Genomic DNA, 110884 nt, shown 5'->3' on the forward strand with positions numbered 1-110884 from the left:
GATGAAATCGACCAGCAGGATCGAGTTGCGCACGATGATGCCGGCGAGCGCGATGAAGCCGATCATCGAGGTGGCGCTGAACGGCGCGCCGAACAGCCAGTGGCCGATCAGGATGCCGATCAGCGTCAGCGGGATCGGCGTCAGGATCACCAGCGGCAGCTTGAAGCTCCTGAACTGCGCCACCACCAGCACGTAGATGCCGAGGATCGCCGCGCCGAACGCCGCGCCCATGTCGCGGAACGTCACCCAGGTGATCTCCCATTCGCCGTCCCACAGCAGCGTCGGGCGCGACTCGTCGGTCGGCTGGCCGTGCAGGCTGATCGCCGGCTTCGGCAGCTTGCCCCAGTCGTGCGCCTCGATCCGCTTGTCGACCTCGAGCATCCCGTAGAGCGGCGCCTCGAACTTGCCGGCGAGTTCGGCCATCACCATGTCGGCGAAGCGGCCGTCGCGGCGGAAGATCATCGGCGAGCCGACCTCGCGGGTCGCCTTCACCAACTGCCCCAGCTCCACCACCGTCTTGCTGCCGGGCAGCGTGTTGGCCGGCACCGGCGTCGAGGCCAGCGCCTCGTTCCAGGCGAGATCGTGCTTCGGCAGGCCGACATGGATGGCGATCGGATTGCGGCCCTCGCCGCGATGCGAGTAGCCGACCGACACGCCGCCGAACAGCGTCTGGATGGTGTCGTAGACGTCCTTCTGTTCGACGCCGAAGAACTCCAGCCGATCCTGATCGATCGACAGCCGCAGCCGCGGCCGCTTCTCGCCGATCGAATCGTCGACGTCGACGATGAACGGCACGTCCTTGAAGATCTTCTTCACCTCGGCGGTCACCGCGCGGCGGGTCTCGGCGTCGGGGCCGTAGATTTCCGCGAGCAGCGTCGACAGCACCGGCGGGCCGGGCGGCACCTCGACCACCTTGACGCTGGCGCCGGCGGGAATGGCGAGCGCCTTCAACCGCTCGCGCAGATCGAGCGCGATCGCGTGGCTGGCGCGCGACCGGTCGCCGCGCGCGGCGAGATTGACCTGCAGCTCGCCGAGCTCCGGCCGCTCGCGCAAGTAATAATGCCGGACCAGGCCGTTGAAGTTGAACGGCGCCGGCGTGCCGGCATAGCTCTGCACCGAAGTGATCTCCGGCAGGCCGCGGGCGATGTCGGCGGCGGCGAACAGCGTGCGCTCGGTGTCCTCCAGCGTCGCGCCTTCCGGCAGATCGACGATCACCGCGATCTCGCTCTTGTTGTCGAACGGCAGCAGCTTCACCGTCACCGACTTGGTGTAGAACAGCACCATCGACAGCAGCGTGGCGACACCGACGCCGAGCAGGAAGATCCACGACGCGCGCTTGCTGGCGACGATCGGCGACGCCATGCGGCGATACAGCCGGCCGAGCCGGCCCTCGTCATGCGCGTCATGCGCCGCGACCGCAGCGCCCTGCTTCGGCGCCAGCCGCAGCATCAGCCAAGGCGCCACCACCATCGCGACGAAGAACGAGAACAGCATCGCCGCCGAGGCGTTGGCCGGGATCGGCGCCATATAGGGCCCCATCAGCCCGGACACGAACAGCATCGGCAACAGCGCCGCGACCACGGTGAGCGTCGCGATCACGGTCGGATTGCCGACCTCGGCCACCGCCTCGATGGTGGCCTGCAGCCGCGGCCGGCCGTCCTTCATCCCCCAGTGCCGGGCGATGTTCTCGACCACCACGATGGCGTCGTCGACCAGGATGCCGATGGAGAAAATCAGCGCGAACAGGCTGACGCGGTTGATGGTGTAGCCCATCAGATTGGCGGCGAACAAGGTCAGCAGGATGGTGGTCGGGATCACCACCGCGGTGACCACCGCTTCGCGCCAGCCGATCGCGATCGCGATCAGCACCACGATCGAGATCGTGGCGATGCCGAGATGCAGCAACAATTCGTTGGCCTTCTCGTTGGCGGTGTCGCCATAGTCGCGGGTGACGGTGACGACGACGTCGTCGGGAAGAAGCGTGCCCTTCAGGCCGGCAAGCCGGTGCTCGATCTCCTGCGACACCACCACGGCGTTGGCGCCGGCGCGCTTGGCGAGCGCGACGCTGACCGCGGGCACGCGGGTCCAGTCGCCGCCGCCGCTGCGGGCGTCGTTCCACACCCGATGCTCGGCCGCGTTCGGGCCGATGATCACCGCGGCGACGTCCTTGACGTAGACCGGGCGATTGTCGCGGGTCGAAATCAGCAGCAGGCCGATGTCGGGAATGCCCATCAGCGTCTGCCCGGCCGAGACGCTGCGCATCGCGCCGCCGTCGCGCACCTGCCCGGCCAGGAACGAGCGGTTGGCGTCCTTCACCTTGGCGACGAGCTGTTGCAGCGTCACGCCGTACAGCGACAGCTTCTCCGGATCGGGCTCGACCCGGATCTGCTGCGCGCCGCCGCCTGCGATGTAGGTGAGGCCGATGCTGTCGACCTTCATCAGCTCGGAGCGCAGCTTGTCGGCGAGTTCGTAAAGGTCCTTGTCGGTCCAGCGGCTGGCTGCTTCCGGCTTCGGCGACAGCGTCAGGATCGCGACGGCGACATCGTTGATGCCGCGGCCGACGATCAGCGGCTCGGGAATGCCGACCGGAATCCGGTCGAAATTGGCGCGGATTTTCTCGTGCACCCGCAGGATGGCGTCCTCGGACTTGGTGCCGACCAGGAAGCGGGCGGTGACCAACACCCGATCGTCTTCGGTCTGGCTGTAGACGTGCTCGACGCCGTCGATGCCCTTGACGATCGCCTCGAGCGGCTTGGTCACCAGCTCGACCGCGTCGGGGCCGTGCAGGCCGTCGGCGTTGATGCGGATGTCGACCATCGGCACGCTGATCTGCGGCTCCTCCTCGCGCGGGATCGCGGCGAGCGCGATCAGCCCGACGACCAGCGACGCCAGCAGGAACAGCGGCGTCAGCGGCGACTGGATGCTGGCCTTAGTCAGGCCACCTGAAATTCCGAGCTTCACGGTTGCACCAGCCTGTCGCCATTGCGCAGGCCCGACAGGATTTCGAGGCCGTCGGGCATGTCGGGAGAGGGATGTTCACGGCCGCGCTGCACCGGCACCGCGATCGCCTTGCCGGGTTCGCCGAGCCGGACATAGTCGATGCCGAATTCGGTCCTGACGTAGCGCGACGGAATGACGAAGGCGGGACGTTCGCCGCCGGCGATCCACACCCGCAGCCGGTCGCCGACGAAATACTGGCCCAGCCCCTCGACGGTGGCGTCGGCGACGACGCGGCCGTCCTCGATCAGCGGATAGACCAGATCGATGGTGCCGAACTTCGCCGCCAGGTCGCCGACCTCGGCGCCGTCGATCCGCAGCCTGTCGCCCTGCTTGAGCAAGCGCGCATGGCGCTCCGGCACCCGCAACCGCAGTTTGTAGTGCTGTTGCGCCACGGAGACCACCGGATCGCCCGGCAACACCACCGAGCCGACCGTCACCATCTTCTTCAGCACCCGGCCGTCATCGGGCGCCAGCACCTGGCCTTCCTTGAACTGCTGCTGCACCACCGCGCGCTCGGCGGTCTTGGCGCGCAGCCCGTTCTCGGCGACGTTGAGCGCGGTGCGGGCCTCGTCGAGCTTGACGCGCGGCAGCGTACCGCGTTCGACCAGGCCGTTGATGCGGTCGAAGTCGATCTGCGCCTGCCCGGCTTGGGCCTGCAGCGCCTCGATCTGGGCGTCGAGCGAGCGCATCTGCAGCGCCAGCTTGTCGTCGCCGATGGTCGCGATCTCCTGGCCGCGGCTGACGCTGTCGCCTTCGCGCACCTTCAGCGTGATCACCGTGCCGCCGATCCGCGCGCGGGCCGGCACGACGCTGACGCTCTCGACGGTGGCGAACACCGCCTTCTCGTCGGCGATGGTCCGCGCCGCCACCGCCAGGCTGTCCGCCGGCGCCTGTGTCGCCGCAACGCCGAGCAGGATCGCGGCCAATGCGCCGCTCATGGTCCAATCACGCATCTGCATGTCACGCCCTCGTCGATTTGGTTGCGGCGTTACCGCCGGGCTGAACCGGACAATACACCCGATACAGCGTGGTCAGGATTTCGCGCGCCGGCTCGCTCGCGATCGAATAATAGACCGTCTGGGCGTCGCGCCGGGCCGAAACCAGCCCGTCCCTGCGCAGCAACGCCAGGTGTTGCGACACGGTCGAGTCGCGCAAACCCAGCATCTCGGCGAGTTCGCCGACGGCGCGCTCGCCGCCGATCAACTGACACACGATCAACAGCCGATGCCGGTTCGACAGCGCCTTCAGCAGTTCGCTGGCGCGGTCGGCGGCGGCCTCCATGAGTTCGACCTGTATTTTCATAGTTGCATATATACGAACATTCAAATATATCGTCAATGGCGATTTCGCGTGGGCCAACGGCGCCCGCACAACCACAGGAGATACAAGATGAATATCGATCAGACCGTGCTCGCCTTCGCCGGCACCGTGGTGCTGGTCAGCCTCGCGCTCGGCTGGCTGGTCAGCCCGTATTGGTTGCTGCTGACGGCGTTCGCCGGCTTCAACATGATCCAGGCATCGTTCACCGGCTTCTGTCCGGCGGCGATCGTGTTCAAGAAGCTCGGCGTGAAGAGCGGTAACGCGTTTTCGTGAGGCCCGCGCTGGAACGGATACCCCTCATGGCGAGGAGGCGCGGAGCGCCGTCTCGAATCATGAGCTGTTCTGCGGTGCCGTGGAGCCGGCGCGCGGCATCCTTCGAGACGACCGGTCGCGCTCTGTGAGCGAGACCGGTCTCCTCAAGATGTGGTCGTGCTGGTTGATAAATGCGAGATGTTTGAGAGACGGGTTCAGCCCGCCGCCCGTCCGCAACTGCAATTGCAGCCGCCCTCTTCTTCCGCTTCGTCATCGTGCGGCGCGGCCGGGGCGAGTGAACCGGCGAGATAGGCCTGCACGGCGGCAACCGGATCGGTCTCGGCGGTGGTGATGGCGCAGACGTCGCGCGAAGCCATCCGGCTGATGAAGCCGGGACCGGCGCTGCCCGCGATCACCACATCGACGACGTCGAGCGGGTGCGGGCCCTGCTCGCTGAATTCGTGAATCGACTGCTCCTTCGGCAGATCGAGACGCTGGATCTCTTGCGGCGCACGGCCCGGCGCGGCATCGAACACCAGGAAGCGGCGGGTCTTGCCGGCATGGCCGGTGATGGTGCGGAAGTTCTGGCTGGCGACAGCGATCAGCATTGGGGGATTCTTTCGGCTGTGAGTGAAACGGGAAACGGCGCGCGTCATCACACGACCGCGCGATGTGACACGCGCGGCGGCGGGCGATCACGCAGCACGGCGACCGCGCGGAAGCGCGGCGCCAGATCAGGTCCAATCAGTTCAGTTCGGACGTGACGTGTGGGCTCAGGTTTCGCCGATCAGGATCTTGTCGTCGGCGGTGAATTTGTACGGCACCAAAGCCAGATTGAGCGGCGCCGGCCCGAGCCGGATACGTCCCGACGAATCGTATTGCGAGCCGTGGCACTGGCAGAACCAGCCGTCGTAATTGCCCTGATGCTCGGTCGGGATGCAGCCGAGATGGGTGCAGATCGCCGACACTACCAGCCACTGTTCGTGGCCGGGCTTGACCCGAGCCGAGTCCGGCTGCGGATCGCGCATGCTCTTCCAGTCCGCGGTCTGCGCCGATTCGACTTCCTTCGGCGTGCGGTGATTGATGAAGATCGGCTGGCCGCGCCAGAACACCTTGATCACCTGACCTTCGGCGAGCGGCGCGAGATCGACTTCAAGCGGGAAGCCGGCGGCGACCGTCGCGGCGTCGGGGTTGAGCTGCGACACGAATGGCCAGACCACCGCGGCGGTGCCGACCGCGGCGAGCGCGCCGGTGGCCAGATACAACACGTCGCGCCGACTGGGCTGCTCGGAAGTAATTGCGGTCATATTCGTCTCCTGAATCTCGGCAGCCCCGGAAAGCAATCCGGGGGCGCGGCCGAATGTCCTGCGGGTCCGCCCGCTGTCGTCTCTAAACCCTGCGAAGCTCGCCCGCCGCGCGCGCGAGGATCGCGACGAGTTCGGCTTCGTTGTCCACGTCCTTGGCGACCTGACGGATCGCCGCTTCGCGTAGATTGTCGAGCGCGGCGCGCAGCAGCGGCGGCAGATCGCCGCCGTCCGCGCCGCCGGCATGATTGTTCTGCTGGCGCATCATCTCGCCGAACGTTGCCAGTCGCTCGAACACCGCGTCAGCGAGCGCGCGGTTGCCAGCGAGTTGATCGCGGCCGTCGTCGGTGATGACGTAGAGCTTCTTGGCGCCTTCCGGCTGTGCAACGACATGGCCCATCTCCTCGAGATAGGTCAGCGTCGGATAAACCACGCCCGGGCTTGGCGCATACCAGCCCGCAGTCCTTTCCTCGATCACCTTGATGATGTCGTAGCCATGCCGCGGCTGCTCGGCGATCAGCGCCAGCGCGATCAGCTTGAGATCGCCCTGCGCCAGCATCCGGCCGGCGCGGGTCATCTCGCCGCCGCCGAGGCCGCGCCCGCCGAGGCCGCGTCGACTCCAGCGACAGCCTGGCGTGCCGAAGCCGCAGCGCCGCGCGCTATTGTCGATGCCGTCCATGCCGGAACCTCTCAAAGATATATCTTGCGTACTGCCGCCGCGGCAGACTGTAAAGATATATCTTTCTCGGACGAGCGCCGCTGCGTCAAAAAGAGGCAGTGCGGTATAATGGTAGATAAATTAGGTGTTTTCAGTGGCTTACGGATTTGCGATTGATGCAGATCAAACGCACGAGCACTCAGAGACATATCGTTGAAGCGGCTCGAAGGGCTGCCCGGCACCAGATTCGGTGGAGGACGGCGCTGCACTCGCACCTGGAGCATCTTCAGTTCTGATCGAACCAGAACCGAGGCTCCAAATCTTTGTTTTGATGGGTTTTCTTCAGGCGAACCGTCCCCCCTTCGCTCGAAAACGCCCTAACGGTCGAAGGTCGCACAGTCAGGCCGACGGCAGGAGAAAGACATGTTCAAGATTGCAGTCCTGCTCTGGATCATCGGCGGCGCCACGCTCGCGGGAATGATGGTGATCGCCGTGCTGGCGGTGCCGAGCCTGTCCGAGCAGGCGATGATGTGGATTCCGCGGGCCGTCGCCGGTGGCTTCGTTCTGGCGATCCCGGTGTCGTTCCTGGTCGCGCGGATGATCGCGAACCCATCCACCCGCTGATCCGGCATCAGCGCTTCGCTGCACATCGCGGGGCCACGGCGTCTCATCGAGACGCCGCGCTCCGTGCGCAGCGGCGGGGCAGATTGTTAGTTCGCGCCCCGCAGCATTCCGATGAGGCCCTGTAGCACCAGCGCCGTCGAGACGACGAACAGCAGCACATAGGCGATCTTGTAGAACAGCCCGGTGGGCATGCGTCGTATCAGCCAGATCCCCGCGAAGTTCGCCACGGCGGCGAGCGGCAGCAGCGCGATCGAAGTCGCGACATTGGCGGCATTGAACTGCCCGAGCAGCAGATACGGCCCGATCTTCAACGCATTGAGGATCGCGAAGAAGATCGTGGTGGTGCCGACCAGCACCAGCTTCGGCAGTTGCAGCGGCAGCATGTAGACCTGATAGGGCGGCCCGCCGCCCTGGGTCATGAACGAGGTGAAGCCGGAGACTCCGCCCCAGAACACGCCGGCGGCCGTCGAGCCCTTCGCGGGCGACAGTTGCGGCCGCAGCCAGACGTTGAGCACGAAAGCGACGCCAACGCCGCCGACGATCAGACGGACCACGTCGTCGGAGACGATCGACGCAGTCCACCACGCCACGCCCATGCCGATCAGCGCGCCCGGTAGCATGATCTTCAGGCTCCGCGCATCCCAATGGCGGCGATAGACGTAAAGCGAGATCATGTCCTGGCTGATCAGAACCGGCAGCAGCAGCGCGGCCGCTTCCAGCGGTGGCAGGAACAGCGCCAGCAGAGGCGTCGCCGCGATGCCGATGCCCGAGAAGCCGCCCTTGGCGAGGCCCAGGAGGACAACCGCGGGAATCGCAGCGGCGTAGAACCAGGGGTCTAGGATGATCGACGACAAGTGACCTCGCGGTGGGACGTGAAAGACGGCCGGCGGGCCTGCGGGGATCAGGCGCAATGCTTGCGGCAGACTGCGCCGCCGCAAGCCGGACCGGACCACATTATCGCAACACAGGTAGCGCACCACCAACCTGCGCCAACCGGCCACAGTCCCGCGAACCGGGACCGGGACCGGGGGAGTTCGCAATTTTGAACGGTTCCGGCGGCCCCGGCGACCAAGGGATGCCGCGACTTGCGCGGCCCCTGCCGTATGACCGCGAACTCGGCTACGGTCGGCGTCGACGTTGTTTCATGGGGAGCCGCCAGTCATGTGGATTTTTCTCGGCATCATCGTCGCGATCGCGGTGTTCGCGCTGATGACCTACAACCGCCTGGTGGCGCTGCGACAGCGCGTCGGCCAGGCCTTCGCCGACATCGACGTGCAACTCAAGCAGCGGCACGACCTCATTCCCAATCTGATCGAGACGGTGAAGGGCTACGCTGCGCATGAGCGCGGCACGCTCGACGATGTCATCAAGGCGCGTAACGCCGCGATGTCGGCGCAGGGTCCGGGCCAGGTCGCCGCCGCGGAGAACATGCTGACAGGCGCCCTCGGCAAGCTGATCGCGCTGAGCGAGGCCTATCCGGACCTCAAGGCCAACGCGAACTTCCAGCAGCTGCAGTCGGAGTTGTCCGACATCGAGAACAAGATCGCGGCGAGCCGCCGGTTCTTCAACAACGCCGTGCAGGAGTACAACACCGGCATCCAGCAGATGCCCGCCGCCCTGTTCGCCGCGCCGCTCGGCTTCACCCACAAGGACTATTTCGACCTCGGCGAAACCCGCAGCCAGGTCGAGCAGGTGCCGCAGGTGAAGTTCTGAGCGCCCGCGTCATTCCGGGGCGCGCGCAGCGCGAACCCGGAATCCCGAGGTGTTGGAAAGCGTTCTCTCACGTCGAGATTCCGGGTCTGCGCCGCTGAACGCGGCGCATCCCGGAATGACGTGGGTGGGTTGTGCCCAATTGGAGCGTGCCCGATGGCCGCCTACGGTCTCTATACCCACATCGCCGCGAACAGGACCCGGTCGGTCGTGTTGCTGATCGGGCTGTTCGGGCTGATCTATGTGCTGGTCTATGCCGGCGCGCTGATCGCCGAAGTCGTGCTCGACAGCGAGCGTTCGGTCGGTGAGTATCTCAACGCCGCCGCGGCCGATCTGGTGAAGGCGCTGCCGTTCGCCACGATCGGCGCGGCGTTGTGGATCGCAATCGCCTATTTCTTCAATCAGAAGCTGATCGACGCGGTCACCGGCGGCCGGACCGTGACGCGGCAGGAGCAGCCGCGGCTGTATAATCTGCTCGAGAACCTGTGCATCTCGCGCGGCATTGCGATGCCGAAGCTGAAGGTGATGGACTCCGAGGCGCTGAACGCCTTCGCCAGCGGCCTCAACCCGCGGCAATACTCGATCACGGTGACCAGCGGCCTGTTGGCCAATCTCGACGATCACGAGATCGAGGCGGTGCTCGGCCACGAACTGACCCACATCCGCAACGGCGACGTACAGATGATGGTGATCGCGGTGATCATCGCCGGCGTGGTCGGGTTCTTCGGCGAGATGTTCTTCCGGATGTTCTTTCAGGGCGGCTTCCGGTTCGGCGGCGGCTCGGGAGGATCGTCATCCTCCTCGTCATCGTCGAGCGACCGCAAGGGCGGCGGCGCGATCGTGGTGGTGATCCTGGCGGTGGTGCTGATCCTGCTGGCCTGGTTCCTGTCGCAGGTGGTCAAGCTGGCGCTGTCGCGCTCGCGGGAATACCTCGCCGATGCGGGCTCCGTGGAGTTGACCAAGAATTCCGACGCGATGATCTCGGCGCTGCGCAAGATCGAGAACCGCGGCGAACTGGAGGACGCAACCTCTGCGGTGATGGAAATGTGCGTCGACAACCCGCGCCAGGGCTTTTCAGACCTGTTCGCCACCCACCCTTCGGTGGAGTCGCGGGTGGCGGCGCTGGTGAAATTCGCCGGCGGCCGTGATCCAGGCCCGCTGGCGCTGCCGACGAAGCCCGCAGCGACCGACGCAGCCGCACACGATTCGACCACAGACGCGCCGGCGCCGGGCGGCGATCCCGCCGCAGCCGAAGCCGAAGCCGCGTCCCCCAGCGGCCCGTGGAGCGACGCAACGATGCCGCGCGCGAGGCCGCGATTCCTGCGCGGGCCGTGGGGCAAGCGGGTGTGAAACCGGCCCGCCTGCCGCCACCACCTCGCATCTGAACGAATTTGTTGAGATTGCCGCCATCAGCGGGGCCGCCAATTGAATTATCCCATGTTTCTGCCATGTTCGCGCCCAAAGCAGAGGCCTTGCACCGCGATGCGCGGTGGGGGATCAAACCGGGCCCGAAAAGGAATCTCATGGCGAAGCCAGCAGTCATCGTCGTAGGCGCAGACAAGGGCGGCGTGGGCAAAACCACGGTCTCGCGAACCTTGCTGGACTATTTCAACGCCAACAACATCCCGACCCGCGCCTTCGACACCGAGTCGCCGCGCGGCACCCTGAAGCGCTTCCATCCCGGCATCACCGAGATCGTCGACATGACGACGACGGCGGACCAGATGAAGATCTTCGATACGCTGAACACGGCGGCGCCGTCGGTGACCGTGATCGACGTCCGCGCCGGCCTGCTGTCGCCGGCGCTCGCGAGCTTGCGCGACATCGGCTTCCTCGACGCCGCCCGCTCCGGCCAGATCACCTTCGCGGTGTTCCATATTCTCGGCCCGTCGATCGCCTCGCTCGACGAGATCGCCGAGACCGCCAATTTCATGATCGGCGCGAAGTATTTCCTGGTGAAGAACTTCATCAACAACACCAGCTTCTTCGAGTGGGATCAGGCGACCTACAATTCGTACTTCCATCGCATCAAGGACGCGACCGAGCTGACGATCCCCAAGCTCAACGAAATGGCCTATGAGCAGGTCGAGGTGTCGTCGGTGCCGTTTCTCAAATTCGTCGCCAACAAGGGCGTCCAGGACGAGCCGGCGAACTACTCCTTCGTGCTGCGCGGCTATGTCCGGCACTGGCTCGCCAATGTGTGGAGCGAGTTCGACCGGATCAAGCTCACCGACCTCGTCGGCAAGGACAAGGGCGGCCGCAGCACCAATGTGGCGGAAGCCGACAGCGAGAAATAATCCGCTGCACAGCGGATTTTGGCTATATCGGATCGGAGCATTTTCGGTTCTGATTGAATCGGAATCGAAGCTCTGGTTGGTTTTGACGCGTCTTCTTTACGCTGACCGATACGCCATTCGCTCGAAAACACTTTGACATCTTCCGGCCGGGCGAATGGACGCCGGCCGGAAAGCCCGATCGACGCCAATGTCCCGCAGTCTGCACCGCACCCCGGTCTACATCATCTGTTCGCCGCGGCCGTTCGTCGGCAAGACCCTGATCGCGCGACTGCTCAGCGAATTCCTGCAACTCGCGCGCGGCTCGGTGACGGCCTTCGACGTCAACGTCAAGGAGCCGTCGCTGCTCGACTATCTGCCGCAGCTGACCGAGACCGCGGAGGTCGACGACACGTTCGGCAAGATGCAGCTGATGGACCGGCTGATCATCGGCGACGGGCTTGCGAAGGTGATCGACCTCGGCTTCCACGCTTTCGACGAATTCTTCGGGACGTTCGCCGAGGTCGGCTTCATCAAGGAAGCCGCGCGGCAGCAGGTGGCGCCCGTCGTACTGTTCGTTCCCGACAGCGACCGCAATTCGGCGCGCGACTACGCCATGTTGCAGGAGATGATCCCGCCGCGGCAACTGATCGTCATCGACAACGAGCACGTGATGCACGGCGAGCTGCCGCGCGTGTTCGCGCAGGGCCGGGTCATCCGGATTCGCGCGCTACCGCCGTTTTTGAAGACGTATGTCGACCGGCTGAGCTTTTCCTTCACCGGCTATCTGCGCGCCGAGCCCGATGCCTCGACCGAGCTGAACCAGTGGATCCGGAAGAACTACACCAGCTTCCGCGATCTCGAACTGGAAATGACGCAAGCAAGGGCGTGACGCGCACGTCGCTGGAGAGGTCACCCTCCCCTGGAGGGGGAGGGTCGCTCGCGTAGCGAGCGGGGTGGGGTGGGGTGGCGAAGAGTTCGACCGCCGTGCCCGCGGCTCACCCCTCCCCGTCCCGCATCCGCTACGCGGCTGCGTGCCGACCCTCCCCCTCAAGGGGAGGGTGAAGAGGCTCAGTGGCCGCCGAACTCGATCAAAGTGCGGACAGGAACGCCCATGGCGCGGATCTTGGCGGCGCCGCCGAGATCCGGCAGATCGACGATGAAGCAGGCGGCGACCACTTCGGCGCCGAGCTGGCGCAACAGCTTGATCGCGCCTTCGGCGGTGCCGCCGGTGGCGATCAGGTCATCGACCAGGATCACCCGCTCGCCCGGCTTGACCGCATCGACATGGATTTCGATGTGGTCGGTGCCGTATTCGAGCGCGTATTCCATCGACACGCAGGTGTGCGGCAGCTTGCCCTTCTTGCGGATCGGCACGAAGCCGCTCGACACCTGATGCGCGACCGCACACCGCCGATGATGAAGCCGCGCGCCTCGATGCCGGCGACCTTGTCGACCTTCGAGCCGGCCCAGGGCTGCACCAATTCGTCGACTGCGCGGCGGAAGGCCCGCGGATCGCCCAGCAGCGTGGTGATGTCGCGGAAGACGATGCCGGGCTTGGGATAATCCGGGATCGACCGGACACTGGCCTTGAGGTCGTGGGCGAGTTCAGGGGTCATCGGCGGCGGGTCTCTGTTGCGGGTGGCTCAATTCGTCATCGCAGGGCGGCCGAAGCAATCCGGCAATTCGGATAAGCGTCGCCGGGGGTGTTAGCAGCCCGCCCCCGGCGGCACACGTGTTTGGATCAATTTCTCGAAGGTCAGTTCGGCGGCAGGCCGAGGCGGAAGGCGTTTTCGACGATCCGCAGGCCCACCTGGCCGCCCAGCGACATCAGCGACTCCGGGTGGAACTGCACGCCGCCCACCGGAAGCGATTTATGCTCGATCGCCATCGCGATGCCGTCCTCGGTCGAGGCGGTGACCTTGAGCGTGTCGGGCATGTCCTGCATCTCGACGAACAGCGAGTGATAGCGGCCGATCGTGATCTCGTTCGGGAGGCCGTTCATCAGCGTGCCGCCGCGCACCTGAATCCGCGACGGCCGGCCATGCGCCGGCTGCGCGAGCTGGCCGAGATGGCCGCCAAAGTACTCACCGATCGCCTGAACGCCGAGGCAGACGCCGAAGATCGGCAGCTTCCGCGCCAGCGCGGCGTCGATCGTGGACTTGATCTTGAAGTCCTTCGGCCGGCCGGGGCCAGGCGACAGCACCAGCAGATCATAGGCATTGTCGGCCAGCATCTTCTGCGCATGGATGTGGCGCACGACGCTGACCTGGGCGCCGACCTGGCGGAAGTAATCCGCCAGCATGTGGACGAAGCTGTCGTCATGATCGATCAGCAGCACCTTCTTGCCGGAGCCGGTGGCGTCCGGCGCGACCGCCGACAGCGGCTTCGGCGGATCGCCGCGCAGCGCCTGGAACAGCGCCGCGGCCTTGACCTGGCATTCCTTGTCCTCGGCGACCGGATCGGAATCGAACAGACAGGTCGCGCCGACACGGACCTCGGCGAGGCCGTCTTTCATGCGGATGGTGCGGATGGTCAGGCCGGTGTTGATCGAACCGTCGAAGCCGACGACCCCGAATGCGCCGGCGTACCAGCGCCGCGGCGTCCGCTCGTGATCCTCGACGAACTGCATCGCCCACAATTTCGGCGCGCCGGTCACCGTCACCGCCCAGGCGTGGGTCAGGAAGGCGTCGAGCGAGTCGAAGCCGGGCCGCAGCATCCCCTCGACGTGATCGACGGTGTGGAACAGTTTCGAGTAGGTCTCGATCTGGCGTCGCGCCAGAACCTTGATCGTGCCCGGTACGCAGACCCGCGCCTTGTCGTTGCGGTCGACGTCGGTGCACATGTTCAGCTCGAACTCGTCCTTCTCGGAGTTCAGGAGCTTCTGGATCTGCTCGGCGTCGGCGATGGCGTCGACACCGCGGGCGATGGTGCCGGAGATCGGGCAGGTCTCGACCCGGCGGCCGTCGGAGCGGACGAACATTTCCGGCGAGGCCGACACCAGGAATTCGCCGTCGCCGAGATTGAGCAGGCCGCCGTAAGGAGACGGGTTGATCCGGCACAGCCGCTTGAACACTTCGGCCGGAGAACGCTCGCACGGCTCGCCGAACAACTGCCCGGGCACCGCCTCGAACAGGTCGCCGCGGGCGAAGGATTCGCGCGCCGTCTCGACCACCTTGGCGTATTCGCCCGGCGCATGGTCGGCGAAGCCCTGCCGGCCGGTCTGGGTGTAAACGCTCTCGGCGGTCGCAGTCGACAGGCCCGAGCTGGACTTGCCTTTCCAGGCGAATTCATAGGCGATATTGACGCCGCGGCCGGTGGCGCGGTCGTAGGCCAGCAGGCGATCCGGCACATACAGCACGATGTCGCGCTGGTCGGCCTCGCGCGCACGTTTCTGCTTCAGATCCTCGATCTGAAACACCAGATCATAGGCGAAGGCGCCGTACAGCCCGAGCATCGGATCGGCCGGCGAGGCGAACGCCGCGACCAGCGCCCGCACCAGCGACATCGCGCTGGCGCGGCGGGTGCGCTGGTCCTCGTCCACCGGCGCCTCGCCGCGGACGATGTGGCCCCTGATCTTGGTCGCGCAGGCCTGCTCGACCACGACGCAGGGCTCTTCGAGCCGGTCGGACAGGAACGCGATCAGCACCTGGCCGCGTGCGTTCAGCGCCTCGATCGAAAACTGATCGGCGCGGGTAGTCAGCACCAGCGGCGGATCGGCGAAGCCGAAATCGAAGCTCTCGTAGCGCCCCGGCACCGTGGTGCCGGACGACAGCATCACGCCGCGGCGACGATCCAGCAGGTCGATCAGGTCATCGAGCGCCTGGCCGCCGGTGAAGGCCTCCACCGTGCGCGACACGCCAAGGCCCGCGGCGGTGGCGTGGTCGCTGTGCTTGGGTAGCGAGAAAACGGTCCTGTTCATGGCATCCTCTTAACTCAACTTGCCGGAGGAACGCCACACAGGACAAACGAAAGGCCGCCTCGCGTGGCGGCCTCGGGACGATTCAGAAAACGGAAAATCGCACGGCCACCTCTCAGGAGGTGCGCCACCAAAGACGGATCTGGGTCTGGTAGGATGACGTGCGCATGAGCGCAGAGCAGCATCCGGCGGGGGTGGAGTCAAGGGGACGGCTGGCGGGAGTTAGGCAGACTAAAGGAGGAAGCCCTCTCCGCCACGGCCATGTGAGGCTTGCCTGTTTCCGCTGCCAGTATCCTGACGCAAGCTGGCCTCAAGGAGCGGCGCTGATGCGCTACGCGGTCGTGATCGAAAAAGCCGAGGGCAATTATTCGGCCTATGTGCCGGACCTGCCCGGCTGCGTCGCGACCGGCGCCACGGTGGCGGCGGTTGAAGCCGAAATCCGCGAGGCGATCCGGTTTCATATCGACGGGCTGCGGGAAGACGGTCTGCCGGTGCCGGCGCCGACCAGCCTGGCGGAGTACATCGAGACCTGAACAATCTCAGCGCGGCGCAGGCACTCAAGCCGTCTCGGGCCTTCTTGCCACGATATACGGCCCGTGGGGGTTGTCGCCGAACACGCGTTCGTCGGCGATCTCGAAGCCGGCGTCACGCAGGGTCTGGAGCAGCGCAGGCCTGGTCAGCGCCTGCGCGCGCGGGAACAGGCCGATGCTTCGCAGCACGAAGAACAGCGCGCGCAGCTTGAGCGACATGTCGGCGAAGCACCAGGTCTTGCTGATGAGCAGGCCGCCGGGCTTCAGATGGGCGTGGATCTGCGCCAGCGTGCCGGGCAGATCGCCGACCAGATGCAGCACCTGGAAGGCGCAGATCGCGTCGAACGGTCCGCCGTCGAAGGCGCTGTCGGCGTCGGCGAGGACGAAGCGCAGATTGCCCGGCGCTGGCTTGGCGCAGGCGATACGCAGCATCTCGGCCGAGAAATCGGTCGCGATCCATTCCGCCGCGTGCGGCGCGAGGCGGATCGCGGTCGATCCGGTGCCGCAGCCGATCTCCAGCACCCGGTCGGTCGGGCGCAGTCGGCCGGCGGCGTCGGCGAGCATCGCGGCGTAGGCGGCCGGGTCCTTGATCGGCCGCGCCGCATAGCGGTCGGCGACCTTGTCCCAGAATTTGACGTGGCGGGGCGCGGCCATCGCGGGTCGTTCCAGCCGGGCCGTCACAGATGCGGCTCGACGAGGGCGCGCAGATCGACCCGCGCCCGCATCCGCGTCGCCAGCATGTAGATGCCGCCGAACTTGCGCTGCAGAAACAACGTGTCCATCGGCGGAATCCGGAAATGCGCGTGGTCTGCGGCCATCGCCATGCCGGCTTCGCGCATCCGGATCGCGAGGTCGCTGGCGCCGAAATCGAACGGCCCATCCTGCCGCAGCGGTTGCAGCGACATCTCGAAGATCTCGAGCATCGCCTGTTCAAGCCGGGCAGGCGTGTTGCCGGCCAGGAAACCGATCTCGAACGCGGCGGCGCGAACGCCCGGACGGTCGCCGGCCAGTCCTGCGCGCAACAGCCGCCGGTAGAGCTCGGCGAAATCAGCCGGAAAGGCGCGGGTGGCGCCGAAGTCGAGCAGCATCACCTGCCCGGTCGCCGGCACATAACGATAATTGGCGAAGTTCGGATCGGTCTGCATCAGGCGGAATTCGAACAGCTCGCGGAAAATCAGGCCGATCATCAGCGTCATCACCCGGTCGCGCTCCGCCTGCGGCGCGTCGGCGAGGCTGTCAATCGGTCCGCCCTCGACGTAACTCATCGCCAGCACGTTCGGCGTCGTCAGGTCGGCGTGCAACTCGGGCACGCGGAATTCGGGCCGGTCGGCGAGCAGCGCGCCGAATTGCGACAGGCAGCGGCCTTCCCGTTCGTAGTCGGCCTCCTCGTGCAACTGCCGCTTGGCCTCGGCGATCATCGGCGCAACGTCGACGCCCCTGGGCACCAGCCCGGCCATGCGCATCAGCGAGGCGACGTTGTTGACGTCGGAATCGATGCTGCGGCGGACGCCGGGGTATTGCAGCTTGATCGCCAGATCGCGGCCGTCTGTGGTCCGCACCCGGTGGACCTGGCCGATCGAGGCCGCGGCGACGGGGTGGGCGTCGAACACCTCGAACCGGCGCTGCCAATGCGGCCCCCAGGCCTCGGTCAGCACCCGTCGCAACTGCGCGACCGGCATGTGATGCGCTTCCGAGCGCAGACGGCCGAGGATTTCGGCCAGTTCAGGCGGCAGCATGTCGCCGGCATCCATCGAGATCAGCTGGCCGACCTTCATTGCCGCGCCGCGCATCTGCGCCAGCCTGTCGGCGACCTTGATGGCGTTAGCGGGCGTGAGCAGCAGATCTTCGATCCGCGGGCGCTGGCCGCGCGCGAGCTGCCCCGCCACCTCGGCGGCGACATTGCCCGCGATCGACGAGGCCAGTCCGCCCAATTTCGCCAGCCGCGACAGCCGCGAACTCGGCACGGCCAACGCTCTCCTCTCGAAGGCGGTCCTCTCGATCTTCCGATGCGGCACGGGGGCTTCCTTCGCGGCAGGCAGAGTGAAGATGGCGCGGAACGGAGCCAAAACCAGTCCCCATAACCGCATACCCCGTTTCTGCCGACGCGGCCGCGCCGTCTGTGACGATGTCACCCCCGCCGTCACAGAGCGGAACGCGCGGGGGCGATAGCTTGGTTGCCACTCACGGGACAAAAGGTGCGGAACGCTCGCGCCGCTGCGGCGTTCAACTTGCGCATGCCGGGTGACAACCGGCCGTAACAGGGAATTGGCGGACGCAGCTCATTTTGCCGGTTTCTGGCTGCGACATCAACGTATCGGTACGCGCTGACGCCTAACCTGTTCCCGGCATGCATCCCTGACTTGAGCGACCCCAGCCGGGGGATATCGGTGATACACGTCGCCGATCATCTTGACGCCGAAATCGGACAAAAATTTCGCCTCAATCCCGGAGCCGGTAGTCGATTGAGACAGACAGCAACCGGGGTTGAGCCGTGGGTAACCGACTGGACTGGCAGATCGAACAGATCGTCGCGGAGAGCGATGGCAGCCTCCACGACGCGCTCCGCGCGCTGATGCAGGTGAACGAGCGGCTGGAAGCGGAGCTGGAGCGGCTGCGCTCCGCCGCGGTGTGCGGGCATTCATGCACCGACGGGCAGTCGCTCCACTAGATGTTCTGACGCGTTGTCGTCACGCGAACCGTTTTCCACTTCGCTCGAAAACGCTCCAATTCTCTTCCGCTGCATTCATCGACTGATACAACTTCGAAGCGAGCCACGATCCGGTCCGCCCGGAGACGCTCAGGACTTCTTCAGAAATTCCGTCCGCAGCACCAGGCCCTTGATCTTGTCGGTGCGGCCTTCGATCTCGTCCTCGTTGTCGGTGAGGCGGATGCCGCGGATGACCGTGCCGCGCTTCAGCACGGTGGACGACCCCTTCAGCTTCAGATCCTTGATGAGGGTGACGTTGTCGCCGTCGGCGAGCAGCGCGCCGTTGCTGTCCCTGACCTTGATATCCATGCGGTGCCTCTTCGAGCAGACTGCGCGATGCGCGGTTGCGCCATCAAGCAGGGATGCGGTGCGGTAGCAATGATCAGGCTCAGTGCCGGACCAAAAAAAGCGGCGCGGATCGCTCCGCGCCGCGTCGATTCCGAGGATCAGAACTTGTAGGTGATGCCGGTGCCGATCAGCCACGGATCGAGATTGACCTTGCCGGTCACCGGCACGTTGCCGGCCAGCGTGCCGTTCCACTCCGGACGCAACCAGATCTTCTTGACGTCGACGTTCCAGCCCCAATGCTTGTCGAACATGTAGTCGAAGCCGATCTGCGCCACCGGGGCGAAGCTGTCCTTGAGGTGGCTGTCGGTGACGACGCCGCCCGCCGCGCTCTGGCTGAAGAAGAACGTGTAGTTCACGCCGGCGCCGATATAGGGCTTGAACGCGCCGAACTCGGTGAAGTGATATTGCAGCGTCAGCGTCGGCGGCAGCAGCCACGACTTGCCGACGTCGATCCCGGTGAGCGTGCCCGCGCCCGACACGCTGTGCCGGGTGACGCCGAGGATCAGTTCGGCGGCGATGTTCCTGTTGAAGAAGTACGAAATGTCGAGTTCGGGCACCAGCGCGTCCGAGGTCTTCAGCGACGAGCCGGCGATCTGGTCGACGTAACCGGAATCCCGCGGGACCACGCCAAGCACGCGCAGGCGGATCATCCACGGATTCCATTCATCCACCACCGGCGCCTTGTACACCGGGCGGGCGGCGAGATCGGCGGCGACGGCGTTGGCCGGCAGGCCGTTCAATGCCGCCGCCATCCCCAGCGCCGACACGACAGTCAGAAACTTGGTCATAGTGCCCCTTTGAATGTCAGTCGCGTGAGCACCCGCACACGCTTGCGGTGCACCAATGCCGCCGAGGGTCGGCAACGTTTGATCCAAATCAAACGGCGGCGCGGCCCGCGGCAGGCTGTCGCGGAGCGTGACCCGCAAGACACAAATTCTCAGGGAGTTCGCAACTGACCCCGTCGTCTGACGGACAGGAATGAGCCGGGTCGCGCGCCACGACCCTGCTCTAGGGCCGGCTCGGGTTGCTCATCATGTACTCGCCGAGATTGCGCTGGGCGCGATTGTCGCGGGTGACGGCGTTGGAGCGCTGGACATCGCGATCCCTGCGGCAGGCGACGTAGCCCGGCGAACCGGCCGCGACGCCGGTCGCACGGCAGAACGCATCGTCGTCGGCGAGATCCGCCGGCGCCTCGCTGCGATGACTGCAGGCGGCGAGCGTGAGGGCGACAAGGGTCAGCGCGAGAAGCTTCATTGTGAACGGCGGCATCGATATTCCCGATATCGTCATTCCGGGATGCGCCCCTTGGGACGCAGGCCCGGAATCCATCTCCCCTGGCGGTGGTTATCGATTCCGGTACGCCGCCGCGCGGCGCCCCGGAATGACCATGGCAAGGGTCGAAGCCTGTTTAGCCCGGATTGCGGACTTTGTAAGTCCGCAATCCCGGGTCCGGGACCAGCGTCAGCTATGGTTCTTCAGCGCGGTGCTGATGTCGTCGAGCGCGGTCGGGTCCTCGATCGTGGCGGGCATCGCCCATTCGTCGCCGTCGGCGATCTTCTTGATGGTGCCGCGCAGGATCTTGCCGGAGCGGGTCTTGGGCAGCCGCGGCACGGTGATCGCCAGCTTGAAGGCCGCGACCGGGCCGAGCTTGTCGCGCACCAGCTTGACGATCTCCTTCTCGATCTCGGCGTGATCGCGGGTGACACCGCTCTTCAGCACGATCAGACCGCAGGGCACCTCGCCCTTGATCGTATCGTTGATGCCGAGCACGGCGCATTCGGCGACGTCCGGATGCGAGGCCAGGATCTCCTCCATGCCGCCGGTCGAGAGCCGGTGGCCGGCGACGTTGATGATGTCGTCGGTGCGGCCCATCACGAAGACGTAGCCGTCCTCGTCCATGTAGCCGGCGTCGGAGGTCTTGTAGAAGCCGGGATAGTCGGCGAAGTAGCTTTCGCGGCAGCGCTCGTCCTGCTGCCACAGCGTCGGCAGACAGCCGGGCGGCAGCGGCAGCTTGATCACGATCGAGCCCATCGTTCCGGCGGGCAACGGCCGTGCGCCCTCGTCGACCACCTGAACGTCGTAGCCCGGCATCGGCACCGTCGGCGAGCCGTGCTTGACCGGCAGCAGGCCGAGGCCGACCGGGTTGCCGGCGATGCACCAGCCGGTTTCGGTCTGCCACCAGTGATCGATCACCGGCACCTTGAGCTGCTGCTCGGCCCATTCCACCGTCGGCGGGTCGGCACGTTCGCCGGCCAGGAACAGCGTACGCAGCTTCGACAGATCGTATTTGCGGATGAAGCTGCCTTCGGGATCGTCCTTGCGGATGGCGCGGAACGCGGTCGGCGCCGTGAACAGCGCCACCGCGCCGTGCTCGGAAATCACCCGCCAGAACGCGCCGGCGTCGGGGGTGCCGACCGGCTTGCCTTCATACATGATCGAGGTCGCGCCGTGGAGCAGCGGGCCGTAGATGATGTAGCTGTGGCCGACCACCCAGCCGATGTCGGACGCGCACCACCACACCTCGCCGGGTTTGACGCCGTAGAGGTTCTCCATCGTCCATTTCAGCGCGACGAGATGACCGCCATTGTCGCGCACCACGCCCTTCGGCTTGCCGGTGGTGCCCGAGGTGTAGAGGATGTACAGCGGATCGGTGGCGTCGACCGCGACGCAATCGGCCTTCTTGTCGGCCGCCAGCGCCTCGGAGCGCAGTTTGGCCCAATCGTGATCGCGGCCTTCGATCAGCTCGCACTCCTGCTGCGGCCGCGCCAGGATGATGCAGGCGTCGGGCTTGGCGGTGGATAGTTTGATCGCTTCGTCGAGCAGCGGCTTGTACTTGACGATGCGGCCGGGCTCGATGCCGCAGCTCGCCGACAGGATCAGCTTCGGCTTGGCGTCGTCGATGCGGGTGGCGAGTTCCTTGGCCGCGAAGCCGCCGAACACCACCGAATGCACCGCGCCGATGCGGGCGCAAGCCAGCATCGCCACCATCGATTCCGGCACCATCGGCATATAGAGGATGACGCGGTCGCCCTTGGCGACGCCGAAATCCTGCATCACCGCGGCCAGCGCCTGCACTTCGCGCAGCATCTCCGCATAAGTGAACTGGCTGATGCTACCGGTCAGCGGCGAATCGTGGATCAGCGCGACCTGGTCGGCCCGGCCGTTGGCGACATGGCGGTCGAGCGCATTGTAGCAGGTGTTGACCTTGGCGCCGGCAAACCAGCGGCCGTACAGCCCCTGCGAGCGATCGAACACCTTCGTGGCGGGCTCGATCCAGTCGATCTCGCGCGCGGCCTCGGCCCAGAAGCCCTCGGGATCGGCGAGCGAACGGGCATGAACCTCGTGGTAACGGCTCTTGTCATGGCTATTCATGGCGTCACGCTCCCATCGGTCTCAGGCGGTTTGCCCGCCATGTCGAGCTTTTAGCCGGGGCTGGCAACCCCGCCTTTGTTCCTAATCAACAGCGGCGGCGCGCCCGGCCTTGGCCGGACGGCATTCTGGCCCGACGCGCCCGGGTTTCAAGGCCAAACCGGACGGTTTCGGCGTCAGTACCCATCGATACCTGTCAGTTGTCGCCGCCGCGCCTTCATCGCCGCGCGCAGGTCGTAGCCGGGCCGACCGAACGACGCGTTGCGGGCGGCGATGAATTGCTCATGCGCGCGGGTCAGCGCCCGCAGTTCGGCGGGCTTCGCCGTCGCATTGTCCTGCAGCACGCGGATGTAGATCGCGTTGATCTCGCGGTCGAGATTGGCGAGTTCGCGATCCCCGCAGATCGCTTTTTCCACCGCTCGGCGGGCGCGGCGGCAATCGAAGCTCGGTTTGCCGTCGACCGCCTTCTGCGCGCCGAGCCGTTCCAGCTCCATGGCCAGCGCCTTGTGGTTGGCGCGGGCGGCGGCGTGATCCGGCTGTAGCTTCAAGGCCGCGGCGAAATCCGCCAGGGCCTTGGGGCGGTCGCCCTTGCCGAGCCACAGCTCGCCGCGGGCATTGAGACCATCCGGCAGCTTCGGTTCGAGCCGTAGCGCGTCGTCATAGTCGCCGATCGCGCGATCGACCTGCTGCTTGCGGGCCAGCGCGCCGGCGCGCGCGATCAGCGCCTTGATGCGATCGTCCCGCTCGGTCTTGCGGCTGGCGATCAGCCGGCCGCACAACGCGATCGCGCGATCGTCGTCATCCAGCTTCGCCGCAGCGGCAAGGCACGGAGCCGGGTCGACGGTTGGATCGTCGAGGGCGTCGGGCGTGGTGGCGAAGGCCGGCGCGGCGGCAAGCAGCGCAACAGCAAGCAGAAGGCTGGTTGCGGGCAAGCCGCTCATGGATCGAGTAGTCCTGAATTCCGACATGCGACTCGTCATCCAGAGATGCGCACGCACTTGCATGCGCCTCGAAGGACGAGCCGTATCAACCCGCTTCCATCCTTCGAGGCTCGCTGCGCTTGCACATCGAGATGACGCTTCGAGGCTTGCTGCACTCGCAACTCAGGATGGCGGCCGACGCCGATCATCTCAATTCACCTTGAGGGTCAGGCCGCCGTCGACCACCAGTTCGAGACCGGTGACGTATTTCGACTCGTCGCCGGCGAGAAACAGCGCGGCGTTGGCGACGTCCCAGGCTTCACCCATGTGCCCCATCGGCACCTGCTCGTCGCGCGCGCGCCACATCGCCTCGACGTCGCCGCCGGCGTAGCTCGCAGCGAGGCCCGCGGAATGCGCGACCATCGGCGTCTTCATCAGGCCGGGCAGGATGCAATTCACCCGGATGTGGTCGCGGGCATACTCCACCGCGGTCGTACGGGTCACTGCGTTCATCGCCGCCTTCGAAGCCGCATAGCTGACATACGAGATGCCGAGATGCCGGATCGAAGCGATCGACGAGATGTTGATGATCGAGCCGCCGCCCTGGCGCTGCATGATCGGGATCACATGCTTCATCGCCAGGAAGGCGCTCTTGAGATTGACCGCGAACACCCGGTCCCACTCCGCCTCGGAAATCTCGACCACGCCGCCGGTTTCGGCGATGCCGACATTGTTGTCGAGCACGTCGATCCGGCCGTAAGCCGCCATACAGGCATGGATCATCGCCTCGACGTCGACGGCACGCGACACATCGGCGGCGAACGCCGTGGCGCGGCCGCCGGTGCCGGTGATCAGGCTGGCGGTTTCCTCCGCCGCTTCGGCGTTGCGGTCGACGCAGAACACCTGCGCGCCCTCGCGCGCAAAGGTCACCGCGGTCGCCTTGCCGTTGCCCCAGCCCGGTCCGATCGAGCCGGCGCCGACCACCAGTGCGGTCTTGCCTTGCAGTCGTGGCATTGCGTGTTCTCTCTCGTGTTTGCTTCAAGGGCAGCGTTGTAGCTCGGATGGAGCGAAGCGCAATCCATGTGCTCTCTCTCCGCCTGAGGCAGGGCGATCGCACATTAGATAAATGCGCACAGCACCGGTGCTTTCTTCACCCTCCCCTGGAGGGGGAGGGTCGGCACGCAGCCCGCGCCAGCGGGATGCGGGGCGGGGTGGGGTGAGCCGCGGGCACGGCGGATGAACTCTTCGCCACCCCACCCCGCTCGCTGCGCGAGCGACCCTCCCCCTCCAGGGGAGGGTGACTCCGGCTCCATCAGCGATCAACCAACTACTCGCTGCACGCGCTCATCGTGGTCGGGTGCGGGCCGATGTCGTGCCCGATGATCTCCGACAGCGTGCGGCACGCGTCGGCGCTGCACAGCCGCCATTCGCCGGCGAGGCCGGAATTGCCGAGCACCACTTCGCGCAACCGGTTTCGCGGCGGCGACCATTGAAACCAGCCGCCCACGAGGCGCGCCTCCGGCGGCGGCTCCATGCCGGCGCCGGCGCCCTTGACGCGCGCCTGCACCAGTTCGAGCCCCTGCTTGGTGACGCGCCAGTCTTCCTGCCACGCGGTCTGCTCGATCGAATGCGTCCAGGCCAGCGTGAAGCTCGCGAGCGCCAGCGTCTTCACAACGCCCGCGGACGCGAGGCAGAGACTCACGCCGCGGCGACCGCGTTGCGCGGCCGCTGCCGCCATTGCCACACCACGACCAGCGCCGCGACGATGAAGCCGAAATAGTCGCTATAGGGAAACTCGCCGAGCAGGCAGATGCTGGCGGCGAAGGCGACGACGCGCTCGATCACCGTCATCCGCGTGTACAGGAAGCCGATCGCGACCATGCCGAACAGCGCGATCGCGACCAGCGCCTTCACGGTGGCATAGACCACTGCGCCGTAGAAGCCGAGTTCGGCCGCCATCGGATCGCCGGGCTGCAGCATCAGCGCCGGCGAATACACCGCGATGAACGGGATGACGTAGCCGGCGAGCGCGATCCGCATCGCCTCCCAGCCGATCTTGTCGGGATTCTCGCGGGCGATCGGCGCCGCCGCCAGCGCCGCCAGGGCGACCGGCGGCGACAGGTCCGCCATGATGCCGTAGTAGAACGCGAACATGTGGCTGACGATCAGCGGCACGCCGAGCTTCGCCAGCGCCGGCGCGGCCAGCGCCGCGGTGATGATGTAGGTCGGGATCGTCGGGATGCCGGTGCCGAGCAAGATCGACAGCAGCATCGTCATGATCAGCGCCAGGAACAGGCTCTTCTCGCCGAGCCCGATCACCCAGCCGCCGAAAATGGTGCCGACGCCGGTCTGGGTCATCATGCCGATGATGGTGCCGACGATGGCGCAGGCCATGCCGACGGTGAGCGCCGATTTGGCGCTGTCGGCGAGCGAATCGCGGCACGCCGCCAGGGTGGCGCGGCCGCCACGCGTGACCGCCGTGATCGCAATCAGCGCCGCGACGATCAGGACGATCCGCATGATGTCGAGCCCATTATGCGACACTGCGCCGACCACAAGCGCCAGCCCGATCCAGAACACGTAGCGCAGCACCTGGCTGGAGAAGCCGTGCACGATGCTGGCGCCGAGGATCAGCGTCACCGTCAGCGCCAGGCCCATCGAGCCGGCATAGAGCGGCGTGAAGCCCTCGAACAGCATGAACACCAGCGCGGCCAGCGGCAGGACAAGGTACCAGCGATTGACCACCGCCCGCCAGGCGCTCGGGATTTCCGACTTCTTCATCCCGACCAGCCCGTGCTTGCCGGCCTCGAGATGCACCATCCAGAACGCCGAGGCGAAGTACAGGAATGCCGGGATCACCGCGGCCTTGACGATCACCGAATAGTCGACGCCGAGCGTCTCGGCCATGATGAAGGCGACCGCGCCCATCACCGGCGGCATGATCTGCCCACCCATCGAGGCGGTGGCCTCGACGCCGGCGGCGAAGGCGCGGCGATAGCCGAACTTGATCATCAGCGGAATGGTGAACTGGCCGACGGTGACGACATTCGCCACGCCGGAGCCGGAGATCGTGCCCATCATGCCCGAGGCGAACACCGCGACCTTGGCCGGGCCGCCGCGGCTGCGACCGAACAGGCCGAGCGACACGTCGGTGAACAACTGGATCATGCCGGCGCGCTCGAGGAACGAGCCGAACAGGATGAACAGGAAAATATAGGTCGCCGACACGTAGATCGGCACACCATAGAAGCCCTCGGTGCCGAACGACAGATGGGTGACGACCTGGTCGAAATCATAGCCGCGGTGGTTCAATGGCGCCGGCAGATACTGGCCGAAGAACCAGTACACCAGACAGACGCCGCACATGATCGGCAGCGCCGAGCCCATCAGCCGCCGCGTGCCCTCGAAAATCAGCACTGCGAGCAGCGTCCCGACGACGAGATCAAGCTGGGTGGGATCGCCGTCGCGCGCGATCAGGTCGGCGTAGAAGAACCATTGATACAGCCCGCACAGGAAGCCGAGCGCGCCGACCAGCCAGGCGAAAACGCGGCCCAAATCAGTACGCGCGGTGAAATTGCCGAGCAGGCCGAAGGTGAGCAGGATCAGGAAGCCGACATGCACGCCGCGCACGACCTGGCTCGGCAGCACGTTCCACGCCGCGATCACCAGTTGGAAGGTCGCGAACGCGATCGCCACCATGTACGCCAGATGGCTCCAGCCGCGCGGGCCGAACCCCGCCGGAAAGCCGTGCTCGAAATTGTCGAACTCGACCTTGACCGGTGCCGGCCCGTGTTCGACCGTGGCTTCTGGCTGCAACATCGATGACCGTCCCGCCGCGTGGTCTGTTATGTGGTTCGTTCCCGAACGTCATGCACGGGCTGGACCCGCGCATCCATCGCCTTTCGAAATAAGATGGATGGCCGGGTCAAGCCCGGCCATGACACCGTTTTTTTTGCGAGCTTGGCCTACTTCAGCACGCCCTTTTCCTTGAAGTACTTGATGGCGCCGGGGTGCAACGGAACCGGGCTGTCGGTGGCGGCGGTCTCGAGCTTGATGCCCTTGCCGGCGGAGTGAGCGCTGGCGAGTTCCGGGAGCGCGTCATAGACCAGCTTGGTCATCTGATAAGCGAGGTCGTCGGACACCGCGCTGCTGGTGACGAGATAGTTCACCACCGCTGCGGTCGGGACGTCCTTGTCCTGGCCCTTATAGGTGCCGGCCGGGATCGTCTCGGCGATGAACGGCGGGCCGATCTTGTCGACGATCTCCTTCGGCACCGACACCACATTGACTTCGGACGAATTGCTGAGATCCTTCAGCGAAGCGACGCCGAGGCCGGCCGACTGCAGCGTGGCGGCGAGTTGGCGATTTTTCATCAGGTCGACGGATTCGGCAAACGGCAGATACTCGACCTTGCCGAGATCCTTGTACTCCATTCCGGCGGCCTTCAGGATCGCGCGCGAATTCAGCTCGGTGCCGGACTTCGGCGCGCCGACCGACAGGCTCTTGCCCTTGAGATCGGCAAGCGTCTTGATCCCGGACTCCGCGGTCGAAACGATCTGGATGTAGTTCGGATAGATCGCGCCGATCACCCGCAGCTTGTCGAGCTTGGCCTTGAAGCCGGCTTCGGCGTCACCGTCCCATGCGGCCTTGAGCGAGTCGCCGAGGGTGAAGGCGATCTCGCCGCGGCCCTGCTGCAGCAGATTCAAATTCTCGACCGACGCCTTGGTGGCCTGGACCTGAGATTTCACATTGGGGATCTTCTCGCCGTAAATTTTCGCGATCGCGACGCCGAGCGGGTAATACACGCCCGAGGTTCCGCCGGTCAGCACGTTGACGAATTGCTGGGCGTGGGCCAACGGCGCCGACACCGACAGGACCGCGGCCGACGCCACGGCAATGCCCAAAAATCTGGCCTTCATGAGCGAGTTTCTCCCCTTGGTTGTTTGTCGAGGAAACTGAACGGGCGAGACGCCGCGGTCAACCCGTCAAATCGGCGGCGACGCGACAGCGCCGGAACAACCGCCCTGCCTGAAGGTTTGCTGGCGTATTCTCCTTGTTCCCGCCCGAGGTTCGCTTGCCCCTGCAGCAGACGCCCGGCCAGCAACGGTCGCTCGACGCCCTGAACTTCTTCCTGGCCGACGTCCGCGACGGGCTCGGGCCCTATCTGGCGATCTATCTGCTGTCGGTTCAGCACTGGAATGAGGCCTCGATCGGACTGGTGATGACGGTTGCCGCGATGGCTGGGATCGCCGCTCAGACGCCGGCCGGGGCGCTGATCGACCGCTCTACGGCCAAGCGCGGCCTGCTGATCGCCGCCGCGATCGCGGTGACGCTGGCGTCGGTAACGCTGCCGCTGTTGCAGAGCTTCGAAGCCGTCGCGGCGACCCAGGCACTTGCAGGCGCCGCCGGCGCGATCTTCGCGCCCGCGGTCGCGGCGGTGACACTCGGGATCGTCGGGCCCCGCGCCTTCGCCCGCCGCACCGGGCGCAACGAGGCGTTCAATCACGCAGGCAATGCGGTGGCGGCGACGCTGGCGGGGGTATCTGCCTATTTTTTCGGTCCGGTGGTGGTGTTCTGGCTGATGTCGGCGATGGCCGTCGCCAGCATTTTCGCGACGCTGTCGATCCCGGCGAAAGCGATCGACGATCAGGTCGCGCGCGGTCTCGCCTCGATCGGCGGACTGGACGCAGGCCCGCCAGTTCCCGACCAGCGCCACGACCAGCCCTCGGGTTTCAAAGTGCTGATCACCTGCCGTCCGCTGCTGATCTTCGCGGCGGCGACCGTGCTGTTTCACTTCGCCAATGCCGCGATGCTGCCGCTGGTCGGGCAGAAGCTCACGCTGGTGAACAGGGAGATCGGCACCACCCTGATGTCGGTGTGCATCGTCGCGGCGCAGATCGTGATGGTGCCGGTGGCGATGCTGGTCGGGCACAAGGCCGATGTCTGGGGCCGCAAGCCGATCTTTGCGGTGGCGCTGGGCGTGCTGGCGCTGCGCGGCGCGCTGTATCCGTTGTCCGACAATCCGTTCTGGCTGGTCGGGGTGCAGATGCTCGACGGCGTCGGGGCCGGCATCTTCGGTGCGCTGTTTCCGCTGGTGGTGGCCGACCTCACCCGCGGCACCGGTCATTTCAATATCAGCCAGGGCGCGATCGCCACCGCTACCGGGATCGGCGGCGCGCTGTCGACCGGCGTCGCGGGGCTGATCGTGGTCACGGCCGGCTACAGCGCTGCATTCCTCACCCTCGCTGCGATCGCGGCGCTCGGGCTGGTGCTATTCGTCGTCCTGATGCCCGAGACCCGCCAGACCGGGCTGCCTGCGATCGGACTGGCCCCGGGCATGCCGGCTGAGTAGGTTGTCGCCGCGGGTTCACGTGGCTACGCTAGCTTGCCGCTCCTCAAATCCGCCAATGCGTTTCATCGGCGGGCAACTGTTTTCCGATCGGTCTGTCGATGTCCCGTCAACCACTGCGCTCCGGCCTGTCGCTCGACCGTCGCACGCTGCTGCGCGGCGCGATCGGCGCCGGCCTGGCAGGCACGCTGCCATCCATCAGCGGCGCGGCGGCGCGGACGTCGTTCAAGTCCGACCCGTTCACGCTTGGAATAGCTTCGGGCGATCCGGCGCCGGACGGCTTCGTGCTGTGGACCCGGCTCGCACCGGAACCGCTTGAAGCGCGCGGCGGCATGACCGCGCACCCGGTCGAAGTGACGGTCGAGATCGCCCACGACCCTGCGATGTCCAGGATTCTTCGCACCGATAAGGCGATCGCGCATCTCGAACTGGCTCATTCGGTGCACGTCGAGGTCGAAGGGCTGTCGCCCGCGCGCGATTACTTCTACCGTTTTCGTGCCGGCGACGCCGAGAGCCCGATCGGCCGCGCCCGCACCCTGCCGCCGCCGGACGCCACACCGGCGCAGCTCCGCTTCGTGGCGGCGGGCTGCCAGCGATGGGAAGGCGGCTACTACACCGCCTGGCGCGCGATCGCCGACGATCAGCTCGACTTCGTGTTCCACTATGGCGACTACATCTACGAATACGCCTTCGCCGCGCGTGACAAGGACGACAGGCCGAATCCGCGCACGATGCCGCCGGACTTCCCGGCCTGCTTCACCTTGACCGACTATCGGCGCCGTTACGCGCTTTACAAGGGCGACCCGGATCTGCAGGCGGCGCACGCCTCCTGTCCGTTCCTGTCGAGCTTCGACGACCACGAGATCGCCAACAACTGGGCGAGCGACAGCGACCCGAAACAGACGCCGGCCGCGGCCTTCCTGTTTCGCCGCGCGATGGCACTGCAGGCCTGGTACGAACACATGCCGGTGCGCCGCGCACTGATCCCGCGCGGCCCGGACGTGCTCGCCTATCGCGGCTTCCGGATCGGCACGCTCGCCGATATCGCCGTGCTCGACACCAGGCAATATCGCTCGCGCCAGCCCTGCGGCGATGGCTTCCGTGCCCATTGCGACGACGTCGATGCAGCCGATCGCACCATGCTCGGCGCCGCGCAGGAGCGATGGCTGGCGGAGCGGCTGAAGCGGAGCAAGACGGTGTGGCAGGTACTGGCGCAGCAGGTACTGTTCGCGCAGTTCGACTGGCGCGGCTTCCCGTGGGCGAAGCAGACCGACGGGCCGCTGCTCGACATGGACACCTGGAACGGCGCCGATGCGGCGCGCGACCGGGTGATGGCGATGCTCGCGGAGGCCAATCCGTCCAACCCGGTGGTGCTGACCGGCGACCTGCACCGCGCGCTCGCGTTCGAGCTGCGGCGCGACTGGCGCGATCCGAACTCGCCGCGCATCGGCGTCGAGTTCGTGTCGAGTTCGATCTCGTCGCCCGGCGACGGCCCGGCGACTGGGGACAATCTGGCGACGATGTACAAGAACAACCCGAACCTGAAATTCTTCAGCGACCAGCGTGGCTACACCCGCCACGAGGTGACCCGAAGCCGATGGCAGGCCGATGTCCGGGTCGTCGACGACATCACCGCCAGGGGTCAGCCGGTCAGAACCGCACGAACCCTGCTGGTCGAAGCCGGGCGGCCCGGGCTGCTCGGCAACTGACGCCGCCCCCGGGAAGGCCGGCGCCGCGACCGTAGCGCACTGGCCACGCAGCAACCGAGCGCGTAGTCTGGCGCCCGCACTGGCCCGCAAGAGGCTGGTCGGACCGGGAGACCGCCAGACATGACCGCTCGACAGCGCGCAGCGCTTGCGTACGCCGCAGCCGACGGCAGACACCCGCCCGCCGACGATTTCATCCCGAACTGCTCGCCCCCGAGCGCTCCTGGCGCGATCGCGACCATGGGCCTCGCGCTGCCGCGCCGCCCCGCCCCGGCACAGACCTGCCGCTATTGCTTGCACGTATCCAGCGCCGGCGCGTTTGCACGCCGGCGTGTCGTCGTCGTCCGAACTCTTTCAACCAAAGGAAGCTTGCATGCCGTCCTCGACCCGTTCGCCGTTCCGCCCGAGCCGTCGCAGCGTGCTGCGCGCAGCCGCCGCGCTCGGAGCCCTGCCGCTGCTGCCGCGCCTCGCACAGGCTGATACCTGGCCGAGCCGGCCGGTCAAGTTCGTCGTGCCGTTCGCGGCCGGCGGCACCACCGACATTCTCGCGCGGCTGGTGGCGCAGACGCTGTCCGAGGAATACGGCCAGCAATTCGTGGTGGAGAACAAGGCCGGCGCCGGCGGCAACATCGCCGCCGATTTCGTCGCCAAGGCGGAGCCCGACGGCTACACCTTCATCGTCGGCACGCCGGGCACCCACGCGATCAATCAGTTCGTGTTCAAGTCGCTGAGCTACGATCAGGTCAAGGATATCACGCCGGTCATCATCATCGCCAAAGTGCCGAACCTGTGCTCGGTGACCAATTCGCTGCCGGTCAAAAGCGTCGCCGAGTTGATCGCCTACGCCAAGGAGAAACCGGGCGAACTGTTCTACGGCACGCCGGGGCTCGGCTCGACCGCGCACGTCTCGACCGAACTATTCAAATCGTTGACCGGCGTGCAGATGACCCACGTGCCGTATAAGGGCTCGGCGCCGATGCTGACCGATCTGATCGCCGGGCGCGTGCATCTCACGATCGACAATCTGCCGGCCTCGCAGCCGCACGCCGACGCCGGCTCGATCCGTCCGCTCGCGGTCTCCACCGCGACGCGCTGGCCGCTGCTGCCGGATCTGCCGACCATCGCCGAAGCCGGCGTGCCGGGCTACGACGCCGCCTCCTGGTTCACGATCGGCGCGCCGGCGAAGACCTCTCCGGCGATCATCGCGAAGCTCAACGCCAGCGTCGACAAATTCATCAAGACCGAGGGTGGGACCACGCGGATGCGCAAGCTCGGCGCCGATCCGGTGGGCGGCTCGCCGGAGGACATGCAGCGCTACGTGCTCGCCGAAATCGAGAAATGGGGCAAGGTCGCGAAGTTCGCCAAGATCGACCCGCAATAGCCTGCCGCGAGACCCACCGCGCCGACGCGGCCGGACCACGGCCGCGGAGGCAAACTGCGCCGCTATTCGAGAACGTTGCAGCGTTGCGGCGTTGCGGCGGGCTCGTGCCGAACACACTCGGTACTCACTGCCGCGTGTTCCAGATCATCGCAATTTAAATAACTATCGCGGGTTTAACCCTACCCGGGACTTCATGTGGGTTGCAGAACAATTCCACAATTCGAACGCGTTCCAACACCTAAAACTGAGCGGGTAACGGGGGGACGTGACGATGACGATGACCACAATCGATAGACAGGAGCGCGCGGCGCCGGGGGCCTTCGGCCGCCGGAAAGTGTCGCCGCGCGCCTGTATCATCGATGGCAAGCCGCATTTGCGCGCCTTTCTCGCCGATGCGCTGGACGAGCTGCGGTTCGTCACCAGCGAATGCAGCGGTGTCGATGAACTGGCGGCGGTCGTCGGCGAGCAACAGCCGGACATCTTGGTGATCGGCTCCTCGATCGGCGGCGTCGAGGCGGCGCGTATTCTCGACGTGGCGTGCGACGCCGGTTTCGACGGCAGCGTGATGTTGATCTCCGCCCGCGAAACGATCGCGCTCCGCGCCATTCTGCACCACGGACTCGAGCGTCACCTGACGATGCTGCCGCCGCTGGCGACGCCGTTCAGCGCGCAGATGCTGCGCGAAAGCATCGCGCCGCTGCTGCCGCAGGAACCGGCGCCGAAGCCCGAGGTCGATGTCGCCGAGGCGCTGAAGACCGGCTGGCTGGAGCTGTGGTATCAACGCAAGCTGGACGCGCGCTCGCTGACGCCATGCGGCGCCGAGGCGCTGGTGCGGCTGCGGCACCCGAACTGGGGCGTGGTGGTGCCGTCGGCGTTCCTGCCCGACCACAACGACCCGCATTTCCGGGCACTGTCGGAATTCGTGGTCGAGCGCGCGGTCGCCGACTGGCGCTATCTGCTGGCGCATCATGGCCCGGTCGATCTGTCGATCAACCTGCCGGCCAGATTTCTGCTCGACGCGCAGGCGGTCGACGATTTATGCGCATGGGTCCCGACGCATCCGGCGTTCGGCGGACTGATCGTCGAGATCGACGCGCATGAGATCGCCGCGCATCTCGACGCGATGGTCGACGTCGCGCGGCGGCTGCGGTTGCGCAACATCGCGATCGCGGTCGACAAGGTCGGCGCCGACTGGCCGGAACTGATGCATCGCGACACGTTTCCGTTCGTCGAGCTCAAGGTCGACCGCACTTATGTAACAGGATGCGCCGACGATCGGCTGAAGCGCGCGGTGTGCAGGCGAATCGTCGACCTCGCCGGAGACTACGGCGCGCGCTGCACCGCGACCGGGATCGAGAGCCGCGCCGATTACATCGCCGCGCACGAGCTCGGCTTCGACCTGGTGCAGGGCTATCTGTTCGGCAAGCCGATGGGGCTGAAGAAATTCGCCCGGGCCGCCATCGGGAAACCCTTGAGCACGCTGGCTTGACCCGGCGCATATCGACGGGACCAGAACGATGACGCGGCCGGATCGTTCGAGCGATGCCGGTGTTGGGGCGCGTCAACGCAGGGCTTCACGATCGCGACTCAGAGCTTCGGCTCTGATGTCATCACACCCGGGATCTAATCGAACGTCATATCGAGGCATTTCGACACGTCGCTGCCGAACCCCGATGCGATGATGATGCAGCCGCGCACTTTGCGGCTGGCTGAGTCGCTCGCCCAGACCGCGTAGCCGCCCGGGCCGAAAAACGAATTGGTGTTCGGCGGCTCGGTCTCGGCGGCGTCGAACTCGTATGCGCCGTCGGTGTCGAAGATCCGCGGCCGCTTGGAGCAGCTGCCGTCAGCCTGGATGTTGATCACTTCCTTGTTGTCGCGCGTCATCGCCAAACTGACCGCGCAGCGGAAATACTCCGACGTCTTGACGTTGAACAGATAGGCGTAGGAACGACAAGTCGCCGTGGTGAGCTTGCCCGGGCTGAGGCCACGGCTGCAGGCGATCCGCTGGTTATTGCTGAGCTTGAAGTCATCGGCCCGCGCCGCGGAGCCGAACGCTGCCAGTATCACCGCGCCGGACAGCGCCGCGCCCTTCGCCCATGCCTGCCACCAACCTGCGCGCATCGTCTCCCACTCCCGTCTTGTTCGTTTGTCGCTGCCAGAGCGTCGTCGAGCGAAGTGGAGACCCGTTCGCGTCAAGAAAACGTGACCACAAAATCCTCAGCTTCAGTTTCGATCCTATCAGATTCGAACCCCTCGTCTGCAATCGGCAGCCGTGACGGGGAGCCGCTTGGCGCGCTGGCGCAACCGCGCAACAGAACCGACATGTCGTGGAGCTGTGGGCGGCGCACGGCTTGACGCAGAAACATCGTTCGTGATTTGTTCAAAACATGCGATCCCGCGCCGCGCGCGAGGCTCGCATCGGAAGTCGGAGGAGACCGCAGCCATGATCGCCCCATCCCTCAAGACGCTGCTGGCGGCGGCGGTTGTCGGCTCACTTGCGCTACCCGTCACAGCCAGCGCCGAGGAGCCGGCGCCGTGGGTACTGACGCCGGACATGGGCTATGGCTACACCCGCGACGGCAAGACGTTCTCGTACAAGATGGGCACCAGCAACGCCAAGGAGCTGTTCAAGGGCGCCAAGAAGGTGCCGAAGGAGACGCTGTTCTTCATCGGCGCCAACGGCCAGCTCTATATGCGCAGCGGACGATTCCTGGAGGACGACGGCAGCTTCAAGTTCGGGTCGCACTGAGCGGGCTTGCTCCCGGACTTGCGCAATCAGAACGCCGCGGCGAGTTCGCGCGCACCGGGATTGTTGCTGTTGGCGTCCATCCGCGCGTCGGTAACCGCGAGCAGCTTCGCCACGGTGTTGTGGCGGATCGCAACCGGGTTGCGTTCATAGCCCGAGCGCTGGAAGAAATTCGAGGTCGGCACCACCTCGCGCATCGCCTGCGGCATCGTCACCATGTCGAGCCCGGTGCCATCGCCGGTGAGATTCATCATCTCCAGCTCGGCGGCCGTCAGCGGCGCCATATAGCCCTTCTGCCGCGCGAAGATCACCGAGGTGAGCAGCTTGTGGGTCTGCAGCAGCGGGCCGACATCGATATCGAGCACCAGCGCATGGACGCCCCAGCCCTGCGGCGTGCGACCGAGCTTCTCGTGCTCGCTCCAATTGCCCGGGATCGACCGCGCGAACGCCACCATCCGCTTGACCACCGCGATCTTGCGTTCCAGCGCCGCGCGCTGTGGGCCGGACAGCGTCGCCGCCCGGTCGTTCAGCGCCTTGACGATGTGATGGCCCTTCTCGGCCAGCAGCACCAAGGTGTTGGTGGTGAGCAGCTGATTGTAGCCGATCGCGGTCGAGATCGCGCGCGAGCCCGGCCGCGACTTGCTGAGGCCGGATTGCATGTCGTGGTCGCCATTGCCGCCGGTCTCGAACGCATAGACCCGCACCGCCTGCTCGCGGGTCAGCCCCATGGCGCGGGCGACGCGGGCGTAGGCGCGCTTGAAATCGACCTCGGCCGCCGGCCGCTGCGGCGCAAACTGATAGTAATCCGCGGCCGCTTTCAGGAAGTCGGCAACCACCGGGATCGTCTTGCGTTCGCTGGGCGGCTGCTTCGGCTCCGGATCGACCGGCCGCTTCGGGCCCGTATAGACCGGCGGCTGCGCCAGCACGTAGTCCTCGACCGAAACCTGGTCGCCCGCGCGGCGCTTGGCGTTCCGAATCCGGCGCCTCTCGGCGATCGCGTTCCAATAGGCTTCGGCGTCACGATCGAACTCGGCGCGCGCGGCCTGATATTGCTGCAGCCGGTAGCGATACTCCGCAATCGCCTCCGGCGAGACGGCCTGCGCCAGCGCATCGGCGACCCGTGGCGGCAGCGGCGCGGCGGTTTCGGCGCGCGCCAATGGGGCCAGCGCCATCAGCGCGAGCGAGGTGGCGCAAAGCCGGCGAGCAAACGACGCGCGTGAGTGAGGTTTCCGAATCAAGGCGATCAGCATACGGCGAAGTATATCGCATTGACTGGTGAATGAATCGCTGCACCAAAGCTTGCCGCCTGCGGCAAATCGCGAACCGTCTCCGCTGGAGGCTATTTCCAGGCGAACACCGGTTGTTCCAGGTCGGCGACGCGCGTGACGCGGCCGGCCAGCACCTCGCGGAACTGATAGATCAGCGCCGCGGTCGGCGCGTGGATGTAATCGCCGGCGTGGCGGAACCGGATGACGCTGCGCTCGCTTTCCGGAATCGAGGTGAAGTCGAACGCGTCGTGATGCGCGATATCCGCGAGCGCGATGTGATGCACCGATGCGACCTCGTCGGGATTGGGCGCGAGCGGTCCCGCTGCGGCCGCCCACGCCACAACCGGCGTGATCAGATAGCCGGACCGTGTCGGATAATCGTCGAGCATTCCGAGCACATCCTCGGCCTGCAGTTCCAGCCCGAGTTCTTCGTGCAGTTCGCGCAGCGCGGTCTCCGGCGCGGTCTCGCCGGCGTCGCAGCGGCCGCCCGGCAGCGCCCATTGATTGCTGTGGGCGCGCAGGCTCGCGGCGCGGAACGTGAGCAGGAGCGCGGCGCCGCCATCGGCCCCGGCGACCAGCGCGACCGCGACTGCGGCGCGCTTCAGTCCGGATGGCGTCAGGCCGTCGTCGTGGCGCGGAAAGGCGCGGCAGCGCGCGGCGATCTCGGCCCGCAGGGCGTCGTTGTGCAGATGGCTCATCCGGCTTGACTACACCGGCGGCGTGCCCGAGGAAACCGTCGCCGCGATGTTCCCGCGGCGACGGGGACGCCACGTATGACCGAGACCGCCCGCAGCCTGAAAGCCGATGGCTGGACCGTGATCCACGACGACGGCTTCATCGATCTGGTCGGGCCGCTGTGGCATCGCATCGACGACGGCATCAGCGAATACGCGATCGCGACCGCGGCCAAGCACCGCAACAAGCGGGGCCTGGTGCAGGGCGGTCTGATGATGACGATGGCCGATCGCACCTCCGGGATCGCCGCGCGCGAGCAATCCGGCGCGCCGCATCTCGCGACGGTCCAGATGGACACGCATTTCGTCGATGCGGCCGAGATCGGCGACCTGCTGATCTCGCGGCCGCGCGTGGTCCGCTCGACGCGAAGCCTGATCTTCACATCGACCGAGATCAGCGTCGATCGCCGCTGCATCATCCTCGCACACGGCGTCTTCAAGATCGTGCGGCCGCGCTGAGCGGCGCGGGCTGTCAGACGATCGGCTGCGGCGTGGACGACGACGCGGAGCGCGCGCCGGATTCCTGCGCAGCGCGCTTGATGATCAGCACGAACACCAGGAGCATCGACGGCACGCCGAGCGGGATCAGCGTCTGCTCGGCCAGGCCGCGCGCCACCAGCGGCATCAGCCACAGCAGCGCCAGCGCGGTCTTCTCCCACGGCGCGAAACCTCGGGCGAGCCCATGGGCGGCGAGGAAGGCGATCGCCGGCGCGAGCGCGACGAAGTCGTAGTCGAGGCTGTAGGGCGTCGCCAGAATCGACGCGACGATCAGCGCCGCGGCCTTCAGGGGATACGCCGCGCGGCTGCGCCACAGCCAGACCAATGCGGCCGCCAGCGTCACCATGACAGCGCCCTGGATCGCATAAGCGAGCTGCACGCCGCCGCCCCACATCCGCACCCAGGCGAACACCGACTGGATCTTATGCCAACCGGTGCCGCCTTGCTCCAGCACCACTTTCTGGGTGAACGGCATTGCTTCGAAGAAGGCGCGCCAAACCTCGAAGCCGAAAGCAAACGTGGTGGCGAGCGCCAGCGCGAGCACGGTCAGCGCGGCAGAGACGAAGACGCGCCAGCGCCAGGTCGCGATCAGCACCAGCGGAATCATCACGCCGAATTGCGGTTTGTAGGATAGCAGCCCGATCAGGACGCCCGCGACGATCGGACGCCGATCGAGCAGCGCGAGCGCCGCCCCGATCAACGCCGCGGTCAGAAATCCATTGTGACCATGGGAGATGTTGACGAAGGCAGCCGGCGAAGCGAGCGCGAGCAACAGCCATAATTTCTGCTGCGGAGGGTCGACGCCCTGTCCGCGCGACGCCAGGCGCAGCACCAGCGCCAGCATTCCGAGATACATCAGCAGCGTCGCGATCTGCCACACCGCAAGCGCCGGCAAATAAGGGAGCATCGCCAGCGGCGCGGCGACGAACATCAGGAACGGCGGATAGTGCCAGCCGTAAAACGGCGTATCGGCACCGAAGATCGTCTGCTCGCGGGCGTGTTGGGTTTCGGGGTCGAACGCCAGCGCCGCCTGCCCCTCGAGCGCGTAGGTGCCGCCGGCATAGATGTCGGAGAAATCTGTGCCGAGCGGCCGGCCCTTGAAGTCGTTCAGCCCGTTCGCGGTCGCGACCAGATACAGCAACCCGCCCAGCGAGGCGGCGAGCACCGCGAGCGCCCACAGCCGGATCCGCGGGCGCGTTACCCAGTCCCCGCTGCGCAGCGCGTCGATCAATCTGCTCATCCGACAAGGCCCGGCGACGATCCCATCGCCAAGGCCTAGCGAAAAAGCCTTACGAAGCGCTAAAGTCGGCGGGCGCGAGCGCGCTCAGGCGGCTTCGAGCCAGCGCCCGAGCGCGTCGAGCGTCACCAGCCTGTCGCCGGCCCCGGCGCCGGCGAGATGCCGGTACGGCGCGTCAGGCTCGCCGAGATCGCTCAGCACAGCCAGCGCGCCCGCGAAATCGTCGCCCTCAGTATACATCCCCTGCGTCACGATGGTGGCAAGGCCGGCGCCGCGCGCCGCGCGGACGCCGTTGGTGGAATCCTCGAAGGCAACGCAAGCCGACGCCGGCAGCGCCAGCCGCTCGAGCACATATTGATAGATGTCCGGAGCAGGCTTCTTGGCCGGCACGACGTCGCCGGCGCCGATCACTTCGAACAGCGCGATCGCTTCGCGCCCGAGTGAGGCGCCGAGCAGCGCCTCGACATTCGGCAGGCTGGTGGTGGTGGCGATCGCCAGCCGCACGCCGGCCGCCTTCGCCTCGCGGATCAGCCGCTCCACGCCGGGACGCAGCGCCGCGCCGGCTGCGATCAGCGCACTGTAGCGCGCAGTCTTGGCGGCATGTAGTTCGGCGATCCGGCCCACCGCGCGGTCTGCGCCTTCGGGCTGCGCCGCCAGGAAATGTGCGATCCGCTCCTTGCCGCCGGCGACGTCGAGCAGCCGCCGATAGTCGGCTGCGTCCCAATGCCATGGCAGTTTCTCAGCGGCGAAGATTTCGTTGAAGGCCTGCCGATGAAGCTCTTCCGTCTCCGAAAGCGTCCCATCGACGTCGAAGATCATAGCTGATGGTAACATAGAACTCCCTTGCCCAAAAAGTCGCAAGCTGCATCACACCCTGAACGCAAATGATGCCTGACAGAGACTTGCAAGCTCTGTAAAGTGAACTTTACATCAACGATCATCAAGTTGACCCTCCCGGCATGACCCACACCTCGGACTCGCGCTTGCGAACATGCGAGCATTGCGGCGGCGAAATGAAGCTGCTCGGCCGCCTACCCCGGCGCACGCATCAGCCGTCCAAGACGGTCTTCCGCTGCTCCCAATGCGATAACGTCGTGCAGGAGCAGGTGTAGCTCTTTCTCACTTCCCGTCGCTACCAGTCACAGCCGTTCCGCTTCACGCGGACTCGCGCGCGACGCGGCGCAACGACGCACACAATTTTTCCACGTCGTATTTCGGCAGGAAGTAAGTGGCGCGGGAACGGGTTCACCCGATCCCGTCCGCGATCTCGCCGATGGCGTCGTAGACCAGATCGAGATCGGCTTCACTGCTGCAATAGGGCGGCATCAGGTAGATCGTATTCCCGAGCGGTCGGACGAGCAGGCCACGCTCACGGAAACTCTGGTGAAGAGAGGGACCAATATTCGCCATGTAGCCGGCGTCGCCCGCAACGACGTCGAGCGCAGCGATGGTGCCGATCTGGCGAACATTCTTGAATCGCCGGTCGTCCCGGAAGCGGTCGAGCCTTGTCGCGTGCCAAGAGGCCAACCGCGTGATGCGCTCCATGACCGGCTCGGTGTCCCAGATCTCCAGATTGGCCAGAGCCGCCGCGCAGGCGATCGGATTCGCGGTGTACGAACTCGAGTGGAAGAAGGTCCTGGTTCGATCGGTCGAGTAGTGCGCGTCGAAAATATCGGCGCGACAGAGGGTGACGGCCAGCGGCAGTGAGCCTCCGGTCAGCCCTTTCGAGTAGCAGGCGATATCGGGCGTGATACCGGCCTGCTCACAAGCAAACAGGGTGCCTGTCCGGCCCCATCCCGTCATCACTTCATCGGCGATGAAGAGAACGCCGTGGGCTTGGCAGATCCGCTTCATCTCCGCGAGGACCCAGGGTGGATAGATCAGCATGCCGCCGGCGCCGAGGATCAGCGGCTCGGCGATCAGCGCGGCGACGCCGCCATTGCGGCAGGCGGTCTGCAACGCATCGAGCGTGGCCTGCTCGTGATCGGCCGAGGGAAACGGCAGGCGGTCGACCTGAAACAGAAGCGGATCATACGGCGCATTGAACACGCCACGTTCGCCGACCGACATGCCGCCGATCGTGTCGCCGTGATAGGCGTCCTGCAGCGCCAGAATGCGGCTGCGGTTCTCGCCGCGATGCCGCCAGAAGCCGAGCGCCATCTTCAGCGCGACTTCGACCGAGGTCGATCCGCTGTCGGAGAAGAACACGTAGTCCAGCTCCGGCGGCGTGATTGCGACAAGTCGCCGCGCAAGCTGCTCCGCCGGCGCGTGGGTGAAGCCGGCGAAGATCACCTGATCGAGACGATCCGCCTGATCCTTGATCGCCCGCACGATATGCGGATGGCGATGACCATGGGTCACGACCCACCAGGACGAAATCGCGTCGAAGATCCGGCGGCCGTCGGCGGTCTCCAGCCATGCGCCCTCGCCCCTGGCGATCAAGGTCGCTTCGGGCTGCACGGCGTGCTGCGTGAACGGATGCCAGACCGGTGACGTCGATTTCATCAGGCGGTTTCTTTCAGGAAGTCTGCGGTGTTGAAGTTGCGCGCAAAGGCCGCAAGCAGCGCCTCGCTGGTCAATTGCGCGAGATGCGGCAGGCGACCCAGCCGCCGCGCACGCCCGAGCTCGACGATGATACGCTCGGACTCGGCGTTTTCGTCGCCGATAAAGGCAATGCCGAGCAGCGGAATCGCGCGCGCGCGCAGCGCCTCGATCGACAGCAGCGTGTGATTGATAGTGCCGAGTGTGGTGCGCGCGCAAAGCACCACCGGCGCACGCCACGTCGCAAACACATCGATGTAAGTGACATGGCGGGTCAGCGGCACCAGCAACCCGCCGGCCCCCTCCACCACCAGCGGCCCATCCGTGTCCGGCAGGACCAGCGCCTCCGGGTCGATCGCAACGCCGTCGATCTCGGCCGCCAGATGCGGCGAGGCCGGCGTGGTGAGCCGATACGCCTCTGCTAACAAGCGCGTTTCAGGTAGGCCGGACAGACGAAGCACCGCCAGCCTGTCGGTCTCCTCGTCGAGACCGGCCTGAACCGGCTTCCAATAGGTCGCCTCGAGCGCCCCGGCGAGCGCGGCCGAAAACACCGTCTTGCCGACGCCGGTGTCGGTCCCGGTCACAATGATGGGTGTCGTCATGCGGCTTTCCGGATGTCTTCAGCGAGCGCTTCGAACAAATCTGCGACGTTGGTTTCGTCGACATTCGTGGTCAGCGCAATGCGCAAGCGCGCGGTGCCTTCGGGCACGGTCGGCGGGCGGATCGCGCGGACATCGAAGCCCTTGCGTTGCAACGAGGCAGCGACCGCAACGGCTGCCTGGTCGGCGCCGATGATCACCGGCAGAATATGCGAACCCGAGGGTTCGATGGCGCAACGACGGCGAAGCTCGCCGCCCGCGAACTGAACCAGACGCGCCAATCGGTCGCGGCGCTCGGGATTGCTCCGCGACAATTCGAGCGACGCGCGCGTGATCGCGGCGATCAGCGGCGACGGCGCGGTCGCGAAGATGAACGGGCGAGCCCGGTTGACGAGAAAATCCCGGATCGTTCGGGGCGCGAGGATGAAGCCGCCGACCGTCCCGAGCGCTTTGCCGCAGGTGTGCAGTGTGACGACATTGTCGCGGCCTTCGAAACTTGCGGCGAGCCCCCGGCCCTGCGGCCCGAGCACGCCGGTCGCATGCGCCTCGTCGATCACCATCATCGCCTCATGGCGCTCCGCGACGGCGAACAGCGCAGCGAGGTCGGGGCTGTCGCCGTCCATGCTGTAGATGCTCTCGACCGCAATCCACGGCCGGCCCTTGCCGCCGGCCGCGCGCCAGCGGCTGATCGCCGCGTCGAAGGCGTCGACATCATTATGCGCCGCCGCCACGCATTCGGCGCGGCACCGGCGCAGCCCCTCGTGAGCGCTGGCATGGATCAATGCGTCGTGGACGACCAGATCCCCGCGCTGCGGCAGCGTCGAGAAGATCGCCAGATTGGCGACGTAACCGCCGCCGAAATACAGCGCGGTCTCGGCGCCGAAATAGGCCGCGGCCTCGGCTTCGAGGGCCTCATGCTCCGGATGATTGCCGCGCAACAGCCGCGATCCCCCCGACCCCACCGGCACGCCACGCGCCACCGCGTCGGCGGCGGCGCCTCGCAATTCGTCGGATTCAGCGAGGCCGAGATAGTCGTTCGACGTGAAATCCAGTCCCGCGCGGTCGCGCAGCCCGCGCAGCCGGCCTCGCCCTGCGAGCCCGCGCAGATCGGTCTCGAACGCCTCGTGCATGATCCTCGTCTTTCCACTCGCGCGGGGCACGCCCATCCGCCAGGAGAGCGGTGGAAGCTCCGTCGCAACAAATCCGTCGCCGACGGATTCGCCTCATTCACGCGTGACCGTCAACCCGCGTCCGGCGTTAGGCTGATCTTCCGTCGCTGATTGGCGCATGCTTGTCCATCGCAGGCACAAGACGACGCCCAATCCATGAAATTGACCGCCGGAAGCCGCTATGGCACCCGTCGAAACGATCAGACCAGGAGCGCACAAGATGTTCAGACCGGAAGAGATCGTGATCCTGACAGGGACACCTGGTTCAGGCAAAACGACCGCCGCGAACAGCATCACGCAACTGCCGGGCAGCCCGAAGGTCCACCTGCATTCGGACGATTTCTGGCACTTCATCAAAGCAGGCTCGATTCCACCGTGGCAACCCGAAGCCCACGGCCAGAATGCGACCGTGATCGACGTCTTGGTCGGAGCTGCGGCCGGCTATGCCAAGGGCGGCTACTTCGTCCTGGTCGACGGCATCATTGGCCCCTGGTTTCTGGACGGGTTCCGACAACTCGAAGCTGCGCCGCATTACATCGTGCTTCGTCCGGATCTTGACGAGGCGATCCGACGATGTCGCGAACGAGGGGGTGACACACTTTCGGATCCCGCCCCAATTTCTGCGCTGTATCAGCAGTTCGGGAATTTGGGCGCTTTTGAAGGCCATGCGCTGTCTGTTGCAGGTCTCAGCGTCGACGACACCTGCAATGCAATCGGCGAGGCGGTCGAGAGCGGGCGCTTCCGGCTGAAATAGACCCGAGACTGTTCGGGCGAGAGTGTCCGCTCAGGATTTCGAAGCGGTCATCAGACGGGTTCAGTCAGTTTTTGGGCCCTGCCCCTCGCCACCTCGGCTCCGCTATCCAGCGCGCGCAGTTTGATCTCGGCCTGAAAGCCACGCCGGTCGTGGCGATTGCCGATCTGCAGGTCGGCGCCGGTGCGGTCCAGCGCCAGCGACGTGATCGCGAGGCCGAGGCCGCTGCCGATCGCGGACTTGTTGCGGCCTCGGAAGAAGCGCTGGCCGATCTTCGGCAACTCGTCTTCCGGCACGCCGGGACCGGTGTCCTCGATGACGATCGATCGCGGAGACGCGCCCGCTCGCCACCGCACCTCGCCGGCGCCCTGCATGTGCTGGATCGCGTTCTCGTGCAGATTGCGGATCGCGAGTTCGAGACATTCGCGATTGCCGCTCCAGGTCACCCCGGTGAGATCGTCGTCGATCACGACGGCGACGCCGTCGGGACGCGGCGTCATCCGCACGACGTCGTTGATCACCGCCCGCATCGGGAGGCGGCCATGATCGTCGGTCTCGGCACGGGCATCGAGGCGGGCGAGGGTCAGCAACTGGCGCACCAGCCTCGTCGCGCGATCGACCGCCACAAGGATCTGCTGCAGCGCGGCTCTCGCGACAGCCGGATCGGTTGTCGCCAGCGCGACCTGCGCCTGGGTCTTCAGTCCGGTGAGCGGACTACGCAGTTCGTGCGCCGCGAAGGCGGTGATCTCGCGCTCGTGACGCCGCGCCAGCGCGACCTTGTCGAACAGCGCGTTCAACGCGGTGGCGAGCGGCATCACCTCCGACGGCGTGCGGCTGGCGTCGACCGGGCGCATGTCGTCGGCGTCGCGGCCGACCAGATCGGAGGCGATCGCCTGCAGCGGACGCAGACCCCGGCCGACGCTGATCCAGATCAGCAGGCCCAGCAAAGGCGCAATCAGCAACGCCGGCCACAGCAACCCTTTGATCAGATCGGCGACGAGTCGCTCGCGCAGTCCGAGCCGATCGCCGACCAGCACGCGAAAGCCCTTGGCGGCGTCCTCCGTGGCATAGACCCGCCAGGTTTCGCCGTCGATCTGCCGCTCGGAAAATCCTGCGTTCTGATCGCTGAGCCTCTGTTCCGGCGCGCCGCTCGAGCGCCCGATCATCCGGCCCTGGATCGACCACACCTGGCACGACAGCTGCCGCTCGTAATTGCCGGTCACCGCGGGCGCGGACGAAAGCTCGGGGAGCGTCTCCGGGACGTGCCCCTCGATGCTGCCGACCAGCGACACCACCATGCGGGCGGCCTCCTGCAGCCGTGTATCGAGGACGTTCTCCAGCTCGCGCTGACTGCTCGCGTAGATCCAGATCACCGCCGCGATCCAGACGATGCCGGTGGCGCCGAGCAGCACGAAGAACAGCCGAACACGCAGCGATCCGATCATAGCGGTTTCATCCGATAGCCGATGCCGCGGATGGTCTCGATCGCGGCGCGTCCGAGCTTGGCGCGGAGATTGTGAATGTGGACTTCCACGGCGTTGCTTTCGATCTCGTCGCCCCAGCCGTACAGCCGCTCCTCGAGTTCGCCGCGCGAGCGCACCACTCCGGGCCGCTCCATCAGCGCGTGCAGCACCGCGAATTCGCGGCGCGACAGCGGCACCGGCGCGCCTTCCAGCGTGGCGTTGCGATCGGCGGGAAACAGACGGATCGCGCCGTGCTCGAGGCAGGTCGCTGCCCGGCCGTCGCGGCGGCGAATGATCGCGCGCAGCCGCGCGCCGAGTTCGTCGAGATCGAACGGCTTGCCGAGATAATCGTCCGCGCCGGAATCGAGCCCCGCGATCCGGTCGCCGACCTCGTCGAGCGCGGTCAACAGCAGCACCGGGGTCGTGTCACCGCCGGCGCGCAGCTTGCGCAGCAGATCGATGCCGCTGCCGTCGGGCAACATGATGTCGAGCACGACGGCGGAAAAACTGTTTGCGGAGAGCGCCGTGACGGCATCCTCGCAGGTCGCGACGCAATCGATGCTCGCGCCGGCGAGCGCCAGGCCGGCGCGAATGCCATCCGCGATCATCGCGTCGTCTTCGACCACCAGGATTCTCATCGCAAGGTCCTCGTCATGGGCACCGCTCTCGGCTGCGAGTCTTAAGGCTGACTTAAGGTGGGCCACGACAGTGCCGACCTTCCAGTCAGGCACCGGGGAACTCATGGCCGACCGCATTGTCCGCATTGTTATCCTGCTCGTCGCGATCGCGGCAGGCGTCGAGGCAGCGTATGCCGCCAACGCCGCGCCGTTCCAGCTCAGCGCCCAGCCCGGCGCCAACGGCCTCGATCTGACCTGGCGCATCGCCTCCGGCGATTATCTCTACCGCGACAAGATCGTCGTCACCACCGCCGATGGCGCCCGCGTTGCGGTCCAGACCCCGCCTGGCGAGCTCAAGGACGATCCGAATTTCGGCATGACCGAGATCTATCACCGCAGCGTGACCGCGACGGTCCCTGCTGACGCGGTGAAGAGCGCGAGCCGCTTGATGGTGACGTATCAGGGCTGCGCCGAGCGCGGCATCTGCTATCCGCCGATGACCGCAAGCGTCGATCCCGGCACCTATCAGGTCTCAGCCGCGGATGGAGAAACGCCGGGCGAAGGCCCGGCCCGGCCATCGGACCTGCCCATTATTCCACAACTCGCCGAGCCGGCGGGCGCGCCGGCATCGGTCGCCGCATCGGTGCTGCCGTCGATGACGCAGGGCTGGTTGCCGCTGCTGCTCGCCTTCGCCGGGTTCGGTCTGCTGCTGGCGTTGACCCCCTGCGTGCTGCCGATGATCCCGATCGTCGCCGGCATGTTGACCCGGTCCGGCCCCGGCATCTCGCCGGCGCGCGGCTTCGCGCTGGCCGCGATCTACACCCTGGCGATGGCGTCGGCCTACGCCGCGTTGGGCGTCGCGGCGGCATGGTCCGGGCAGAATCTGCAAGGCGCGTTGCAGGCGCCGCTGGCGCTGGCCGTGATGGCGTCGATCTACGTCGCGCTGGCGCTGTCGAGCTTCGGCTTGTTCGAGCTGCCATTGCCGGCCGGGTTCGGCGGCAACCTCGCCGGCCGGCTGAACGGCCGCGCCGGGCCGTTGCTCGGCGCTGCGGCGCTCGGCTTCACCTCGGCGCTGATCGTCGGACCATGCGTCACTCCGCCGCTCGCTGCGGCGCTGCTCTATGTCGCGCAGACCGGCGATGCGCCGCGCGGCGCCGCGGCGCTGTTCGCGCTCGGCCTCGGCATGGGATTCCCTTTGATCCTGGTCGGCCTGTTCGGCGCCGGCGTGCTGCCGCGGTCCGGCCCCTGGCTGGTGACGATCCGCAAGCTGTTCGGCTTCGTGTTTCTCGGCCTCGCGGTCGCGTTGATCTCGCGGGTGTTGCCCGGCGTGGTGGCGCTGCTGTTGTGGGCCGGCATCGCGTTCGGTCTCGCCGCGTTTCTCGGCGCATTCGACCAGCTCGACCGGCTCGGCGGCACGCTCAGACGTGCAGGCAAGGCGGCGGGTCTCGCCGTCTTCGTTTACGGCGCGACGCTGATCGTCGGCGCCGCCGGCGGCAGCGACGATCCGTTGCGGCCGCTCGCGGTGTTCGGCGCCGACCCGACGCCGGCGACCGCGATCGTCGCCCGGACGGTGACCTCGATGCCCGCGCTGGACCAGGCGATCAGCGATGCACGGGCGCGCGGCAAGCCGATCATGATCGATTTCACCGCGGAGTGGTGCACCTCGTGCAAGACCATGGATCGCAACGTGTTCGGCGATCCCGCCGTCCGGCAACGCCTGAAGGACGTCGCGCTGATCCGCGCCGACGTCACCAAAACCAACGCCGACACCGCGGCGCTGATGAAGCGCTTCGACGTCGTCGGCCCGCCGACCGTGGTGTTTCTCGATCAGCGCGACGGCAGCGAAATCCCCTCCGCCCGCACCATTGGCGAAGTCTCCGCCGACGCGTTCTTCCAGACGCTCCAGCGCGTCGGTTCGTCGTCCTAACCACCTCTCTTCTCACAGGAGCAACCATGAACCGCAGACAGTCCCTGATGATCCTTGGCGGCATCGCGACCTTGCCACTTGCGAAATTCTTCAGCACCCCCCCGGCCTGGGCCGAAGGCATCAACCCCAACGCGATCCTGAAAGACCCCGATGCGCCGGAGTCCGGCAACCCAAAGGGCAACCTCACGATCGTGAACTATTTCGACTACAACTGCCCGTACTGCAAACAGTCCGAGCCCGACCTCGAACAGGTGGTGCGCAACGACGGCAACATTCGCCTGATCTACAAGGATTGGCCGATTCTGACCGAGGCGTCGGTGTATGGCGCACAGATCGCGCTGGGCTCGAAATATCAAGGCAAGTATCACGCTGCGCATACGGCGCTGATGACCATCCCCGGACGCGGGATCTCCAAGGATCAGATGCGCGACGCCGTGGCCGCCGCGGGCGTCGACATGACGCGGCTGCAGGGTGATCTCGATACACATGGCGACGCCATTACGGCGCTGCTTCGCCGTACGCTGACGCAGGCCAACGCGCTGGGGCTGCAGGGAACGCCGGTGTATCTGATTGGGCCGTTCAAGGTCGCCGCCGCGCTCGACGCCGCCGCCTTCAAGAAGGTGGTCGATCAGGCGCGTGCGCGCCCGCCCGCAAAGTGAGCCGCATGACGATTGCTGTTTCGTTATCGATGCCGCTCCGGTTGTTTGCGCTCGCCGGCATTGCCGTCGCGCTCGGCGGCTGCGTCACGCGGTCCGAAGCCGAGCTGGGCCTTGCTCCATTGACCAGCACCGTCGCCCCGGCGGTCGCTGCGCGCTACGCCGCGATCGACACCGACAAATACCCGATCCCCGGCGTCGACCCGAGCGAGTTGCAGCCGGCCTATGTCCGGCAACTGGTCGCGTACAAGACCAACGAGCCGCCGGGGACCGTCGTGGTCGATCCGCGCCAGCGCTTTCTCTATCTCGTGATGGAGGGCGGCGAGGCGCTGCGCTATGGCGTCGGCGTCGGCAAGGCCGGGCTGGAATTCACCGGCACCGCTAATGTCGGACGCAAAGCCGCGTGGCCGAATTGGACGCCGACGCAGGGCATGATCGCGCGCGAACCGCAGCGCTACGGCAAATGGGCAAAAGGCATGAGCGGCGGCGCCAACAATCCGCTCGGCCCGCGGGCGCTGTATCTGTTCAAGGACGGCAAGGATACGCTGTACCGGATTCACGGCACCACGGAGCCCGAGACGATCGGCACGGCGGTCTCGTCCGGCTGCATCCGGATGCTGAATCAGGATATCATCGACCTCTACAGTCGGGTGCCGAAGGGCTCGAAAGTCGTCGTCAAATAGCGCCGCGCCGTTCGATCAGCCGAAAATATCCGTCGTCATGCCGGCGTACCAGCCGGCCGCTTCGCGCGCCTGCTTGGCGCGGAGCTGCGGAGTTTCGTCGAGCTGCGAGGTGTACGGATCGGACGCCACGATCTTGCCGTCCTGCGGCGCGTAGCGCGCGCCGTTCTTGACCGCGTCGTCGGGCGCAATGCCGCTCCAGCAATGGTTGGTGAAGCGCACCGGCATCCGCCGCTCGCCGAGCAGTTCGGCGCGCAGGATCATCGCCGCGGCCTTGGCCTCGTTATTGGCAGCGAAGCCGGATTTCGGAAACTCGCCGCCGACCGCGGAGTCGCCGATCACCTGGATCAGCGGATCGATCCGCGACGTCATGGTCTCGGCGTAGACAGGGCAGAAGCCGCTGTCGTCGGCGAGGCCGGCGTCGCGGCCGAGCCGTCCGGCGATCTGCGGGGGAATGACGTTGACCAGCGACGCCTTGTGGGTCTCGAAATCAGTGGTCACCGTCATCGCCTTTGGATCGACCGCCTTGATGCCGCCGTGGATGGTCGGGTCCTGCCACTCGATCATGCCGGTGTAGTGGCGCTCCCAGCCGTCGATGAACAGCGTCTGCATCGCGAAGTGATCCTTGGCGTCGAGGATTACGATGCGGGCGTTCTTCACGCCACGGCTCTTCAGCGCATAGGCCATCATCGAGGCGCGTTCATACGGCGCCGGCGGGCAGCGATACGGGTTCGGCGGCGCGATGATCACGATCAGAGCGCCGTCCGACAGCGCATCGAGGCGGCTCTTCAGCAGCTTGAATTGGGCGCCGCCGCGATAAGCGTGCGGCATCAGCTCGGCCGCAGCTTCGGAATAGCCGGGGACCGCATCCCAGCGGAAATCGATGCCGGGCGACAACACCAGCCGGTCGTAGGCCAGCCGCGCGCCGCCTGCGGTGCGCACCTGTCTGGCGTCGCGGTCGATTGCGGTGACGCTGTCGAACACCATGCCGACGCCGCGCGCGGCGATCGCCTCATAGCCGAAACTCAACGTCTCGAACGATTTCAGCCCGCCGAGAAACAGGTTCGACGTGAACGGCGTCACATAAACGCGGTTGGCTTCGACCAGCGTGACCTCGACGGCATCGTCGCCGTGGCGCAGATACTTCGCCGCGGTCGCGCCGCCGGCGCCGCCGCCGACCACGACGACGCGCGGCTTCGCCTTGGCGATCGCCGGACAAGCGAGCAGCGCGGTGGTCGCCGCGGCCGCGCGGATCAGGCCGCGACGGCTGATCAGGTTTGGTTTCGGCACGTCATGTCTCCGAACGGGAAACGCAAGCCGGCGCGGCGCGCCGACTTGCGTGGTCTCAGGTGAAGATGTCGGCGGTGATGCCGGCATACCAGCCCATGTTCTCTTCCGCCGTCTGGAAGCGAACGCCTGCATCCTCGCCGGTCTTGGAGACGAAGCCTTCGACTTCGACAATGGCGCCGTCCTTCGGCTCGTAGCGGCCGCCGACCTTGACGGTGTCGTCCTTCGCCAGCACCGACCAGCAGGTGTTGGCATAGCGCGTCGGGAAGGTGCGGGTGCCGGTGAGTTCGCCGCGCACCGCATTCGCAACCACCTTGGCGTGGCTGTTGGCGGAGAACGCCGACTTCGGCATCGCGCCTGCGATCGCAGCATCTCCGAGCACGTAGATGTTGGGATCGATCGTCGACTTCATGTTGGTTGCATCGATCGGGCAATATCCGGTTTGATTGGCGAGGCCGGCATCGCGGGCGATCTTGCCGGCCATCTGCGCCGGGATGACATTGATCATCGCCGCCTTGACGGTCTCGAAGTCCGTCGTCACCGTCATCGCCGATGGATCGACCGACTTGACGCCGCCGTGCATCTTCGGGTCCATCCACTCGACCATGCCGGGATAGTGCTTCTGCCAGCCTTCCTGGAACAGCGCCATCTTGGAGAACTTGTCCTTCGGATCGATCACGATGATCTTCGACCTGGTGTGGCCCTTGGCCTTCAGCACCTTCGCCATCATCGACACCCGTTCGTACGGGCCGGGCGGGCATCGATACGGATTCGGCGGCGCCAGCATGACGATGGTTGAGCCATCTTCGAGCGCGTCGAGCTGCTTCTTGACGAGCAGGGTCTGCGCGCCGGGCTTCCAGCCGTGCGGCATGATTTCGGCGGCAGCCTCCGAATAGCCGGGAACGGAGTCGAACTTGATGTCGATCCCGGGCGCGACCACCAGCCGGTCGTAGTCGAGCACACTGCCGTCGGCGAGCCGAACCTGCTTCTTGTCGCGATCGATCGTGGCCGCCATCTGGCGGACGTGCTTCACGCCGTAGCCGCCGAGCTTGTAGGGCTGGGTGATCGACTCCATGCTGCGCATGCCGCCGATCACCAGATTGGAATGGAAGCAGGTGATGAATTTCTCCAGCGGCTCGACCATGGTGACGTCGATCGCGCCCTGTGAATCGCGGGCAACGTATTTCGCCACGGTGGCGCCGCCCGGCCCACCGCCGATCACGACGACGCGCGGCTTCACCTGTGCGCGCAGCACCCCCGGCATGGCGATGAAACTTGCGGCCAATAGGCCGGTCGAGAACTGGCGTCTGCTGATGGTCATTTGGTTCCCTCCATGGACGGTGTCAGTTCCCGGGCATTCTCGGCCCGGGCTGTGCTGCGCTCTGATTGTTCTTGTTCGAGGCTGCCGAAGTAGCTCGCGAGCGCGGCGATCTCCTCGTCATTGAATTTGGCGGCGATGGCGCGCATCACCTGATTGTCGCGAACCTTGTCGCGATACTCGCTGAGCGCGCTGATCAGCTCGGGTTCGGCCCGGCCGACGATCGACGGAATGCCGTCGAAGCGACCGCTGAGCTGATGGCAGGTGACGCATTCGCTCGACAGATACTCGCCGAGCTCGCGGTCGCCGGCCGCGGCATGGCCGGCAACGACGCACAGCGCGGCGACAGCGCCGATGGCGCGCAGCCCCGTGCGAATGCCGCGGATCGGACGCTTCGCTTGTGTCGTCCGCACGGCGCACGGCCACATCTGGCCATTTTCGGCCATTCGGTTTCCTCTCGAGTCGTTTCCTACCTGACTTCTATGCCGACTTAGTTGCCGGTCTGTTTTGGCGACAGCGCAGGCGCAGGCGCCGCAGCTTTCGCATCGATCAGAGTATGTGTGGCCAGGGCGCCGAGCCACATCGTCGCCAGGGCGAGCCAGGCCGTCACCGCGAAAATCGAGCCACCAGTCACGCCGGCGCCGACAGCGCAGCCTCCCGCCAGCATCCCGCCGAAACCCATCAGGAAAGCGCCGGCGGCGTAGCGCCCCATGCTAAGCCCATCATGGAAGCCCTGAAGCTTCCATTCCCGACCGATCACCGCGGCGATCAACGAGCCCGCGAACACGCCCGGCACAAGCCCGATATCGAAGCCGAGCGGAACCGACGGCGAATTGATCAGGCCCATCAACGTATCGGCCGACGGACCGGTGAAACTCACGCTCTTGACCGTGGTCGGCTCGAACACGTGCAGCGACAGCGTGTAGGTCACCAGCCAGCCCGCAGTGACCGCGAGGCCGACGCCGAGCGCTGCGAGCCCGGTGACGATGCCGATGCGGTTGCGCCACGCCAGCCACAACGCCAGGCCGAGCCCGAACACGCCGAGCGACGCGCCGGCGAGCGGCCCGACATGGGCGACAGTCAGCAGATTGCGCGAAGCGCCGCCCGGCAACGTCCACAATTGTGAGAGCGTCTCGCGCGCCGGCGACAGCACGCCGCGCAGCGACGCCTGCGCCACGATCGTCAGGATCAGTCCGGTGACCAACGCCCGCAGATTTCCGGTTCCCGACAACACCAGCAAGCGGCTGGCGCAGCCTCGCGACAGGATCATGCCGGCGCCGAACATCAAGCCGCCGATGACGGCGCCGGACAGGCTGCCGGTCGATGCGAGCTGCCGTGCCTCGGAGACGTCGAGGATGCCGGTGGAAATCGCCGCCTGCGTCGCGGCCACCGCCGCGGAGAACGTCAACAACCAAACCGCGAGCTTGGGGCCGAACGACGCTTCGGAAAACTCGATCACCGCCGCACGCAGACAAAACCTGCTCCGCTGGGCGCATGCTCCAAACGCAAGGCCCACCAGCAAACCGCCAGCGGTCAGCGCGTAGATTTCGCCGAAGCGTTCGATGACCTGATCGATGGACAAGGATGTTTTCCTCAGCGCCGCGCGTCACGCGGGCAAGCCTATCGCGGAATTATCAGATTGTGTTTCGATGCTCCGATCCGGCATTGATCTGGCGCAACCGGTCAGCGTTGCGCGGCGAGATTTCGTGACTGTTACTGAACTAAACGCGACGCGCTGACGCCGGATGTACTCATCATCAGTTCGTCAATCCACTTTCGGCCCGGCCTTTTCGTCCGGCGTGACGTCGACCGCGATTGCGCGGCCGATCACCTTCGGCGCCGGGCCGCAGTCCTTCATGCACGGCGCTTTGTTCCAGAACTGTTTCTCGGAAGTGTCACGGTCGTCGCCGTAGAAGCCGGCCGCATTCGGCATCTTGACCTTGGCGAGCGTGTTCTGGTTGAGCTCGAAATCCGGATCCTTGATCACGTCGTTCATGTTGAGCAGGTAGGCGGTGAGCGCATAGGCTTCGTCGGCGGTGAGCGAGCGCGCATTACCGAACGGCATCGCACGGCGGATGTAATCGTAGACCGTGGTCGCATCTGGCCAATAGGAGCCGATGGTCTTGTCGGGCCGGTCGGCCTTCAGCGTGCCGAGCCCGCCGGACAACACCGGATAGCGGCCGACGCCTTCGCCGAATTCGCCGTGGCAGGTCGAGCAGCGCTCCTGAAACAGCGCATCGCCTTCCTTCGCGGTTCCCTTGCCGGGCGGCAGACCGAGACCGTCGGGACGCACATCGGTGTCCCACGCATGAATTTCCTCCGGCAGCGCCGGACGACCGAGACCCAACTTCACCGGCATTGGCGGCGGCGCCGTTGGGGTGGCGACGGCTTTCGTTGCTTTCGGCGCGGCCTTCTCGGCGATCGCCTGGCTCAGCGGCAGTGCCACCGAGGCGGCGACGGCGAGATACGCGACGAGACTAAGCGATCTCGACATTTTCAGTCACTCCGTCCGGATGCACGAGCCAAGTCTGGATGCCGTTGTTGTGATAGATCGAGTTGACGCCGCGGACCTTGCGCAGCTCGGCCTTGGTCGGCTGTACGTAGCCGGTCTCGTCGATGGCGCGCGACTGCAGCATCAGTTCCTGACCGTTCCAGTCGAAATCGACGTAGAAACGCACCAACGACTTGTCCAGCACCGGTCCGTCGATCCGCGCCTCACGCCAGTTCCGACCGCCGTCCATCGTGACGTCGACGCGCTTGACGGTGCCGCGGCCCGACCAGGCGACGCCGCTCAGCACGTTGCGGCCCTTGAACTTCAGCGGCGCTTGCGGCGACGGGTTGGTGATCACCGACTTCGCATCCATCACGAAGGTGTATTTGCGGGCGCGGCCGTCGGGCATCAGATCGGTGTATTTCGAGGTTTCCTCGCGGGCCTGCCAGGGCTGGTCGCCGGCTTCGATCCGGCGCAGCCATTTCACCCAGAGATTACCCTGCCAGCCGGGGATCACCGCGCGCAGCGGATAGCCGTTCTCCGGGCGCAGCGCCTCGCCATTCATCGCGAACGCGATCAGCACGTCGTCGAGCGCCTTCGCAACCGGCAGCGAGCGATTCATGCCGGCGCTGTCCGCGCCCTCCAGCATCAGCCATTTCGCGTTCGGCTTCAGCCCGGCCTGTTCGAGCAGCACCTTCAGGGGCACGCCGGTGTACATCACGTTGTGGATCATGCCATGGGTGAACTGGCAGCCGTTGAGCTGCGCGCCGCGCCACTCCATGCCGGAGTTCGCCGCGCATTCCAGGAAGTACACCTTGTTGACCCGCGGCATCCGCTTGATGTCGTCCATGGTGAACACCATCGGGGTGTCGACCAGGCCATTGATCATCAGCCGGTGCTCCGCCGGGTTGATCTCGGCGACGCCGCCGTGGTGGCGCTCGAAACACACGCCGGACGGCGTGATGATGCCGTCGATCGCATGCAGCGGCGTGAAATTGACCGAGGATTCCGGCGAGGCGGTGAGCCACGACACGTCGCGGCGGATCACATCCTTTTCGAACTTGGACGGAACGCCATAGGGCTTCTTGTCGACGCCGTCGCCGAGATAGCGATTCCAGTCCTGCACCTCGGTGATCGCCGGGTCCGGCTTCGCCGCCTCGCCCGCCTTCGCCGCGAGGGGTAGCAATACGCCGGCGCCCGCAAGGCCTGCTGCGCCGAGAAACCGGCGGCGATCGAGGATGTCGGAGGGAGGCTTCTGACTCATGCCGGATTGCCTTTTGCTACCATATTTCGTGAACGTGTCGGTCGCGCGCGGTCATCTCAGGCTCCTGAAACCTTGACCGCGCTGCTGGGATCGATCTTCACCGGACCAGCCTGCGCGACGTGCTTGGACAGCACCTCCCAGATCGGCGGGCCCTCGGTGTTTTCGTTGATGCTGGCCCAGCCGGAGACCGTGTACTTCTTCGACGCCTCGATCGGCTTGCCGGTCTTGAGATGCGTCATGTTGGAGATCCGCGAGCCGATCTCCTTGCCGACGTCGATCGCATAGCCCATGCCGCCGGTGCGCACCATGTCGCCGCCGCCCTGGAAATAGGGATCGGGATGGAAGATGTTGTCGGCAATGTCCTCGAGCACGATCTTGAGCTGCTCGCCGGTCATCTCGGTGCGGTAGCAGTTCGGATAGGTGATCGCAGTGGCGTTGGTGATCGCTTCCCAGGTGATGTCATCGTTCGGCAGCAGCGTTCCGCCCCAGCGGAAACCGGGCGACAGGGCGATCTCGGTGTCGCGCTGCTTCAACATCGCTTCGCAGATCAGATCGTCGAACGTGCCGTTGAAATTGCCGCGGCGATACAGCAGCGAGTCGGTCTTGCCGACGACGCGGGCGAGATCCTTGGCAAAAGGCGCGCGCAGCTTCTCGACCAGTTGCGCCATCGCCGGATCCGGCTTGATGGCGTCGGCGAACACCGGCATCAGCTTGAAGCGGATATCGGAGACCTTCTTGTCCTTCACCGCGATATCGAGCCGCGACACGAATTTGCCGTGCGAGCCCGACGCCACCAGAACGGTGTCGCCGACCTTGACCAGGCCCGGCATCGCGTCGTGGGTGTGACCGGTGAGGATGACGTCGAGGCCCTTCACGCGCCCGGCGAGCTTGCGGTCGACATCGAAGCCATTGTGCGACAGCAGAACCACGACCTCGGCGCCTTCGGCGCGCGCGTCGTCGACCTGCTTCTGCATGTCCTCTTCGCGGATGCCGAACTCCCATTTTGGGAACATCCAGCGCGGATTGGCGATCGCGGTGCGCGGCAGCGCCTGTCCGATCACTGCGACCTTCACGCCGCCGCGCTCATACATCTTGCGCGCCTCGAACACCGGTTCCTGCCATTCGTTGTCGCGGACGTTCTGCGCGAGAAAGGCGAATGACGCCTGTTCGGCGACCTGCTTGACGCGATCGGCGCCGTAGGTGAACTCCCAATGGCCGGTCATCGCGTCGATCTTGAGCGCGCTCAGGACGTCGATCATGTCCTGGCCCTTGGTCTGCAGCGAAGTCCAGCTTCCCTGCCATGCGTCGCCGCCGTCGAGCAGTAGCACCTTGTCGTCGCCGCGCTCGGCGCGGATCGCGCCGACCAGCGTCGCGATCCGGTCCATGCCGCCCATCCGGCCATAGTTACGGGCGAGCGCGACGAAATCATCGGCGGTCAGCGCGAGAGCGTCCGGAGAGCCGGTAGCGATGTGGAAGTAGTTGCGGAATTCCGCGTCGGTGAGATGCGGCGGCTTGCCCTTGACCTCGCCGACTCCGAGATTGACCGACGGCTCGCGGAAATGCAGCGGCATCAGTTGGGCGTGGAGGTCGGTGATGTGTAGCAGCGTCACCGTGCCGAGCGGATCGAATTTCAGGATGTCGGCCTGCGTCAGCCGCTGCTGTGCCGCAACGCGCCCAACCGGACCGAGGCCGCCGGCGAGCGTCAGCGCCGACGCAGCCGCAGTCACCTGCAGAAATTCCCGCCTTGAGATCATCGTTTCATTCCCTTGTCCTCGCGCATCCGCCGGGCTGCTCGCCGCTAGACCGATCCGCTCGACCTCAATTCCCGGCACAGCTCCGCGATCCGAGGGCGTATCGCCCCCGGGCTTGCATCGATGTGGTCCGGTGGACTGCCGTCGTTAGCCGACGGTCAGCTTGTGCTTGGACGTGTAGTTGGAGCCGTCGTCGTCCTTCCAGGTGAAGGTGAACTCGCCGGACTCGGCCGCCTTGTAGAAGAACGACTGATATGGATTGGCCGAGATCGCCGGATTCCACTCGGCTTCAAATACCATCTTGCCGTTGAACTCGGCCACGAAGGTGTTGATGATCCTGCGCGGCACGATCTTGCCCGACGCGTCCTTACGCTGGCCGGACTCCATTTCGTGCGAAATCAGCGTCTTGATCTCGATGAGTTCGCCGGGCTTGGCCTGGGTCGGCACGCGAACGCGGGGTGTCGGAGTGATCGCCATCTGATTATCCTCGCCTGTCTGTTTCTTGATAACGGCCAGGCCTAACCGCCGCAGCCGCCGATGGTGACCTTGACGCTGGCCTTGCTCGAATACAGGCTGCCATTGGACATCTCGGCGATGCAGATGATGTTCTGGGTCTGCGCGAGCCGCATCCGCGTCGACGCTGCGGCCTTGCCGCAGGCGGGCGTGAACTTGTAGCTGACGATACCAGGCAGCGGATTGCCGTCGGCGAAGACATGAACCGCCTTGACGTAGTCCGCGCCGGTCATCGGGCTTTCGACTTCGACGTTGATCGGCACAACGAGACCGTTCTCCGCGATCTCAGGCACGTCGAGCTTGATCTTGCCGCTCTCGAACTTCTTGTCGCCGTAGAGCTTCTTGATCTCGGCGTCGACTGCAGCGACATCGGCGAACGACATCCGCGGCGCCAGCAGCGCAGCGAGGCCCGCGATTCCTGCGAGAGCCAGCATTTCGCGGCGACTCGTCTCAACCTTCGTGAAAACCATTGGGCATCTCCTCGGGGAGTCTTTCGCGTCCCTTGCCTACAGTACCGCTTGACGTTTCCAAGCTCGATCGGTCATGATCCGCAAACATCATTATATTGTTTTTCTTGAATGTAAAGATATCCGACAGTTCGGCGGATGTTTTTAGACCGCAAAAGACGGTCAACGGAGGAAGCGAGATGAGACCCATCGGATTAGCGGCGCTGCTAACGCTTGTGCTCTGCACAATGGCGTTCAAGGCTCAGGCCCAGGACGCGAGCGAAAAGGAAATCGAGCGTTATCGCGCGATGATCTCCGATCCGATGTCCAATCCCGGCTTCCTTGCAGTCGACCGCGGCGAGCAGCTCTGGGCCGAGAAGCGCGGCGCCAAGAACGTCTCGCTCGAAGGTTGCGACCTCGGTCTCGGCGCCGGAAAGCTCGAAGGCGTTTATGCGCAGCTGCCACGCTACTTCAAAGACGCCGACAGGGTCATGGACCTCGAGCAACGCCTGTTGTGGTGTATGCAGAATGTCCAGGGCCTCGACACCAAGGACGTCGTGACCCGCCGCTTTTCCGGTCCTGGCCGGGTCTCCGATATGGAGGACCTGGTCGCCTACATCGCTAACAAGTCGAGCGGCATGAAGATCGCGCCGCAGCTGGGCCATCCCAAGGAGCAGGAGATGCTCGCGGTCGGCGAGGAGATGTTCTATCGCCGCGCCGGCGTGATGGATTTCGCTTGCGCGACCTGTCACGGCAGCGAGGGCAAGCGGATTCGGCTGCAGGCGCTGCCGGACCTCGCCAAGCCCGGCAAGGAGCCGCAGGACACGATGGGGTCGTGGCCGACCTATCGGGTTTCGCAGGGCGCGCTGCGCACGATGCAGCACCGGCTATGGGACTGCTTCCGCCAGCAGCGCTGGCCCGCGCCCGAATACGGCTCCGACGGCATCACCGCGCTGACCATGTATCTCAACACGATGGCATCGGGCGGCGAGATCACCGTCCCCTCGATCAAGCGCTGAGGGAGGGCTGATCATGATCACGAAATCAAAATTGTCGGTGTTGACGCTGGCGCTCGGCGGCGCCCTCGCCTGCGGCTCGTTCGTTGCAAGCCTGGCCGCGGACAAGCCCGTCCCGCCGAAAAACGCCGAGGCCGCCAACCCTGAAGCCGCGAAGGCGGAAGCTGCGAAAGCCGAGCCTGCGAAGGCGGCGGAGCCGGCCAAGACGGCCCACGCCGCGCCGGTGCACAAGGTCTCTCCCGAACTCGTCGACGCCTATATCAAGGCGACCTTCGGCAAGGCGCCGCCAGAATGGCAGGAGCGCATCGTCCCGGACGAGACGATGAAGGACTGCAACGCCTATCGCGGCGATGTGCCGGTCGGCGTCGCCGACACGATCATCGAGCGCGAACTGAAGCGCGTGACCTTTCCGGCCGACGGCAAGTTTCTCGGCAACTGGAAGGAAGGCGCCAAGATCGCCAATAATGGCCGCGGCGGGCAGTTTTCCGACGACGAGAAGACGGTGAACGGCGGCAACTGCTACGCCTGCCACCAGATGGAAAAAGCCGAAGTGTCGTTTGGTACGCTCGGCCCCAGCCTCACCCACTTCGGCAAGGACCGCAAATACGCGGACGCCGAGATCAAGCAGGCCTACATCAAGATCTACAACTCCCAGGCGGTGATCGCCTGCTCCAACATGCCGCGGTTCGGCACCAACAAATTCCTGACCGAACAGCAGATCAAGGACGTGCTCGCGTTCCTGTTCGATCCGGAATCGCCGGTCAACAAGTAACAGCCGCTCGGCTGAAGGATTGGTTCAATGAACAGAAAATGGATACCGGCGATCGCGATGACCTTCGGCGCGGCGATCGGCACGATTCCGGCCGGCGCGCAGGACGCGCTGGTCGTCACCAAATCGCTGAACCCGGAGCTGGCGCTCGAATGCGCCAGGGCCGCGATCGCCGAGTGCCGCAAGCAGGGCTTTCAGGTCGCGGTCGCGGTGGTCGATCGCACCGGACTGCCGCAGGTGATGTTGCGCGACCGCTTCGCCGGCGCGCATACGCCGACCACCGCGACCGGCAAGGCCTGGACCGCGGTGTCGTTCAGGACGCCCACGACCGAACTGCAGAACATCACCAAGCCCGGGATGCCGCAGTCCGGATTGCGCGATCTGCCGAATGTGGTGATGCTGGGCGGCGGCATGATGATCGAGGCCGGAGGCTCTGTGGTCGGCGGCATCGGCGTGTCGGGCGCCCCCGGCGGCGATGCCGATGACGCCTGCGCCAAGGCCGGCATCGACGCCATCCGCGACAAGCTGGATTTCTGAGACCGCGCTTTTTCGAGCTTCGGTTCTGATTGATCAGAACCGAAGCGCGCACCGACATCCACTTCGCTCGAAAACGCTACGTCGTGATTTCATGGCGCGCGTAACACACGCGCCATCGAATCGAACCGCGAAGATCCGCTACACCGGCTTCTTCAGCCACTCGGTGAAGGGCATCGACAGATAGCCCTTCTCCCTGACGTAGCGGAACATCGCGAGAAATTCCGGTGGCTCCAGCAGGCCGGGCATCCGCACGACTTCCCGCTCCTGCGGTTTCTTCGCGGCCAGACCGTCGATCCGTTCCGGAAAGAACTGCACGGTCGGCGTGAAGCGAACGCCGTAGGCCTGAGCAAACGCCTTCTCGCCGAACTTGCTACCGTCGAAATCGGTGATCTCGCGGTCGCCGATGTGATTGAGGTGCACGATCTCGAAATTGTCCCGGATGTAGCTCTCGATGGCCGGGTCCATCATGTGGACCTCGTGCATCTTCTTGCAGGACGGGCAGCCTTTCAGCCCCCACATGATGGCGAAGCGCTTCCCCTTTGCGGTCGCGCCCTCGAGATCCTCTTTCAGATCGAGGAAGCTCTGGAGATACCAGTCGAGCTGGTACAGCCCGTCGTCGCCGAGCACCGGCCGGGCGCGTGCGGGCATCGCGCGCAGACCGAGCGCGCCGGCGCTGATCACTCCGAACGCTGCGAGCGCCTGACGGCGCGATATTGGACGATCGATCATCGGCCCCCTCCTGGTTGTGCGCTCTACCCGATCGTTCCGAACGCCGGAAAGGTCTGCAGCAACCATCCGGAGATCTTCGGCATCGCGCCAGTCAAAAACAGAACGCCAGTCAGAACAAGCGCGGAGCCCATCACCTTCTCGATGGTTTCCATATGCGCGCGCATCCGCGCCATCAGCCTGATGAACGCGCCGGAGAACAGCGCGGCCAGCAGGAATGGAAGCCCGATCCCGAGCGAGTAAGCGCCGAGCAGCAGCGCGCCCCGCGTTGCCGAGCCTTCCACGCCGGCGACGAGCAGGATCGTCGCCAGCACCGGGCCGACGCACGGCGTCCAGCCGAACGCAAAGGCGAGCCCGACCACATAGGCGCCGAAAAACCCGACGCCCCGGCTGACATTCTGGAAGCGCGCCTCGCGAAACAACAGTCCGATCCGGAACACGCCGAGGAAGTGCAGTCCCAGGATGATGATCACGATGCCGGCGACGATCCCCAGCGTGTCGAAATGATCGGTGATGACCTGGCCGAGTGCAGAGGCCGAAGCGCCGAGCGCGACGAACACGGTCGAGAACCCGAGCACGAAGGCCGCGGACGCGCCGACAACACGCCAATTGATCGCCCTGGTCGGCTGATCAGACCCACGGACGAGCTGGTCGAGACTGATTCCGGCGAGAAAACAAAGATAAGGAGGAACCAGAGGAAGCACGCAGGGCGACAGGAACGACAGCACCCCAGCCCCGAAGGCGCCGAACAGCGAGATATTGGAGACCACGACGCGACCGCCCCTGGAACAAACATGCGAATTCGTCTATATGTATCATAGCATGGCCCGAAAGCTCCTGAAATCGATGCTGCTCTGCGGAATCCTGTCGGCGGCGGCGTTTGCGCCTGCGGCCGCACGGGCTGCGGAATTATTGATGTTCGAACGCGACGGCTGCGTCTGGTGCGCCCGCTGGGACCGCGAGATCGGCCCGATCTACCCCAAGACCGACGAAGCCAGATTGCTGCCGCTGCGACGCATCAACATCGACCGCGACAAAGCTGCGGATCTTGGGTTAGCTTCGCCGGTGCGATTTACGCCGACCTTCGTGGTGATCGACAAAGGCCGCGAGGTCGGCCGCATCACCGGTTACATCAACGACGACGCGTTCTGGGGTCTGCTCGGCATCTTGGTCGCAAAGATCGCGCCGTCGCCTCACCCCAACCACACTGAACGCGGATTAGCGCAACGCAAGGCCAGTTGATCTCCATGACATCGATCCTCGACCCGAACATCGAGACCGAATTCCGCGACGGCGCGGAATACTCGCCCGAACTCGATATGCTGATGCGCCGGGCGCGCAAGGCGAGCAACTTCCTCAAGGCGGTGTCGCACGAAAACCGGCTGTTGCTGTTGTGCCTGCTTGCCGAACGCGAGCGCTCGGTGACCGAGCTGGAAAACATCCTGTCGCTCCGGCAATCGGCGGTGTCGCAGCAACTCGCGCGCCTGCGCTACGACGGCATGGTCGACACCCGGCGGGACGGCAAGACGATCTACTATAGTCTCGCCAATGACGACGTGCGTCGTGTGATCTCGGTGATCTATGATATCTTCTGCGCCTCAGCGCGAGGCGGCGACCAGAAGTAGTCCGACCCTCGCCGCAGCGCACAAGGCCACGCGATCGACGCGACCGCCTGGCGGCGTCGAGGGAACCCGATGCAGAATATGTCCGCCTTGCTGCTCGCGCTGACCGGCCTCTGCATCGGAACGGCGGCCGGCTTTTTCGTGCGTCTGGCGCGACTGTGCTCGTTCGGCGCGGTCGAGGACGCGCTGATGGGCGGCGACACGCGGCGGCTGCGGATCTTCGGATTGGCGCTCGGCATTGCGCTGATGGGGACGCAGGCGCTGGTGATCGGCGGCGTGCTCGACCCCGAACTCACCAACTACACCGGCGCCGCATTGCCGCTGGCATCGATCATGATCGGCAGCGTGCTGTTCGGCATCGGCATGGCGATGGTCGGCACCTGTGGCTTCGGTTCGCTGGTGCGGCTCGGCGCCGGGGATTTGCGCAGCTTCGTGGTGCTTTTGGTGCTCGGCGGCGCGGCCTATGCAACGCTGCGCGGCGTGTTGTCGGGATTCCGCATCACCGTGCTGGAACGATTGTCGGTGACGATGCCGGAGGGCGTCAGCACCGACCTTGCATCGCTGACCCGTTTTGCGTTCGGCCTCGACTTGCGCGCTGCGATCGCGGCGATCGGCGGCGGCGTGCTTTGCTTGCTGGCGTTTGGCGACAAGCGGCTGCGGCGAACGCCGCGGCTGCTGGCGGCCGGCGTCGCGCTCGGCATACTCACTGTCGCCGGCTGGCTGGCGACGACGAAGCTGCCCGACGATTTCGCCGGGCCGGTGCATCCGCAGAGCCTGACTTTCGTCTCGACGATCGGCAAGGCGGTCTATGCGGGCCTGCTGAACGCCGCCAACTTCGCCGATTTCGGCGTCGGCACGGTGTTTGGCGTAGTGCTGGGGTCGTTTCTCGCCGCCTGGCGCGCCGATGAGTTGCGTTGGGAAGCATTCGACGACGACCACGAGATGCGCCGTCACATCGGCGGTGCGGCGCTGATGGGACTGGGCGGCATTCTAACCGGCGGCTGCACCATCGGCCAAGGCATCACGGCAGGCTCGCTGCTCGCAATCTCCTGGCCGATCGCCATCGGCGGCATGATGCTCGGCGCCCGCATGGGGATCGCCGTGCTGGTCGACGGCTCCCCGGCAGACCTGATCCGCCGCCGCTGGGGCAGCCTGCGTGGCCGTCTGCAGCCGCGCAAGCCGGCCTCGATCAAGGCTTCAGATAACTCCAGCCGTCTTCCTGCAATTCCATCAGACGCACCGCGCCGGACGGCACCAGGGTCGCCTGCGGAATGACATTGAAGGCGCGCCCCTCGCGCGTCTCCATGCCCTGCTTGGTGTTGTCGCAAGCGGTGAATTTGATGCTCGATGGAAAGCTCGCATCGGCGATCTGCTTGATGCGGTCCTTCACCGGCGAGCTGTCATCGCGCAGCATATGCAGGCCCGGGCCGTAGGTGACGATCTCGACCTGAACGTCCTCGCCCTTCACCTTGTACGCCTCGATGATGTTCGTGGCGTTGTTCAGCGCGAGATTCATCACCACCGGATCGTTCTGATTGACCTGGATGGCGACCCGGTGCGATTTGGCGTCGGCCGCAGCGCCCATTGTGACGCCGAGCGCCAGAATCGCGACTGCCGCAATTGCACTGAACAGCGACTTCATTTGCTCTCTCCCCGATCTGTGTTTGTTGGCTGCAAACTACCGTCGCGATCTTCGGCTGTCATCCGCGGCACGCGATCGTGATCCGGAGGCGTGATCGATCACTTGCCACGCGGGTACGGGATGATGATCGTCGTGGTCGTCGGAGCGTTCAAAGTTGCCCCCTCGATTTCCGTCAGCGTCTTCTTCTCGCGCCTTGAAGTCTGCACCCCTATAGGGTACCTTTTGGACTCGACGAGTAGCGTCAGACCGATCGGCACAACGGGATCCGGCATTCACGGCGGTTGTCGGAAGGGCCAAGCGATCTGATGCATGTACGTTCCCGTTCGGCATATCTTACTTCGCGGAAGTCGGCCCGCTGATCGACTCGAAAGCCAGGTGTTTATTTCTCGATATGCTCTTCAGCCTCACCAGGAACCAGCGGATCAAGGCAGGGTGGATCGTCGCCCTGGTCTATCTGCTATGCATCCTGGTGCCGACGCTGTCCCACGCCCTGCCCGGGGAACACGCTGTCGCGCATTGCATGCCCCCGGAAGGCGGCATGTCGGGCTCGGCACACGTGCATGACGAGGCCGTTCAACCGATCCACGCCCATCTCGACGGCCAGACGCACGATCACTCGCCGGCCCCGCCAAAGGCGACGTCCGGCAATCACGGCCAGTCGTCGACAGCGACGCCCCAGGCCGATGACGAAGGGTCTTCCAGCAAAGGTCCACACACCGCCAACGGTCAGTGCTGCGCGCTGATGTGCGTCTCCGCAATGCCGGCGTCGCATTTCGACATCGCGATGCCCCCGATGTCGAACGCCCTCCGCATCGCGACCAGCTACCGTGCGTTGGCGGACAACGGCCCCGCCGTCCGAGACCGCCCTCCATCACCTGATCTGATCGCCTAGACGCGGTGCGTCACCCGAACAGGGTGAGCGCGCCTGTGGTCCATCGTCAGTTCAGGAAAAACCCATGTTTGCGCAGTTTGGGGCGAAGATCGCCGCCGTTGGTTCGGTGGCCGCGAGACTATTCGACAGACGACCAGCGATGTTTGCCGCCGTATCCGCCGGCGCCCTCACCCTCGGGGGCTGCCTGCCGATGCCGGCGCCGTTGGCGGGGGCAGACCCGGCAGACCCATCTGCGAGGGTCGCGGGCGTCGCCTACCGCTCGACCGTCGCTCCCTATACGAGCCTGCGCCCGGTCGCTCCCTCGGCATGGCGTGAGCGGAACGACCGCGCCGCTCCTGCTCCTAAATCCGGCCGTTAGGAGCGGACATGCCCAGCACGCTTCCCATCTCCAATCCTCCGTCCGTTCGTCGCGGCTCCCGGCCCGCAGCGGCCCTGGTCCTGCTTTCGTCGCTCGTCCTGTCCGGATGCGCCAGCTTCTCGCCTGATGCAGGCATGGGTGTCGTCGCCGGCGTCGCCGGCGAAACGATCAAGAAGGACGTCATCTCGATCAGGACCCAAGACGACGCGCTGCGTGCCGATAGCGCCGTGAAGGACCTGCTTCGCCGCACGTTGACGGTGGAGAGCGCCGTCCAGGTCGCGCTGCTGAGCAACCGCGGTCTGCAGGCGACCTACAATGAACTGGCGCTCGCCGAAACCGATCTCGTCGGCGACAGCCTTCCGCCCAACCCGACTTTCTCGATCTCCCGCATCGCCGGCAACGGCGGGCTCGAGATCGAGCGGCGGGTCGTCGGCGACATTCTCGCCCTCGCGACGCTACCCTTCCGTTCGGAGTTGGCCCGCCAACGCTTCGAGAAGGCGCAGTTGCGTGCCGCCGAAGACACGCTGCGGCTCGCCGCGGACGTCCGCCGCATCTACTACAGGACGGTGGCCGCCAACGAACTGGTCGGGCTTCTCACCGACGCCAAGTCGACCGCCGAATCCACCGCCCAGCTTGCGGCGAAGCTCGGCGAGACGGGGTCGCTCAACAAGCTCGACCAGGCCCGCGAACAGGCGTTCTACGCGGAAACGACAGCCGATCTGGCGACCATGCGACAGGAGGCGGCGAGCTCCCGCGAGCGACTGATCCGGCTGCTCGGGCTGTGGGGCAGCGACATCGGCATCAAGCTGCCACAGCTTCTGCCCGTTCTTCCCCGTCGGCCGCTATCGCTGCCGCGAATCGAAGTCGATGCAGTGACCCACCGGATTGATCTGCAGATCGCACGGATCGAACTGGCGGTGTTGGCGAAGTCGCTGAACCTCACGCAAGCCAGCCGTTTCGTGACGCTGCTCGACGTCGCCGGCATCGAGAGCAAGACCCGCGATCCGGAGGGGCCGCCGTTCCGCGAGCGCGGCTTCGACCTCCAATTCCAGATTCCGATCTACGACGGCGGCGAGGTCCGCGTTCGACAGGCCGCTGAAACCTACAATCAGTCGTTCAATCTCTTGACCGAGAAGGCCATCAACGTCCGCTCCGAAGCGCGCAATGCGTTCCGTGTCTATCGTTCGACCTACGACATCGCGGGTCACTACCAGCGCGAAGTCCTGCCGCTGCGCAAGATCATCTCCGAAGAGATGCAACTACGCTTCGGCAGTATGCAGGTCGACGTCTTCGCGCTCCTCACGGAGGCGCGCCAGCGCATCGCCGCGCTTCGCGCGGCCATCGAGGCCAAGCGAGACTTCTGGCTCGCGCAATCCGAACTGCAGACCGCGGTCAACGGCGGCGGTCGCGGCGAATCCCAAACCGAAACCAGAACGTCGGCCACCGCCCAGGCGTCCGGCGGCGGCGCGCATTGAAATGGAGAACCCCATGCTGTCCCGAAGAAACTTCCTCGGCTCCGCAACGGCGCTCGCCAGCGTTGCTGCCGTCACCGGCCGCGCCCAGGCCGCGACCATTCCGGAGGCCGCGACGATGGAAAAGACGACGATGCAGCCGCCGCTGCATCCGACCAGCGGGCCCGACTACAATCCGGTCGTCACACTCAATGGCTGGACGCTGCCCTGGAGGATGAACGGAGATTGGAAGGAATTCCACCTTGTCGCCGAGCCGGTCGAGCGCGAGTTCGCCGAAGGCATGACGGCGCATCTCTGGGGCTACAACGGCCAGTCGCCGGGGCCGACCATCGAAACGGTGGAGGGCGACAAGGTCCGCATCTTCGTCACCAACAAATTGCCCGAGCACACCACCGTGCACTGGCACGGCGTACTCCTGCCGGCCGGGATGGACGGCGTGGGCGGACTAAATCAGCCGCACATCCCGCCGGGCAAGACGTTCGTCTACGAATTCGAGATGAAGCACAGCGGCACGTTCATGTACCACCCCCATTCGGACGAGATGGTCCAGATGGCGATGGGCATGATGGGGATGATGGTCGTACATCCGCGCGACAAATCCTTCCGGCCAGTCGATCGCGACTTCGTCTTCATCATGAGTTCCTATCTCATCGACCCCGGCACCTATCTGCCGAAGGTCACCGAGATGACCGACTTCAATATGTGGGCCTGGAACAGCCGGGTATTTCCCGGCATCGATCCACTTCCGGTGCGCCTCGGCGACCGTGTCCGGGTTCGCGTCGGCAACCTCACCATGACCAACCATCCGATCCATTTGCATGGACACAATTTCGCTGTCAGTTGCACGGACGGCGGCTGGGTGCCGGAGAGCGCGCAGTGGCCTGAAGTAACGACGGACATTCCCGTCGGCTCAATCCGCGCATTCGACTTCACCGCGGACAACCCCGGCGATTGGGCGTTCCACTGCCACAAGTCGCATCACACCATGAATGCCATGGGCCACGACATCCGCAACCTGATCGGGGTGTCGAAGAAGGATCTGGCGAAGGCGGTCGGCAAACTTGCTCCGGACGCGATGGTGATGGGAACCACCGGCGGCGCCATGGGGGACATGGAGATGCCGCTTCCCGACAACACGCTCCCCATGATGACCGGATCAGGGCAGTTCGGCCCGATCGAGATGGGCGGAATGTTCACCGTAATGAAGATCCGCGAAGGCCTCGCCCGCGACGACTACAAGGACCCTGGTCCCTACGATTTCCCGAAAGGCACCGTCGCATACGAGGTCGACGCGCCGCAAAGCGCCGCCCCGCGCCAGGCCAACGACAAGACGAAAGCCAAGGCGGCCGATCCGAAGCCCGTGAAGATGAACATCAAAGGGATGAAGGGAATGTAGGCGTTCCCGAGAACCGATCACCTTCCAAACCACATTCCAGAGGAGATCAAGATGAAGACCAAACTGATGGCGGCCGCAGCGGCCTTGGTCGTGTCGTTTGCGCCCGCCCCACTCCTGGCGGGAGCCGATCACGGCCGCCACACGCACAGCGCGGCGTTCTCGGCCGGCGAGCCGGGCGACGCGAGCAAGCCTTCACGGATCGTGCAGGTCACCATGACCGAAGCCGACGGGAAAATGCTGTTCACTCCCAGCAGGGTCGAAATCAGGAGTGACGAGCAGATCAAGTTCGTGCTGCGCAACAGCGGTGAACTCGATCACGAGTTTGTCCTTGCCACCACCGAAGACAACCTCAGACACGCCAGTTCGATGAAGAATGATTCCAACATGGAGCACGACGATCCCAACGCCAAGTGGCTGGCTCCGCAGAAGACCGGCCATCTCGTCTGGAAGTTCACCAAGGCGGGGGAATTCGAATACGCCTGCCTGATACCCGGTCACCGCGAAGCGGGAATGATCGGCACCGTCATCGTCAAGTAGTCCACCCCCCCGAAAGGAACGAAATGACCAACAACAAACTCGCCGCAGCCACGCTCGCGTTCGCGCTTCTCTCCTCGTCCGCAGTCCTTGCGCAGGACGCGATGGTCAAGGGCGAAGTGAAAAAGGTCGACGAGGCCGCCAAGAAGATCACGCTCAAGCACGACCCGATCAAGAGCCTCGGGATGGATGAGGGCATGACGATGGTCTTCAGAGTTCAAGACCCCGCAATGCTGAAGCAGGTGAAAGCCGGCGACAAGGTCCAATTCACCGCCGAGCGCGGCAGCGACGGCATCGCCATCACCAAGATCCAAAAGAGTAAGTAGATCCGGTGATAGCCTCCGCCGTCATCGAATAGCCTGACGGCGGAGGCGGGATCGTCTGCACGGCGTCAACGAATGGCGTCGCCACCTTTCCTCACGCCAAAATCCGCACAATCCAGGGGAAGATCAATGGCCATGAAGACTTCTTTGACGGCCTTCGCGCTGATCGCAGCAACCCTCGGCGCCGGCGTCGCCTACGCCCATCCCGAATTGCAGTCGACCGAGCCCGCTGCCGGAAAGGCGTCGGCTCCGCCGAAGGAGATCCGCATTCTGTTCAACGAGAACATCATTCCGCGATTTTGCGGGATCGAACTGAAGGGCCAGGCCGGAAAGGCGATCGCGACCGGAAAGGCAACGGCTGATCCCAGCAACAAGAAGCTGATGATCGTGCCTCTCAAGGATCAGCTCTCGCCCGGCGACTACAAGGTCGAATGGCACGCGGTGTCTGACGATACGCACAAGGTCAAGGGCAGCTACTCCTTCAGCGTGGCGCGCTGATGATCGATCTCGGGCTCGTCACCGCCCGTTTCATCCACTACGCGGCATCCACTGCGCTCGCCGGAATCGCGTTCTTTCCGATCTATGCTTGTGCCGGAGGCGAGCCCCCGGAGCTCGCCCGCTGGAGAAACAAGCTGATGGTCTGGTCGGCGATCCTCGCTCTGATCAGCGGCCTCGGCTGGTTCGCCTTCGCTGCAGCCAATATGAGCGGCGGGCTGGCGGACGTCGCGGATTTGGAAGTCATCGCGTCAGTCATTCGCGACACCGGCTTCGGCGGCGTCTGGGCGGCGCGCATGGTCGTCGCGACTGTACTGGTCGCCACGCTCCTCCGGCGCTCGTCGCGGGCGGGCGCCGACCGGGATAAGGTGACGTTCTTACTCGCCGCCGGACTCCTCGCCTCCCTCGCGGGCGCCGGTCACAGCCAGATGGCGGAGGGCTGGGCGAGCGCGCTGCATGTCACCGCGGACGCGGCGCATCTTCTCGCGGCGGGAGCCTGGCTCGGTGGACTTGCTCCGCTCGGTTTCATCCTGCGGCGCGGCGCGGCGACGCCGGCGAGACCAACCTGCGTCGATATCGATAGCGTGCTGATACGTTTTTCCGGAATGGGATACGTCGCCGTGGCGACGCTGATCGGAACCGGACTTGTGAACAGCTGGTTCCTCGTCGGATCGATCTCCAGCCTGCTTCACAGCACCTACGGGCAAATCCTCATAGCGAAGCTGGCGCTGTTCGCAAGTATGCTCGCGCTCGCTGCGGCGAACAAATTCTGGTTGATGCCGGCGCTGGAAGCGTCGCGAAGGCGCGATTTGGACGGATCCGACCTCTGGCGACGCAGACTTCGAACCCATGTGCTGGGCGAGCAAAGTCTGGGCCTGCTGGTCCTGCTGAGCGTGAGCGTTCTGGGAACGATACGACCCGCGATCGGACAATGACCACGCGGGAGGCAGCCGCTCGACGGCCGCCTCCCGCGCTCGGCTGATTACTTCTTTTCACCCATATGATGGTTTTCGGACTTCGGCCCACCGCTGTAATGATGGCCACCGTCCTGACCGGTCTTCTTTGCCACCCCCGTGTCCGGGTTTTTGGTCGCGTGCGGCGTCCCCGTCTTCGGACCACCTTGATAGCGATGCGCGTTGGGTTCGGTCGAGGAGGTCTGAGCCAGGGCCGGCGCAACCGAAAAGGCGAGAGCCGCGGCGATAGCGATCAGTCTTCGATTGGTCATAGCAATCTCCGTCAAGTCATGGTGGACGATGGTTCGTGGATGGAGCGCGGTCCGCCAAACAACACCGGCGCCAAAACGGTCGCAGTTAAGCGATCCCCCGCGAAAGCTCGGCCTGTGCAGACATGTTACACTTCCTCGCGGCTCACTCGGGAAGCGCCACGGCGCCCCCCGTCAGGTGCTCAAAAGTGAATTCGTGAAGGAGAGCAGTTCGGTTACAGCCGTTCGAAAGAATATCCCGGCGATTGCCGATATCGTTGCGCTCACCAGCGCAGCAGCCGGGGGCCGAGCAATGCGCCGGCCAGCGTGCACAGCACCACCGTCCCGCCGTACCAGACGGAAATGAATGCAACGCTCTCGGCGGCGCAGTGGAGTGCATAGCCCATAGCGCTGACGCAGCCTGCGACCAGACCGGACACTGCGCCCGCCCTCACCAGATCTGTCGGGGCCATCCGGCGCACCGCCCAGATGATGGTGGCGAACGGAACAATCGCGATGACCGGGATCGACACCAGGCATTCAATCCATTCGTCGCCGACGATCTCGGTCCTCCAGTGCGACATCGGCGTCAGGGAAAGCGCGCCGATCGCGAGCCCCATCACCGCGAGCAACGGAAGCGATAGCAGCGCCAGTGACACCCGACGCTCACCACCCGGTCGCGCCAGCCGACTTAGGACAATCGATGCCGGGATGAGGATGGGGAGCATCAGCCCGATCTTCAGCAACAGATACGGCAGTGAGCGGTCGAGGTCCGGGCGCAGCCCCATCACCGCCAGCACAAGGCAGGCGGCGAGCAGGACGCCCCCAGCAATGACGAGCACCAGCGTTCGGCCGGCCGGCCGGCGAACGGGCTCGACATTGGTTCCGAGCATGGCGATGAGATCGTCGGTCTTCATGACAGTTTCTCCCGTCCGATCATCGCGGCCAACGCCTTCAAACCGCGATGGACGCTTACTTTGACTGAAGACTCGCTCATCTTGAATTTAGTCGCCGTCTCGGCGACGCTCAGACCGTCCAGCTTGACGGCCTGCACAGCCGTCCGCATCTTCTCCGGAAGTCCCGCCATCAGCCTGCTGAGATCGATGGAACTCTCGACGCCGGCGGCGGCGTCCTCCTCCACCAACGGATCGATGCCGTCGATTCGGACGTCAGACATCGACCCCCGGGTATGCCGCAGGTGGTCGATCAGCTTGTAGCGCGCAATCGCGCGCACCCAGGGCGTCAGCAACTGCGCCGGGTCATAGGTGTGGCGCCTCATGTGAATGGCCATCAAGGCTTCTTGAACAAGGTCCTCGGCCTCTGTCGCGCTGCGGCCGATTCTGGCGAGCTTGCCCCGGTAATAGACGCGCAGATTGCCGCTCAGCCGCGACAGCAGTTCGCGGTGCGCAGCGGCCTCGCCGCGCAGGCTTGCCAGCATCAGCGGCTTCAGCTCGTCCTCGACCATCTCAGCGCCCTAACAACCTCAATTCGGGCGGAACCGCAGCTTGGTTACATCTCACGCAGGAAAATCGGGCCGACGCCTCGGCGTTTTCCATGCGCAATGTGCGGTCGCGTCCTGGAGGGCCTCAACGAGGTCAAAGGGCCGACTACCCCCGCCGGTAGCGGGCCCGATCCGGTTGACGGTTCTGCGGAGGTCGGCGGTGAAGCGAGAGGTTCTTTTCCCTCGCCGATCGGCGGACGCGGAATGTCAGAGCAAACGGCTATGCTCGAAGAAGCGTCGGCAATGCGAGAGGGATGAAACGGGCCATCCAGCGGAGCGGAAGCCCTCAGCGGACCGAAGCATTTCGACAGGGCCCGGCAGGTGTCTGATTCGTAGAGCGCCCCGGTCGCCTCGATGCCGCAATCGCATCAGGGGCGTCACCGCGAGAGAACCGAACGACCAACCGTTCGCAATCTGTTTCGGAATGGTGCCCAGGGGCGGGATCGAACCACCGACACTGCGATTTTCAGTCGCATGCTCTACCAACTGAGCTACCTGGGCGTTCCGTCCGGCGCGAAGGCCGGGGGAGCGCCGGTTTATAGTCAGCCGCGGCGGCGCTGTCCACCCGTCCCGACACTCCTTTGCCCGGGAAAAATCGCCGGGAATTCAGAAGGGCCTGCCGGGTCGCAGACAACCCGCAAGCGGGGGCGAAGTCGTCGGGGAAATCTCGGCGGCGTCGGACAACGCTTGCCCGCGGGCCGGGATCGGCCAATGACCGACCAGCGGCCCGCTTTGCTCAATCTTCGTCGTTTTCCGATGGCGCGGCGGAAATCACATAAGCGCCCGACAGCCAGCGGTTGAGATCGACGTCGCGGCAGCGCTCGCTGCAGAACGGCCGGGATTGCTCGGTCGCCGGCTTGCCGCAAACCGGGCAGCGCTTGGCCTTCGTGGCCTTCGCAGCCCCAGACTTTGCGGCGGGTGTCTTGGCGCCAGAAGCCTTGCCGGCAGAAGGCTTGGCGGCGGGAGCGTCAGGAGGCATTGAGCCAGCCGAACCGGATCGGGAAACCTTCGCCGCCGAGCAGCGACACCGTCTCGTACAACGGCAGGCCGACGATATTGGTGTAGGAGCCGACGATCTTGACCACGAAGCTGCCGGCGATGCCCTGCACGGCGTAACCACCGGCCTTGCCGCGCCATTCGCCGGAACCGACATAGCCGTCGATATCTTCCTCCGACAGCCGCTTGAACCGGACCTTGGTCTCGATCAGACGCTGGCGGAAGCTGCCCTTCGGCGTCACCAGGCAGACCGCGGTGTAGACCCGGTGGTTGCGACCGCTGAGCAGCCGCAGGCATTGCGACGCCTCGTCGACCAGCTCGGCCTTGGGCAGGATGCGGCGGCCGACCGCCACCACGGTATCGGCGGCGAGCAGATAGGCGCCGCGCAGATCGTCGTCGAGCTGGATCGATTGCAGCGCCGCCTCGGCCTTGGCGCGGGCCAGGCGATTGGCGCAGGAGCGCGGCAATTCGCCCTTGGTCGGCGTCTCGTCGACATCGGCCGGACGCAGCGCGTCGGGCTCGATCCCAGCCTGATTGAGCAGAGCGAGCCGTCGCGGCGAGCCGGAGGCGAGAACGAGTTTGGGACGGCCGAGCATGCGGGACTTTTGATTCGAACGATGGCGCGGGAATGCGCGCGGAACCTATCGGAAGGCAGGGGTTCCGACAACAGCGCAGGCGAGCGGGTGTTTCCAAGTATAAGGGCCGGGAAAGGCGATGCGGTGCTCGCCCGCTGTCGCGTGGTCCTGTTCTCTCGGCGCTCTGCGCCCGCCCGCACCCTGCCGGTGTGCTCTCTGCCCTGCGGAGACAGGGCTGGGATGATGGGCTACGAGTCCCGGCTCGGCCGGGTCGAGGAGCCCTCTCGCCCGCCCACATCCGGGCAATGCAGGCCGACCTCTCCCTGCACGCGGGGCGAGGTTGCTCCGTGCACCGGACCGCCGAGCCACGCTCCCCGAACTACTCGTTGCCGCCGCTGTGGCGGCTGAAGCGCTTGAGGATGCGTTGCATCAGGGCCTCGCCGAGTTCGCGATAGGCGGCGAGCTTCTGCTCGCGATTGCCGTCGACGCCGGTCGGATCGAAGGTCGGCCAGTATTCGACATCGACCGCGCTGGTGCGGGTCAGCTCCAGCGCCTTGTGATGCGCCTCCGGCGACAGCGTCACGATCAGGTCGAAGTTCAGCCCCTCGTAGTCGTCAAGCTCCTCGAAAGTCATCGGCTTGTGCTTCGAAATGTCGAGGCCCATTTCGGCCATCGCCGCCACCGCGAACGGATCGAGCTCGAGCTTCTTCACGCCGACCGAGCGGACATACATCGTGCGCGGCGCGATCTGTCGCAGTATCCCTTCGGCCATCGGCGAGCGTACGCTGTTCATGCCGCAGGCGAACAGCACCGCTTGCGGCTGTCCCATGCGCTCAAACCCGCTGCAACGGACGCATGATCTGGCCCGAAAACCGGCGACCACTTTTCGGGATCATGCGTTATCCCTTCCAGTGCAACACCGAGATCAGTGTGAACAGCCGGCGCGCGGTCTCGAAATCGATCCGGACTTTGCCGGACAGACGTTCCTGCAACGTCCGGGAGCCTTCGTCGTGGATGCCGCGACGGCCCATGTCGATGGCTTCGATCTTGTCCGGCGTCGCGGTGCGGATCGCCTGGTAGTAGCTATCGCAGATCATGAAGTAGTCCTTCACGATGCGGCGGAACGGCGACAGCGACAACAGATGCGTGATCACCGGGGCGCCGTCCTCGCGGCGGATGTCGAACATCAGCCGGCTGCCGGTGATGCCGATATGCAGCGTGAACGGCCCATCGCCCGCGCCCTCCGGCGCGAACAGGTTCTTTTCGACCAGATCGTAGATCGCGATGGCGCGCTCGTGCTCGATGTCCGGCCCGGAGCGCCCGATCGATTCCTCGTCGAGCGTCACCGCGACGATGCGATTGTTGGAATCGTCTGGTTGCGAGGTGCTCATCGCCGATTCAGACGCAGTCCCACCGAGCGCGCATGAGCATCCAATCCTTCGGCCTTGCCGAGCGTCATCGCCGCGGGTCCGAGGGCGGCGAGCTGCTCCGGACCGCATTTCAGGATCGAGGTCCGCTTCATGAAATCGAGCACGCCGAGCCCGGAGGAGAACCGCGCCGAACGCGCCGTCGGCAGCACGTGGTTGGAGCCTCCGACATAGTCGCCGATCGCCTCCGGCGTATGCGCGCCGAGGAAGATCGCGCCGGCATTGCGGATCTTGGCCGCGAAGGCTTCCGGATCGGCAGTGATGATCTCGAGATGCTCGGCGGCGATGGCGTCCGCGAGGCCGACCGCCTCGTCGAGCCGGGCGACCTTGATGATGGCGCCGAACGCGTCCCACGAGGCGCGCGCGATCTTTTCGCGCGACAGCGTCTTCAACTGCGCCGCGACGGCGCGCTCGACCTCGGCCGCCAGCGCCGCATCGTCGGTGATCAGGATCGACTGCGCATTGGCGTCGTGCTCGGCCTGCGCCAGAAGATCGGCCGCGATCCAGTCCGGATTGCCGGTGTTGTCGGCGACCACCACGACTTCTGAGGGACCCGCGATCATGTCGATGCCGACACGACCGAACACCAGCCGCTTGGCGGCGGCCACATAGGCGTTGCCGGGGCCGACGATCTTGGAGACCGGCGCGATCGTCGCGGTGCCGTAAGCCAGCGCGGCCACCGCCTGGGCGCCGCCGACGCGGTAGATCTCAGTTACGCCGCCGAGCTGCGCCGCGGCGAGTACCAGCGGAGCGAGCTTGCCGTCGGGTGACGGCACCACCATCACCACGCGCTCGACGCCGGCGACCTTGGCGGGGATCGCGTTCATCAGCACCGAGGACGGATAGGCCGCGGTGCCGCCGGGGACATAGAGGCCGACCGCCTCGATCGCGCTCCAGCGCCAGCCGAGCTCGACGCCGAGCGGATCGGTGAAGCGGTCGTCCTTCGGCAATTGTCGGCGGTGGAAGAATTCGATGCGGTCGCGCGCGAATTTCAGCGCGTCGATGGTATCCGGGTCGCACAGCTTGACCGCGGCGTCGACCTCGGCGGCGCTGACGCGCAGGCCGCTCGCTTCCAGCTTCAAACGGTCGAACTTCGCGGTGGCTTCGAGCAGAGCCGCGTCACCGCGCGCCGCGACGTCGTCGACGATGGCCCGGGTGGCCGCCTCGATGTCGGCCGCGACCTCGCGCTTCATGGCCAGGAAGGCCTTGAATTGAGAGGCGAAATCGGTGCTGGCGCTGTCGAGACGAATTGGCATTTGGAAGCTTCCGGCGGCACAAAGGCCCAACAGGCCCTGATGCTCAATGGCGCGGCGACTTACCGCCGTCAACCCTCAAGGCCGAAGGGTGTTGCCTGACCCGCCGGGCAATGCCCAAGCCAGCCGCGGCCGCGCCTTCAAGCCAGGCCGCCGAGGTCCTCCGGTGGATCGCCGGTACCGAGATGGTCCGGCCCGAGATCGGTCAGCGCGCATTCCAGACACTCGATGTCGAGCCGCAACATGCCGCCGCGGGAGAACATCAGCACCACACTGCCGGCCGGCGCTTCCTGCGCCGGGTAGAATTCGATCCCGATCAATTCGAGCGATGTCTCCGGTGCGCCGATGTCGATATTGCGCGACTTGCAGGCGAGCACGCGATCGAACCGGAGCGCCGCGATCAGCCGGCCGGGGATCGGATCGCCCGACAGCGTCTGCTCCCAGTCGAGCCGATGCAACCCGACCACCAGCCGCTTCTCGGCCTGACGCCAGACGATGTCGCCGGTTTCGACGCGCGCGTCCTGGACGTGGGCCGAGATCACCGCGAGATCGTCGGGATCCAAGGCGAGAAGTTTAAGCTGACCCAAGGCAGCCCCCGCAGCAACACTCACCCGCTGATGCGCTCGATGGTGGCGCCGCAGGCCGACAGTTTTTCCTCGAGCCGCTCGAAGCCGCGGTCGAGATGATAGATTCGGTTGACCATGGTCTCGCCTTCGGCGGCCAGCGCCGCGATCACCAGCGACACCGAGGCGCGCAGGTCGGTCGCCATCACCGGAGCGCCGCGCAGCTTGGCGACGCCATCGATGGTGGCGGTTTCGCCGTCGAGCTGGATGCGGGCGCCGAACCGCGCCAGCTCCTGCACGTGCATGAAGCGGTTCTCGAAGATCGTCTCGGTGATATGCGAGGCGCCCTTTGCGCGGGTCATCAGCGCCATCAACTGCGCCTGCAGATCGGTCGGGAAGCCGGGGAACGGCGCGGTGGTCACCGTGACCGGGCTGATGCCGGCGCCGTTGCGCGCGACCTTGATGCCGTCGTTGTTGACCGTGATGGTCACGCCGGCCTGCGTCAGAACATCGAGCGCCGATTGCAGCAGCTCCGGCCGCGCGCCGGACAGTTGCACCTCGCCGCCGGTCATCGCCACCGCCATCGCATAGGTGCCGGTCTCGATCCGGTCCGGCAGTACGGTATGCCGCGCGCCGTGCAGCTTCGAAACGCCCTCGATCATGATGCGCGGCGTGCCGGCGCCGGTGATCTTGGCGCCCATCTTGTTGAGGCAGTCGGCGACGTCGGTGATCTCGGGCTCACAGGCCGCATTGGCGATGATCGTGGTGCCCTTGGCGAGCGCCGCCGCCATCAGCGCGACATGGGTGCCGCTGACGGTGACCTTGGGGAATTCGATGGTCGCACCCTTCAAGCCGCCGGGCGCCTTGGCGACCACATAGCCGGCGTCGATCGACAGCTCGGCGCCGAGCTTTTCCAGCGCCATGATCAAGAGATCGACCGGGCGGGTGCCGATGGCGCAGCCGCCGGGCAGTGACACCTTGGCCTCGTGCATTCGCGCCAGCAGCGGCGCGATCACCCAGAAGCTGGCGCGCATTTTCGAGACCAGATCGTAGGGCGCAGTGGTGTCGATGATGTTCTTCGCCGAGATATGCAGGGTCTGGCCCTGATATTCGTGGTCGCCGGGGCGCTTGCCGACGGCCATGATGTCGACGCCGTGGTTGCCGAGAATCCGCTGGAGCAACGCGACGTCGGCGAGCCGCGGCACATTGTCCAGGATCAGCGTCTCGTCGGACAGCATCGCGGCGATCATCAGCGGAAGCGCCGCATTCTTGGCTCCCGAGATCGGGATGGTGCCATGCAGCTTGTTGCCGCCGATAATGCGAATGCGATCCATGCCGATTCCCGCTGTTTGCCGTGGAATTATACGGCACGAGAGCCGCTTGTGGCAAAAGCGTGGAATTTAAGGCGATTTCAAGAGCTGACGCGATGCCAAGACCCGAAAGCAGCCGAATCGGCGGACCGTGTGCCCGCCGACCCTCTCCCCGAAGATGCGGGGAATTCTTACCAGCGGTCGCCGTAGGTCCGATAGTCCCGGCGCCGCGGTTCCCGGAAGGAAACGCGCGGATTGACGTTGCAGTCGGCCAACCGTCCCGACGCAGCCGCCCGGCACTGGTTGTACGACGCATAGCTGCAGTCGCCCGGATAGCCATAGCCCGGCGACGTCAGGCAATAGGGATAGTCGCGGGCTTCAGCCGGCGTTCCCGCAGCCAAGAAGCCGGCGACAACCGCTGAGGTTGCCGCAAGAACAGTCGCGCTGCGACGCCAGATCAAGCCCTTCAAACTGTGTTGCATTATGATTTCCTCGGTGGTTTGGCGGACCAACCCTCTGCGGTCGCGCTCGTTCCAGGCCCTCCACGAGCTCGCTCGGGCGCGCTCGTTCGTGTGAGCGGACGCTCCTTTCCTACGCCGTTCAAGTTCCAATGCAAACAATCGCCGAGCGTTATCGCTCTGGCGGATTCAGCCGATGTTCCTTCGGAACGGGGCGCCAACCGCATCGTTCGTCCCCAGTGCAACCGCACGAATCGAACAACCAAGGAGGATTCATGAGTTTCCGAATGTCCCGGATCGCCGGCATGGCTGCGGCTGTGTTGTTGGCCACCACGATGATTGCTGGCGCGCAGAGCCAGACGGATACCCGCGGCAATGCGATGGGATCCGAGCGGGTCGGCAACGGCCGCGCCATGGAGCGCGGCACTGTCGCGCCGGCGCCCGGCATGACCACGGGGTCGAGCGGTCGCATGAATGGCGCCAATCATCCGACGCCGCAATCGACCCAGGGCGACGTCGGCCCGGAAGGCAACAACAACGGCACACAGACAGGAACATACCGCCGCTGATTTGCGAAACGCGGCGCGGAGTCTGCGTATCAAACATTCAAAGCCCCGGCCCGCGCGGCCGGGGCTTTTTCATGCGCAGCTCCCGCCGCGACGGCGACCAGGTTGATTACGACATTGACGAGCGTGAACGTGGCCAGACTCATCCGAGGACCATGATGCGCTCCTGCGTTCCCTCATAGAAGCATGGCCGGGGCTTCAATGCTGTCCTTCGACCCGCGGCATGGTCGTGTCAGTTCGCCTTATCAACATCACCGTGCGCATTGTGCTGGACGTCTCCGGACTCGCCTTCACCCGGCTCCTGCGCGGCGCGGCCGCGGGCTTGCAACTTGCGTCGCTTGAGGTTTTCCCGCAACGCGTCACGCAGCCTCGCCTGCCGGCTGCCGGTGTCTTGCTGCGGTCGAACAGGCTTGTGGTTCATGGCATGGTTCGCTTGCGGCCCTTGGCAATCGTCGCGGATGTCATTGCAGTCCCTGGTCAGCATTGAAATCATCGATTTCGGAGCGACAAATGTCCAATGACACTTATGCGCTGGCGGCGACGGCGCAACAGACATTCGCCGCTTGGCGTCGAGCGCTTCCTTCGGGAAACGTGACGTTGCTGCGACCGCTGTTGGCCGAGAACGTGACGTTCTATTCGCCGGTGATTCAATCGCCGATCCAGGGCCGAGAGGCGGCGCTGCTGGTGCTCACCGCAGTCGCCGCCGTGCTCGAAAACCTGCGCTATCGCCGGACTTTCGTCGGTGGTCCGCAAGACGCGGCGCTCGAGTTCACCGCCCAGAACGGCAGAGTGCAGCTCACTGGCATCGATCTGATCCGTTTCGACGCCGAGGGGCAGGTCGTTGAATTCGAGGTAATGATGCGGCCGTTAATGGCACTTTCGGCGATCGCCGAACTCGTTGGGAGCCGCGTCGGGCTGCAGTTGCTCGAAATGAAGCTCAAATCCGACCCGGGCTAAAGTCGAACGGCGACACGGCTGCAGCGGGCCTCGCCATCCCGTTGTTATGTCTCATGCTTCGCAGGGGAGTAAAATTTCGTCCAGAGACCGGATTTTCCTCCTTCCTGACGTGCGGCGCGCTTGCGCCGGAGGATGCCCTGTGGCAAGGATCGGCCCGCCGCACGGGAGCCCTCGAGGCTGATTCCCGTTGCGGCCTATGCTGCCGTAGCTCAGTGGTAGAGCACTCCCTTGGTAAGGGAGAGGTCGTGAGTTCGATCCTCCCCGGCAGCACCATTACACCCAATAAAATCAATGGGTTAGTCGGCAGCGCGGGCGCGGCTATAGATCTTCCCACATTGATTTCCCACACTGCTCACAGATTAGAATTCGCTGTCGCGGAGCAGCGAACGCGGCTTGAGCTATCGGATCAGAGGCCGACCGCGAATGGATGTCGGCCCCGCCGCACCGATGATTGATCCGTCCGGATTAATGCCGGGATCAAGCCACTCCATTTGACTTAGCCCGGCGTTCAAACCCGCCTTGCCAAATCCGCCGAATAGATCGGCAAGCAGTTTGTTGCTGTCACCCGCGTGGCCTGCTGCGTCGAGTTCGAGCGCCTGCACCCCGGCCGAGCCCTTCTTGTAGCCGCCGATCTGGCCGAGCGTCCCGGCGTCGCGCGCCTGGCTCCGGCTGATCGTGCCTAGCAGATCGCCGAAGGACTGCAGCTTGCCGCGCGCGTCGCCCTGCTGCAGGCCGAACGCCTGGGCGATGGCCTGCTTGTTGTCGATCTCGCGGTTGACCACGTCGGACGACGATGCCGGCAAAGCGGTGCCGGGCAGCGCCGTGCCGCCGCCGACCGCCGACCGGTACATATCGGACAACTTCGTCGCCCGATCCGCGAGCAGCGTGCCGAAGCCCGCGTAGCGGTTGAGCGCCCCGCTGTTGATGCCGCTGGCTTCCATGTCGAGCGCCTGCTGCCGGGCGCGCTCGGCGCTGTTCACCCCCAGCCGCGCGTTGTTGACTTCGTCCTGCGCGGTGCCGGCGAACATGGACGACAGAAGCGTTGAGCCGGCGCCGGCGCCGGCCAGAAGAAGCGGAAGCATCACTAAACCTCAATGAACCGTGGCCTCCTGGTGAGGCGCGTGTTGAGTTGCGTTAAGCGAAGCGAGCATCGCGCGAAGCGGCGCGCCGCGCTTTTCGATGCGGTCCCTCAAGCAAAGAGCCTCGATCTCGACTTTAAGCAGCGCGACGTGATCCAGATAATCCAACAACCGGTCCAGCGGTTCGCTGGCGGTCACCTGCTCGCTTGTCTTGCCGAGAACCGCGGCGATGCCCAGCGCGCCTGCAAGGCCAGTCACGCGCAGATCCCCGCGAAGCTTTCCAGTGAAGCGCTCCGCAAAGCCAGAACTGAGCGTGATGATTGAACCGCGTAGCCGACTAGCTACACCCTCTGAGACTTCGGCCATACCGGGGCGCTCGACGAGGTTCAGCAGGGTGCTCAGACCCCACAACACGTTGTCGATCATGACGTCTGGATCAAGCGCGGCAGTAAAGGCATCCGCCGCGGCCGATGCCATGTCATCGGCCGCCGCCTCTTGGCTGGCGCCGGGCCGCGCAGTCTGCTCAAAATTATCTTCTTGAATAAGGGCGTCGGTCATCTGATCACGCTTAACCTCGCGGCCGTTTTCGTTCTGTGATCGGTGGCGAACCGACATTCTCGCTGAGGTCAAGATACCTCATCTGAGGCCGCACGCAAACGGTGATCGGCTATCGCCCTGAGAGTGGTAGCGGATTTCAATGTATGCTATCTGGTATCGATCAAATCATCGCGCCGGGAAATGACCATGTTCGGGCGGAAAGCGAAGCAAGAACCCAAATCCAGCTGTGATGTGGCCCGCGACCAGCAGACCGCCTCACGTCAAACAGGCGCCTATATTCCCGTTCCTGAACGCTGGATTGCAGAATCTGACGCAGCATTCGAGCGGCAGTATCGGTCGTCCGCTTTCGAACGCCTTATCCCTGCACATCAGCAGCAAATCGCACCTATCATCTTTCTTCATTCATCAGCAAAGGCGATGCTGCTTGCCCATTTTGAGGGGAACGGGCCAGCTTCGCCATCGGTCCTGTTTGAAAGCCTGAGCCGTTGTTTCTTCGAATCTGTCGACGCGACGATCGATGACATCTGCACGGATCTAGTAGTCTTAGCTGATAATGACCCCAGCGACCTAGAGGACCCCAACTTGCTGTCGAACGCCTCGCTCGTAGAAAATGATGAAGGCTGCCACAGCCTTCAACGCTACCATGCTCGCTTATTGCGCCAACATTTATCTGGCCGGGGACGCAGCGGACTGGTGGCATTCCGCCAAGCTCTGACAGCGCTTAGAGCAACGGGGCTTTTCAAGGGGAACGAGATAGCACCCTTGGCGATCGACTTCTTTCCATCCCTTGCCCACCGCGAGAACGAGCTTCTAGAACGGCGCGCGGCGCTCACGTGGCGACCCGAAACCGGCGTAGATCAAGTCGTATTCTTGTGACACGCCATAGCTCAAAAATCCCAGCGGCGCGCGATTTTGTGCGGGCTTCCGACGCAGCCTGCGTTTCCGTGGCCAAACCATCCCCAGGGGGTAAGCCCGGCCGCCGGCCAAGCCTTGGCAATGGCCCGCCACGCAGCGCGTCAGCCGAGCACGCGATAGACGCTGGCGCGGCCAATCTTTAGACGTCGCGCAATGTCGGACGGACCGATGCCCTCATTCTTCATTGCGCGCACTGCATCGGCGTCGATTGTCGCCTTCCGGCCCTTATAAACCCCGCGGGCCTTCGCGTCGGCGATACCCTCAAGTTGGCGCTCTTTCCGTAGGTTCGTCTCGAATTCGGCGAACACGCCGAGCATGTCGAGAAACGCCTTGCCAGCGGCCGTGCTGGTATCGATGGGCTGCTCTGTCGCGCGCAGCGTGGCGCCGCGCGACTTCACGGCCCGGACGATGTCCTGCAGATCGCCAATGCTTCGCGCCAGGCGGTCAATTCGCGTGACCATCAGCACGTCGCCCTCTCGTAGAAAGTCCAAGATCACCTGCAGCTCAGTCCGCCCAGCCCGCGTCGTTCCGCTACGCTTTTCCGACCGGACTAGATCACACCCGGCCGCTTGCAATGCCGTCTTCTGAATTTCGAGATTTTGGTCAGTCGTGCTGACCCTCGCATAGCCAATCTTTGTCATGTGCTGTTGACCGTCTCGTTAGGTTCTAGACTACGCGCATAGCTGTCTCAGACCCGTCGAAACCGACGCGAATGAGACAGCGAAAGCGTCTCGTTGGATCGCCTTGCACGGGTACACTCAAACGAGACGCGCCGCCGCGGCCAGCTTCTGCCAGCAACCGGCGCTGTCGCGCCGGCTGCTCGGGGCGCAACCTTACGCACCAGCCAGCAGCGCCGCGCACCGCGACCGAACCGCCGCGCTTTCCGCGTGCTTATGAAAAATGAACAACTCGTCGAGGTGGTGCAGCATGTCGTCAAAACGGCGTTGAATGCGAGCGGCGCGCAGATCCTTCTCGATCGCTGAAACGATCGCCGCCTCAGTCGCTGGCGTCGGCGCGGCGTCGCGGCTCCAAACAACACGGATTTTCGCCCTGGCAGCAGGTCGTGCGGTGACACTCATCGTAGCTTCCTCTCTCGCCGCGTTTCTAGGGCAGCGAAATTGCAATCCGGGGCTAGAAACGCCGGCTACGTCGGCCCTCTCGCGTCTTTAGGTGACGAACGCCCTGGACATTCACGCAGAGACCCCGGATTTGAATGGCTGTTAGCAAGGGAGTTTCTAGTTCCCGTGACCGCACGCTAACTAATCAAATTATTGTATGTCAACGCTCTCGATGTATTGATACATCGCCTTACTAACTACTGATTTGACATACACACGAACGCGTTGCTTTTTCACCTGGAGAGTGACCCCGCACAGCATCAGGAAATCGCATGACGACGAAGTTCATGAGTGACGCCGAGGCGGCCGCCCGGCTCAATAAAACGGTAGGGCAAATCCGCAGGCTGAGGCACAAGGGAAAACTCGGTTATCTGCCAGGACGCCCCGTCTTGATCGGCGAAGACGACATTGAAGCATATCTCCGAAACGCTAGGTGCCGACCTTCCGCATACGGCAGCACAACGATAGAAGCATCTACACCTGTTGCGCAAAGAGACATTCACGCCGAAATGGACCGCCGCGTCCGAAGGGCGAAATTGAAGGCCAAATCCCGCTCAGCGCACCGTGTAAAGGGCTGAGCGAATTCTAAAAGCTGGTGGCAAACTACTTGAAATCGCGGCAGTTAGATCGAAGCGGTGGCGCTCAATCAAATAGGCCGCCTTTGCGCCTCTGCTGCGGCGGCGCCCTCCCCTGGCTAGGGCCGGCTTCACGCTGCGCAAGCTGTGCCTCAACCTTCTGAAGCGCCGCGTTGATTTCATTTGGCGTCATCTCGTGAGGCGCCTTTTCGTCGTCGGCGTCCTGATCCGCAAAGAACCCGCCAGCGCGCAGAAGCGAATTGACTGCGGATGCTTTCGCTGCAGCCGTCGCTTTGGGGTCGAGACAAATGGCGACCGCCGTCCGGTAAGCGATTATCGCGCCCTCCGTTCGCATCTTTCGTGTGAGAGCTTCGCGCGCGTCCTGTTCATCCATGCCATCGAAATCACCATCGTCAAATTCGGTCATCCGAAGATCCCTTCGTCATCGCCACCAGCACCGGCCGCTTGACTGGTCAACTTCGCCAACCTGGCCTCGGCCGCCGCAAGCTCCGTCCGCGCCAGTTCCAATTCGGGGCCGGCGCGCCGCTCGGGAGGCTCAGCAGCGAGCAAACGCCTCACCTCGCCATTCTGACGCGCCCGCACCGCCGCGGCCTCCCTGGCAACTCCCGAGCCTGGTTTCCGGGCTCGGTGCCAGGCCCGATGCGCCTTTTGTTCATCGGGCGTCATGGCGGCCACCCGGACAGCCTGCTTGTTGGCATACGCGCTCTTGTCACGAAGCTTCCGCTCGAATTTCGCTCCACCCTTCGGCGTCGAACAATCCGGAAGCTGCATGACGTGCCACTGATCTTTCCGCGGCGTGCGACCGCCGTGCAGGTAGCAGCGACCGTTCGCCATCGGCCACTGCCGGCACGGCCCCATCCCGTGCTTTCGCTTGGCACCGCAACGGTCGATCGTGACGCGCTCAGCATTCCAGCGCGTAATTGCCTCTCGGCCGATCGCCAGAAATTCGACGGATTGACGCCAGCCTGATCGGCATGTCTTCGGCCCTCGCTGTTTCATCCGAGCACCCCGCCGGCAAAGCGCCCGTGAGGTATCGAGCACGCCAACGCTCGCGACGCTAATTGCCGAATAAATTCGGCCCTGCTGGCGATCCCAAACACCCGAGGGAGAAGGGCCGAAGCCTGCAGGCGGCGGAACGCCGGCCCTTCCCCGTAGGGGGGAACTTTGCGAAGCGAGCTTTGCGAAGCCTTGCGGTGCTGAAAACACTGAGCTTTGCGAGGCTTTGCAGGACTTTGCGAAGCGAGGCTTTGCGAGGACTTTGCGATCAATGATTTCAATGACTTAGTTGGAGCTTTGCGGTCCCGGCGGTGGACTTTGCTGTATGTCAGTTTGACGTACATTTTCAGCCCTCAATCGAAAATCGGCGCGGCAATTTCGGCGCCATCGGCCACCGTCGACCAAGCCGGCTGGAATTTTTCCGGAACGACGACATACCCGAACGTCGCTCTGCCACTGTCGTCTTTGCCCACACGTTCCTCGCGAATAGCGCCGCGCCGCAGTAGGTCATTCATCGCCTTGGTGACCTTCGCATCGTCGAACGCGGCCAAAGCGTCGGGGCCAACCGCGCGCAGCACCTTGAGCGCGAAGTATTGGCTGTTCGGCTTCATGTTGATGCGTTCGGCCGGATTGCTGGCCAACGTCGAAAATATTGCCTGTTCGGCGGCCTGCCCGATGCTTAAGGCCACGGCCGTTTCCATCGATAGGGCAGCGGCCGGTTGCGACCCGGCCACGATGTCGAAGGCACCCCGATTGTATCGAATGATCAGCTCCGACCCCTTCGGGCCGTAATTCGACTTCATCCCGCGCAGCACGCGCGTGTTGCCACGGTCCGACCCCTTCGGGTGTTCGAGATACAGCCGCGATCGGGCCGCGTTGCTCCAAGCCGTCGACCCGGACGTGCCTTGGCCTGACGACCTCCCGGAAACCGAGGGATGGCCGAGGGCGAGCACCGAACCGCCAATTTCCTGTGCCAACCTGCCGAGGCACGATTTCACAAATGCGCTGACCTGAGCGCGGTCGATCTCCGAGCCGGCGAAAACGTCGGCGATCGTGTCGACGATCAGAACGTCCGCGCCGAATTCTTTCGCGGCGCCGGCCAGTTGGTGCCACACGGGCTGCAACTTCAGAGCGCCGGTCTGTCGGTCCCACAGCGCGAAAACGTTGTCGAAGTGCTTGCGGGGGAACAGACGCAAATTTGCCAGATCCGCGCAGTCAATACCAAGCGCCTTGTTGATGTCGGTCTGCCGCCGAAATAGTTCGTCTTCGCTGTCTTCGCAGAAAAAACCCATCACCCGCGACGGCCGCGTGATCTGCCCAAGCCACGGCTGGCCGATCGCGGCGCAGGTTGCGAATTGCATTGCCAACAGCGATTTGCCGACGCCACCGTCACCGTAAAGCAGGGTCACTTCACCCTTCGGCACCCATCCGTCGACAACCCATTCGCGCGGCGGCGGCGTCCTGCCGGCCCATGTGGTCGGGTCAATAGACACCAAGGGCTCGATCTCGCGCGCCTGTATGGAAGGCGTGGTTGAGGCCGCCCCAAAGAGGCTTTCTGGCTCGTATGGGATTTCGTCGAACCACGCGTCGACCCGCTTGAACGCGCCGCTGCTGTGCTGCTCGGCCAGCTCGTAGAGCCAGTTCGCGCCGCGGCGGAATGGCGGCTTCATGCGCCGCCAGTCGGCGGCGACGACGTCCGGATCATTCTCGCCGTCCTCCCACCTGGCGCACCAGTCGGCGAAGATTTCGAAAGCCTCGGGCTCGTCGTCCGGGAGCGCAGCCTTGATCGCATAGCCGAAGTCTCGATACGCCTCGCGCGAGCCGAACGCGGCCGAAGTGTTCGGCGTGGCGGCGACGGCGTGGCGTACCTTCTCGATATCGCCTCTGAGAGAGGCTTGCGCGATCTCGGTTGTCGCGCCTTCCGTGACGATCTCGCCGGTGTTCGGCAGGATGCGCCGCAGCTCGGCCATGAACGCCTGAACTTGCTCGGGTGAGAAGATCGGGAGCTGGTGCCGCGGGACAAGTGGCGTCGTCCAAACATAGGGCTGCCTGGTCTTTGGGTGAATACCACGCGCCACAAACTGGCGCCCGTCGGACAGACACTCGACGCGCGACACGCGGCGGCCCTGTTCGTTGAGCGGCCCGAACTCGACGCGGCAATAAGGCATCGGCGCGCTGAGCTGCATCAGATACAGCGCCTTCGGCGCTTGGCCGATGCGGACCGGCAGCACACCGAAATGCTCCATGACTGCGATCAGGATCTTGCCGGCGCTCGTCTGGTCGAGCGTATCGGCGTCAATCGCAAAAGTTTGTTGGCCGGTCATGATACCGATGCCGGCGCCCATGCGCTGCCAGCGGTCGAGGTCGGCGGCGTCCGGGTCGGGCTGGTTGAGCCAGTCGTAGCCGTACCAGCCGTTCGTGCCGCGGACGCCGACCGCCTTGCCGCGTCTATCTTGCGGAGTGCCGATGCGCTTGAACAGCGACGACGTTTCGCTGATCGGCGCGTTCGGCGGGATGATCGGAACTAAGCGCTTGTATCCGAGCGCGACGTAATCGGCGAAGGCCTGCGGACCAAGCGGCTTTTGAGCCGCACCAACGCGAGGCACCTGGCTTTCTGACGGGGGCTTTGGCAACGTCAGCAAGTCGCCTAGCTGTGGTAAAAGTTCCTGCATCGACGCGTCCACTAAGCTCGACCGGCAACGTCGCCGCCGCACCGAGCCCAATTCGGCAAGGTGAAGGCAACCAATCGGATCTTGCATTTGACGCGCCGTGGCGTTGCGCCCGCCGAATTCAGTGCGATCGCTAGTGCCGGCGTAGCGCCGCCTCGCGCAATTTCGTCAATCCTCGCGAGAATAGCGGGGAACGAGATTAACAACAGCCCGACGCAAATATCAGCCGCTTCGTCGCTGTCGGGCGCACGGCCGTCTCGCAGCTTCGTTTTCACGAAACGGCTCCACGCCGCCCAAAACCCGCCGATGAAATTGGCGTAGCCCGCCGGGGCGCCAGCGGCGGCGTAGTCGTCCAACGCACTACGGGCGGCCTTCCCCATCGGCGGCAGCTCATTTTCTTGGTAGCTCGTGATCATCACCGAGTTTCGCCAGGTCGCATCGCTAATCGCGACAACGATGCGCCGACCATCGCCGACGACAAAATCGTCAAGCGCCTGCCTCGCCAAAGTGAAATCGAGGTCTTGCGCGATGCGGTCAAAGACCGGCTCCAGGCCGGCGAGGTCGGCACCAGCCGGGCACTTTTCCCGGATGGCTGCTGCGCAGGGGCCGATGACTGTGTTCGCCGCCGCGATAGATTGCGCCCGCTTCATGCGGCCGCGGTGCTTCGCTCGCACACTCATGATCGCAGTGCAGCCGCTGCGATCTGCTTTCGCGCTGCCCGCGCTTCTTTGCCGCGATCACGCGGCGTCCAGTCGGGCGCCGCGGCCATGAGAGCGATCAGGCTTTTCGTTTCAACCAACGTCCGACCGCCGAAGTCTCGGAACTTCAACTTCCCAGCCTTCGCATCGGCGTAAAGGCCCGCGATTGATCTTCCTGAAACTTCAGACGCCAGCTTCAACTGCAGAAGTTCGCGCTCGCGCCACGGCACTGACGGCGCCAACCGGGCTGTCTTCACAGCCGCGCGTTTCGCGGGCGCCGCTTCAAACACGGAATTGGAATTGACGCATGCCAAAGGCCTGTCCTCCTAGAACATTCTGGGGGTGTGAGAGCAGCCGCCAGGCAAATCTTCATGACAGGCAAATAGGCAAAGCGCGGCGCATGTGAAGATCTAAATAGTTGCTGATGTTGTCAATAGAATACGTTTTCATCCACTTATGGCATACGTATGCCGCAGCTAACTGATTGGTAATGAAGAAATAAGCAGTACGTGCAACACATAGGCCTTTTTGAACAGTGCGACCGGGCTCAAAGTCCGGCGCTTTCCAACAACGCAATGATGCTCAACGTCTTCACTAGCGCGCGGCCGCAGAGCCGGCGCATTCGAGCCGGTCTTCCGAGCCGCTCAATGCAGCGTGGCCAGCGTCGTGTCATTTCCATGCATTGGCAGCTGCTCAACCATGTGGCGCGTCCGGCGCTACCGCGCGCCTCGGCAAGCCGGAAATTCCGTCTATTCGGCGGCCTGCAGCGTGGGGCGGCCGACGATCGAGATCGCGTGCCTGCGCGCAAGATCTTCCGTCATGTCGACGATATACGCCGAATAGTGTTCCTCGATCATCCGGATCGAAGTGTCGTGCAGTGCGGCGACGAGGCGGACCGGCAATCCGGCAATCAGGCCGCGCACGATCGAGCTGTGCCGGAAGGCGTACATGATCGTGTCGTCGAGGACGCCGGCCGCGGTGATCGTCTTTTCCCACATGTTCCGAACCTCGAAAGCAGGCCCCCATGGGCGGCGCCGATCCCTCGTCCATCCTTCCGCGCCGCCGACGCGCTTCATCACCCAACGCCTCAGCAGCGGCTCATGGCCGCTGCGACCGATCAGGATCGGCCCGAGCCTCTCGACTACGTCGGCCGATACGGGAACGGCTGCAGGCGCCCGTGCGCGGCGCTTCCGGCCCTTGCGCGCCCCGGGCATCATGATCCTGGCGCGGTGGATCTGAACGTCGGCCACCGTCAGCCGGACGATCTGTGAATATCGTGCGCCGGTCGACGCAGCGATCAGCACCAGGTGGCCAAAATCGTCGTCGGTCTTGAACGCCGCTTCGACTAGATCGCAAACCTGCAGATCCGTAAGCAGCTGCATCCGGCCTTCGTCGAGGTCATCGGGCTCTTTCGCCCTGGTTCTGGTGCCGGCCTTCACCTCGGCAGCAATGTGGCCAGGCAATTGGCGGCGGTATTTGTCGGTCGCGGCGTTCAGCGCCGCCCTGAGATCGTTCAGCAGGCGGTTGAGCGACCCGGTCGACAGCTTGGGCTCAACGTCAGGCGGTTGCCCGCCCTTGGTGTAGGTCCGCTTCAACTGATCGAGCCAATCATCGATCAGCTTCGATGTGAGGTGCGAGAGTTTCACCCGACCGAGAGGACAGTCGGCGGGCAAGTGCAGCAAAAGATGCGAAGCCGAGCATTTCCCACCGGTGGCTACCCGGTGGCGTCGTTCCGAATAGGTCTCGACCACAGCGCGAACCGTCGGGACGCTCTTGCCGTCCTCGGTACCTTTGGTGGCCTCGGCGACAGCGGCCTGACGTTTGCTCCAATCCAGAGCCGCGGCAACGGCCGCCGGATAGCTCAGTGCGCCGTCGACCGCACCGTCGTCGTCGGCTGGGCCGAGACGCTCTTCGGCGCGCTCCCCGTCGATCACCACCTTCACAACCCAAACGCCGCCCCGCGGCCCTTTCCTATAGCCGAGCGAAACACCGCCGCGACCACCGCCAACGCCGTGCCAGTACGGGTTCTTCCGTGGATACAGCTTCGATCGCTTGGCGGCCGTATCGATCGAGCGCAGCTTAGACGCCGATCCAGGGGCGGCAGCCTCGTTTCGCTCGACCATGATATCTTCCCACAGAGCGCCCCACACAGAGGGGCAGGAATGCCGGTGAAGGGCACGGACAATCATAGGGAAGTAATCAACGAGCGAAAAGCTCTATTTTACAGGTGCTTATAGGGTTTATAGACATCATGGACATGCGTAAACCTCAACAGCAAAACAAGCGACCTGAGCGTGTATCTCCCTTGGTAAGGGAGAGGTCGTGAGTTCGATCCTCCCCGGCAGCACCAGCGCATTTGCGCATCAACACCTTGAAATTTTAGACGTTTTACATCCTTGCCGGGGCCGGCCTGGCCGGCAGCGGCGCCCCGATCACGCGATCGGAGGACGCTTGGTGTGCCAGTCGGTGATCGACTGATAGGCCTGCCCGGCGCGGGCGAGCACGTGCTCGGACAGATGCGGTCCGACCAGCTGGAAGCTCAGCGGCATCGCGTCGGACGCCATCCCCATCGGCATCGTGATGGTCGGGCTGCCGCTGAAGTCGAACGGCGCGGTGAAGCGAAGGATGTTCAGCAGGACATTCGGATCGGCGCCGTATTCGCCCATCCTGGTCAGCGTCGGAATCGGGACCGGCATAGTCGGCGCCAGCAGCAGGTCGATGTCCTCGAACAGCGCCGCCAGCCCGCCGGAGAATCTGAGTCGCTCGTGATGGATCGCCGCGATCTCGACCCCGGTCATCGCGTGGCCCTGCTCGATCAGTTGCGCAAGATCGGGGCCGTACTCCGATTTGCGCGACGGGTAGGTTGCGAGGTGGGCTTCAGCCGTCTCCACCGAGCACATCGGGATCCAGTGACCGACCAGCTTCTCATAGGCGGGAAGCCTCACCTCGCGGATCTCCGCGCCGAGATCGGCAAGCGTCCGCTCGGCTTCGCGCAAGCCCGCGACGACCTGCGGATCGATGCCATGCTCGGCATAGCTGCGATCGATGCCGATCCGCAGCCCCCGCACGCCGTCGTCGATCTGTGCGAGATAGTTCGGCACCGGCGCCTGCAACGTGGTGGGATCGTTCGGATCGGCGCCCGCGATGACGCCGAGCATCGCGGCGGCATCCGCCGCACTCCGGCACATCGGGCCGACGTGATCCAGCGAATCCGCCAGCGGAAACACGCCGTAGCGGCTGACCCGGCCCCAGGTCGGCTTGATCCCGGTCAGGCCGCAGGTCGCCGATGGAAACCGGATCGAACCGCCGGTGTCGCTGCCGATCGAGCCGTAGCAAAGCCCCGCCGAGGTTGCGACGCCCGAACCGCTCGACGACGAGCCGACCCAGTAATCGACATTCCACGGATTGAGCGGCGCAGCGTCGTCCGGATGATGACTGGTGTAGGCTCCCTCGGTCATCTTCAGCTTGCCGAGCGAGACAGCGCCGCCGCGCTCCAGTCGATCGACGATCGTCGCGTTGAACGAGGGTACGAAGGTGGCGTGGATCTTGGTGCCGCCTGCGGTCGGTGCAAAGGTCGTGTAGCACAGGTCCTTGAGGCCGATCGGCACGCCGTGCAGCGGGCCGCGCCAGATGCCCCTGGCGATCTCGTCATCCGACCGCTTCGCCTGCTGCATCGCGCGCTCGGCGAGAACGACTGCGTAGCCGTGGAAGCGCGGATCGAGTTTTGCAATGCGATCGAGCGACGCCTGCGTCACCTCGGACGGTTTCAGCTGCTTTCGGCGATAAAGGTCCGAGAGTTCGGTGATCGACTTGTAGTGCAGATCCGCAGTCATGTGATGCCCTGTTGCTTTTCGAGTCGGTTCGTCGGTCGGTGGGGAGGAGGCCCCACCGTCGCGGTCGTCTGCAAAACAGCTGTGCTTAGAACTGCACGCCGCGCGTCAAGGCGCCGTCGACGACCAGATTGGTGCCGGTGATGAAGCTCGCGGCGCGGCTCCCGAGGAACACCACCGCGTTCGCCATTTCCTGTGGCGTGCCCATCCGCCCGGTCGGATTCAGCGCCAGCGCTGTGTTGTAGAGCTCCGGGTTGCTGTCCTTGATCTGGTTCCAGACGCCGCCCTCGAAATACGTATTGCCGGGCGACACCGAATTGGCGCGGATGTTCTTCGGCGCGAGCTGAAAGGCGAGACCCTGGGTGTAATGGATGATCGCAGCCTTGAAGGTGCCGTAAGGCCCGCTGGCGAAATCGACCTCGCGCCCCGACACGCTGGAGATGGTGACGATCGCCGCGGCCTGGCTCTTCTCGAGATACGGCATCGCCGCGTCGACCAGACGCACCGTGCCCATCATGTCGGTCGCGAATTCCTTCTCCCAGCTCTCCTCATCCTGGCCGATCGCGAGCGCACTGACGTTGGCGACGACGACGTCGACGCCGCCGAGTTTGCTCGCCATGTCCGCGACCCAGGCCTTCAGCGCCGGACCGTTCGATACATCGACCGCTCCGCCGAAGGCGGAGACGCCTTTCGACCTGAGCGATGCGACCGTGCTGTCGACATCGGCCTGGTTGCGCGCGCAGATTCCGACATCGGCGCCTTCGGCCGCGAAGGTTTCGGCGACCGCCCGGCCGATGCCCTTGGTGCTGCCGGTGACGAGAACCTTGGCGCCCTTCAAACCCAAATCCATCTTTGTCTCCCTCCTCGCTCGCCTGCCCAACCGATACGGCGAGGCGGCCCGTTGAACAGATTGCCTTGCGGGGCGCGCGCCGTCGTCACAACAGCAGTTGCGCGCGCACCTTGTCTTCGTTGACGTCGTCGCCGACCAAGGAATGCGTGATCCGGCCCTTTTCCATGATGTAGCAGCGCTGCGCGATCGCCAGGATGGTGTCGAGATTCTGTTCGACGAAAATGATCGTGGTGCCGAGTTCGGTCCGGAACGATTTCAACGCCTCGCAGATGTGCTGCACGATCGACGGTTGAATGCCCTCGGACGGCTCGTCGAGGATCATCAACGCCGGATTGCCGATCAGCGCGCGCCCGATCGCGAGCTGCTGCTGCTCACCGCCGGACATCGTGCCCGCGATCTGCTTCCGACGCTCCTTGAGGCGCGGGAAGTACTCGTAGACCAGCTCGGGCAGCTTCTTGCCCCTCGGCCCGCCGATCAGTTCGCCGACCTGCAGGTTTTCCTCGACGCTCATTTGCGGAAACACGTCGCGGCCCTGCGGGATGTAGCCGAAGCCGGCGCGCGCCCGCGCGTCGGCCTGCAACGGCGTAACGTCGCGGTCCATAAAGGTGATGGTGCCGCGCCAGGAGTCGAGCAGGCCGATGATGCAGCGCATCAGCGTCGACTTGCCGACGCCGTTGCGACCGATCACGCCGACGATCTCGCCGCGCATGATCGTCATGTCGACGCCCTGCAGGATCGGCGTGGCGCCATACCCCGCCCACAATCCCGAAACCTCCAGAATGCGATCCGTGGGCAATCGTTCAGTGAGCATGGGTCTTCCCGAGATAGATCTCGGCGACCTGCTGGTCCTGCAGGATCGCCTCGAGACTGCCGCGCGCGAAAATCTTGCCGAGATGCAGAACGGTGACCCGCTGCGCGATCTGGCGCACGAACGCCATGTCGTGCTCCACCACCAGCACCGTCATGCCCCCGGCATTGAACGACTTGATCAGCTCGCCGGTCTTGAAGGTCTCCTCCGGCGACATTCCGGCGGTCGGCTCGTCGAGCAGCAGAAGCCGCGGCCGCAAGGCCAGCGCCATTCCGATCTCGAGCCATTGCTGCTGCCCGTGCGACAGCGCGCCGGCCATCTTGTCACGGTCCTGCGTGAGGTTGAGCAGATCGAGCAGCCGTTCCTCTTCCCTCGCGCGTTCCGCGCCGGAACAGCGCTCCTGCAGGGCGATCTGGATGTTCTGCAGCACCGGCAATTCCTTGAACACGCTCGGCGCCTGCATCTTGATGCTCATGCCCCGCTGGACCCGCGCATATGGGCGCTCCGCGGTGATATCCGCCGAATCGAACAGGATGCTGCCGCTGGTCGGCGGAAACAGTCCGACGATCAGCTTGAACAGCGTACTCTTGCCGGCGCCGTTCGGCCCGATCAGGCAATGGACCTCGCCGGCCTTCACCGTCAGATCGACGTCGGAGACCGCGGTCAGTCCGCCGAACCTTTTGGAGACGCCCTTCACCTCGACGAGCGACATTGTTCAGGCCCCGTCCGGCTTGAGTTGACTTTGATCCGGCAACGCCGACTTCACGCCTGGCTTGCCTCGCCGCGCCGTCCGATCCGCGATGAACTTGCCGATGCCGAGCACGAAGCCCTGGGGCGCCGCCATGACCGTGGCAAGCAACAACGCCCCCATCAGCACCAGCGCCGCCTGCTGGCTGTAGACGGTGATGGTCTGGAAACCGAACAGCAGCAGGAACGACCCGACCAGCGTCGCGGTGAGATCGTTGCGGCCGGAGAACGCCACCCAGACGATCGGCATCGCAGCGGCGGGCAGGCCGATGCTCGACGGCGTGATGAACTGGCCCCAGGAGGTGTAGAGCGCGCCGCTCAGCCCGGCCAGCCCGCTGCCGATCACGAAGGTCAACAACTGATATTTGCGCACGTCGTAGCCCAGCATTTCGGCCCGCTGCGGATTCTCGCGGGTCGCGACGATGACGTTGCCGACGCCGGAGTTCACCAGCATCCGCAGCGCCAGGTAGACCACGACGATCAGCCCGACCATGAGGTAGTAGAGCGCAGAGCCCTCGATGTAGACCGATCCGATCGCGAGCGGATCCATACCCTTCATGCCGTTGAAGCCGTTCAGCCGCGCATCGCCGATGCGCCACTCAGGCCCCGCGGTCTGGCCGAGGAAGAACGCCAGCACCAAGGTCGCCGACAGCGTGACGATGCCGAAGAAGATGCCGTTGATGCCGCCCCAGATCATGAAGTAGCCGAGAATTCCGGCGGCGATCATCGCGATCACGACGGAAACAACCAGCGCCACGATCGTCGTCGTTCCGCCGCCCATGTTGATGGCCAGCACGCCATAGGCGTAACCGGCGACCCCGAAGAACAATGTCTGGCCGAACGACAGCATCCCGCCATAGCCCCAGATCAGGCACAGCCCGAGCGCCATGAAGATCCAGATCAGGAAGTACGAGAAGTTGCCGACGTCGTAGGAGTCGGCGAACACCGGATAAATCAGCGCCCCCGTGAGGACGACGAGGAAGCACGACCAGAACAGGGGGCCGCGCCCCAGCGTCTGCGGGCCTTCGAGCAGCTTGATCATCGCATCCTCCGCTCAACGCCCACGACGGACGAACACACTGGACAGGCCTTCGGGCAGCACCCGGATGATCAGAATGACCGCGACCAGCATGCCGATCTGTCCGATGATCTGCCCGTAGCTCGCGTTCAGAACCATCCGGATCATCGCGAGCAGAACGGCGGCGGGCGCGGTACCGAGCAGAACATTGGCGCCCCCGATCACCACGGTGACGAAACTCTCGACAATGAAGGTCGCGCCCATCGTCGGAATCAGCGTCATCGTCGGCGCGTAAAGCGCGCCGCACAATCCGGCGAGGCCGGCGCCGATGCCGAAGCTGATCGCGTAGATGCGTCCGGTGCGTGCGCCGAGCGCCTTCGCCATCGCGGCGTTCTGCATCGTCGCGCGCGCGATCACGCCGAACCGCGTCTTCATGAAGACGATGTACAACCCCGCCAGAACCGCGACCGCGGCGCCGAACAGCACCAGCCGATAGGTCGAGAACGTATAGTCGCCGATCGCGAAGCTGCCTTCGGGCGTGCCGATGCCGCGCACCGATGAGCCGACGATCAGCAGCATCGATTGCGTCACGATGAGGCTCAGGCCCCAGGTCGCGAGCAGCGAATCCAGCGGGCGTTTGTAGAAGCGGCGCACGACCAGATATTCGACGACGACGCCGATCAGCCCCGCGGTGATCGCGGCGAGAATCTGCGCGATCGGCAGCGGCACGCCGAGATTCACCAGTCCGACCGTGACGTAGGCGCCGCACATGATGAACTCGCCGTGCGCCATGTTGATCACGCCCATCATGCCGAACACGATGGCGAGGCCCGCGGCCGAGAGGATCAGAAAAGCGAATACGTCGGCGAACTGATAGAAGACCGAAAAGACTTCAGCCGACATTCCGTTCTCCTGGTTCCGGATATCGGCGCCGCCGCGTCGCGGCGCCGATGTGGTCTTGGTGTGTCACGCAGTCAGCCCTTGAAGATCGTTGCCGAAAGATCGGTGCGGAGACGCGTCACGACTTCTTCGGCAGCTGATTGGGCGTGTACTGTTCCTTGTCGTTCTTCTTGGTGAGGTCGCAGCCGACCTCGCCGAGCCAGTAGGGCTGGATCGTGCCGTAGTCCTTGACGACCGTGACGTCGTGCTTGGGTCCGACCGAGATCAGACGCATCCGATGCGACGTGTGCTGGCTCTTCGGATCGATGCAGACCTTGCCTTCGGGCGCATCGATGCAGGCTTCGCCGGTCGCGATCACCTTGCGGAGGTCTTCGAGCTTGGTCGACTTCGCCTTTTCCGCCAGCGTCTTGTACATGTACAGCGCGTTGTAGGCGTTGTAGCCCATGTCGTTGATGTAGGTTTCGTCGGGGAACTTGGCGCGCCAGCGCTTCTTGAAGTCCTCCGCCTCGGGCGTGGCGATTTCCTCGAACCAGTTAGCGGTGGCGTGCATGTTGTTGAGCGCCGGCGGCTTGAAGCGCTTGTGCTCGAAGCCGAGCATCACCTTGATCGACGACCCCATCGGCAGATTGAGATTGGCCGCGGCCGCCTGTTCGAAGAACGAATCCTGCGCGGCGCCGACATTGATCGTCAGCAACCAGTCGGGCTTCGCCTTCTGGATGTTCTGGATGGTCTGCGCGAATTGCGAGACTCCGAGTGGGATGAACTCCTCGCCGACCACTTGGCCGCCGAGATCCTTGATGATCTTGCGGTTCCATTCCGCCGAGATCTGGCCGAAATTGTAGTCGGCGGCGACGACGTAGACCTTCTTGCCGAACTTCTCCACCATCCAGGGAACCAGCGTCGAGAACTGCTGCTCGGGCACCGCCCCCATGCTGATCATGCTGGCGTCGCAGACGCCGCCTTCATACTGGTTCGTGTAGAAATACGGCGTCGAGGTGCGGCCGACGATCGGACGCAGTGCTTCGCGCGCCGCCGAGGTGATGCCGCCGATCAGGACGTCGACCTTGTCGCGATTGAGCAGCCGCCGGGCAAACTCCTGGTAACGGGCGTTGTCGCCCTGCGGGTCGAGATGGATCAGCTCGATCTGCCGGCCGAGGATGCCGCCGCTCTTGTTGATTTCCTCGACCGCGAGCTGCGAGCCGTGCAACTTCGGCATACCCATGAAGGCGAGATCGCCGGAGATGTCTTCGAGCAGGCCGACCTTCAGCGGCGGTTCGGCCGCCTGCGTCGCCAACGGCGCAATGGCGCCGAGCGCGAGGCCGAGAAAGGCAGTTTGGAGCAGTCGTCTCGATCGCATCTGTTCATCCCCCTTTTGAAAACCGTGAGTTAAGCCTTGAGGTATTTCTTCAGGATGGACGCCCCCATCGTGTATTTGGGGTCGACCATATTGCCGAGCCGGATGCGGCCGGCCTGGCTGAGCAGCATGTACGCGTCGATCTCGTCGAAGCCGTACTCGGCGCTCATCCACCGGGTCAGTTCGCGATAGGCGATGCGCGCCGCATCCTCGAGCGGGCGGGCGCTGCCGATCGTCATGATGAAGTCCTTCGTCTCCAGCCGCGGCCAGGCGAAGCTCCAGTCCTTGATCAGATCGACCTGCAGCGTGACGGTGGCGCGCTGCTCGATCGCGACGCCGGATAGTTCACCGTCGCCCTGCGTGGCGTGGCAGTCGCCGACATAGAGCAAGGCGCCTTCGGTGTGGACGGGAAGATAGATCACCGCGCCGGGGGCGACATCGGGCAAATCCATGTTGCCGCCGTGATAGTCCGGCTGCAGCGAGGAAATCGCCTCGATTTCCGGCGACACGCCGATCGTGCCGATGAACGGCTCGTAGGGCAGTGTGATCTTGTCGCTCCATCGCACGCCGTTGCGGTCGACATGGAGCTTCTTCACGCGCTCGGGCAGCGGCGGATTGAGCAGCGCGGTTGAAGCGGTGCCGACCAGTCCGCCGAACTCGGGCATAATGCAGGTAGTGCCGGCCGGCTGTTCACCGCGGGTTTCGACGTCGCGGATATAGACGGCGAGGCAATCGCCCTTCTTCGCGCCCTTGACCCTGATCGGACCGCATTGCGGGTTGAGATAGGGAAAGTTCAGCTTGGCGCTCGGACTGTCGCTTTCGCTGGTGATCACGCCGCCGAACGCATCTTCGGTCTCGACCACGACGACCGATCCCGGATCGATCGACAGTGTCGGCTTCGCATACGGGCCGTAGACGTAGTGAAACGCTCCCTGCTGCTCGATCGTCAGACTATGCGTGGCGCCGGTCGCGCCCTTGGCGACGCCGCGTTGCGCCATGATCGAACTTTTCAACCAATCTTCCGATTGCATGCGAACTCCTTCGGACTCAGAGGGCGGGGTGGCGCGTGTGCCAGTCGGTGACGCGCTGGAACGCATCGCCCGCGGCCACGAGACGCGCCTCGTCGAAGTGACGACCGACGAACTGGAAGCCGATCGGCCCACCATTCGGCGCGAAGCCGCCCGGCAGCGTGATCGTCGGGCTTCCGGTCATGTCGAACGGACAGGTGAAGCGCAGCAGCCCGCCGATCAGCGAGGCGTCCTCGCCGAGCGCAGCCATCCTGGCGAGGGTCGGCGCGGCAGAAGCCTGCGCGGGGATCGCGATCAGATCGACCGTTTCGAACAGCGCGCGGACGGCGCCGCGGAAGGCTTCCCGCCGCAGCACGATCTTCTGATAGTCCATCCCGGATTGCTGACGGCCAAGCTCGATCAATCCTGCGAGCCCGGGCCCGTATTCGTCCTTGCGGGACGGATAGGTGTGCTCGTGCGCCACCGCCGTTTCGATGCCGCAGAGCGGAAACCAATCGTCGGTCACGGCCTGCGCGTCCGGGAAGACGATCTCGGTGATGGTCGCGCCGAGGTCCTTGGCGACGCGCAGCGCGTCCTCGAACACCTTGGTGGCCGCTTCGTCGGTGCCCTCGCTGGTCCAGCGACGGTCGACCCCGATCACCATGCCCTTCAGATCGCCCGGCAGATTCGCGACGTAGTTCGGCACCGGCAGCGGCACCGCTGTCGTGTCCTTCGGATCGGCGCCCGCGATCACGCTCAGCATCGCGCCGCAATCGATCGCGCTGCGCGCCATCGGGCCGATGTGATCGAGCGTCGCCGCGAGTTCGTAAGCGCCGTAGCGGCTCACCCGGCCCCAGGTCGGCTTCAATCCCGTGACGCCATTGGCCGCCGAGGGAAACCGGATCGAACCGCCGGTGTCGGTTCCGAGCGATCCGAAGCACAGCCCCGCCGCGGTGGCGGAGCCCGAGCCGCTCGAAGATACGCCCGACCACAACTCGTCATTCCAGGGATTCTTCGGCGGATCGATCTTCGGATGATGATCCGCGTAGGCGCCTTCGGTCTGTTGCAGCTTGCCGAGGATGATCGCGCCGGCATTCTTGAGACGGGCGACGACCGTCGCGTCCTCGCTGGGGCGATAGTCGCGATGAATCGTCATGCCGTGAGCCGCGGGGACGCCCTTGACCCAGCACAGATCCTTGACCGCGATCGGCACGCCGTGGAGCGGGCCTTTGACTTTGCCGGCCGCGATTTCCTTCTCGGCCGAGGCGGCCTCTTCGAGCGCGAGCTCCGGCGTGACATACGCGTAGCTCTTGAGCTTGCCGTCGAGCTTCTCGATGCGTTGCAGCATCGCTTTCGTCACTTCGACCGGAGACAGCTTGTTCGCCTGGATCTCGCGTCCGACTTCCACCAGCCCGCGATAATGAAGATCCGTCGTAGCCATAGGCATTCACTCCCCACGTTTTGCGCCGAGGCATTCGCGGCAATCGCCGCGCGTGCACCAGCGTTTCGACGACGCATCGGCGTCGTCGACTTTTCTTCAGCGACAAACGAAAAAAAGCCACCCGTCCCCCGAAACGGGGTGACGAATGGCTCGGATGCCGCGGCTATGGTCTATCGCTTGGGTGCTCGACCGAACGAATAACTCATGCCTGGATTCGGACGTCGTCGGCCAAATTCAAGCTATTCGAAAGGCAACCCAACGACGAAAGTCTAGGTTGGAGACGTTCTCAATGTCAACGAGGTATCTTGCACAAATCCTGAACGAGTGCTGCGCAGCAAATTAGCAGCGGCGCACTTGATCATGCCGTAACCTTGGTGATCTCATGCACGTCTTGCGTGAATGAAAGCAGTCCATGACGAAGCCGTCGATCCCGGTCGGAATTCTGACGTCGAAATCCGGCCCCTATCAAGCGATGGGACGCGAGATTCTCAAATGCGCGCTGATGGCGATCGACGACGTCAACGACTGCCCGGATTTCGGCTTCCGATTCACCCCGCACGTCCGCGATCCCGGCGGCGTCATCTCGGCGTATCACACCGCCTGCGACGACCTGATCCGCAATGTCCGCGTCGAACACATTATCGGCTGCTACACCTCGGCCTCGCGCAAGCAGGTGCTGCCGATCGTCGAGCGTACTGAACGCCTGCTGTGGTATCCGGCGCGTTACGAAGGCTTCGAATGCTCGGACAATGTGATCTATGTCGGCGCATCGCCCAACCACAACGTCGTTCCGCTGATTCGCTATGTGCTCGACAATCTCTCGCGAGATTTCTTCTGCGTCGGCTCCAACTACGTCTGGACCTGGGAGACAAATCGCGTCACGCGCGAATTGGTGACGGCCGCGGAGGGACACATCGTCGCCGAACGGTTGCTTGAACTCGGCGAAAGCCGGGTCGATCACATCGTCGAAGAAATCGTTCGCCGCCAGCCACCGATCGTTTTCAATACGCTGGTCGGCAGCTCGAGCTATGATTTCATCCGCGCATTCCAATCGGCCACGGCGGCCGCGGGCCTGAACATCCCGATGCTGAGTTGCAGCCTGTGCGAGCCTGAACTGAGAATCGTCGGGCCTGCGGCTGCCGGCTGCATCACGTCGTCGGCCTATTTCGAGAGCATCCGCCTGCCCGAAAACCGCGCTTTCGTCGCACGGTGGAAAGCGCGTTACGGCAAGGACAGCAGCCCCTCGGTCGACGGCCAATCGGCTTACGTTGCAACCTTTCTGCTGGCGCGTGCGATGCAGCGCGCTGGCACGTCGAACGTGAACGAAGTACGCCGCGCCGCGGCCGGCTATCGCTACGATTCGCCTCAAGGACCGGTCTGGATCGACGGCGACAACAATCACTGCGTCCTTACGCCACGGCTCGCCGTCTCCAATGCTCGGGGACAGTTCGATATCTTCTGGGAAGCGGAAGCTCCTGTGAAGCCGGACCCTTATTTGTCGCAACTCGATGTCGCGGTCCGGCCGTCGAGGGACATACGGTTACCGAATGCGTCGCCTCACCTGAGAATCGTCAAATGAGCAAACCGTCGTCGTTTTCCCTGCGTGGCCGCAAGGCGCTCGTCGCCATCAAGGACGAGCGCGATGGATCGATTGTTCGCCGGCAGTTCGATCGTCTCGGGATCGAGATGGCGAGTTGGGAGCCGAGCGCAGCGCCGGTCGCCGCCGACGTGATCCTCATCGACGATGATTATCTGCCCCTCGCCGCGGCGGATGCGCGGGTGTTTTCTGAAGACTGCGCCGTCATCGTCCTGCTCGGCACCGAAACGCCGAGTCGTCTGAAGCTGGTGCTCGACCTCGATCCGTCGTCGTTTCTCGTGAAGCCGCTGCGGTCGGCCGGCATCTACGCCGCGCTGGTCATGGCGTTCGAGCGGCTGGAGCGGACGAGTGAGCTGAAGCAGCAGATCGTGAAGATGGACGCGCGGTTGCGTTCGCGGCGCGTGGTGCTGACCGCCGTGCTGCAGGTGATGCAAACGCATGCATTGGCCGAACCCGCCGCCTTCGCGCTCATCCGGCGCACGGCGATGCAGCAACGCAAGACGATCGAACAGGTTGCGGCCGAACTCGTCGCGCAGGGATATCTGCCCCGCGCGATCGGGTAGATCCCGCGGCAACCTCGCGGTGGGCTATCCCACCTGCGTCGGACTGATCGTATCCGCCGACCGCGCCTCGCCCAGGTCGAGCGGCTGTGGGGATGCGGTCGTCACAGCTGCGGCCTGATGCTCCAGCGCGGCGTCGATCTCGGCCCCCAGCAGGATCACGATGGCTGACATCCACAGCCAGGTCATGAAGCCGACGACCGCGCCCAGCGACCCATAGGTTTCATTGAATTGGCCGAAGCTCGCCGCGTACCAGGAGAACAGTGTGGATGCGGCGAGCCAGACCATGGCCGCCGTCGCACTGCCCCAACTGATCCACCGCCAGGGCGTCGCCTCGCGGCTGGGACCATACCTGTAGATCACAGCAAGGGCGACGGAGAGCACCAGATACATTGCCGGCCATCTGCCGGCGCTCAGCAGCCGATCGCCGAAACTGGACATCCCGACGAAGCCGAGGATCACCGGGATCATCACGATGCATCCGAGCGCGGCCAGGACGAACAGGACGCCGCCGATGGTGAAGCCGAGCGAGATCGCACTCAGCTTCACGAAGCCGCGCTTTTCCTCCTCGCCATAGACGACGTTCAGCGTATCGAACAGCGACTTCATCGCCGCATTGGCGCTCCACAGCGAAATGCCGAGCCCGATCAGAAATGTCAGGCCGAGCGTTTGCGCGCCGTTCGAAGCCACGCGCGTCAGTTGATCCTGCGCCACGTCGAGAGCCCCGCCCGGCAGAAATCCAGCAAGCTGATCCGAATGCCTGGCGATGGTCGAGGGATCGGCGAACAGGCCGTAAACGGCAACCAGCGCGGCGATCGCCGGGAAGATCGCGAGCAGGCTGTAGTAGGTCATCCCCGCAGCCAGCGCCATGATCCGGTGCGCCGACATTTTCCGCACCACCCGCAACAGCAAGTCTTTCCAGCTGCCCGCCGGAGACTCTGAAGACGCCGCCGCGCTTCGGCTGTGATCGTCGACAGCTGCGGGGCCAATCTTGTCGCGCGCCCTCGGCGGCGGCGGCTCCCCCTGATCCCGCGGGAGCATGTAATGAGCCGCTGTCGCGATGACGACCGACGCCAGAAGACGACGCAACCCCGAACGCCCGGCCCGTGAGGCGGCGGCTTCCCGATCGATGATTTTCCGTTCCAACATCCGCCTGCTGTCGGCTCTTCGCGATGCAGGCAAACCAATCACCTATCGCGATAGTTCCCTGCGGATCGACAGTCACCTTCGTCGAAAGTTTGAGAGGTTGTCCGTTGGCAAAAGGCGTCCCGTTCGCTGCTTCGCCGGCGGACCCGACGATGCGAAGCCCTGCCGTCCGACACGACTTCATTCTTCAATGAACCCGGTGCAGCAACAGCGTATCGCAGAGCCGCGCTGCAGCTCCACCGCCAGCCCAGGCCGATTTCACCAGCAATTTCAGGCTCGGGGAGCGAGTTGGCTGGGGCGGGAGGGTACGCACCCTCATGACCTCACCATCTAAACTACTGAAAACACATCACTATTCGCCGCGCCAACGGTACCGTATAGCACCCATGTATGGCACCTAGCAACAACCCTCGTCTCGCAAAGGGCCGCACCTCACGTTGATTAGAAATGAAGAAGGGACCGTAGAAAGGCATCTAACCGCGGCCTCTGCCTGCGGAAGGATTTCTTTCCCCGCCAGCGACAGGTTGATTGGTCCAACCTGTGTTGCGGCTCAGTGTTCAGCTATGATTTGCGGCTCGTATGGCCGTCCGTGGCACCAAGTCAACGCAGGCCATTAAAAGCTACTCACACGCTTGTCCGAAACACACGCGGTCGCCTGACCCGCATTCGGAAGTGGGCGATAGAGTTGAGCCATGGCCGAAGCTGCAAATAGGGCTAACACCAGGCCAACCGTCACCCACATTGCATTCTGTTTTGTCGGTAGGTGCCGGTTGACGGCGTATTGTCTTAACGAGGTCCAACAAAAGGCTAACATGCCTAGTCCTGCGCCACTGGCCACTAATAGCCTTTCATTTATTGCTGATGCTAAGCCACATTCGTCAACGATCTTGAGGAACTCGGAAACGCCCGAATTGGGACCAAGTCCACTCCATATGTTCGAAAACAGGAACGTCGTATTGGCCAAGGGAATGAACACATCCATCAGCATAAAGCCGATCAACGCGAACATTACAGCGGGGATCAACGCAACCAGAAACGGGACGCCAGGCCTATCAACAACTAACGCTCTCACGTATTTTCCAATCTCAATATATTTCAGTATTGATCTGCCTCACGTGTGACCGCCTTGAAGCAAATCGACGCGTTGGCCAGAGCACTGCACTTGGACTTCAAGAACGTCCGTGTGATGCCGCCGCCAACGACATACTACTGTCCGAAGTTGTCGGATCCATTAAGATTGTCGCGCAATCTGCATCACTGATGATACTAGATCATAAATACATCCTCAGATATCTATTTCGAATCAGCACCGACCTTCGCGTTCGGTTCGGCTCAACATTATTTCGAGCCACATTGGCGTGCACGCACTTGCCGTGAAGCCATAATGCGAAGCAATTATAACAAGTGACAGATCTCTAATGTTTGAAAGATGATTTTGCGGCCCAATACGATTGCGGAAGAACAGGCCGAAGTCGTAGTGAACTTCTCAACCAGAACGATTAGGCGCATGGCCGAATTGATCCTCGCTGCTCGCAAAAGATCGCGACAAGGCGACCTAAACATTATCGAAGCATGGAGGAACGACAAACGCGCTGAGGACAGTGCCTTTCAAGCTGCGCTCACAAAGCGAGCGAAAGAATATCGATACGCCCACGCGCCACACTGCAGACGCATGACTCGATGGCGCGGACTAACGTGCCCGCCAAATTAGGCCAGTCAGAACTGAAATTTCCATTTGTGATCCCCTGACGGGACGATGCGGATTTTCTCCTCGGCCGAATAATGCCGACGCGTCTGGCGCCGGATCTGCTTCAGCGCTTGTTCTGCGGGCGCGATGCACGAGCGCGACCGAGACACCGCGTAAAATGATCAATGGTGAGACTCATTGATCAACCGGAGGCACTTGATCAAGCGGAAATAGGAGCCGATGAAATGACCAACTCTTGAGATCTCTTTCTAATTCAACCGCATCTAAGTTCGCTGGTCCGACCCATTTACCAAACCAGAATTGAACATGTTCTGGTCGAATGTAAGCCAGCCGTCCGTTAAAATGTGGAGCAACGTGAACAGCGGCAGACGGTTCAGGAGGCAACAAATCAGGAAAGAAGTCTCCGGCCGGAAGATGTCTTTTCTGCACCCGAGTGATTATTTCTAATTGGTCTGAAAGCCTACCGTGTACTGCTGTATCCGTGCTTTTGTATAGCGACCTTACGCAATCTCTCAGACTTAAATACATGTAGAGACCACTGCATCGCCACTCCCCTCCGCCTAACAAATTGATTTCCCCTAAAATTTCATCACAAAATGCCACATCGTCCCCGACGCTTCTGTACTGATTTACCATAGCTACTCGATACTTGAAGTTGTTAGTGTACACCAATCCATCTCGGATGATGTCGTCGATCAAATTCCGATCTAACTTACTATCGATAACCGCCGAAACTTTATTCGTCCTGTAAATAAAAGAATCGTCGACTAGAGCAGCACGACGTTCATTGAAGATTTTACTCGGCCGCCGCCGAAGTCCTATTTCGTCAAGCTCAGCCGGACTCCACTTCAAAACCGCTTTCCAGTCTTCATTATAGCCGAGCATATATTTAGTCCATTCATCGAGTTTTCGTGTCAGACATTAATCTACTATCAGAAAATTGATATCTTGAGTTAGCGCTGGATGTAAAAGGCTTTCAACAATGACAGGCTATATCCATCAAACGTCACTGCGAATTTGTTAAGGCGATTTGACGCTACTATGAGCTTTTAAAGTCAGTCTGCTTAACGACTTAGTGTGAGGTGTTCTTCGCCACCGATCTTCGATAACGTGGAAACAACGGCATCCCCAAATTATTCGGCAGGCCTTATAAGCAATCCTACACTTGGCATTCGCATTTTCTTCATAATATTTTTGATTGTCGGTTAGGTAGCCACCCCGATCCTGATCGCCTAAATCTGGTTGTTGACCAGATGACACACCAGGGCCGAGGCGACGTGCTTCCGCCCCCGCGCTCCTCGAGCTCGGTGGAGAAGCACGATCAGGTTGCCGACCTAGCGCGCGATCGTCTCGGCGGCGCCGATCGGCTCCACGAAGGTCGCCGGACCTCGATCATCTCCGCCGGCCTGATCGGATCGATCGGCTCCGAAGTCGTGCCAGTCGCCTGGTCGAGGTGCCGCCCGAGAATGGGGCCGAAGCGTAACGCCAAGGCGCTCGCGGCGTCCCAAGCAGGTCACGCACCCGATCGAAACCCAGGCGACGCAATTCGTCGACGATGTCGGCCGGCAGGCGCAGCGCGGCGATCGGCAGCCGATTGATCGCAGAGACGACCGGTCGAGGCGGCCCCCACCGTCTCCACGCCGCCAAAAACCTCCAATGCGTGTGAAGCCCCCAGGTGTGCGGGATGGCCACCCGGGGCGTCTATGCCGTCTGGCGGAGCCGGCTGCCGACGTCACAGGCCATCGCCTTTTGGTGGTCCGCACCAGATGTGTCCATCTCGATTGCGTCGAACGGATCGGTCGAGACGATTGGTGAGTACCGCAAGGCCCAGACCGCCAGCCGCTCAAGCGCCGCTCCGTCGACGTTCGGATCGGCGTGCTGCGACGAGATCCGGCACCAACGCTTGTGCCTTGATCACCCGTATCCCCGGACGCAGACCCCACCAGCGGCCTCGGAGTTGACAGCAGTCACGACCCGCTGCCGGCCATTGTGGCCGACAAGCACCAAAGGCTTGGCGCCGTCAGGCGCGGCGCCCAGCGCGCGCATCATGCGATCGATCGCTCAGGTCGCGAGAAATATCGAGCCGACCCTGAGCATCGCACGCATCCCCGATGGAATCAGCACTTTTTCCGGCGCGGCAGCGGATCAATTCGACAAGCCAGCGCGCCATTCCGACCCCTTGGACCGGCAGTGGCGCAGACGGCAGGGCTAAAACACGCCACCGCGTGGCCGATGCCGTGGCTGCTGAAAACGGCGGCCGCCGTCTGCCGCCACCACCGGCGCATTGCGATGGGGATTGTTCCGGACGCCTCAGCTGCGAGATGCAACCGACGCTTCGAGGTCATCGACAGCTTCGCCACATCGGCGACGACCGCACGTCTGCGCCAGGGCCGCTGCGAACAGGTCCTGCCGCGTGAAGCACCACAGTATCTAATCTTTGTTGCTCGCCGCGATTCCGCGGGGAACAATGCGGCAGCGGCGCCATCGACCGCACCGTTGCCGCCTCCAGCAACCTCGGGCATGGCGGCTAGGACCAGCCCCGTCAGGGCAGGCGACCATCGATCTCCACGATCCCGAACGGAAGCGCGGTAACAGTTGGTTGTAAACCAACATCATCAATTGGATCGAAACGAATGCCCAATACACCAGTCCGCGAACCAAGTTAGGTAGGCTGCAAATGTTACGAAATCTTCAGAATGGACTTGTGATCGGAGGAACTTTTGTCGCGCTGATCTTGTTCGGCTACCCGCTTGCAGCTACGGGACAGCACGGCTTCAATAGTGCCCTGTGGCCCACCGGGGTCGTACATTGGTGGCAGTGGTATGGCTATGTGGTGTCATTCAATTGGCCAGAAATTCTTGATCGCTATGGACAGATGTTGCGCAATGTCTCCAATGATTTTGCGTGGGGCGGGCGGGTCATCCTAGGTTTCACTGCCGCTCCCTTTGCGATTGCAGCGACATGGCTGATCAAGGGAAAAGATTTTGGGCTGGTTCGTGATTTGAGTGGCGTATTTGGCGCGGCACGTTGGGCCAATGCGGCCGAGCTTGGCTTGATGAAAAGCGGCTTAGAACTTGGAACCGATAAGTCGACTGGCCGGGCGGTCCGCGTTTCGGTGGAAGGAAATCTGTTGACGATTGCCGCCCCGCGCAAAGGGAAATCAGCGGGGCTGTTAATCCCGAACCTTGTTTATCCAGAACTTGACGCCTGGGCTGGTCCTGCGGTGGTGATTGATCCCAAGGGGGCGGTTTTTCTGTCGGTATCGAAACGCCGCAGAGAATTGGGCAGAACCGTAAGGTGTGTCGATCCCGTCAATCTCGTCGGCGGAACCGATTGCTGGAACCCATTCGAGCACCTCGACCCTAACGATATTCTATATCTACAGCTCACTGCGCAGGCGCTGCTGCCAGAGTCAGTCGGTGCGAATGATAATACGGGGTATTTCCGCAGTCGGGCAGTCGATCTGCTTGTTGGGGCGATGCTCGTCGCCCACCAATCGAACGAACCTGGCCTGCCTGAGGTGCTGCGGCTGTTGAGTGAAGAGCCAGCCATCTTTGTAGAGGGGCTGAATAAGCTCTCCTCGCAGCCTGCTGCAAGGATTGCGCTCGGGATTATGATGGATGATCCGAAGACTAGGGATCCCATAAAATCTACGACAGCGCAGGCTCTGTCCTGGCTCGCTGATGAACGACTTCGCAATCTCGTCAGCTCCAGTTCTTTTGATCTCACCGATCTCATGAGCGGCGACGTCGATCTGTTCATTGCAGTTCCGACTGACTACAACGAGACCCTGGCACCGCTCTTTCGCTGGCTTTTGGCAGATATTTTTAATACCATCCGTAGGAATCGTTTAGCGGAACGACTAGTAATTTTCGTCGATGAAGCAGCGGCTCTGAAACGTTTTGACGCCATATTGAAAGCGAGCGGGGAGCTTCCTGGATATGGCGCCAGCCTCTGGACATTTTGGCAGACGCGGCAACAAATGGTGGACACCTACGGTGAATCGGGTGCCGCCACGCTCCTTGGAACTGCGGAGATCGTAACAATTAGCGATGTTCCAGCCTCGGATCCCGATGAAAGTGAGCGATGGTCGAGAGCACTCGGCGACTTCACAGTGTTAGTCGAAACAAAAACCGTTGCTAAAAAGGGCGATAAACCCTCGATATCGACAGCGTCGCAAGCAGCTCGACTGATGACAAAGGAAGAGCTCACCACGAATTCGGAAAGTGAAGTCATCGTGTTTCCCAACAGCAGATACTATGCTCGCCATCCTATTCGACTCAGAAAGACCGATGTCCTCACTGACAAACGATTTCTTGGAATCATTGACGGCGTGAAGCCGGTCGGGCGCTTATAATTGATGAAAGTCACCTT

115 protein-coding genes, 2 tRNA genes and 1 pseudogene (1 of these 118 only partly in view) are annotated in these 110884 nt (G+C 64.4%); 41 read left to right on the forward strand and 77 right to left on the reverse strand.

The genetic code is table 11. The features are described from left to right. The 3 genes in view from BMY71_RS00535 to BMY71_RS00545 are tightly spaced (at most 1 nt apart) and all read right to left on the reverse strand, a layout consistent with a single transcriptional unit that may run on beyond the window. Positions 1–2961 carry the 5' portion of an efflux RND transporter permease subunit gene (locus tag BMY71_RS00535; RefSeq protein ID WP_092681007.1) on the reverse strand. Its footprint begins 267 nt before the window's first position, so the window shows 2961 of its 3228 coding nt (coding positions 1–2961); it begins with the start codon at positions 2959–2961; its stop codon lies beyond the left edge, outside the window. Beyond that, a complete protein-coding gene (locus BMY71_RS00540; protein ID WP_092681009.1) occupies positions 2958–3959 on the reverse strand; it encodes an efflux RND transporter periplasmic adaptor subunit in 1002 nt (333 codons plus the stop codon). Before BMY71_RS00540 ends, BMY71_RS00535 begins: the two co-directional genes overlap by 4 nt. A gap of 1 nt (position 3960) precedes the next feature. Continuing rightward, complete coding sequence (locus BMY71_RS00545; RefSeq protein ID WP_011504579.1) at positions 3961–4281, reverse strand: ArsR/SmtB family transcription factor; 321 nt, start codon at positions 4279–4281, stop codon at positions 3961–3963. A gap of 108 nt (positions 4282–4389) precedes the next feature. Between BMY71_RS00545 and BMY71_RS00550 the strand changes: the two genes are divergently transcribed. Further along, positions 4390–4593, forward strand: a complete 204-nt coding sequence (locus tag BMY71_RS00550) for a YgaP family membrane protein (RefSeq protein ID WP_011504580.1) — start codon at positions 4390–4392, stop codon at positions 4591–4593. A gap of 194 nt (positions 4594–4787) precedes the next feature. Here BMY71_RS00550 and BMY71_RS00555 read toward each other — a convergent pair whose 3' ends face one another. The 3 genes from BMY71_RS00555 to BMY71_RS00565 all read right to left on the reverse strand — a co-directional run bounded on the left by BMY71_RS00555 (position 4788) and on the right by BMY71_RS00565 (position 6555). Further along, positions 4788–5180 carry a NifB/NifX family molybdenum-iron cluster-binding protein gene (locus BMY71_RS00555; RefSeq protein ID WP_041805498.1) on the reverse strand — a complete coding sequence of 131 codons (393 nt, stop codon included), beginning with the start codon at positions 5178–5180 and terminating at the stop codon, positions 4788–4790. 165 nt (positions 5181–5345) lie between these two features. Next, positions 5346–5879, reverse strand: a complete 534-nt coding sequence (gene petA / locus BMY71_RS00560; RefSeq protein ID WP_011504582.1) for a ubiquinol-cytochrome c reductase iron-sulfur subunit — start codon at positions 5877–5879, stop codon at positions 5346–5348. Positions 5880–5961: 82 nt separating this feature from the next. Then, a complete protein-coding gene (locus BMY71_RS00565) occupies positions 5962–6555 on the reverse strand; it encodes a PadR family transcriptional regulator (RefSeq protein WP_011504583.1) in 594 nt (197 codons plus the stop codon). Between the two features lie 402 nt (positions 6556–6957). On the opposite strand from BMY71_RS00565, the gene BMY71_RS00570 reads away from it, so the two are divergent. Next, positions 6958–7158, forward strand: coding sequence for a hypothetical protein (locus BMY71_RS00570; RefSeq protein ID WP_011504584.1), 201 nt, complete (start codon positions 6958–6960; stop codon positions 7156–7158). An 86-nt stretch (positions 7159–7244) separates the two neighbouring features. Here the strand turns inward: BMY71_RS00570 and BMY71_RS00575 are convergent, their stop codons facing one another. Continuing rightward, positions 7245–8012 carry a sulfite exporter TauE/SafE family protein gene (locus tag BMY71_RS00575; protein WP_092681011.1) on the reverse strand — a complete coding sequence of 256 codons (768 nt, stop codon included), beginning with the start codon at positions 8010–8012 and terminating at the stop codon, positions 7245–7247. A 307-nt stretch (positions 8013–8319) separates the two neighbouring features. On the opposite strand from BMY71_RS00575, the gene BMY71_RS00580 reads away from it, so the two are divergent. The 4 genes from BMY71_RS00580 (at position 8320) to BMY71_RS00595 (ending at position 12033) form a co-directional block, all read left to right on the forward strand. Continuing rightward, positions 8320–8871 carry a LemA family protein gene (locus BMY71_RS00580; protein ID WP_011504586.1) on the forward strand — a complete coding sequence of 184 codons (552 nt, stop codon included), beginning with the start codon at positions 8320–8322 and terminating at the stop codon, positions 8869–8871. A 153-nt stretch (positions 8872–9024) separates the two neighbouring features. Beyond that, complete coding sequence (locus BMY71_RS00585; protein WP_092681013.1) at positions 9025–10218, forward strand: M48 family metallopeptidase; 1194 nt, start codon at positions 9025–9027, stop codon at positions 10216–10218. A 173-nt stretch (positions 10219–10391) separates the two neighbouring features. After that, positions 10392–11165, forward strand: coding sequence for a P-loop NTPase family protein (locus BMY71_RS00590; protein ID WP_011504588.1), 774 nt, complete (start codon positions 10392–10394; stop codon positions 11163–11165). Between the two features lie 199 nt (positions 11166–11364). Next, entirely contained in the window at positions 11365–12033 is a 669-nt protein-coding gene (locus BMY71_RS00595; protein WP_080506374.1) for a hypothetical protein, read from the forward strand. Between the two features lie 179 nt (positions 12034–12212). Here BMY71_RS00595 and BMY71_RS00600 read toward each other — a convergent pair. After that, positions 12213–12760 (reverse strand): annotated as a pseudogene (locus BMY71_RS00600) (adenine phosphoribosyltransferase). Between the two features lie 140 nt (positions 12761–12900). Then, positions 12901–15063: an anthranilate synthase component I gene (locus BMY71_RS00605; RefSeq protein WP_092681015.1), complete on the reverse strand. Its 2163-nt coding sequence runs from the start codon at positions 15061–15063 to the stop codon at positions 12901–12903. A 323-nt stretch (positions 15064–15386) separates the two neighbouring features. On the opposite strand from BMY71_RS00605, the gene BMY71_RS00610 reads away from it, so the two are divergent. Beyond that, on the forward strand, positions 15387–15593 hold the full coding sequence (locus tag BMY71_RS00610) for a type II toxin-antitoxin system HicB family antitoxin (RefSeq protein ID WP_092681017.1): 207 nt from the start codon (positions 15387–15389) through the stop codon (positions 15591–15593). A gap of 24 nt (positions 15594–15617) precedes the next feature. On the opposite strand, the gene BMY71_RS00615 is transcribed toward BMY71_RS00610, so the two are convergent. Both BMY71_RS00615 and BMY71_RS00620 read right to left on the reverse strand, forming a co-directional pair. After that, entirely contained in the window at positions 15618–16244 is a 627-nt protein-coding gene (locus BMY71_RS00615) for a class I SAM-dependent methyltransferase (protein ID WP_092681019.1), read from the reverse strand. A 23-nt stretch (positions 16245–16267) separates the two neighbouring features. Continuing rightward, positions 16268–17554 carry an ABC1 kinase family protein gene (locus BMY71_RS00620; RefSeq protein WP_347336018.1) on the reverse strand — a complete coding sequence of 429 codons (1287 nt, stop codon included), beginning with the start codon at positions 17552–17554 and terminating at the stop codon, positions 16268–16270. Positions 17555–18081: 527 nt separating this feature from the next. On the opposite strand from BMY71_RS00620, the gene BMY71_RS24720 reads away from it, so the two are divergent. Continuing rightward, positions 18082–18258, forward strand: a complete 177-nt coding sequence (locus tag BMY71_RS24720) for a hypothetical protein (RefSeq protein WP_175557570.1) — start codon at positions 18082–18084, stop codon at positions 18256–18258. Positions 18259–18387: 129 nt separating this feature from the next. On the opposite strand, the gene BMY71_RS00625 is transcribed toward BMY71_RS24720, so the two are convergent. From BMY71_RS00625 to BMY71_RS00665, 9 genes are all read right to left on the reverse strand, one after another. Continuing rightward, entirely contained in the window at positions 18388–18606 is a 219-nt protein-coding gene (locus tag BMY71_RS00625; RefSeq protein WP_011504596.1) for an alkylphosphonate utilization protein, read from the reverse strand. Positions 18607–18743: 137 nt separating this feature from the next. Continuing rightward, complete coding sequence (locus BMY71_RS00630) at positions 18744–19433, reverse strand: OmpW/AlkL family protein (RefSeq protein ID WP_011504597.1); 690 nt, start codon at positions 19431–19433, stop codon at positions 18744–18746. 220 nt (positions 19434–19653) lie between these two features. Further along, the gene (locus BMY71_RS00635) at positions 19654–19914 is read right to left on the reverse strand and encodes a hypothetical protein (protein WP_011504598.1); all 261 of its coding nucleotides are present in this window, start codon (positions 19912–19914) and stop codon (positions 19654–19656) included. A 192-nt stretch (positions 19915–20106) separates the two neighbouring features. Next, the gene (locus BMY71_RS00640; protein ID WP_092681021.1) at positions 20107–22017 is read right to left on the reverse strand and encodes a propionyl-CoA synthetase; all 1911 of its coding nucleotides are present in this window, start codon (positions 22015–22017) and stop codon (positions 20107–20109) included. A 173-nt stretch (positions 22018–22190) separates the two neighbouring features. Beyond that, the gene (locus tag BMY71_RS00645) at positions 22191–22955 is read right to left on the reverse strand and encodes a lysozyme inhibitor LprI family protein (protein WP_092681023.1); all 765 of its coding nucleotides are present in this window, start codon (positions 22953–22955) and stop codon (positions 22191–22193) included. A 189-nt stretch (positions 22956–23144) separates the two neighbouring features. Next, a complete protein-coding gene (locus BMY71_RS00650) occupies positions 23145–23948 on the reverse strand; it encodes an SDR family NAD(P)-dependent oxidoreductase (RefSeq protein ID WP_092681025.1) in 804 nt (267 codons plus the stop codon). 313 nt (positions 23949–24261) lie between these two features. Further along, complete coding sequence (locus BMY71_RS00655) at positions 24262–24636, reverse strand: DUF1850 domain-containing protein (RefSeq protein WP_244525944.1); 375 nt, start codon at positions 24634–24636, stop codon at positions 24262–24264. Continuing rightward, complete coding sequence (locus BMY71_RS00660; protein WP_092681029.1) at positions 24633–26753, reverse strand: TRAP transporter permease; 2121 nt, start codon at positions 26751–26753, stop codon at positions 24633–24635. The genes BMY71_RS00655 and BMY71_RS00660 overlap by 4 nt, the downstream gene beginning before the upstream one ends. A 146-nt stretch (positions 26754–26899) precedes the next feature. Next, positions 26900–27853 carry a TAXI family TRAP transporter solute-binding subunit gene (locus BMY71_RS00665; protein ID WP_011504604.1) on the reverse strand — a complete coding sequence of 318 codons (954 nt, stop codon included), beginning with the start codon at positions 27851–27853 and terminating at the stop codon, positions 26900–26902. A gap of 155 nt (positions 27854–28008) precedes the next feature. On the opposite strand from BMY71_RS00665, the gene BMY71_RS00670 reads away from it, so the two are divergent. The 4 genes from BMY71_RS00670 (at position 28009) to BMY71_RS00685 (ending at position 33859) form a co-directional block, all read left to right on the forward strand. Then, a complete protein-coding gene (locus BMY71_RS00670; RefSeq protein WP_092681670.1) occupies positions 28009–29286 on the forward strand; it encodes an MFS transporter in 1278 nt (425 codons plus the stop codon). A 98-nt stretch (positions 29287–29384) separates the two neighbouring features. After that, positions 29385–30992: an alkaline phosphatase D family protein gene (locus tag BMY71_RS00675; protein WP_092681031.1), complete on the forward strand. Its 1608-nt coding sequence runs from the start codon at positions 29385–29387 to the stop codon at positions 30990–30992. 370 nt (positions 30993–31362) lie between these two features. Continuing rightward, entirely contained in the window at positions 31363–32370 is a 1008-nt protein-coding gene (locus BMY71_RS00680) for a Bug family tripartite tricarboxylate transporter substrate binding protein (protein ID WP_092681033.1), read from the forward strand. A gap of 271 nt (positions 32371–32641) precedes the next feature. Further along, positions 32642–33859, forward strand: a complete 1218-nt coding sequence (locus tag BMY71_RS00685) for an EAL domain-containing protein (protein ID WP_092681672.1) — start codon at positions 32642–32644, stop codon at positions 33857–33859. 134 nt (positions 33860–33993) lie between these two features. Here the strand turns inward: BMY71_RS00685 and BMY71_RS00690 are convergent, their stop codons facing one another. After that, on the reverse strand, positions 33994–34491 hold the full coding sequence (locus tag BMY71_RS00690) for a hypothetical protein (protein WP_175557571.1): 498 nt from the start codon (positions 34489–34491) through the stop codon (positions 33994–33996). A gap of 322 nt (positions 34492–34813) precedes the next feature. Here BMY71_RS00690 and BMY71_RS00695 point away from each other — a divergent pair, with 322 nt between their 5' ends. Continuing rightward, a complete protein-coding gene (locus tag BMY71_RS00695; RefSeq protein ID WP_011504610.1) occupies positions 34814–35119 on the forward strand; it encodes a hypothetical protein in 306 nt (101 codons plus the stop codon). A 26-nt stretch (positions 35120–35145) separates the two neighbouring features. Here BMY71_RS00695 and BMY71_RS00700 read toward each other — a convergent pair whose 3' ends face one another. After that, on the reverse strand, positions 35146–36366 hold the full coding sequence (locus BMY71_RS00700) for a hypothetical protein (RefSeq protein ID WP_430715309.1): 1221 nt from the start codon (positions 36364–36366) through the stop codon (positions 35146–35148). An 89-nt stretch (positions 36367–36455) separates the two neighbouring features. Beyond that, complete coding sequence (locus BMY71_RS00705) at positions 36456–37082, reverse strand: NUDIX domain-containing protein (RefSeq protein WP_092681035.1); 627 nt, start codon at positions 37080–37082, stop codon at positions 36456–36458. A gap of 75 nt (positions 37083–37157) precedes the next feature. Between BMY71_RS00705 and BMY71_RS00710 the strand changes: the two genes are divergently transcribed. After that, on the forward strand, positions 37158–37577 hold the full coding sequence (locus tag BMY71_RS00710; RefSeq protein WP_011504613.1) for a PaaI family thioesterase: 420 nt from the start codon (positions 37158–37160) through the stop codon (positions 37575–37577). 13 nt (positions 37578–37590) lie between these two features. On the opposite strand, the gene BMY71_RS00715 is transcribed toward BMY71_RS00710, so the two are convergent. The 5 genes from BMY71_RS00715 to BMY71_RS00735 all read right to left on the reverse strand — a co-directional run bounded on the left by BMY71_RS00715 (position 37591) and on the right by BMY71_RS00735 (position 43123). Further along, complete coding sequence (locus tag BMY71_RS00715; RefSeq protein WP_092681037.1) at positions 37591–38856, reverse strand: glycosyltransferase family 87 protein; 1266 nt, start codon at positions 38854–38856, stop codon at positions 37591–37593. An 84-nt stretch (positions 38857–38940) separates the two neighbouring features. Continuing rightward, on the reverse strand, positions 38941–39687 hold the full coding sequence (locus BMY71_RS00720) for an HAD-IA family hydrolase (RefSeq protein ID WP_011504615.1): 747 nt from the start codon (positions 39685–39687) through the stop codon (positions 38941–38943). Between the two features lie 411 nt (positions 39688–40098). Continuing rightward, complete coding sequence (locus tag BMY71_RS00725) at positions 40099–41358, reverse strand: adenosylmethionine--8-amino-7-oxononanoate transaminase (protein ID WP_092681039.1); 1260 nt, start codon at positions 41356–41358, stop codon at positions 40099–40101. Next, on the reverse strand, positions 41358–41996 hold the full coding sequence (bioD, locus tag BMY71_RS00730) for a dethiobiotin synthase (RefSeq protein WP_092681041.1): 639 nt from the start codon (positions 41994–41996) through the stop codon (positions 41358–41360). The genes BMY71_RS00725 and bioD overlap by 1 nt, the downstream gene beginning before the upstream one ends. Next, the gene (locus tag BMY71_RS00735; protein WP_092681678.1) at positions 41993–43123 is read right to left on the reverse strand and encodes an 8-amino-7-oxononanoate synthase; all 1131 of its coding nucleotides are present in this window, start codon (positions 43121–43123) and stop codon (positions 41993–41995) included. The genes bioD and BMY71_RS00735 overlap by 4 nt, the downstream gene beginning before the upstream one ends. 259 nt (positions 43124–43382) lie before the next feature. On the opposite strand from BMY71_RS00735, the gene BMY71_RS00740 reads away from it, so the two are divergent. Continuing rightward, positions 43383–43916, forward strand: coding sequence for an AAA family ATPase (locus BMY71_RS00740; RefSeq protein ID WP_092681680.1), 534 nt, complete (start codon positions 43383–43385; stop codon positions 43914–43916). Positions 43917–43966: 50 nt separating this feature from the next. Here BMY71_RS00740 and BMY71_RS00745 read toward each other — a convergent pair whose 3' ends face one another. Together BMY71_RS00745 and BMY71_RS00750 are read right to left on the reverse strand one after the other, a co-directional pair. Then, positions 43967–45358, reverse strand: coding sequence for an ATP-binding protein (locus BMY71_RS00745; RefSeq protein ID WP_175557572.1), 1392 nt, complete (start codon positions 45356–45358; stop codon positions 43967–43969). Next, positions 45355–46014, reverse strand: a complete 660-nt coding sequence (locus BMY71_RS00750; RefSeq protein WP_092681043.1) for a response regulator — start codon at positions 46012–46014, stop codon at positions 45355–45357. The genes BMY71_RS00745 and BMY71_RS00750 overlap by 4 nt, the downstream gene beginning before the upstream one ends. Positions 46015–46117: 103 nt before the next feature. Between BMY71_RS00750 and dsbD the strand changes: the two genes are divergently transcribed. The 3 genes from dsbD to BMY71_RS00765 are packed head-to-tail and all read left to right on the forward strand — an operon-like array spanning position 46118 to position 49259. Further along, on the forward strand, positions 46118–47920 hold the full coding sequence (dsbD, locus tag BMY71_RS00755; protein WP_092681045.1) for a protein-disulfide reductase DsbD: 1803 nt from the start codon (positions 46118–46120) through the stop codon (positions 47918–47920). A 26-nt stretch (positions 47921–47946) separates the two neighbouring features. Further along, positions 47947–48579, forward strand: coding sequence for a DsbA family protein (locus tag BMY71_RS00760; RefSeq protein ID WP_092681047.1), 633 nt, complete (start codon positions 47947–47949; stop codon positions 48577–48579). Positions 48580–48584: 5 nt separating this feature from the next. Continuing rightward, complete coding sequence (locus tag BMY71_RS00765; RefSeq protein ID WP_092681049.1) at positions 48585–49259, forward strand: L,D-transpeptidase; 675 nt, start codon at positions 48585–48587, stop codon at positions 49257–49259. A gap of 15 nt (positions 49260–49274) precedes the next feature. Here the strand turns inward: BMY71_RS00765 and BMY71_RS00770 are convergent, their stop codons facing one another. The 4 genes from BMY71_RS00770 to BMY71_RS00785 are packed head-to-tail and all read right to left on the reverse strand — an operon-like array spanning position 49275 to position 53443. Then, positions 49275–50546, reverse strand: a complete 1272-nt coding sequence (locus BMY71_RS00770; protein ID WP_092681051.1) for an NAD(P)/FAD-dependent oxidoreductase — start codon at positions 50544–50546, stop codon at positions 49275–49277. A 55-nt stretch (positions 50547–50601) separates the two neighbouring features. Then, positions 50602–51864: an NAD(P)/FAD-dependent oxidoreductase gene (locus tag BMY71_RS00775; RefSeq protein WP_092681053.1), complete on the reverse strand. Its 1263-nt coding sequence runs from the start codon at positions 51862–51864 to the stop codon at positions 50602–50604. Then, positions 51861–52307, reverse strand: coding sequence for a c-type cytochrome (locus BMY71_RS00780; protein WP_092681055.1), 447 nt, complete (start codon positions 52305–52307; stop codon positions 51861–51863). The genes BMY71_RS00775 and BMY71_RS00780 overlap by 4 nt, the downstream gene beginning before the upstream one ends. A gap of 44 nt (positions 52308–52351) precedes the next feature. Beyond that, on the reverse strand, positions 52352–53443 hold the full coding sequence (locus BMY71_RS00785; protein ID WP_092681057.1) for a YeeE/YedE family protein: 1092 nt from the start codon (positions 53441–53443) through the stop codon (positions 52352–52354). Between BMY71_RS00785 and BMY71_RS24725 the strand changes: the two genes are divergently transcribed. Continuing rightward, the gene (locus BMY71_RS24725; protein ID WP_175557573.1) at positions 53436–53600 is read left to right on the forward strand and encodes a hypothetical protein; all 165 of its coding nucleotides are present in this window, start codon (positions 53436–53438) and stop codon (positions 53598–53600) included. The genes BMY71_RS00785 and BMY71_RS24725 overlap by 8 nt on opposite strands. 26 nt (positions 53601–53626) lie before the next feature. Here BMY71_RS24725 and BMY71_RS00790 read toward each other — a convergent pair whose 3' ends face one another. The 5 genes from BMY71_RS00790 to soxY all read right to left on the reverse strand — a co-directional run bounded on the left by BMY71_RS00790 (position 53627) and on the right by soxY (position 58350). Then, positions 53627–54355 (reverse strand): c-type cytochrome, encoded by a 729-nt coding sequence (locus BMY71_RS00790; RefSeq protein ID WP_092681059.1) that lies wholly within the window; start codon positions 54353–54355, stop codon positions 53627–53629. Beyond that, entirely contained in the window at positions 54339–55616 is a 1278-nt protein-coding gene (gene soxC / locus BMY71_RS00795; protein ID WP_092681061.1) for a sulfite dehydrogenase, read from the reverse strand. The genes BMY71_RS00790 and soxC overlap by 17 nt, the downstream gene beginning before the upstream one ends. A 56-nt stretch (positions 55617–55672) precedes the next feature. After that, positions 55673–57370, reverse strand: a complete 1698-nt coding sequence (soxB, locus tag BMY71_RS00800; protein ID WP_011504631.1) for a thiosulfohydrolase SoxB — start codon at positions 57368–57370, stop codon at positions 55673–55675. A 144-nt stretch (positions 57371–57514) separates the two neighbouring features. Continuing rightward, positions 57515–57844 carry a thiosulfate oxidation carrier complex protein SoxZ gene (soxZ, locus tag BMY71_RS00805; protein WP_011504632.1) on the reverse strand — a complete coding sequence of 110 codons (330 nt, stop codon included), beginning with the start codon at positions 57842–57844 and terminating at the stop codon, positions 57515–57517. A gap of 41 nt (positions 57845–57885) precedes the next feature. Further along, complete coding sequence (soxY, locus tag BMY71_RS00810) at positions 57886–58350, reverse strand: thiosulfate oxidation carrier protein SoxY (protein WP_011504633.1); 465 nt, start codon at positions 58348–58350, stop codon at positions 57886–57888. A 176-nt stretch (positions 58351–58526) separates the two neighbouring features. On the opposite strand from soxY, the gene soxA reads away from it, so the two are divergent. Genes soxA through BMY71_RS00825 form a run of 3 tightly spaced genes read left to right on the forward strand, consistent with a single transcriptional unit; the run spans position 58527 to position 60648 of the window. Continuing rightward, positions 58527–59345, forward strand: a complete 819-nt coding sequence (gene soxA, locus BMY71_RS00815) for a sulfur oxidation c-type cytochrome SoxA (protein ID WP_011504634.1) — start codon at positions 58527–58529, stop codon at positions 59343–59345. Between the two features lie 13 nt (positions 59346–59358). Continuing rightward, a complete protein-coding gene (soxX, locus tag BMY71_RS00820; protein ID WP_175557574.1) occupies positions 59359–60114 on the forward strand; it encodes a sulfur oxidation c-type cytochrome SoxX in 756 nt (251 codons plus the stop codon). Between the two features lie 27 nt (positions 60115–60141). Then, complete coding sequence (locus BMY71_RS00825; RefSeq protein WP_092681062.1) at positions 60142–60648, forward strand: GlcG/HbpS family heme-binding protein; 507 nt, start codon at positions 60142–60144, stop codon at positions 60646–60648. Positions 60649–60786: 138 nt separating this feature from the next. Here the strand turns inward: BMY71_RS00825 and BMY71_RS00830 are convergent, their stop codons facing one another. Further along, a complete protein-coding gene (locus BMY71_RS00830; protein WP_011504637.1) occupies positions 60787–61377 on the reverse strand; it encodes a SoxW family protein in 591 nt (196 codons plus the stop codon). A gap of 23 nt (positions 61378–61400) precedes the next feature. Further along, positions 61401–62144 (reverse strand): cytochrome c biogenesis CcdA family protein, encoded by a 744-nt coding sequence (locus BMY71_RS00835; protein ID WP_011504638.1) that lies wholly within the window; start codon positions 62142–62144, stop codon positions 61401–61403. A gap of 40 nt (positions 62145–62184) precedes the next feature. Here BMY71_RS00835 and BMY71_RS00840 point away from each other — a divergent pair, with 40 nt between their 5' ends. From BMY71_RS00840 to BMY71_RS00850, 3 genes are all read left to right on the forward strand, one after another. Further along, the gene (locus BMY71_RS00840) at positions 62185–62616 is read left to right on the forward strand and encodes a thioredoxin fold domain-containing protein (RefSeq protein WP_092681063.1); all 432 of its coding nucleotides are present in this window, start codon (positions 62185–62187) and stop codon (positions 62614–62616) included. A gap of 5 nt (positions 62617–62621) precedes the next feature. Continuing rightward, complete coding sequence (locus BMY71_RS00845) at positions 62622–62999, forward strand: ArsR/SmtB family transcription factor (RefSeq protein WP_011504640.1); 378 nt, start codon at positions 62622–62624, stop codon at positions 62997–62999. Between the two features lie 69 nt (positions 63000–63068). Next, the gene (locus tag BMY71_RS00850; RefSeq protein ID WP_092681064.1) at positions 63069–64271 is read left to right on the forward strand and encodes a YeeE/YedE family protein; all 1203 of its coding nucleotides are present in this window, start codon (positions 63069–63071) and stop codon (positions 64269–64271) included. Here BMY71_RS00850 and BMY71_RS00855 read toward each other — a convergent pair. After that, positions 64186–64638: a DsrE family protein gene (locus BMY71_RS00855; protein ID WP_092681065.1), complete on the reverse strand. Its 453-nt coding sequence runs from the start codon at positions 64636–64638 to the stop codon at positions 64186–64188. The genes BMY71_RS00850 and BMY71_RS00855 overlap by 86 nt on opposite strands. 391 nt (positions 64639–65029) lie before the next feature. Here BMY71_RS00855 and BMY71_RS00860 point away from each other — a divergent pair, with 391 nt between their 5' ends. From BMY71_RS00860 to copD, 7 genes are all read left to right on the forward strand, one after another. Beyond that, positions 65030–65530 (forward strand): hypothetical protein, encoded by a 501-nt coding sequence (locus BMY71_RS00860; RefSeq protein WP_092681067.1) that lies wholly within the window; start codon positions 65030–65032, stop codon positions 65528–65530. Between the two features lie 366 nt (positions 65531–65896). Next, positions 65897–67363 carry a TolC family protein gene (locus BMY71_RS00870; protein ID WP_092681069.1) on the forward strand — a complete coding sequence of 489 codons (1467 nt, stop codon included), beginning with the start codon at positions 65897–65899 and terminating at the stop codon, positions 67361–67363. Positions 67364–67376: 13 nt separating this feature from the next. Continuing rightward, the gene (locus tag BMY71_RS00875) at positions 67377–68756 is read left to right on the forward strand and encodes a multicopper oxidase family protein (RefSeq protein WP_092681686.1); all 1380 of its coding nucleotides are present in this window, start codon (positions 67377–67379) and stop codon (positions 68754–68756) included. 51 nt (positions 68757–68807) lie between these two features. Continuing rightward, the gene (locus BMY71_RS00880; protein WP_092681071.1) at positions 68808–69293 is read left to right on the forward strand and encodes a cupredoxin domain-containing protein; all 486 of its coding nucleotides are present in this window, start codon (positions 68808–68810) and stop codon (positions 69291–69293) included. Between the two features lie 23 nt (positions 69294–69316). After that, positions 69317–69616 (forward strand): copper-binding protein, encoded by a 300-nt coding sequence (locus BMY71_RS00885; RefSeq protein WP_092681073.1) that lies wholly within the window; start codon positions 69317–69319, stop codon positions 69614–69616. A 132-nt stretch (positions 69617–69748) separates the two neighbouring features. Further along, positions 69749–70111, forward strand: a complete 363-nt coding sequence (gene copC / locus BMY71_RS00890) for a copper homeostasis periplasmic binding protein CopC (RefSeq protein ID WP_244525945.1) — start codon at positions 69749–69751, stop codon at positions 70109–70111. Further along, positions 70111–71043 carry a copper homeostasis membrane protein CopD gene (gene copD, locus BMY71_RS00895; protein WP_092681077.1) on the forward strand — a complete coding sequence of 311 codons (933 nt, stop codon included), beginning with the start codon at positions 70111–70113 and terminating at the stop codon, positions 71041–71043. Before copC ends, copD begins: the two co-directional genes overlap by 1 nt. A 47-nt stretch (positions 71044–71090) precedes the next feature. Here copD and BMY71_RS00900 read toward each other — a convergent pair whose 3' ends face one another. From BMY71_RS00900 to BMY71_RS00955, 12 genes are all read right to left on the reverse strand, one after another. Continuing rightward, positions 71091–71333, reverse strand: a complete 243-nt coding sequence (locus BMY71_RS00900) for a hypothetical protein (protein ID WP_011504651.1) — start codon at positions 71331–71333, stop codon at positions 71091–71093. A gap of 260 nt (positions 71334–71593) precedes the next feature. Then, positions 71594–72226: an NrsF family protein gene (locus BMY71_RS00905; protein WP_011504652.1), complete on the reverse strand. Its 633-nt coding sequence runs from the start codon at positions 72224–72226 to the stop codon at positions 71594–71596. Continuing rightward, positions 72223–72774 carry a sigma-70 family RNA polymerase sigma factor gene (locus BMY71_RS00910; protein WP_092681079.1) on the reverse strand — a complete coding sequence of 184 codons (552 nt, stop codon included), beginning with the start codon at positions 72772–72774 and terminating at the stop codon, positions 72223–72225. The genes BMY71_RS00905 and BMY71_RS00910 overlap by 4 nt, the downstream gene beginning before the upstream one ends. A 461-nt stretch (positions 72775–73235) precedes the next feature. Then, positions 73236–73311: transfer RNA gene (locus tag BMY71_RS00915), tRNA-Phe, on the reverse strand. A 235-nt stretch (positions 73312–73546) separates the two neighbouring features. After that, positions 73547–73789, reverse strand: coding sequence for a DNA gyrase inhibitor YacG (yacG, locus tag BMY71_RS25145; RefSeq protein ID WP_092681081.1), 243 nt, complete (start codon positions 73787–73789; stop codon positions 73547–73549). Further along, positions 73779–74402 carry a Maf-like protein gene (locus BMY71_RS00925; protein WP_011504654.1) on the reverse strand — a complete coding sequence of 208 codons (624 nt, stop codon included), beginning with the start codon at positions 74400–74402 and terminating at the stop codon, positions 73779–73781. Before BMY71_RS00925 ends, yacG begins: the two co-directional genes overlap by 11 nt. Before the next feature lie 358 nt (positions 74403–74760). After that, the gene (locus BMY71_RS00930) at positions 74761–75210 is read right to left on the reverse strand and encodes an arsenate-mycothiol transferase ArsC (RefSeq protein ID WP_092681083.1); all 450 of its coding nucleotides are present in this window, start codon (positions 75208–75210) and stop codon (positions 74761–74763) included. 70 nt (positions 75211–75280) lie between these two features. Beyond that, positions 75281–75772 (reverse strand): UPF0262 family protein, encoded by a 492-nt coding sequence (locus BMY71_RS00935; protein WP_011504656.1) that lies wholly within the window; start codon positions 75770–75772, stop codon positions 75281–75283. Beyond that, positions 75769–77064, reverse strand: a complete 1296-nt coding sequence (gene hisD / locus BMY71_RS00940; RefSeq protein WP_092681085.1) for a histidinol dehydrogenase — start codon at positions 77062–77064, stop codon at positions 75769–75771. The genes BMY71_RS00935 and hisD overlap by 4 nt, the downstream gene beginning before the upstream one ends. 137 nt (positions 77065–77201) lie before the next feature. After that, the gene (locus BMY71_RS00945) at positions 77202–77648 is read right to left on the reverse strand and encodes a DUF2948 family protein (RefSeq protein WP_011504658.1); all 447 of its coding nucleotides are present in this window, start codon (positions 77646–77648) and stop codon (positions 77202–77204) included. Positions 77649–77668: 20 nt separating this feature from the next. Next, positions 77669–78958, reverse strand: coding sequence for a UDP-N-acetylglucosamine 1-carboxyvinyltransferase (gene murA, locus BMY71_RS00950; RefSeq protein ID WP_011504659.1), 1290 nt, complete (start codon positions 78956–78958; stop codon positions 77669–77671). A gap of 167 nt (positions 78959–79125) precedes the next feature. Then, positions 79126–79416: a DUF3551 domain-containing protein gene (locus BMY71_RS00955; RefSeq protein ID WP_011504660.1), complete on the reverse strand. Its 291-nt coding sequence runs from the start codon at positions 79414–79416 to the stop codon at positions 79126–79128. A gap of 251 nt (positions 79417–79667) precedes the next feature. Between BMY71_RS00955 and BMY71_RS00960 the strand changes: the two genes are divergently transcribed. Further along, positions 79668–79961 carry a hypothetical protein gene (locus tag BMY71_RS00960; protein WP_011504661.1) on the forward strand — a complete coding sequence of 98 codons (294 nt, stop codon included), beginning with the start codon at positions 79668–79670 and terminating at the stop codon, positions 79959–79961. 229 nt (positions 79962–80190) lie between these two features. Here the strand turns inward: BMY71_RS00960 and BMY71_RS24230 are convergent, their stop codons facing one another. Further along, entirely contained in the window at positions 80191–80442 is a 252-nt protein-coding gene (locus tag BMY71_RS24230; protein WP_347336012.1) for a hypothetical protein, read from the reverse strand. 26 nt (positions 80443–80468) lie between these two features. Here BMY71_RS24230 and BMY71_RS00970 point away from each other — a divergent pair, with 26 nt between their 5' ends. Next, positions 80469–80915: a nuclear transport factor 2 family protein gene (locus tag BMY71_RS00970; RefSeq protein WP_092681089.1), complete on the forward strand. Its 447-nt coding sequence runs from the start codon at positions 80469–80471 to the stop codon at positions 80913–80915. Between the two features lie 198 nt (positions 80916–81113). Further along, positions 81114–81188: transfer RNA gene (locus tag BMY71_RS00975), tRNA-Thr, on the forward strand. Between the two features lie 125 nt (positions 81189–81313). Here BMY71_RS00975 and BMY71_RS00980 read toward each other — a convergent pair. Both BMY71_RS00980 and BMY71_RS00985 read right to left on the reverse strand, forming a co-directional pair. Continuing rightward, positions 81314–81997 carry a hypothetical protein gene (locus BMY71_RS00980; protein WP_092681091.1) on the reverse strand — a complete coding sequence of 228 codons (684 nt, stop codon included), beginning with the start codon at positions 81995–81997 and terminating at the stop codon, positions 81314–81316. Positions 81998–82006: 9 nt separating this feature from the next. After that, complete coding sequence (locus tag BMY71_RS00985) at positions 82007–82552, reverse strand: hypothetical protein (protein ID WP_092681093.1); 546 nt, start codon at positions 82550–82552, stop codon at positions 82007–82009. A gap of 180 nt (positions 82553–82732) precedes the next feature. Between BMY71_RS00985 and BMY71_RS00990 the strand changes: the two genes are divergently transcribed. Continuing rightward, positions 82733–83428 carry a hypothetical protein gene (locus tag BMY71_RS00990; RefSeq protein ID WP_139202571.1) on the forward strand — a complete coding sequence of 232 codons (696 nt, stop codon included), beginning with the start codon at positions 82733–82735 and terminating at the stop codon, positions 83426–83428. Positions 83429–83568: 140 nt separating this feature from the next. Here BMY71_RS00990 and BMY71_RS00995 read toward each other — a convergent pair whose 3' ends face one another. Further along, positions 83569–84108, reverse strand: a complete 540-nt coding sequence (locus BMY71_RS00995) for a recombinase family protein (RefSeq protein WP_092681097.1) — start codon at positions 84106–84108, stop codon at positions 83569–83571. Between the two features lie 192 nt (positions 84109–84300). Next, positions 84301–84546 (reverse strand): hypothetical protein, encoded by a 246-nt coding sequence (locus tag BMY71_RS24235; RefSeq protein ID WP_139202572.1) that lies wholly within the window; start codon positions 84544–84546, stop codon positions 84301–84303. Positions 84547–84872: 326 nt separating this feature from the next. On the opposite strand from BMY71_RS24235, the gene BMY71_RS25540 reads away from it, so the two are divergent. Continuing rightward, positions 84873–85163 carry a helix-turn-helix domain-containing protein gene (locus BMY71_RS25540; RefSeq protein ID WP_430715312.1) on the forward strand — a complete coding sequence of 97 codons (291 nt, stop codon included), beginning with the start codon at positions 84873–84875 and terminating at the stop codon, positions 85161–85163. A 64-nt stretch (positions 85164–85227) separates the two neighbouring features. Here BMY71_RS25540 and BMY71_RS01000 read toward each other — a convergent pair whose 3' ends face one another. From BMY71_RS01000 to BMY71_RS01065, 15 genes are all read right to left on the reverse strand, one after another. Next, positions 85228–85587 (reverse strand): hypothetical protein, encoded by a 360-nt coding sequence (locus BMY71_RS01000; RefSeq protein ID WP_175557575.1) that lies wholly within the window; start codon positions 85585–85587, stop codon positions 85228–85230. Continuing rightward, complete coding sequence (locus BMY71_RS01005) at positions 85584–86180, reverse strand: hypothetical protein (RefSeq protein ID WP_139202573.1); 597 nt, start codon at positions 86178–86180, stop codon at positions 85584–85586. Before BMY71_RS01005 ends, BMY71_RS01000 begins: the two co-directional genes overlap by 4 nt. 350 nt (positions 86181–86530) lie before the next feature. Beyond that, positions 86531–88849 carry an AAA family ATPase gene (locus BMY71_RS01010; RefSeq protein ID WP_175557576.1) on the reverse strand — a complete coding sequence of 773 codons (2319 nt, stop codon included), beginning with the start codon at positions 88847–88849 and terminating at the stop codon, positions 86531–86533. An 11-nt stretch (positions 88850–88860) separates the two neighbouring features. Further along, positions 88861–89496 (reverse strand): hypothetical protein, encoded by a 636-nt coding sequence (locus BMY71_RS01015; protein WP_139202574.1) that lies wholly within the window; start codon positions 89494–89496, stop codon positions 88861–88863. 26 nt (positions 89497–89522) lie between these two features. Then, positions 89523–89858 (reverse strand): hypothetical protein, encoded by a 336-nt coding sequence (locus BMY71_RS24240; protein ID WP_139202575.1) that lies wholly within the window; start codon positions 89856–89858, stop codon positions 89523–89525. A gap of 435 nt (positions 89859–90293) precedes the next feature. Beyond that, on the reverse strand, positions 90294–91667 hold the full coding sequence (locus tag BMY71_RS01020; RefSeq protein ID WP_244525946.1) for a site-specific integrase: 1374 nt from the start codon (positions 91665–91667) through the stop codon (positions 90294–90296). Positions 91668–91976: 309 nt separating this feature from the next. Then, entirely contained in the window at positions 91977–93377 is a 1401-nt protein-coding gene (locus BMY71_RS01025) for an amidase (protein WP_092681105.1), read from the reverse strand. An 85-nt stretch (positions 93378–93462) separates the two neighbouring features. Next, positions 93463–94224: an SDR family NAD(P)-dependent oxidoreductase gene (locus tag BMY71_RS01030; protein WP_011504665.1), complete on the reverse strand. Its 762-nt coding sequence runs from the start codon at positions 94222–94224 to the stop codon at positions 93463–93465. A gap of 85 nt (positions 94225–94309) precedes the next feature. After that, positions 94310–95035: an ABC transporter ATP-binding protein gene (locus tag BMY71_RS01035; protein WP_092681107.1), complete on the reverse strand. Its 726-nt coding sequence runs from the start codon at positions 95033–95035 to the stop codon at positions 94310–94312. Then, positions 95025–95744: an ABC transporter ATP-binding protein gene (locus BMY71_RS01040; RefSeq protein WP_011504667.1), complete on the reverse strand. Its 720-nt coding sequence runs from the start codon at positions 95742–95744 to the stop codon at positions 95025–95027. Before BMY71_RS01040 ends, BMY71_RS01035 begins: the two co-directional genes overlap by 11 nt. Positions 95745–95747: 3 nt before the next feature. Continuing rightward, positions 95748–96821, reverse strand: a complete 1074-nt coding sequence (locus BMY71_RS01045; RefSeq protein WP_092681109.1) for a branched-chain amino acid ABC transporter permease — start codon at positions 96819–96821, stop codon at positions 95748–95750. Between the two features lie 12 nt (positions 96822–96833). Continuing rightward, a complete protein-coding gene (locus tag BMY71_RS01050; RefSeq protein ID WP_092681110.1) occupies positions 96834–97700 on the reverse strand; it encodes an ABC transporter permease subunit in 867 nt (288 codons plus the stop codon). A gap of 115 nt (positions 97701–97815) precedes the next feature. Beyond that, on the reverse strand, positions 97816–99054 hold the full coding sequence (locus tag BMY71_RS01055) for an urea ABC transporter substrate-binding protein (protein ID WP_092681112.1): 1239 nt from the start codon (positions 99052–99054) through the stop codon (positions 97816–97818). A 29-nt stretch (positions 99055–99083) separates the two neighbouring features. Continuing rightward, entirely contained in the window at positions 99084–100082 is a 999-nt protein-coding gene (locus BMY71_RS01060; protein ID WP_092681114.1) for an acetamidase/formamidase family protein, read from the reverse strand. 16 nt (positions 100083–100098) lie between these two features. Next, positions 100099–101499, reverse strand: coding sequence for an amidase (locus BMY71_RS01065; RefSeq protein ID WP_092681116.1), 1401 nt, complete (start codon positions 101497–101499; stop codon positions 100099–100101). 412 nt (positions 101500–101911) lie between these two features. Here BMY71_RS01065 and BMY71_RS01070 point away from each other — a divergent pair, with 412 nt between their 5' ends. Both BMY71_RS01070 and BMY71_RS01075 read left to right on the forward strand, forming a co-directional pair. Next, entirely contained in the window at positions 101912–103078 is a 1167-nt protein-coding gene (locus tag BMY71_RS01070; protein ID WP_011504673.1) for a transporter substrate-binding domain-containing protein, read from the forward strand. Continuing rightward, positions 103075–103659 carry an ANTAR domain-containing response regulator gene (locus tag BMY71_RS01075; RefSeq protein ID WP_092681118.1) on the forward strand — a complete coding sequence of 195 codons (585 nt, stop codon included), beginning with the start codon at positions 103075–103077 and terminating at the stop codon, positions 103657–103659. The genes BMY71_RS01070 and BMY71_RS01075 overlap by 4 nt, the downstream gene beginning before the upstream one ends. Positions 103660–103683: 24 nt before the next feature. On the opposite strand, the gene BMY71_RS01080 is transcribed toward BMY71_RS01075, so the two are convergent. The 3 genes from BMY71_RS01080 to BMY71_RS24250 form a co-directional block, all read right to left on the reverse strand. Continuing rightward, a complete protein-coding gene (locus BMY71_RS01080; protein WP_430715310.1) occupies positions 103684–104544 on the reverse strand; it encodes a YihY/virulence factor BrkB family protein in 861 nt (286 codons plus the stop codon). Between the two features lie 871 nt (positions 104545–105415). Continuing rightward, positions 105416–105811, reverse strand: coding sequence for a hypothetical protein (locus BMY71_RS24245; protein ID WP_139202576.1), 396 nt, complete (start codon positions 105809–105811; stop codon positions 105416–105418). A gap of 873 nt (positions 105812–106684) precedes the next feature. Next, positions 106685–107395, reverse strand: coding sequence for a hypothetical protein (locus BMY71_RS24250; RefSeq protein ID WP_139202577.1), 711 nt, complete (start codon positions 107393–107395; stop codon positions 106685–106687). Between the two features lie 799 nt (positions 107396–108194). Here BMY71_RS24250 and BMY71_RS25545 point away from each other — a divergent pair. Next, positions 108195–108722 carry a hypothetical protein gene (locus BMY71_RS25545; protein ID WP_175557577.1) on the forward strand — a complete coding sequence of 176 codons (528 nt, stop codon included), beginning with the start codon at positions 108195–108197 and terminating at the stop codon, positions 108720–108722. 465 nt (positions 108723–109187) lie between these two features. Then, entirely contained in the window at positions 109188–110867 is a 1680-nt protein-coding gene (locus tag BMY71_RS01090; RefSeq protein WP_092681122.1) for a type IV secretory system conjugative DNA transfer family protein, read from the forward strand. Positions 110868–110884 lie beyond the last annotated feature (17 nt).

This window comes from Rhodopseudomonas pseudopalustris (genome assembly GCF_900110435.1).
Classification (GTDB): Bacteria; Pseudomonadota; Alphaproteobacteria; order Rhizobiales; family Xanthobacteraceae; genus Rhodopseudomonas; species Rhodopseudomonas pseudopalustris.

Excerpts from the sequence above, each read along its gene's own strand:
- BMY71_RS00860 (WP_092681067.1), top strand. The coding sequence starts at position 65,030 with ATGCTCTTCAGCCTCACCAGGAACCAGCGGATCAAGGCAGGGTGGATC.
- BMY71_RS01005 (WP_139202573.1), bottom strand. The coding sequence starts at position 86,180 with ATGAAACAGCGAGGGCCGAAGACATGCCGATCAGGCTGGCGTCAATCC.
- BMY71_RS00980 (WP_092681091.1), bottom strand. The coding sequence starts at position 81,997 with ATGCTTCCGCTTCTTCTGGCCGGCGCCGGCGCCGGCTCAACGCTTCTG.
- copC (WP_244525945.1), top strand. The coding sequence starts at position 69,749 with ATGAAGACTTCTTTGACGGCCTTCGCGCTGATCGCAGCAACCCTCGGC.
- BMY71_RS00745 (WP_175557572.1), bottom strand. The coding sequence starts at position 45,358 with ATGATCGGATCGCTGCGTGTTCGGCTGTTCTTCGTGCTGCTCGGCGCC.
- BMY71_RS00790 (WP_092681059.1), bottom strand. The coding sequence starts at position 54,355 with ATGTCGAGATCGCTTAGTCTCGTCGCGTATCTCGCCGTCGCCGCCTCG.
- soxA (WP_011504634.1), top strand. The coding sequence starts at position 58,527 with ATGAGACCCATCGGATTAGCGGCGCTGCTAACGCTTGTGCTCTGCACA.
- BMY71_RS24230 (WP_347336012.1), bottom strand. The coding sequence starts at position 80,442 with ATGCTGACCAGGGACTGCAATGACATCCGCGACGATTGCCAAGGGCCG.
- soxX (WP_175557574.1), top strand. The coding sequence starts at position 59,359 with ATGATCACGAAATCAAAATTGTCGGTGTTGACGCTGGCGCTCGGCGGC.
- BMY71_RS00720 (WP_011504615.1), bottom strand. The coding sequence starts at position 39,687 with ATGTTACCATCAGCTATGATCTTCGACGTCGATGGGACGCTTTCGGAG.
- BMY71_RS00555 (WP_041805498.1), bottom strand. The coding sequence starts at position 5,180 with ATGCTGATCGCTGTCGCCAGCCAGAACTTCCGCACCATCACCGGCCAT.
- BMY71_RS00780 (WP_092681055.1), bottom strand. The coding sequence starts at position 52,307 with ATGGCCGAAAATGGCCAGATGTGGCCGTGCGCCGTGCGGACGACACAA.
- BMY71_RS00825 (WP_092681062.1), top strand. The coding sequence starts at position 60,142 with ATGAACAGAAAATGGATACCGGCGATCGCGATGACCTTCGGCGCGGCG.
- bioD (WP_092681041.1), bottom strand. The coding sequence starts at position 41,996 with ATGACGACACCCATCATTGTGACCGGGACCGACACCGGCGTCGGCAAG.
- BMY71_RS00875 (WP_092681686.1), top strand. The coding sequence starts at position 67,377 with ATGCTGTCCCGAAGAAACTTCCTCGGCTCCGCAACGGCGCTCGCCAGC.
- BMY71_RS01035 (WP_092681107.1), bottom strand. The coding sequence starts at position 95,035 with ATGCTCACTGAACGATTGCCCACGGATCGCATTCTGGAGGTTTCGGGA.
- BMY71_RS00660 (WP_092681029.1), bottom strand. The coding sequence starts at position 26,753 with ATGTTGCAGCCAGAAGCCACGGTCGAACACGGGCCGGCACCGGTCAAG.
- BMY71_RS00830 (WP_011504637.1), bottom strand. The coding sequence starts at position 61,377 with ATGATCGATCGTCCAATATCGCGCCGTCAGGCGCTCGCAGCGTTCGGA.
- BMY71_RS00910 (WP_092681079.1), bottom strand. The coding sequence starts at position 72,774 with ATGGTCGAGGACGAGCTGAAGCCGCTGATGCTGGCAAGCCTGCGCGGC.
- BMY71_RS00570 (WP_011504584.1), top strand. The coding sequence starts at position 6,958 with ATGTTCAAGATTGCAGTCCTGCTCTGGATCATCGGCGGCGCCACGCTC.
- BMY71_RS00615 (WP_092681019.1), bottom strand. The coding sequence starts at position 16,244 with ATGGCCGCGCCCCGCCACGTCAAATTCTGGGACAAGGTCGCCGACCGC.
- BMY71_RS00700 (WP_430715309.1), bottom strand. The coding sequence starts at position 36,366 with ATGCTGATCGCCTTGATTCGGAAACCTCACTCACGCGCGTCGTTTGCT.
- BMY71_RS25545 (WP_175557577.1), top strand. The coding sequence starts at position 108,195 with ATGGCCACCCGGGGCGTCTATGCCGTCTGGCGGAGCCGGCTGCCGACG.
- BMY71_RS00580 (WP_011504586.1), top strand. The coding sequence starts at position 8,320 with ATGTGGATTTTTCTCGGCATCATCGTCGCGATCGCGGTGTTCGCGCTG.
- BMY71_RS00565 (WP_011504583.1), bottom strand. The coding sequence starts at position 6,555 with ATGGACGGCATCGACAATAGCGCGCGGCGCTGCGGCTTCGGCACGCCA.
- BMY71_RS00705 (WP_092681035.1), bottom strand. The coding sequence starts at position 37,082 with ATGAGCCATCTGCACAACGACGCCCTGCGGGCCGAGATCGCCGCGCGC.
- BMY71_RS01045 (WP_092681109.1), bottom strand. The coding sequence starts at position 96,821 with ATGATCAAGCTGCTCGAAGGCCCGCAGACGCTGGGGCGCGGCCCCCTG.
- BMY71_RS00640 (WP_092681021.1), bottom strand. The coding sequence starts at position 22,017 with ATGAATAGCCATGACAAGAGCCGTTACCACGAGGTTCATGCCCGTTCG.
- copD (WP_092681077.1), top strand. The coding sequence starts at position 70,111 with ATGATCGATCTCGGGCTCGTCACCGCCCGTTTCATCCACTACGCGGCA.
- BMY71_RS00605 (WP_092681015.1), bottom strand. The coding sequence starts at position 15,063 with ATGAACAGGACCGTTTTCTCGCTACCCAAGCACAGCGACCACGCCACC.
- soxY (WP_011504633.1), bottom strand. The coding sequence starts at position 58,350 with ATGGTTTTCACGAAGGTTGAGACGAGTCGCCGCGAAATGCTGGCTCTC.
- soxZ (WP_011504632.1), bottom strand. The coding sequence starts at position 57,844 with ATGGCGATCACTCCGACACCCCGCGTTCGCGTGCCGACCCAGGCCAAG.
- BMY71_RS00760 (WP_092681047.1), top strand. The coding sequence starts at position 47,947 with ATGAACCGCAGACAGTCCCTGATGATCCTTGGCGGCATCGCGACCTTG.
- BMY71_RS01055 (WP_092681112.1), bottom strand. The coding sequence starts at position 99,054 with ATGCGATCGAGACGACTGCTCCAAACTGCCTTTCTCGGCCTCGCGCTC.
- BMY71_RS00710 (WP_011504613.1), top strand. The coding sequence starts at position 37,158 with ATGACCGAGACCGCCCGCAGCCTGAAAGCCGATGGCTGGACCGTGATC.
- soxB (WP_011504631.1), bottom strand. The coding sequence starts at position 57,370 with ATGATCTCAAGGCGGGAATTTCTGCAGGTGACTGCGGCTGCGTCGGCG.
- BMY71_RS01065 (WP_092681116.1), bottom strand. The coding sequence starts at position 101,499 with ATGGCTACGACGGATCTTCATTATCGCGGGCTGGTGGAAGTCGGACGC.
- BMY71_RS00685 (WP_092681672.1), top strand. The coding sequence starts at position 32,642 with ATGACGATGACCACAATCGATAGACAGGAGCGCGCGGCGCCGGGGGCC.
- BMY71_RS00725 (WP_092681039.1), bottom strand. The coding sequence starts at position 41,358 with ATGAAATCGACGTCACCGGTCTGGCATCCGTTCACGCAGCACGCCGTG.
- BMY71_RS00650 (WP_092681025.1), bottom strand. The coding sequence starts at position 23,948 with ATGCCACGACTGCAAGGCAAGACCGCACTGGTGGTCGGCGCCGGCTCG.
- BMY71_RS00955 (WP_011504660.1), bottom strand. The coding sequence starts at position 79,416 with ATGCAACACAGTTTGAAGGGCTTGATCTGGCGTCGCAGCGCGACTGTT.
- BMY71_RS00765 (WP_092681049.1), top strand. The coding sequence starts at position 48,585 with ATGACGATTGCTGTTTCGTTATCGATGCCGCTCCGGTTGTTTGCGCTC.
- BMY71_RS01040 (WP_011504667.1), bottom strand. The coding sequence starts at position 95,744 with ATGTCGCTCGTCGAGGTGAAGGGCGTCTCCAAAAGGTTCGGCGGACTG.
- BMY71_RS00545 (WP_011504579.1), bottom strand. The coding sequence starts at position 4,281 with ATGGAGGCCGCCGCCGACCGCGCCAGCGAACTGCTGAAGGCGCTGTCG.
- BMY71_RS00645 (WP_092681023.1), bottom strand. The coding sequence starts at position 22,955 with ATGAGCGGCTTGCCCGCAACCAGCCTTCTGCTTGCTGTTGCGCTGCTT.
- BMY71_RS00775 (WP_092681053.1), bottom strand. The coding sequence starts at position 51,864 with ATGACCATCAGCAGACGCCAGTTCTCGACCGGCCTATTGGCCGCAAGT.
- BMY71_RS24235 (WP_139202572.1), bottom strand. The coding sequence starts at position 84,546 with ATGAGTGTCACCGCACGACCTGCTGCCAGGGCGAAAATCCGTGTTGTT.
- BMY71_RS00925 (WP_011504654.1), bottom strand. The coding sequence starts at position 74,402 with ATGCTCGGCCGTCCCAAACTCGTTCTCGCCTCCGGCTCGCCGCGACGG.
- BMY71_RS00855 (WP_092681065.1), bottom strand. The coding sequence starts at position 64,638 with ATGAAGTCGCTGTTCAGTGCAATTGCGGCAGTCGCGATTCTGGCGCTC.
- BMY71_RS00985 (WP_092681093.1), bottom strand. The coding sequence starts at position 82,552 with ATGACCGACGCCCTTATTCAAGAAGATAATTTTGAGCAGACTGCGCGG.
- BMY71_RS01090 (WP_092681122.1), top strand. The coding sequence starts at position 109,188 with ATGTTACGAAATCTTCAGAATGGACTTGTGATCGGAGGAACTTTTGTC.
- BMY71_RS00540 (WP_092681009.1), bottom strand. The coding sequence starts at position 3,959 with ATGCAGATGCGTGATTGGACCATGAGCGGCGCATTGGCCGCGATCCTG.
- soxC (WP_092681061.1), bottom strand. The coding sequence starts at position 55,616 with ATGAGTCAGAAGCCTCCCTCCGACATCCTCGATCGCCGCCGGTTTCTC.
- BMY71_RS01015 (WP_139202574.1), bottom strand. The coding sequence starts at position 89,496 with ATGAAGCGGGCGCAATCTATCGCGGCGGCGAACACAGTCATCGGCCCC.
- BMY71_RS00625 (WP_011504596.1), bottom strand. The coding sequence starts at position 18,606 with ATGGATATCAAGGTCAGGGACAGCAACGGCGCGCTGCTCGCCGACGGC.
- BMY71_RS00970 (WP_092681089.1), top strand. The coding sequence starts at position 80,469 with ATGTCCAATGACACTTATGCGCTGGCGGCGACGGCGCAACAGACATTC.
- BMY71_RS25540 (WP_430715312.1), top strand. The coding sequence starts at position 84,873 with ATGAGTGACGCCGAGGCGGCCGCCCGGCTCAATAAAACGGTAGGGCAA.
- BMY71_RS01075 (WP_092681118.1), top strand. The coding sequence starts at position 103,075 with ATGAGCAAACCGTCGTCGTTTTCCCTGCGTGGCCGCAAGGCGCTCGTC.
- BMY71_RS24725 (WP_175557573.1), top strand. The coding sequence starts at position 53,436 with ATGGACAAGGATGTTTTCCTCAGCGCCGCGCGTCACGCGGGCAAGCCT.
- BMY71_RS00960 (WP_011504661.1), top strand. The coding sequence starts at position 79,668 with ATGAGTTTCCGAATGTCCCGGATCGCCGGCATGGCTGCGGCTGTGTTG.
- BMY71_RS00740 (WP_092681680.1), top strand. The coding sequence starts at position 43,383 with ATGTTCAGACCGGAAGAGATCGTGATCCTGACAGGGACACCTGGTTCA.
- BMY71_RS00630 (WP_011504597.1), bottom strand. The coding sequence starts at position 19,433 with ATGACCAAGTTTCTGACTGTCGTGTCGGCGCTGGGGATGGCGGCGGCA.
- BMY71_RS01020 (WP_244525946.1), bottom strand. The coding sequence starts at position 91,667 with ATGGTCGAGCGAAACGAGGCTGCCGCCCCTGGATCGGCGTCTAAGCTG.
- BMY71_RS00690 (WP_175557571.1), bottom strand. The coding sequence starts at position 34,491 with ATGCGCGCAGGTTGGTGGCAGGCATGGGCGAAGGGCGCGGCGCTGTCC.
- BMY71_RS00715 (WP_092681037.1), bottom strand. The coding sequence starts at position 38,856 with ATGAGCAGATTGATCGACGCGCTGCGCAGCGGGGACTGGGTAACGCGC.
- BMY71_RS00750 (WP_092681043.1), bottom strand. The coding sequence starts at position 46,014 with ATGAGAATCCTGGTGGTCGAAGACGACGCGATGATCGCGGATGGCATT.
- murA (WP_011504659.1), bottom strand. The coding sequence starts at position 78,958 with ATGGATCGCATTCGCATTATCGGCGGCAACAAGCTGCATGGCACCATC.
- BMY71_RS00590 (WP_011504588.1), top strand. The coding sequence starts at position 10,392 with ATGGCGAAGCCAGCAGTCATCGTCGTAGGCGCAGACAAGGGCGGCGTG.
- yacG (WP_092681081.1), bottom strand. The coding sequence starts at position 73,789 with ATGCCTCCTGACGCTCCCGCCGCCAAGCCTTCTGCCGGCAAGGCTTCT.
- BMY71_RS00840 (WP_092681063.1), top strand. The coding sequence starts at position 62,185 with ATGTATCATAGCATGGCCCGAAAGCTCCTGAAATCGATGCTGCTCTGC.
- hisD (WP_092681085.1), bottom strand. The coding sequence starts at position 77,064 with ATGCCAATTCGTCTCGACAGCGCCAGCACCGATTTCGCCTCTCAATTC.
- BMY71_RS00675 (WP_092681031.1), top strand. The coding sequence starts at position 29,385 with ATGTCCCGTCAACCACTGCGCTCCGGCCTGTCGCTCGACCGTCGCACG.
- BMY71_RS00735 (WP_092681678.1), bottom strand. The coding sequence starts at position 43,123 with ATGCACGAGGCGTTCGAGACCGATCTGCGCGGGCTCGCAGGGCGAGGC.
- petA (WP_011504582.1), bottom strand. The coding sequence starts at position 5,879 with ATGACCGCAATTACTTCCGAGCAGCCCAGTCGGCGCGACGTGTTGTAT.
- BMY71_RS00930 (WP_092681083.1), bottom strand. The coding sequence starts at position 75,210 with ATGGGACAGCCGCAAGCGGTGCTGTTCGCCTGCGGCATGAACAGCGTA.
- BMY71_RS00845 (WP_011504640.1), top strand. The coding sequence starts at position 62,622 with ATGACATCGATCCTCGACCCGAACATCGAGACCGAATTCCGCGACGGC.
- BMY71_RS00935 (WP_011504656.1), bottom strand. The coding sequence starts at position 75,772 with ATGAGCACCTCGCAACCAGACGATTCCAACAATCGCATCGTCGCGGTG.
- BMY71_RS00990 (WP_139202571.1), top strand. The coding sequence starts at position 82,733 with ATGACCATGTTCGGGCGGAAAGCGAAGCAAGAACCCAAATCCAGCTGT.
- BMY71_RS24250 (WP_139202577.1), bottom strand. The coding sequence starts at position 107,395 with ATGCTCGGCTATAATGAAGACTGGAAAGCGGTTTTGAAGTGGAGTCCG.
- BMY71_RS00880 (WP_092681071.1), top strand. The coding sequence starts at position 68,808 with ATGAAGACCAAACTGATGGCGGCCGCAGCGGCCTTGGTCGTGTCGTTT.
- BMY71_RS01025 (WP_092681105.1), bottom strand. The coding sequence starts at position 93,377 with ATGACTGCGGATCTGCACTACAAGTCGATCACCGAACTCTCGGACCTT.
- BMY71_RS00905 (WP_011504652.1), bottom strand. The coding sequence starts at position 72,226 with ATGAAGACCGACGATCTCATCGCCATGCTCGGAACCAATGTCGAGCCC.
- BMY71_RS01050 (WP_092681110.1), bottom strand. The coding sequence starts at position 97,700 with ATGTCGGCTGAAGTCTTTTCGGTCTTCTATCAGTTCGCCGACGTATTC.
- BMY71_RS00550 (WP_011504580.1), top strand. The coding sequence starts at position 4,390 with ATGAATATCGATCAGACCGTGCTCGCCTTCGCCGGCACCGTGGTGCTG.
- BMY71_RS00850 (WP_092681064.1), top strand. The coding sequence starts at position 63,069 with ATGCAGAATATGTCCGCCTTGCTGCTCGCGCTGACCGGCCTCTGCATC.
- BMY71_RS00680 (WP_092681033.1), top strand. The coding sequence starts at position 31,363 with ATGCCGTCCTCGACCCGTTCGCCGTTCCGCCCGAGCCGTCGCAGCGTG.
- BMY71_RS00885 (WP_092681073.1), top strand. The coding sequence starts at position 69,317 with ATGACCAACAACAAACTCGCCGCAGCCACGCTCGCGTTCGCGCTTCTC.
- BMY71_RS00665 (WP_011504604.1), bottom strand. The coding sequence starts at position 27,853 with ATGAAGGCCAGATTTTTGGGCATTGCCGTGGCGTCGGCCGCGGTCCTG.
- BMY71_RS01080 (WP_430715310.1), bottom strand. The coding sequence starts at position 104,544 with ATGTCGGCGCACCGGATCATGGCGCTGGCTGCGGGGATGACCTACTAC.
- BMY71_RS00695 (WP_011504610.1), top strand. The coding sequence starts at position 34,814 with ATGATCGCCCCATCCCTCAAGACGCTGCTGGCGGCGGCGGTTGTCGGC.
- BMY71_RS01030 (WP_011504665.1), bottom strand. The coding sequence starts at position 94,224 with ATGGATTTGGGTTTGAAGGGCGCCAAGGTTCTCGTCACCGGCAGCACC.
- BMY71_RS01010 (WP_175557576.1), bottom strand. The coding sequence starts at position 88,849 with ATGCAGGAACTTTTACCACAGCTAGGCGACTTGCTGACGTTGCCAAAG.
- BMY71_RS00900 (WP_011504651.1), bottom strand. The coding sequence starts at position 71,333 with ATGACCAATCGAAGACTGATCGCTATCGCCGCGGCTCTCGCCTTTTCG.
- BMY71_RS01060 (WP_092681114.1), bottom strand. The coding sequence starts at position 100,082 with ATGCAATCGGAAGATTGGTTGAAAAGTTCGATCATGGCGCAACGCGGC.
- BMY71_RS00870 (WP_092681069.1), top strand. The coding sequence starts at position 65,897 with ATGCCCAGCACGCTTCCCATCTCCAATCCTCCGTCCGTTCGTCGCGGC.
- BMY71_RS00610 (WP_092681017.1), top strand. The coding sequence starts at position 15,387 with ATGCGCTACGCGGTCGTGATCGAAAAAGCCGAGGGCAATTATTCGGCC.
- BMY71_RS01070 (WP_011504673.1), top strand. The coding sequence starts at position 101,912 with ATGACGAAGCCGTCGATCCCGGTCGGAATTCTGACGTCGAAATCCGGC.
- BMY71_RS24245 (WP_139202576.1), bottom strand. The coding sequence starts at position 105,811 with ATGTTCGCGTTGATCGGCTTTATGCTGATGGATGTGTTCATTCCCTTG.
- BMY71_RS01000 (WP_175557575.1), bottom strand. The coding sequence starts at position 85,587 with ATGACCGAATTTGACGATGGTGATTTCGATGGCATGGATGAACAGGAC.
- BMY71_RS00995 (WP_092681097.1), bottom strand. The coding sequence starts at position 84,108 with ATGACAAAGATTGGCTATGCGAGGGTCAGCACGACTGACCAAAATCTC.
- BMY71_RS00635 (WP_011504598.1), bottom strand. The coding sequence starts at position 19,914 with ATGCCGCCGTTCACAATGAAGCTTCTCGCGCTGACCCTTGTCGCCCTC.
- BMY71_RS00585 (WP_092681013.1), top strand. The coding sequence starts at position 9,025 with ATGGCCGCCTACGGTCTCTATACCCACATCGCCGCGAACAGGACCCGG.
- dsbD (WP_092681045.1), top strand. The coding sequence starts at position 46,118 with ATGGCCGACCGCATTGTCCGCATTGTTATCCTGCTCGTCGCGATCGCG.